We start from the raw sequence: 115343 nt of genomic DNA, 5'->3' as shown, positions 1-115343 counted from the left end.
CCTGCCGCCGAAATCAAACGCACCTTCGGCGAGATCGTTATTGCCGGTGCGGAACTGCACGTTGTGAATGGCCTCCGCCGTCGGGCGCTTGCTGGTCATGCTGATTAACCCGCCCGGATTGACCTGTCCAAACAGGACCGAGGCCGGGCCGCGCACCAGCTCCACGCGCTCCAGCAGCCACGGGTCAACTGTGCCCGTCTGTGATGAGGCCGTTGCGCCAAAGCTTAAGCCGTCGAGGAATTTCGGCACGTAGCTAAAGCCGCGCACAAACACCTCGTCGTTACGGTTAGACGAGCCCCGGTACTCGGTAAACACGCCCGCCGAGTAGCGCAGCGCCTGCGAAACGGAGGTGACGTCCTGCATGTTCATCTGATCGCGGGTGATCACCGATACCGACTGCGGCGTCTTCACGATCTCCGCGCTGGTCTTGGTGGCGGAGAGCGTTTTCGTCGCCACAATGCCTTTTACGGGCGCAGTGGGCTCTTCACTCACGCCCTGCGTCACCGTAATCGTTTCTTCTTTCGTTTCTGCCTGAGCCGCGACGCTGGTCGTCGCCAGACTCAGTAGCCAGAGCCGCATTATCTTATTATTTTTAAACATTTTTATTGAACGTCCTTGGTTGCTATCGCCATAAAATCACCGGTAAATCGCCGTTGATGATATTGCAAATTATTACCATTTGCATTAGCGTTGTTAACAAATTTCGTTGGGGAACAAGCGGTAATGAAGAGGGTATGGAGTGGGTTGCTGTTGGGGATCGGCGCGCTGCCCGCCGTGGCGGCAACGTGCGAGCAGACGTCCCGGCAGGGCGATATTCAGGGAAAGTTTGATGCCAGCGGCGAAGTCTGCTTCTCCCTGCCTGAACTGGGTGAAAACTACGTTTCCGCCACGCTGAATGGCGTGACGGATGCGCGCCTGCTTGATGGGCAAAACCGCCGCATCCGCACGCTGATCGAAAATGGTCCTGCGGACGGGGAACACACGCTGCTGTTTGCCCTGCCGGTGAAACAGAACACCTCGCTGGTGCTACACGGAGAAGCCGGTAAGCCGTGGCGTTTTCAGTGGCGGATGAAAGAGACCTCTCCGTTACCACGCGTGCAGATGCTGGTGCCTGAAAGCCCGACGCTGAAGGCGCTGGCAAGCGTCATTTCTGCCGGTGGAAGTACCGAGGCGTTCTGGCAGGCGCAGCGTCGACGGGGAACGCCGATGGTGGAGCCGGTAGATGCGAGCCATAAGCGCGTGACCTTTCTGTGGCGCGGCGCGCGGGATAACGTCTTCATTCTCGGCTCGCCGGCGGGGGATCACGATCCGCTGTTCCGCCTGGGCAACAGCGACGTCTGGTTCCGCAGCTATGTAGTCCCCGCTGATACGGTAATGCAGTACAAGCTCGCGCCCGATGTGCCGATCGTCGAGGGTTCCACACGCGATCAACGCCGCGCCATCCTGGTAAGCGCGCAGGCCGATCCGCTTAACCCGAATACCTTCGGGGAGCAGAAGACCGATCGCTGGAATCGCTTTTCTCTGCTCGATCTCAGCCCGGCGCGCTATTGCTCCGTTCAGGCCACGGCAAAGCCGCTGGTGCACGGGACGTTGAGCCGTCAGAGTTTTTCCAGCCACATCCTTGGCAACGCCCGCGACGTGATGATCTACCAACCGCGCGGCGCACAGCCTGCACGCTGGACGCTCATCCTTTTCGACGGACAGGTTTATCAGGACGAATACCATTTTGCCAACGTGCTGGACGGTCTGATTGCCCGGCATCACCTGCCGCCGATTAACGTGGTGTTTATCGACAGCCTCGATCACGCCCGTCGCGGCAACGAGCTGCCGCCGAACCCGGATTTTGCTGACTTTATGGCGCACGAGCTGCTGCCGTGGCTGCGGGGGAAGGGCATCGGCATGCAGCGGCAGAAAACCGTACTGGCAGGATCCAGCTACGGGGGAATTGCCTCTTCATGGGTGGCGCTGCGCTATCCGCGCCTGTTTGGCAACGTGCTGAGCCTTTCCGGTTCTTACTGGTGGGCGCCGGAAGGTGACGCCCCGGGCTGGCTGACGCGTCAGTACCAACAGTCTCCACCGTATCCGGTGCGCTTCTGGTTACAGGCCGGGAAGTTTGAAACCGCGGGGCCGGGCGGCGGCATCTATCGCACCACGCAGGATTTTGAACAGGTGCTGAGGAAAAAAGGCTACCGCGTCAGCTTCCACCCCTCATCCAGCGGCCACGACTACGCGGCCTGGTGTGAAGCGCTGATCCACGGGATGCGCGATCTCACTGGCTTACGACGCCAGTGAAAACCAGCGGCGCCAGATGAAACGCAGGATAAAGAATTCGATGGCGCCGAGCACCAAAAACCACAGACAGAACAGAATGGTGTACAGCTGATTCAGATCGACCATATGAAAGGTCTGAACCAGCTTCTGCGCCAGCACCAGACCCAGCGACGGCGCAGGTAACAGCAGGCAGGAGAGCAGGGCCATCAGCAAAATGCCCCCTGCGGTGAGCAGCGATTCTAACGGGTGTTTCATCGTAATGTTAATCGTCAGTTAAAAATGTCATTGTCCGGCATCCTGAAACGTAAAGCAATATCATCCCCGCTGGCAAAATTGGGTGAAAGGCCACCGTTATTCTGCGAATTAATAACAGAAAACAGATAATATTTTCGGGGCGATTAAATTAATATCGCGTTATGTAAATAAACGTCTTTCTCACGAAAATAATTTTACAAAGCTATAGGTGCTATATCCAATTAACGTCGCAATAACAATGGCTGCGACAATGTATAACGCCAGACGCCGTCCGCGATAAATACCAAACATGCTTCCTCCTCGTTTAGTGTTGGTTTAGAAATATTTTGTAAAAATCAACGCGTCGAAATAATTTTAATCAGTTTTGAATAACCGGGTAGTCAATATATTGCGGTAGATCAATTTAACCCGCAAGACTTAAAAATGAATTATTTAAAGCCAGAAAGGAATTCCGGCTTCCGTCCACCGGATATTGAAGGAAAAATACCATGACCAAAAAAAATTTCTCGCAGAATATGCCACCCGCAGGCGGGCAGGCGTACCAGCAGACCGTAGAGCAGGTGCTTGCTCAGGCGCAGAGCCAGGCTAATGGCCTGGACCGCGCCGAGGTGCAGGCGCGTTTACAGAAGCATGGCCCGAACGCGCTGCCGGAGAAAAAAGGCAAGCCGGGCTGGCTGCGTTTTCTCGCGCATTTTAACGATGTCCTGATTTACGTCCTGCTGGCAGCCGCCGTATTAACGGCAGTAATGGGACACTGGGTTGATACGCTGGTTATTCTGGGCGTGGCGGTAATCAATGCCTTAATTGGCCACATTCAGGAAAGTAACGCGGAAAAATCCCTGAAGAGTATTCGCAATATGCTCTCCAGCGAGGCGCGCGTTATTCGTAACGGCAACCATGAAACTATCCCGACGACGGAAATCGTCCCGGGCGATATTATTGTGTTGCGCGCAGGAGATCGTATTCCGGCGGATATGCGCTTAATCGAAGCGCATAATTTACGCGTGGAAGAGGCTATTCTGACCGGTGAATCCACCGTGGTGGATAAACACACGAACCCGCTGAGCGGCGAATTACCGCTGGGCGACCGTACGAACCTGGTCTTTTCCGGTACGACGGTCAGCGCGGGCGGCGGCGTGGGCGTGGTCATTGCCACGGGCCAGGAGACCGAACTCGGCCACATCAACCAGATGATGGCGGGCATTGAAAAACACCGCACCCCGCTGCTGGTGCAGATGGACAAGCTGGGCAAAGCGATCTTCGCCATCATTCTGGCGATGATGGCCGCGCTGTTTGTCTTCAGCCTGGTGTTCCGCGAGATCCCGATGGGCGAGCTGCTGCTCTCCCTGATTAGCCTGGCGGTCGCCTCCGTACCGGAAGGTCTGCCGGCAATTATCTCCATCATCCTCTCTCTGGGCGTGCAGGCGATGGCGCGCAAGCGGGCGATTATCCGCAAGCTGCCGACGGTTGAAACCCTGGGCGCGATGACCGTGGTCTGCTCGGATAAAACCGGCACCCTGACCATGAACGAGATGACGGTGAAAGCCATCATTACCGCCGACACCTGCTACCGCGTGGACGGCAACAGCTACGAGCCGGTGGGCAACATCTATCTCGAAGGCAGCGATGAGCCGGTGCAGATCCAGCCGGGCACCGTGCTGGAGCAGTACCTGCGCACCATCGACCTGTGTAACGACAGCCAGCTGATTCAGGACGAGCGCGGCCTGTGGGGCATCACCGGCGGCCCGACCGAGGGCGCGCTGAAGGTGCTGGCGGCCAAGGCCCACCTCGAGCCGGTCGTGACCACGCTGGTTAACAAGATCCCGTTCGACTCTCAGTACAAGTACATGAGCACCCACTACCAGATTGGCGGTGAGGAGCAGATTTTGATCACCGGCGCGCCGGACGTGATTTTCGCCCTGTGTGAGCAGCAGCAGACCCGCAACGGTGCGCAAGCCTTTGACCGCGCGTACTGGGAAACGGAGATGGAGCGCTATGCGCGTCAGGGGCTGCGCATGGTCGCCGCGGCGTTCAAGCCAGCGAACGGTGAGCAGGCATTGACTCACGACGATCTGAGCCACGGCCTGATCTTCCTCGGCATCGCCGGGATGATGGATCCGCCGCGTCCGGAAGCGATTGAGGCGATTAACGCCTGCCAGCAGGCGGGGATCCGCGTGAAGATGATCACCGGCGATCACCCGCAGACGGCGATGAGCATCGGCCAGATGCTTGGGATCACCAACAGCGAGCAGGCGGTTACCGGCTATCAGCTGGAGAAAATGGACGACGCCGAGCTGGCGGAAGCGGCGGTAAAATATGACATCTTCGCCCGTACCAGCCCGGAGCATAAGCTGCGCCTGGTGAAAGCGTTACAGGAAAAAAGCGAAATCGTCGGCATGACCGGTGACGGCGTGAACGATGCGCCGGCGCTGCGCCAGGCGGACGTGGGTATCGCGATGGGCATCAAAGGCACGGAAGTCACCAAAGAGGCGGCGGACATGGTCCTGACGGACGATAACTTCGCCACCATCGCCAGCGCGGTGAAAGAGGGGCGTCGCGTTTACGACAACCTGAAGAAGACCATCCTGTTCATCATGCCGACCAACCTGGCGCAGGGGTTTTTAATTGTGATTGCGCTGCTGGCGGGGAACATCATTCCGCTGACGCCGGTGCTGATTCTGTGGATGAACATGGCGACCTCCGCCACGCTCTCCTTCGGCCTGGCCTTCGAGGCCGCCGAGCGCAACATCATGCGCCGCCCGCCGCGCCAGACCGGGCAGCACGTAATGGACGCCTACGCCGTATGGCGCGTGGCTTTCGTCGGCACCATGATTGCCATCGCCGCCTTTGCGCTGGAAGCCTGGCTGGCCCCGCGCGGCCACAGCGCGGAGTTCATCCGCACCGTGCTGCTCCAGATGCTGGTCTGCGCCCAGTGGGTGTACATGATTAACTGCCGCAACACCGAAGGGTTCTCCCTGAACCGCGGCCTGCTGGCGAACAAAGGGATCTGGCTGGTAACGGGCGTACTGTTCCTGCTCCAGGCGGCGATCATCTACCTGCCGTTTATGCAGATGCTGTTCGGCACCGAAGCGCTGCCGCTGCGCTACTGGTTCGTGACGCTGGCGGTGGCGGGGGTGATGTTCTTCGTCGTCGAAATCGAGAAGCGACTGACCCGCAGGTTCCGTAAGGCTGCATAACTTTTTGCCCTCACCCTAACCCTCTCCCACAGGGAGAGGGAACCCTGACCGCCCTCTCCCTGTGGGAGAGGGCCGGGGTGAGGGAAAACAACGCCGAGGTACTTCTTAATGAAATTCCCACTCCTGTTCGCGCTCCTCGCCTGCACCCTGCAACCCGCATTCGCCGCAGTCATTCCCGTTCGCGTCGCCACCGTGGAGCAAACCGCCCACGCCGCCGAGCGCCAAATTCCGGGCCGCATTGAAGCTATCCACACCGTTGAACTGCGTGCACGTACGGAAGGCGTCATCACCAGAATCCACTTCCGCGATGGCCAGTATGTGAAAAAAGGCGACGTGTTGTTCGAACTGGACGACGCCGAGCCGCGCGCCGCCCTGCGTCTGGCGCAGGCCGAAGTGAAAAGCGCCGAAGCCACGCTGCGTCAGGCGCAGCAGCAGCTGTCCCGCTTCGAAAGCCTGGGCAGCAGCAACGCCATCAGCCGCCACGACGTGGACAACGCCCGCATGCAGCGCGACGTCGCCAGCGCCGCGCTGGAGCAGGCCAAAGCCCGGCTCGACACCCGCAGCGTCACTCTCGACTACACGCGCATTATTTCACCGATTGACGGACGCGTGGGGCACAGCAACTTTCACGTCGGCAGCCTGGTGAATCCTGCCAGCGGTGTGCTGGTGGAGGTGGTGCAGCTCGATCCGATCCGTATCGCCTTTGCGCTGGAAGAGGGCGCGTTTGCCACCAAAGCCGGACAGCATGCGGATATCAGCGCCATGAAGCAGGCCTGGCAGGCGCTGATTGACAGCAACGGCCAGCGCATCAGCGGGGAACTCACCTCCGTGGACAACCGCATCGACCCGCGTACCGCCAGCGTGATGCTGCGTGCCGAGTTCGCCAACCCGCGCCATCAGCTGCTGCCCGGCGGCAATGTGAACGTTTACCTGCGTCCGGCAAGCGAGCTACCGGTGCTGACTCTGCCCGCCGCTGCCGTACAGCAGAATGGCGACGGGTTCTTCGCCTGGGTGATTAACGCCGAGGATAAAGCCGAAATGCGTCCGCTGAAGGTCGCCGGGCAGATCGGCCAGCAGTTCCAGATTGCCTCCGGCGTGAAGCCCGGTGAGCGAGCGATTACTGACGGTGCGCAGCGCGTGCAGCCAGGCGCAACCGTCCAGATATTGAATTAAGGAGCCATCATGCTGACGTTTTTCATCAAACGCCCGCGCTTTGCGATGGTGATTGCGCTGGTCATCACCCTGCTGGGGGCCATCGCGCTGAGGATTATTCCGGTGGAGCAGTACCCGCAGATCACCCCGCCGGTCGTGAATGTGTCAGCGTCATGGCCGGGCGCCAGCTCGGCTGACGTGGCGGAGGCCATCGCCACGCCGCTGGAAACGCAGCTGAACGGCGTGGATCACATGCTCTATATGGAGTCCACCAGTTCGGATGAGGGCTCTTACAGCCTGAACATCACCTTTGCGGCGGGCACCGATCCGGATCTCGCCGCCATCGATGTGCAGAACCGCGTGGCGCAGGCCGTGGCGCAGCTGCCGACCGAGGCGCAGCAAAACGGCGTGCAGGTGCGCAAGCGGGCCACCAACCTGATGATGGGGGTAAGCCTTTACTCACCGAACAACACCCACACGCCGCTGTTCGTCAGCAACTACGCCAGCACCCAGGTGCGCGAGGCGCTGTCGCGTCTGCCGGGCGTCGGGCAGGTACAGATGTTTGGCGCACGGGACTACAGCATGCGCATCTGGCTGAGGCCGGACCGCATGAACGCCCTGAACGTGACCAGCGATGACGTGGCGCAGGCGCTGCGCGAGCAGAACGTGCAGGGGGCGGCGGGCCAGGTCGGCACGCCGCCGGTGTTTAACGGCCAGCAGCAGACGCTGACCATTAACGGGCTGGGGCGCTTAAACCAGGCCGACGACTTTGCCAATATCATTATCCGCGCCGGGGAGATGGGGCAGCTGGTGCGCCTGAAGGACGTCACCACCATCGAGCTTGGCTCGCGCAGCTACAGCTCTGGCGCGCAGCTGAACGGGCATGACTCCGCCTATTTGGGTATCTACCCGACGCCGTCCGCCAACGCCCTGCGCGTGGCCGATGCGGTGCGCGCGGAGCTGGAACGGTTATCCACGCGCTTCCCGGACGATCTGGTCTATGAAGTCAAATTCGACACCACCTCGTTTGTGGCCGCCACCATCAAAGAGATTGGCGTCTCGCTGGCGCTGACGATGCTGGCGGTGGTGGTCGTGGTGTCCCTGTTCCTGCAAAGCTGGCGCGCGACGCTGATTGTCGCCCTTGCCATTCCGGTGTCGCTGGTGGGCACCTTCGCGGTGCTCTATACGCTCGGCTACTCCGCCAATACGCTGAGCCTGTTCGCCATCATTCTGGCGCTGACCATGGTGGTGGATGACGCCATCGTGGTGGTGGAGAGCGTCGAAACCCTGATGGCGGAAGGGCAGAGCCGCACGGCGGCGACCGCGCTGGCGCTGCGCCAGATTGCCGGGCCAGTGATTGCCACCACGCTGGTGCTGCTGGCGGTGTTTGTACCGGTGGCGCTCCTGCCAGGGATCGTGGGCGAGCTGTACCGCCAGTTCGCGGTGACGCTCTCGACCGCCGTCACGCTCTCAAGCCTGGTGGCGCTGACCCTGACGCCCGCGCTCTGCGCGCTGCTGCTGCGCCCGCGACCGGCACAGCCCGCCGCCGTTTTCCGTGGGTTCAACCGCGGGCTGGACGCCACGCGCACGCTTTACACCCGGATCGTGAGCGTGTTCAACCTCCGTCCGTGGCTGGCGCTGCTGGCCACCGCAGGCGCGGCGGCGGTGGTGGTATTCAGCTTTATGTCGATGCCAAAGGGCTTCCTGCCCCAGGAGGATCAGGGCTACTTCTTTGCCAGCGTCCAACTGCCGGAGGCAGCCTCGCTGGAGCGCACCGAAGCGGTGATGACCACCGCGCGCGAGCTGATCGCTAAAAACCCGGCGGTAGAAGACGTGATTCAGGTCTCCGGGTTTAACATCCTCAACGGCACCAGCGCATCGAACGGCGGGTTTATCTCCATCATGCTCAAAGACTGGAGCGAGCGTCCGCCGCTGGATGAGGTGATGGGCACCCTTCAGCGACAGCTGCTGGCCCTGCCGGAAGCCACCATCATGACCTTTGCGCCGCCGACGCTGCCGGGGCTGGGCAACGCCTCCGGCTTCGACCTGCGCATTCAGGCGCAGGCGGGGCAAAGCCCGGCGGAGCTGGAGCGCGTGACGCGTGAGGTGCTGGCGAAAGCCAACCAGCACCCGCAGCTGAGCCGCGTGTTCACCACCTGGAGCAGCAACGTGCCGCAGATGACGCTCACCGTTGACCGCGAGCGCGCGGCCCGCCTCGACGTGCCGGTGTCACGCATCTTCAGCAGCCTGCAAACCGCTTTTGGCGGCACGCGCGCCGGGGATTTCAGCGTCAACAACCGCGTCTACCACGTAGTGATGCAGAACGAAATGCAGTGGCGCGAGCGCGCGGAGCAAATCAGCGAGCTGTTCGTGCGCAGCAACAGCGGCGAGCGGGTGCGTCTGAGCAACCTCGTCACCATCACGCCGACCGTCGGCGCGCCATTTATTCAGCAGTACAACCAGTTCCCGTCGGTATCGGTGAGCGGCTCGGCAGCGGAAGGGGTGAGCAGCAGCACCGCAATGGCGGCGATGGGCGAGATTCTGGCGGAAAACCTGCCAGCCGGGTACGACTACGCCTGGAGCGGCATGTCGTATCAGGAGCAGCAGACCGGCAATCAGGCGATATGGATCGTGCTGGCGGCGGTGGTGATGGCGTGGCTGTTCCTCGTCGCCCAGTATGAGAGCTGGACGCTGCCGGCGAGCGTGATGCTCTCGGTGCTGTTCGCCATCGGCGGGGCGCTGGTCTGGCTGTGGCTGGCGGGCTACGCCAACGACGTGTACGTGCAGATTGGTCTGGTGCTACTGATAGCCCTCGCCGCCAAGAACGCAATTCTTATCGTGGAGTTTGCCCGCGCCCGGCGCATGGACGGAATGGCGATTGTCGATGCCGCACGGGAGGGAGCATCGCGCCGCTTCCGCGCGGTAATGATGACCGCCGTGTCGTTCATTATCGGCGTCCTGCCGATGATGCTGGCGACCGGGGCGGGTGCCCAGAGCCGCCGCATCATCGGCACTACGGTCTTCAGCGGCATGCTGGTGGCGACCGTAGTGGGGATAGTGTTCATCCCGGCGCTGTTCGTGCTGTTCCAGCGCCTGCGCGAGTGGGGCCACGGCCTTACGGACTCGTCGCCCACAGCTCACAGTGCTTCTGCACCAGAGAAATCAGCGAGCCGCCATCGGCGATAAAGTCCCGCATGCGCTGCGCCTCGCTCTTGCCCTGCTTTAACAGCAGGGCAATTTCCTTGATTGCGCTTGTCGCGCCGAGCTTCTCGGCGGACGGCGCAACCTGCTCCAGCAGCCAGGCGATATCTTCCGCCACGGTTTTGTGCTCGCCGGTATGCACGTCTGTCAGAATGCCTTCCAGCCCGTAGCGACAGGCCTGAAAACGGTTAAAGCGATACAGCAGAAAATCCCGTTCCTGATGCTTATACGGCCGCGTGGTCAGCAGCCAGTGCGACGTCGCCTGAATAAGCCCGGCGATGTTAATCGCGTGGCCGAGCGTCAGCGGGGTATCCATCACCCGTACCTCAACGGTGCCAAAATGCGGGCTGGGGCGGATGTCCCAGTGCAGATCCTTAATGCTGTCGATCATGCTGGTGGAGCTCAGGCGGCGGAACAGCCCCTCGAACTCCTGCCAGCTGTTGACCCACGGCATCTGTCCGTTATCCGGGAAGCCCGAGAAGATGTTGAGACGCGATGAGGCGAACTTCGTGTCCGTGCCCTGCATATACGGTGATGCGGCGGCCAGGGCGATAAAGTGCGGCACAAAGCGCGACAGGCCGTGCAGTAGATAAATTGCGTCGTCCCCGGTCCGACAGCCGACGTGTACGTGCTGGCCGAACACCGTCGCCTGCAAAATCAGATAGCCAAAGCGCTCCAGCGTGACGTTATAGCGCTCGTCGTCACACACCTCCTGACGCTGCCACTTCTGGAACGGGTGCGTTCCGCCGCCGCAGATCTGGATGTGATGCTCCGCCGCCGCGCGCAGGATGCTCTGCTGCATCACCGAGAACTGCGCCGCTGCCTGGTCGATGGTCTGGCACACGCCGGTGGCGATTTCGAGCATGCTTTCGGTAATGTCGTGTTTGACTTCGCCCCCTTTGATGTCGTCTTTGACGGCGGCGATGAGGGCAGAGGAGTCCTGGCTCAGATCGTAACCCGGCGGGTTAACCACCTGGAGTTCGAGCTCAATGCCGAGGGTATAAGGTTCAGAGGATTTGAAGTCGGGTAAGGGCATGGCGCACTCCGTTGTCTGTTATGAATTGAGTATAGACAATGGGCGTGGCGCGCTCTTTTCAGGGGGATAGTCAGTATCAAACACATATGAGAAACTTGCTGCTTCTGAAAAATGTGGTGGGACCCGCTCAATGTCAGAATCATCTCCGAAGTACCATATAAATGAAGGGCTTATCAGCCTCCCTGATGGATATCATGATCGTACCGTCAACGTTTTCGCTCTGCCTGCCGGGGATGCGCCGGCGTTCAACATCTCCCGCGATGCCCTCAACCCCGGCGAAGCGCTTGCCGCGTATATCGATCGCCAGCTCGCCCTGATGGCAAAACACATCAAGGGCTGGAAGCAGGGCGAGCGCAGCGCCGCTACGCTTGGCGACAATCTTTCCCTGGGTGAAATTGTCCATGCCAGCTACCTGCGCGACGGGAAACGCATCTGGCAGCAGCAGGCCGTATTTAATGTCGACAGCGATAAAATTCTGGTCTTCACCATGACCTGCACCCGCGCGCCGGGCGATGCCGACAGCGCGCTGTTTGGCGATCTTCTCAGGAGCTTCCGCTTCCACCATTAACACCAGGGACAGTTGTTATGTTTGAAGCAGCACGCGTTGGTGATGATATTGGCCACTCCGGTGCGCTGGCCGGGATGATTGCCGGAACGATTGTCGGTGGCCTGATTGCCGCCGCCGGGGGCATTCTGGCGGGGGCCATGTTTATTGCCGGTCTCGGCGCATCCTGTCTAGGCGTGGGCGTCCTGCTCGTCGGCGCCAGCCTGGCCGTGGGGTATTACACCGGGGAGCTGGCGACCGCCGCCCGGGACAGCATCGCGGACGCCGGGGCATCCAGCATGACGAAGAAAGGCGTCATCACCTCCGGCTCGCCCAATGTGTATATCAATGGTAAACCCGCAGCCATGGCAACAGACAGCACGGTGAATTGCTCTGACGACGGCTCGCAGCAGATGGCTGAAGGCTCTTCGCGGGTCTCTATCAACGGCCTGCCTGCAGCACGCATCGGGGATCGAACCACCTGCGACGCGAAGGTGATGACCGGTTCGAACAACGTCATTATCGGCGGCGACCCGCAGCAAACCCTGCCCATTCAGTCTGAAGTCCCCGAGTGGCTCTACAAAGTCTCCGATCTTACCCTGCTGTTCGCCGGGCTTATTGGCGGGTGGGGCGGTGCCGCGGGTAAAGTCGGGGCGCTCTCTAAGCTGCTGGGCAAAATCCCCGGTATCAACAAGCTGGCCCGTATCGCCTGTCGCGCCGGCACGCTGATGACCGGCGTGGCGGCCGCGGGGATCATCGCTCGCCCGGTGGATATCGTCAGCGGACAGAAGTTTCTCAGCGGGGATGATGAGCTTGATTTCGTTCTTCCTTCCCGCCTGCCGGTGCGCTGGCAGCGCTACTGGCGCAGCGGCAACCCCGGCGACAGCGTGCTGGGCCGCGGCTGGAGCCTGTTCTGGGAAAGCCGCCTGGAGCATTATCAGGACGGGCTGGTGTGGCGTGCGCCGTCCGGCGATTACGTCGCCTTCCCGAAGGTCCCTAGAGGGCTGCGCACCTACTGCGAAAGCGAAAAAAACTGGCTTGAACATCATCAGGACGACAGCTGGTCGGTGTATGACGTCAGCGGCGAGCGCTGGCACTATGCGCCGCTTAAGGATGATGCCCCCTCGCTGCTCCAGCGCATCTCTGAACCCTGCGGCAACGATATCCTCTTCGAGTGGAACGCGGATAATACCCTGCATGCCCTGACCGATAGCGCGGGCCAGCGCGTGGTCTGCCGCTACGACCGTGACAGGCTCCTCGGCGCCTGGCTGGATGACGAGATCTGCCTGGTCAGTTACGCTTATGATGAACAGCGCCAGCTGGTCTCCGTGACCGGCCGGGGCGGTAGCGTGCGCCGACGCTTCCGCTGGCAGGACGGGCTGATGAGCGCCCACGAGGACGCCAACGGCCTGCTGAGCGAATACCGCTGGCGGGAGATTGACGGCCTGCCACGCGTGGTCGGCTTCCGCCACAGCGGCGGCGAACAGCTGACGTTCGAATACGATTTTGATAACGGCACCCGCCGCGCAACCCGCGAAGACGGCGCGCAGGCGCACTGGCTGGTGGATGACGACGACAACGTTGCCCGCTTCACGGATTACGACCGTCGCCAGACGACGTTTGTTTACCGCGACGGCGAACTCTGCGACGTCATCCTCCCCGGCGGTGCGATGCGCCGCAGCACGTGGGACAAATACGGCCGCATGACCAGCGAGACGGATCCGGCGGGCCGCCGCACGGAGTATCACTGGCATCGCCTGACCGACCGCATCACCCGCACGGTATACCCGGACGGCACCTCATCGCAGGCCTTGTACGACCTTCGCGGTCGCCTGCTGTCGGAAACCGACCCGGCCGGTAGCACCACCGCGTATCGCTATCCCGACGATGAAGAAAACCTGCCGGAGAGCATCACCGACGCCACCGGCGGCGTGGTGCGCCTGGTCTGGAACCACCAGGGGCTGCTGACGCAGCGCACCGACTGCTCCGGCAGCGTCACCCGCTTTACCTACGACCGCTTCGGGCAGATGGTTGCCAGCGAGGATGCGGAAGGGAATATCACGCGGCGGGAGTGGAGCCGTGCCGGGCTGCTGAGCGTCGTGATCCATCCGGACGGCAGCCGCGAGTCGCTGGTGTGGAACGAACGCGGCCAGCTCACGGGCTGGCGCGACCCGCTGGAAAGCGAGGTGAGCTGGGCTTATAACGCGCTCGGCCTTCCGGTCAGCCTAACCGACCGTATTGGTCGCGTGCGCCAGTGGCGCTACGACCCGCGCGGTAACCTGCTGCGACTCGATAACGGCAACGGGGCGGAATACCGCTTCACCTACGACGCCGTGGGCCGCCCGCTCAGCGAAACGCGCCCGGACGAGACCGTGCGCCATATGGAATGGGACGCGCGAGGGTTCCTCTGCGCGCTCGAAGAAAACGGCCGGCCTGCCGCCGACGGCGGCATCGCCCGTCGCGTCCAGCAGTTCAGCTATGACGACAGCGGGCTGCTGATCGGGCGTACTCAGCGCCACGCGGAGTACCGCTACTTCCGCGACCTGAGCGGCCAGATTACCCGCATCCGCCGCACGCCAACCGCCGAAGGCGTTGCCCTGGGTATCGAAAGCGATGAAATCGCTTACCGCCACGACGCCGCCGGACGCGTGCTGAGTGAGTCCGGCATTAACGGCGCGGTGGGCTACGAATGGGATACCCTGAGCAACCTGACCGGCCTGACGCTGCCCGGCGAGCAAAAGCTGGCCTGGCTGCACTACGGCTCCGGCCACGTCAGCGCCATCCGCTTCGGGCAGCAGCTGGTGACCGAGTTCACCCGCGACCGCCTGCACCGGGAAGTGCGCCGCACCCAGGGCGCGCGCGAGCAGCTTCGTCAGTATGACAGCCTCGGCAGACGCACCCTGCAGCGCAGCGAATTGAGCACGGACGTGACCCTGCCGGAGCAGGCGATACTGGAACGCCTGTATCGCTACACCGCGCGCGGCGAGCTTTCCGGCGTTAGCGACACCCTGCGCGGTGAGGTGGACTATGGCTACGACGCCGAAGGGCGTCTGCTGAAGCACTACGAGGCCCGACAGGGGCACAGCCGCGCGCAGTTCAGCTACGACGCAGCGGATAACCTCGCCGCCAATGACGATGCGGTACCGGTCACGGATAACCGCCTGCAGCACTGGCAGGCGCTGTTTATGAAATATGACCACTGGGGCAACCTGGTCAGCCGCCGCAACGGGCTGTATGAACAGCACTATGCGTATGACGCCGAGAACCGGCTAGTATCCGCCCGGGGAACCGGGCCGGAAGGGCGCTTTGAGGCGCGCTATCACTACGACGCGCTGGGCCGCCGCACGCGCAAAATCGTCACCACGACGCACGGCACCACCAACACCCGCTTCCTGTGGCAGGGCTACCGCCTGCTGCAGGAGCAGCAGGAGAGCGGGCTGTGCAGCACGTATGTATACGACCCGAATGAAGCCTGGAGCCCGCTGGCGCGGGTGGATCACCTTCGTGACCAGAGCAGCGGTGAGATTTACTGGTTCAATACCGACCTGAACGGCGCGCCGCTGGAAATGACCGACGAGCGCGGCGCGGTGCGCTGGAGCGGCCAGTACGGCAGTTTTGGCGAAGTGCGCCACCAGAGCGAAGGGTTCTCACGGCTTGTGAATCGTTCGGCAATGGCACACCAGCCGCTTCGCTATGCCGGGCAGTACGCTGACGGTGAAACCGGGCTGCACTATAACCTGTTCCGCTACTACGACCCGCAGGTCGGGCGGTTTATTGTGCAGGACCCGATTGGGTTGAATGGCGGGTGGAACCTTTATCAATATGCGCCGAATCCGCTGGGGTGGATTGATCCGTGGGGGTTAGAAGGTGTCAGGCTCCCAAGAAATAATGGCCATTGGGACGGAATACCAGGAGAAAGTAACTGGTATTCATATAATGACAAAGTTAATGCAGTTACATCGAACCAGCCTATACCTTTCAGTCAAGGAAGGCCTGATTTTTCTGCGTGGTCAAAAGGTACACTTACTTTCGAAGATGGTGTGCTGAATGGGACGGATAAAGATTTTTCAAAAGTATATAGTGCCATTGCAGAAAAAAAAGGCATTACACAGAAAGCGGCTCAGAATTTGTTAAGGGAAAAAATGCTTACTCCACATCATCTGAGTGCGAATACTATAATTCTTGTCCCAAGAGATCTTCATGGCAATGTGCCACATATTGGCTCCGCATCAGATATGAGGAGGAAAGGAAAATGTTGAAAAAATTAGAGCGCTTTGGAGCGAAACCGACGCCATTACCATTAGATGAACTGAAAAAGAGTTTAAATACATTAGAAACATCAATAGGGCCAATTCCTGAAAGTTATCGTGCCTATTTACTTCATTTTGGCGTTTCTGTTCTTTTTGAAGTAAATGTTGTTTTCAAAGCGTCACAACCTTCTCCGTGGTCTGATGAGCAAGGAAACGATACGCTTGAGTCTTTGTACGGCCTTGCAGAATCGGGTAAAGAATATACTGTCTTTGAAATGGCTGATACATACCGGAATGATTTTCGCGATCAATGGTTACCGATAGGAGCCTCGTCTGGTGATAATCAAATCTGTCTTTGCCTCAAGGGAGGTATGACGGGAGAGATCTGGTTTTGGGATCACGAGTCTGACCCAATATTCAATGATTCAGTAGTGACCTCCGGGCTGACGAAAATAGCAAACTCCTTCGATGAGTTTGTTGATATGCTTACTGCTCAGGATGATAAAATAGATGCATCAGGAGTAGTTAAAGTCGATCTTGATTTTTAATAAAAGTGTACTTGCGGTGATCCTGGCGAAGCCCATCTATTGCTGTAAGGTGGGTGTAGCTGGTGCAGAAGTTTACAGCATCAACAGCCGCTTCGCTATGAAAGAAATATATATTTTGCTTTTAAAGAGAAATAATGGATATCTTTTCCATCATAAATGATTAAGATTTGAGTTCTGTACTAGGGAGAGCTAGGATTGAATTATCGGCTGGACAGTTAACTCACGCACTTAGGCAAACCTTTGCTTCTCATTTATGATGAATGACGACAAAATATGAATGTTGCAAAAAAACTCGGTCATACCAATATAAAAATGATTATGAGATGCGATCATTTTGCACCTAATAATCTTAAAGAAGCGTTAAAATTAAAACTATTAAATTATTGTGGTGAAAAAGATGATAAAAAATGATGAACCCCTTAACGAACATTTGAGAACATACCTTGAGTATTATACTGGTTTAACAAATCCCAAGTATGCTGTGCTAGTTGATGGTGAGTGGGGGGTAGGTAAAACCCATTCTATCAATAAAATTTTCAAAGAAAAACCAAACATTTATGTAAGTTTATTTGGATTAACAACAATACAAGAAGTACACTCAACAGTTTTTGTTAAAATGTATCCCAAAAGATCTCGACTTAGAAAATTTTTCAACTGGTTTGGAAACTCCAGTATGAAAGCTAATGACTTAACACTCGCATTAGGGCCATTAATCGGAAACATAGCAAATGCTCTTATAAAAGAAAAGGTTGATAACTCCAAGTCAATCATTTTTGATGATTTGGAAAGGTGTAAAATAGATCAAGAAGATATATTTGGTGCAATAAATAAATACATCGAACACCATCAATGCAAAGTGATTGTAATTGCGCATGATAAAAAATTACAGGAAGGTTTGACAGATAAAAAAGAGAAAATCTTCGGGCAAATTCTAAAAGTCTCACCAGATATTCAGGGCGCCTTTAATCAATTTATCAAAAGAAGCAAGGCACCGAAAGCTTTTGAAAGTGTTAAAGATATTATTTATAAATCTTTTATTGCTTCGCAATGTAAATCATTAAGAGTATTAGATTACGTAATTAATGATTGTGCAAGGTTCCTACCTTGTATTCCTGAAAGTTTATATAATGATAAAAGATTATTGTCAGAATTATTTGTTTTGTTTACCGCAATAGATATAAACTATAGGCTAGGTCAACTAAGAGACAAAGACATTGAATCAAGAAACTCTGTTTATTATTACATTAATAAGGATAAGAATGCAGAAGATATATTTGATGCAATAAAAAAGAATTATAAAAAAACGAAGTCCTCTTAAATATTGAAAGTGATTTGATTTCAAATGAAATTTTAATCAATACGATTATTAATGGCGTATATATAAAAGAGCAAATCCATGACTGCATAAGTAAAAGCCGTCATTTTATGAAACCAGAGAGCTATGGACCTTGGTTTACTATCTTGAGCTTCGACTCATGCAAAACTGAAGAGGTGGATAAAGCGTTAGAAGAACTTTATGCTCTCTTTGAGAATATGCAGTTAGTCGAAAACGGTGAAATCCAGCATTCCATCAATGTATTGTTTTTATTATCAGATGCTCAACATATTGATAAAAGTTTTGATGAAATATATTCATTTTTTTTAGACTACGTTAAAAAATTACAATGTAATGATAAATTCCTACCTGCTGATCTCTTCACAGAATATGATCCAATTCGTGATTCAGCTTATGGATATGGATTTTGGATAAATGATTCTTATAGAAAATACTCAGCGAAATTGTACAAAATATTAATGGAGCATAGACAAATATCCTTAAGAAAAAAATATCCAATTTTTAGAGCTGAGCTGAAAAAAAATTTAAAGGAAGATACCGGAAAGTTTTGTGAACAAATTTCTAGAAATGGCTTCAGAGAGATAAATATATATGGTTATATTCCGATTTTAGCAAGTTTCAAACCTCATGAATTTGTTGATCTATGGCTTAGTATTGATATGTCAAAATGGCATAGTGTTAGAACAGCCCTAATAAATCGATACTCTGGCGGATCATTGCATGGTGATTTAGAGGACGAGGGAAAATGGCTAAAGTTTGTCAAAATGAATCTTAGATATCGCGCATCTAAGGGAACTGGTATCGACAAATTGAGAATTTCAAGATTGTTGATGGGACTGTAAATTAGGTCCCTCTTAAAAAATGTCGCAAAAGTGTTACAGCAACTTCCTGAGACTCGTTTATTAAATCAAGGTGACAGGTAGGCACGGAGCGGGTTAGTCATCTTCTTGCTCACAGAAGTCTGATGAATTGTTGCGAGTTATATGTCAGAGTTGGATCTCACTTATTTCAAGATATGTTTATTGACGGAGAATAATTTTGAATCTGCGCAAAGATGGATATCCACAAGGTCCGTTGGTACGGGCTGTATGGGAGTGCTGTGATGAACTTTATGAGAAACTAGGCCGAGCCCCCTCCCGCCAGGAATTTAATGACGAAATTGGTAAACGCGAACCACATCGTATAGGTATTAGTACACATTCTCGCCAATGGGGAGAGTGGATGCGCCATCATAATTTCTCAACATTTGTTGCTAGTGAGCCGGGTATCATCCCTGAAGAAATGCACTATCCACAATACCTACGTGTATGGTATGCCGTGACACAACTCGGTTCCGCCTCTGCTGCAAATATTGTTAAGTGGATCCGTAACAGCAACGCCACTCTGAAAGAAACCGAGATTCGCATTCAACTGGATGCATTAACTGTTAATAGCAATTCACGGTATCGATACCTTGGTAGCCGTAAAAGCGCTCGTACTGACCAAGGCAATCCATACGACGTGTTGTTTCGTACAGGAAACCTACGAAATACACGGTATGAACTGTATATCCAAGAACTGCACGGTATATGGGACATTGGTGGTGATGGGAAAACGCCAGTTCAGATTGCTGTCCCAAGGACATATGATCGTTTAGTACTTGAAGTGAGGGACGAATTATTCACGGAGTCTCCGGAGGATGAAGGTGACATCCGTTTAAAAGCTCTGCGTGAGGTTATTGTTCGGGAAGGACAACCCGTATTTAGACGAAAACTCATTGAAGCTTATGATGGCAGATGTGCGGTAACAGGTTGTTCTATCCAAGTGTTACTAGAGGCTGCTCATATAACACCTTATGCTGGTTCCTGGCATACCCGCGCCCAGCATGGTTTATTATTGAAAACAGATATTCATACTTTATTTGATCGTGGTTTGCTCTGGATTGATGACGAACTAAAAATAAGGATATCAGAACAGCTAACTGGGACGGAATATGCAGAGTTAGATGGCAGATACTTAAGATTACCAAAAGATAAGAAAGACTGGCCGTTAATCACTCATTTGCAAAATCATCGGCAATATTGGAGTGATAAATATAATGAGGGTTGATGCACTTAATCCAGCAACGTACCTTCCTCGCTCCTTGCGGAATTGATGGAATTAAATCAAGTCCACTCTTGGTTAAGAGTGGACTATAAACATGATAATTGCTTAATTAAATATAAAATTTGTGAGGTTGTTTTTTAACTATGTATGATAAAATTTAGCGAGCTCACTTCATTCAAATCAAATTTTTTAGTAAACCTTTTCCATCTTTCGACAAGAGCTCCGTGGTTAATTTTATAGGTTACATGTAGCTTTTTACCATGATATCTTACGTACTCTTTATCTTTGATCTGTGGGGCGAAGTAAATTACGAAGGAATCCGGTTCGATTGCAAATAGGTCCAGATCGTAAAGAGTATGCATATCACAACGCAACAATAGTCCATTACTTACATGATTATGTGTATCGTTTTTGTATGCAGTGATATGTGCCGCTTCGAGGATATCAACGATTTCACAGCCACTCACCGCACATTTTGCCTCTTGAGTTAACAAAGTGTCACGGAAAGTTTTTTGTCCACGCCTTTGCTTAATTTGCCGTAGAACCGCCTTACGCTGATCATCTACATCGAAGGGAGTATCATCAATGTCTGCTTCAGAAGGCTTCAACTGAATGATGACATTGAATAGGCTACTCGCCCATTCAAAATCAATTTCTTGAATTGAACTTTGAACGTTGTAACGCGGGGTATGAGATATTAAATCCATCAGTGAGATAGAAGTAATGGGTATAAAGTTTTGCTTATACTCAGCTTTAAATTTGAGTGCCGGCACGTTTTCTACTTTAGGCTGCTCAAATTCATGATCATTGCTGCATCGCCACTTTGGATTTTTTGATTTTCGAAGGGTCAACTTTGCTGGTGTGCAATTCTCATATGGGCATCGGTTACGAGATTTTAGATACGAGGTACATGTTAAATTATCTATAACTGATATTCCCAGAACGTTATTCCTATCAGTTACTATGACAATATCACCTTTTTTGACTTGCTTATGATTTGGGACAAAGTTGTCATATTGGTAAAAACTAGTTGAGTCATCGTGATAACCATTATTCCCAAAGTACCGGAGATCATCATTACCTATTGCTTTAAAAGACCATGCTTTCTGATTCATCCGTTTGATTCCATCATAAAAATTACAATTGAATCATAAAGCAATTATGGAGTGTTGAAAACAAGGTGTACAGTTTATGATCTTCTGTAGCACTTCAACTATAGATGATAGCTTCTAATGTCTGCTCCTCGCTCCTAATGGACATTTATCAAACAACGTTGTCCTTTGCATAAGGCCGAAATCCCGCTTATCACCCAGCAGTATTCCGGCCTCCCATCACCCGCCTCAGTGCACCGTTATATAAGGCTCCTTCACAAACTCCGCCAGCAGCCAGACCATATCATGCAGTAGCCCGGTGAGTTCTTTCGCCACGCTCACAGGCAACGTCCCGCCCATCACCGCCAGCGTTAACGCCTCGGCATAGTCCACCTGCAACGCCGTATCCTGCCAGCAGTCCGGCACACAGGAGGCGATCTTTTCCCCTGCGATCAGCTGTTCAACCAGATACGAAGGCAGTTCGGCATCGCAGCATTCCCGCAGCCGCTTCAGCGCTGCCAGCAGTTGCTTACAGAGCGTGGAAAATGTCACCGCATCGTCCGTTTCCACCAGTACGCTCACGTACGCCGCACAGGTGTCGGTTAGTTCAAAGAGATCCGCAGAATCGGGAAGTTGCAGGTGAAGAAGGTGATTAACAGCGCTTTCTTCAGCGTGTACGTATGAAAATCCAGGGGTAGTCGCCATTTAGCATCCTCGTTGTCCAAAAAATGTCATGTTATGCTAACGGGTTCCTACGCCCGGTTACGGATGTGCCGCAACGCAGGCACTTTACGGCGGCGAAAAAAGGAAGGAAAGGGGATACCCCTGAATTACATAAGGTTGCTTGCAGGTTTGCGAGGCGGCTTCCAAAGGGCATTGCCGGGTGGCGGCTGCGCCTTACCCGGCCTACAAAATCCAAAGCCCCAACAGCGACACGAACCGTAGGCCCGCGCAAGCGCAGCGCCGCCGGGCACAGCCACACCGTAGCTACCCCTCGCTCATCATCGCCAGAAACCGCTTCACCGTCCGCGAACGCTCAAATCGCCGCCAGCAGAGTGCGATATCGGTATAAAGCTCTGGCGAGCGCAGCGCATGGTAGGTGACATTCGGCGGCGAAATAGCGGCCATGGATTTCGGCACCAGCGCGAACCCGCCGCCAGCGGAGACCATGCTCAGGGAAGAGGAAAGTTGTGAAGATTGCAGCGTGTGTTGCATATCGATCCCGGCCCGCTCGCAGCTGCCGTAAACGCGGTCATACAGCCCCGGCGCGACCTCCTGGGGGAACAGCACCACCGGCGTATCCCGCAGCTCCTCCAGCGCCAGATCGCCACACGCCGCCAGGGGATGATCGCGATGCAGCGCCACCACCATCGGCTCCCGATCGAGGATTTTTAATTCGAACACCTTACTGCTTTCGCACGGCAGGCGCACAAAGGCGATATCCAGCTCACCCTCCGCCAGCATCGTCGTCAGCGACGACATATTGGCTTCCACCTGGTGAACCTGCACCGCCATGTTCTGTACCTGAAACTGACGTATCAGGGCGAAGATTTTGGGATGAAAAGCATCTGAACTGGTGATGCCAATCGACAGGCTGCCGTTCAGCCCGCGCGCGATGCCCCGGGCTTTCTCCAGCGCGGCGTCGCTCAGCGCCAGGATCTTACAGGCGTCCTCATAGAAGGCTTCTCCCGCCTCGGTCAGCTCCACGCCCCGCGTCAGGCGCCTGAACAGCGGCGTGCCCACTTCCTCTTCGAGCCGTTTGATCTGCTGACTCAGAGGAGGCTGTGAAATACCCAGCGCTTTGGCCGCCCTGGTGAAGTGTCGCTCGCGTGCTACCGCGACAAAATAGCGCAGATAACGAAGTTCCATATCAAAAACGTCTCAAACCAGCATGGATTCTATATTGGAACTCTCTGCTGAATCGGGTCAACATTTATTTAACCTTTATAAATAAAGTTGAAGAGGACGGGCATGATGATGCATTCATCTGCATGCGACTGTGAGGCGAGTTTATGCGAGACCCTGCGTGGGTTCTCGGCTCAGCATCCTGACAGCGTGATCTATCAGACATCGCTAATGAGCGCCCTGCTAAGCGGCGTCTACGAAGGGGAGACCACCATCGCCGACCTGCTGGCGCACGGCGATTTTGGTCTCGGTACCTTTAACGAGCTGGACGGTGAAATGATTGCCTTCAGCAGCCAGGTGTACCAGCTGCGCGCCGACGGCAGCGCCCGCGCCGCGAAGCCGGAGCAAAAAACGCCGTTCGCGGTGATGACCTGGTTCCAGCCGCAGTACCGCAAAACCTTCGACGGGCCGGTCAGCCGTCAGCAGATCCACGACGTGATCGACCAGCAAATCCCCTCCGATAACCTGTTCTGCGCGCTGCGCATCGACGGCAATTTCCGCCACGCGCACACCCGCACCGTACCGCGCCAGACGCCGCCGTACCGGGCGATGACCGACGTGCTGGATGACCAGCCGGTGTTCCGCTTTAACCAGCGCGAGGGCGTGCTGGTCGGGTTCCGCACCCCGCAGCATATGCAGGGGATAAACGTGGCGGGCTATCACGAGCACTTTATCACCGACGACCGACAGGGCGGCGGCCATCTGCTCGACTATCAGCTGGAGAACGGCGTGCTCACCTTCGGCGAAATCCACAAGCTGATGATTGACCTGCCCGCCGACAGCGCGTTTTTACAGGCCAATCTGCACCCCAGCAACCTTGATGCGGCTATCCGCGCCGTCGAAAACTAACAGGAGAACTACCGTGAACAGTGAGAAACAGTCACGTCAGTGGGCGCACGGCGCCGATATGGTTGTCGGCCAGCTGGAAGCGCAGGGTGTGAAGCAGGTGTTCGGCATACCGGGCGCAAAAATCGACAAGGTCTTTGACTCCCTGCTGGACTCCTCCATCGAGATTATCCCGGTGCGTCACGAGGCGAACGCGGCGTTTATGGCGGCAGCGGTAGGGCGGCTAACCGGCAAGGCCGGGGTCGCGCTGGTCACATCCGGGCCGGGCTGCTCCAACCTGATAACCGGCATCGCCACCGCCAACAGCGAAGGTGACCCGGTGGTCGCGCTGGGTGGAGCGGTGAAGCGGGCAGATAAAGCGAAGCTGGTGCACCAGAGCATGGATACCGTCGCCATGTTCAGCCCGGTGACCAAATACGCCGTGGAGGTCAATTCGCCTGACGCGATTGCCGAGGTGGTGTCGAACGCGTTTCGCGCTGCCGAGCAGGGCAGGCCGGGCGGGGCGTTTGTCAGCCTGCCGCAGGATATTGTCGACCAGCCCACCACGGGGGCGATTTTACCCGCCAGCACTGCGGCGCTGATGGGCCCGGCGCCGGAGTCAGCCATCAACGAGGTGGCGAAGCTTATCGCGAAGGCCAAAAACCCGGTCATCTTACTCGGCCTGATGGCCAGCCAGCCCGCCAACAGCGCCGCGCTGCATAAACTGCTGGAGAGAAGCCGTATTCCGGTCACCAGCACCTATCAGGCCGCCGGAGCGGTGAATCAGGAACACTTCACCCGCTTCGCCGGACGCGTCGGTCTGTTTAACAACCAGGCGGGCGATCGGCTCCTGCATCTGGCGGATCTGATCATCTGTATCGGTTACAGCCCGGTGGAATACGAGCCGTCCATGTGGAACAGCGGCGACGCCACCCTGGTGCACATTGACGTGCTGCCCGCCTATGAGGAGCGCAAGTATGTTCCCGATCTGGAACTGGTTGGGGATATTGCCGCCACGCTGAATTTGCTTGCCAGCCGAATCGAGCACAAGCTTGAACTCAGCCAGCGCGCCTCGGAAATTCTTGTCGATCGCCAGCATCAGCGGGACCTCCTCGACCGTCGCGGCGCATCGCTTAACCAGTTTGCCCTGCATCCGCTGCGCATCGTGCGCGCCATGCAGGACATCGTGAACAACGACGTGACGCTCACCGTCGACATGGGCAGCTTCCACATCTGGATCGCCCGCTACCTCTACAGCTTCCGCGCGCGTCAGGTGATGATCTCCAACGGTCAGCAGACCATGGGCGTGGCGCTGCCGTGGGCGATTGGCGCGTGGCTGGTCAACCCGGGGCGCAAGGTGGTGTCGGTCTCCGGGGACGGCGGCTTTTTGCAGTCGAGCATGGAGCTGGAAACCGCCGTACGCCTCAACGCCAATATTCTGCACATCATCTGGGTGGATAACGCCTACAACATGGTGGCCATCCAGGAGGAGAAAAAATATCAGCGTCTCTCCGGCGTGGAGTTCGGCCCGGTCGATTTCAAAGCCTATGCCGACGCGTTCGGCGCAAAAGGTTTTGCCGTCGAGAGTGCCGACGCGCTCGAACCGACGCTGCGTGCCGCAATGGATGTCGATGGCCCGGCCGTGGTGGCCATTCCCGTCGACTACAGCGATAACCCGCTGCTGATGGGCCAGCTCCATCTCAGCCAGATTTTGTGAATCAATATAAGGACAGAGAAATGCAAAAAGTGGCTCTCGTAACCGGCTCCGGCCAGGGGATTGGCAAAGCGATCGCGCTTCGCCTGGTGAAGGATGGTTTTGCCGTTGCTATTGCGGATTATAACGAAGAGACGGCGAAAGCGGTCGCGGATGAGATCACCCGCAACGGCGGGAAGGCCGTCGCCGTGAAGGTGGACGTCTCTGACCGCGAGCAGGTGTTCGCGGCGGTGGAAAAAGCCCGCACCGCGCTGGGCGGTTTTAACGTCATCGTCAATAACGCTGGGGTGGCGCCGTCCACGCCCATCGAATCCATCACGCCGGAGATTGTCGACAAGGTCTACAACATCAACGTGAAAGGGGTGATCTGGGGCATTCAGGCCGCAATTGACGCCTTCCGCAAAGAGGGGCACGGCGGCAAAATCATCAACGCCTGCTCCCAGGCGGGCCATACCGGCAACCCGGAACTGGCGGTCTATAGCTCCAGCAAGTTCGCGGTGCGTGGCTTAACCCAGACCGCCGCGCGGGATCTCGCGCCGCTGGGGATCACCGTTAACGCCTATTGCCCGGGCATCGTCAAAACGCCGATGTGGGCGGAAATCGACCGTCAGGTCTCCGAGGCGGCGGGTAAACCGCTTGGCTACGGGACGGAAACCTTTGCCAAACGCATCACGCTTGGCCGTTTGTCCGAGCCGGAAGACGTGGCCGCCTGCGTCTCTTACCTCGCCGGGCCGGATTCCGACTACATGACTGGTCAGTCGCTGCTGATTGATGGTGGGATGGTGTTCAACTAAATACACAATACTAAAAAGCTCTGACATGAACTTTCCCCTGCTCCCGTGCAGGGGCTTTTTTTTGTCTCGTCAGCCATTGTGCATTACACTGCGCGCTGCAAAACTTTAGTCTTGAGATCTGACAGGCGGTAACAGCGATGAACGGTACAATCACAACGTGGTTTAAAGATAAAGGCTTTGGATTTATCAAAGATGAAAACGGCGACAACCGCTACTTTCATGTGATTAAGGTCGCCAACCCTGATCTGATTAAGAAAGATGCGGCGGTGACCTTCGAGCCAACCACCAACAGCAAAGGCCTTTCCGCGTATGCGGTGAAGGTGATCCCCGAAAGTAAGCACCTCTATATTGCAGGCGAGCGCGTGAAGCTTACCTCAATTAAATCCTTCGTGGTGTTCAGCGAAGAAGAGCCCGTTGATACTAAAATCGACAAAGAGAACGCGGTGCTGTCGGTGGGGCTGCTGATGAACAGCATCAAACCAAAAACCGAGAAAAAGCCGGGCGAAATGCGCACGGTGAAGAAGCTGGCGATCACTACCTTCCAGAACACGACGCTGATCTTCACTGAAGATGAGATCGACATCGACGCCACGGTGAAGCTGCTGAAGTAACGTTTTGCCGGGTGGCGGTTACGCCTTACCCGGCCTACAAAATGCGTGCGGCACTCGCCGCCGCACGGTTTACCCCATCCTGTGCTCGCCCCGCAACATTGCTTCACGGTCAAATACCCGCTGGATCTCCCCGTGCGCCATAAATGCCGCCCGGTCGGACATATGCGCAATCACGTCCGCATCGTGGCTCACCAGCAGGTAGGTCATGCCGTGCTGCGCCTTCAGGCGGTTGAGCAGGTTCAGAATCTCCGCCTGTACCGACATATCCAGCGCCGAGGTCGGTTCATCCAGCAGCAGAAGCTGCGGGCGCAGCAGCAGCGCGCGGGCAATGGCCACGCGCTGACGCTGTCCGCCGGAAAGCTGATGCGGGTAACGCCTGCCCGCATCGGCAGCCAGACCTACCTGTTGCAGCGCATCCGCCACTTTTTCGGCAACCTGGCTTTCGCCGTGGATGTTTAACGGCTCCGACAGGGTGCGGGCAATGGTGTGGTTCGGGTGCAAAGACGCCCACGGATCCTGGAACACCATCTGCACGTTGCGGCGAAGCGCGCCTTCAAAACGTCGTCCTGGCCGTAAATTTTCCCCGAGGACGGAAATGTGGCCATTCCACTCGCGCAGCAGCCCCGCCAGCACGCGCAGAAGAGTCGATTTGCCGCAGCCGGATTCACCGATCAGGCTGAAGGTTTCACCTTTTTCGATGGCAAAACTGGCGGCGGAAACCGCCGTTTTTTCACCAAAACTCACCCGGAGCTGGTTAACCTCAACGAGTGCCATTGTCGTCCTCCTTCCACGGTTGCGAACGGTCGAGCGTCGGCAGCATCTTGCCAAACGTCCCGGCGTTCGGGCGGCAGGTCCAGAGCGTGCGCGTGTAGGGATGGGTTGCCTGCGGCAACTGGCTCGCCGCCATTTCATCAACGTTCTCACCCTGATACATTACCAGCACGCGGTCGCAGTGCTCCGCCACCAGCGGCAGATCGTGGCTGATGAGCAGCATCGCCATCTGGCGTTCTTCGCACTGCTGCACCAGCAGCTCGAGGATCTGGTTGCGCAGGCGGGCGTCCAGCGCGGAGGTCGGTTCGTCGGCAATCAGCACCTGCGGGTTGTTGATCAGCGCCATCGCAATCATCACCCGCTGGCCCATGCCTCCGGAAAGTTCGCCGGGATAGCGCTGGAGCACGTGCTCGTTCAGCCCCACGGCGCGGATGATATCGTGAATGCGCGCCAGTCGTTCGGCGCGGGGCAGGCGCTGATGGAGGGTCAGCGCCTCATCAAGCTGGGCGGAGACGGTTTTCACCGGGTTTAGCGCGTAGCGCGGGTCCTGTAGAACCATCGCTATGCCGTTGCCGCGCAGCGCCTGCCAGCGGCGGCTGTTCAGGGTCAGCAGGTCGTTGCCAAGCACGTTAAGCCGCTTAGCGCTCACGATGCCGGGCTTGCGCACCAGCCCCATCAGGGCGCGGGCAGACATGGACTTGCCGGAGCCGGATTCTCCTACCAGCGCCAGCCGCTCTTTGCCCAACGTAAAGCTCAGGTTGTTGACCACGCGCGCGGCGGGGTAGTCGATATTCAGCGCATCGACGATGACGCGGTGTTCAGTCATGCTGTGGCTCCAGTACGTCGCGCAGGCCATCGCCCAGCAGGTTAAAGGCCAGGCTGGCAAACAGAATCGCCCCGCCTGGAATGGCGGCAATCCACCACTGGTCAAAAATGACCTGCATGCCGTCGGCAATCATCGCGCCCCATTCCGCCATCGGTGGACGCGCGCCCAGACCAAGGAAGCCCAGCCCGGCAGCGGCCAGAATAATCCCGGCCAGATCCAGCGCCAGTCGCACAATCGCGGAGGGCAGGCACAGGGGCAGAATATGGCCGACCAGCAGGCGCGGGCCGCGAATGCCCATCATCTCCGCGGCGGCCAGATAATCGCTGTGGCGCAGACGCTGGATTTCACTGCGCGCCTGGCGCGCATAGGCAGGCCAGGTCGTTAAGGCCAGCGCCAGCGCGCCGTTGACCAGCCCCGGGCCGAGCATCGCCACAAACGCGAAGGCGAGGATCAGGCGCGGCATCGACATCACCACGTCGGAAAAGCGCATCAGGATGCGCTCCATCCAGCCGCCGTAGTAGCCTGACAAAATCCCCACCAGCAGACCGGCGGGGAGGGTAATAACGGTGACTAAGGCCACCAGCCCCAGTGCCGGACGGGTGCCGTAGATTAATCGGGAGAGCAGATCCCGCCCATAGCTGTCAGTACCCAGCCAGTGCTGCGCGTTGGGCGGTTGCAGACGCGCGGCGGCGTCCTGCCAGTTGGGATCCTGCGGCGCAAGCCACGGCGCGAACAGAGCAATAAGCACCAGCAGCGCGATGGCGATCAGCCCGCAAAACGCGGCAGGGGAGCGGCGCAGGCGGCGTAAGAAGAGATAAAACGGCATTAGCGCACCCTGGGATCGGTCGCCCGCACAAGCAGGTCGGTAAGGTTATTGATCAGAACAAAGCAGACGCCAATCAGCAGCGTGCCGCCCATCACGGCGGTGGTGTCACCGGCGAACAGGGCCGTGGTGAGGTAGCGCCCGATGCCCGGCCACGAGAAGACGGTTTCGGTTAATACCGCGCCCTCCAGCATGCTGGTGTAGGCCAGCGCAATCACCGTCAGCAGCGTGCTGCGAATGTTCGGCAGCACGTGACGCAGCAGGATGGTCATCTCTCCGGCGCCCTTGGCGCGGGCGAGCAATATGTACTCTTTGTTCATCTCGCTCAGACAGGCGGAGCGCGTCAGGCGGGTGATACTTGCCAGCGAGTAGTAGGCCAGCAGCAGCACCGGCAGCACCAGGTGGCTGATGGCGTTGCGGAACGCCTCGCGGTCGCCGGAAAGCCAGGTATCTACCAGCGCAAATCCGGTTCGTGGCTCGACGGTGAATTGCCAGATGTCGTCCAGCCTGCCGGGGCCAGCGCTCCACTGTAGTTTCGCGTAGAACAGAGCCAGCATCAGCAGGCCGAGCCAGAATATCGGCACCGAATTGCCGAGCAGGGTGAGCGTTCTGATCGCTAAGTCCAGTGGCGAACCGGCGTAGCGGGCGCACAGCACACCCGCAATTACGCCGAGTACTGTGCCGATAATTAGCGCCAGCGTTGCCAGTTCCAGCGTGGCGGGAAAGGCGTGCAGCAGGTCCTGCAATACCGGCTGACCGGTAGCGCTGGCGGTGCCTAAATCCCCGTGAGCGAGGTTTTGCAGGTAGTGCCAGAACTGCACCGGCAGGGGCCGATCCAGCCCAAGCTGCTGGCGAACCTGATCGTAAGTGGACTGGCTGGCGTGATCGCCGACGATCTGCAATACGCGATCGACCGGGGAAAAGGCAGAGAGCGCAAACGTGACCAGCAGTAGCCCGAACAGCGTGAGCAGGAGAGTCAGCAGACCCTGAAGCACGCGGGTGGAAAGATGTGGCATGGGAAAATCGTTATCCTGAAAATATGCACGAACGACCCCCTCTCCCACGGGAGAGGGAGAGGGGGGAAAAGCTACTTCATAACGCGATCGTACCAGACCATATCCGCGTTCAGCCCCTGCTGATACCCCTTCACGTTATCGCGCACCACGATCTGAGTTTTGCCCTGGTCAACGAACACGTACGGCGAGTTATGCTGTAACTGTTCCTGCATCTTCTTATACAGATCCAGACGTTTCGCCGGATCCGGCTCGGCAACCGCCGCCAGCGTGGCCTTGTTCAGCTCCGGGATTTTCCAGCCGTTCAGACCGGCCACGGTGCTGGACTTCCCGTCGTTCCACGCGAAGGCGCTGGCGTTGGAGTGCGCATCGAAGTAATCCGGGATCCACAGACGAATCGCCGCCTGATGCTGCTTAGCGCGCACGCGGGCGTACACCTGGCTACCCGCAGCGGGCAGCAGATCCACCTTCACGCCACCCTGAGCAAAGCTCGCCTGCATGGATTGCGCGATGGTGATGAACGGTGGTTTATTCTCCACGTCCAGCGTGAAATGCGCGTCTTTGATGCCCGCCTTGGCGAGGATCGCTTTTGCTTTTGCCGGGTCAAACGTGAACGGATTGTCCTCCAGCGCGCCCGGCAGGCCGACCGGCAGGAAGCTCTGATGAACAAAATACTGGCCTTTCAGCAGGTCTTTGGTGATGCCTTCATAATCCACCAGCCAGCGCGAGGCTTCCCAGAACGCTGGATTATTCAGCAGCGGGTTAGCGCTGTTGCCGGTGTTAAACACCAGATAGTTTTGCTCGGCAGAAGGGATGCTCAGTACCTTCACGCCCGGCTTGCCGCTGAGGGCGCTTATCTGGTCTGCACCCAGATCGCGCGCCACGTCCGCATCACCCTGCTGGATCAGCAGGCGGCGGGAAGCGGGATCGGGGACGTTTTTAATGATGATGCTTTTAAGCTTCGGCGCGCCGCCGGGCGCGGAGTCGTTGGCTTCCAGCACGATGGCCTGATGCGGCTGGTAAACGCGCATTTTGAACGCGCCGCTGCCCGCAGAGTGCATTTTTAACCACGCGTTGCCGAAGTCGTTATCCTTCACGTTCGCCGCAACCTGTTTTTCATCGACGATGGAGGCAATCGGCGTGGAGAGAATATTCAGCGCCACCGACGGGCTAACGTCGGCCGTCCAGTGAAGCGTGAGGGTATGGTCGTCCACTTTCTTTAGCTGGCTGGCGATGTTGCTGGCGTCCCAGCCCAGTACGTTGAGGATAAACGCCGGGGATTTGTTCAGCGTCACGGCGCGGGTATAAGAGAAGATCACGTCTTCCGGGCGCAGCGGGTTGCCGGAGGAGAATTTCGCATCGGGTTTAAGCTTGATGGTCAGGGTTTTTGCTGCCGCGTCCGCGTCCCAGCTTTCTGCCAGAACCGGCGTGATTTTTTCCGGATTATCGCGGTCCGGCTGTACCAGACGCTGGTACAGGCTCGGCACGGTCTGGATGCTGGAAAGCTCGTTGGCTTCGGCCGGGTCAAGGCTCACGATATCATCCAGACCCTGGGCGACAACCAGCGTGTTGGGCGGGGTAGCGGCGTGAGCAGCGCTTGAGAGCGCAGCCAGCACCAGTAACGGCAGCAGTTTTTTAGTCATAGCGATCCCTGAAGAAAATATATTGTGATTGTTTTATGCACCGTTACGGTAGGCTGGCTGAGGATTTCCTCAAAGTCGAAATTCTGCTTTGCTTATGCCATCCGGGAATAACGCATTCGGTCTGGTTATGAGTCACCTCTCTTTTCGTTCGCTTTTTAACCTGCTATAACAAAATCCTTACCTTTCAGGGAGTCACTGCCGTGCCCGAAATCAATCAACATGGTCAAACCGTTAACGATATTGTCCCGGACTGGAAATGCGCCCGCGCGTTAACCCGTACTCTGCTCACCGGCCAGTATTGCCGCCTGGAGCCGCTGGATGCTGACCGCCATTCGGCTGATTTGTTTGAAGCCTATGCGCTGGGTGACGACAGCGACTGGACGTGGCTTGCCAGCACCCAGCCTGTGAGCGTTGAGGCCACTGCGCACTGGGTGCTGGGAAAGGTGCTGGATGACGACCTGGTGCCCTTTGCCGTTATCGATCTGCGCACCGAAAAGGCGGTAGGGCTGGTCAGCTATATGGCGATAGAACGCTTCCAGGGCTCGGTTGAGATCGGCCACGTCACCTGGTCGCGCAGAATGAAGGGCACCCGCGTGGGTACCGAAGCGGTGTGGCTGCTGCTGAAAAATGCCTTTGAGCATCAATATCGCCGGCTGGAGTGGAAGTGCGATTCGATGAACATCGCCTCACGCAACGCGGCGGAGCGGCTGGGGTTTGTCTGGGAAGGGCGCCTGCGCCAGAAGCTGGTGCGTAAAGGCCGCAACCGCGACAGCGATATGCTTTCGATTATTGACGGCGAATGGCCGGAAAAGGATGCGGCTCTGCGGGCCTGGCTGGCAGCGGAGAATTTTGACGGGGAAGGGCGGCAGGTCAGGCGGTTAGAGGAATTTCGGACGTAAAAGCCTTACCCCTCACCTCAACCCTCTCCCCAAAGGGGAGAGGGTGTTCAAGTTCCCTCTCCCCTTTGGGGAGAGGGTTAGGGTGAGGGGAGAAGTTCGCACTCAGCGGCGCCCCGGCGCCCCGTTCGCCACATAATACGCCGCCGTGCTCTTCGCCAGCGGCTCGCGCCCGCGAATGGCGTCGGCAATCTTTTCGCCAATCATGATGGTGGTGGCGTTCAGGTTGCCGGTGATAATCTGCGGCATAATCGACGCATCCACTACGCGTAACCCTTCCAGCCCGTGAACGCGGCCTTCGCCGTCGACCACCGCCATTTCGTCGTAGCCCATCTTGCAGGTACCGCACGGGTGGAAGGCGGTTTCGGCGTGGTTGCGCACGAACTCGTCCAGCTGTTCGTCGGTCTGGCATTCGACGCCCGGGCTGATTTCACGACCGCGATACTTGTCCAGCGCAGGCTGGTGCATGATCTCGCGGGTGATGCGGATCGCGTCGCGGAACTCCTGCCAGTCCTGCTCGTGGGACATGTAGTTGAACAGGATCGCCGGATGCTGGTGCGGATCGCGCGACTTGATGCGCACGTGGCCGCGGCTCGGGGAGCGCATGGATCCAACGTGGCACTGAAAACCATGCTCTTTCACCGCGTTCGAGCCGTTGTAGTTAATCGCCACCGGCAGGAAGTGATACTGAATGTTCGGCCACTCGAACTCCTCGCGGCTGCGGATAAACCCGCCTGCTTCGAAGTGGTTGCTCGCGCCCACGCCCGTGCCGCCAAACAGCCACTCCGCGCCAATCTTCGGCTGGTTCCACCATTGCAGGGCAGGGTAGAGGGAGACCGGCTCCTTACATTCATACTGAAGATACATCTCCAGGTGATCCTGCAAGTTTTCACCCACTCCGGGTAAATCATGTACCAGCGGGATATCAAACTGCTTCAGCAGTTCAGCGTTGCCCACGCCGGAGCGCTGGAGGATCTGCGGAGACGCGATGGCGCCCGCGCACAACAGTACCTCTTTCTTCGCTGTCGCTTTTGACGGAATGGTGCTTTCGCCTTCCAGCCACTCGACGCCCACCGCGCGCTTGCCGTCAAAGATAATGTGATCGGTCATGGCGTGGGTGCGGATGGTCAGATTCGGGCGCGGTTTGGCCTGATCCAGATAGCCGCGCGCGGTGCTGGCGCGTCGGCCCTGCGGCGTGACCGTGCGATCCATCGGGCCAAAGCCTTCCTGCTGATAGCCGTTGAGATCGTCGGTGCGCGGGTAGCCCGCCTGCACGCCTGCCTCCACCATCGCTTCAAATAGCGGGTTCACACCCGGCTTAGAGGTGGTGACGCTCACCGGACCGTCGCCGCCGTGGTAGTCGTTCGGCCCCACGTCGCGGGTCTCTGCCTTGCGGTAGTAGGGCAGGCAGTTGAGATAGCTCCAGTGCTCCAGACCCGGTTCTTTCGCCCAGTTGTCCAGATCCATTGCATTGCCGCGCACGTAGCACATGCCGTTGATCAGCGACGAGCCGCCCAGCCCTTTACCCCGTCCGCACTCCATGCGGCGGTTGTTCATGAAAGGCTCTGGCTCGGTTTCATACGCCCAGTTGTAGCGCTTGCCCTGCAACGGGAAGGCCAGCGCGGCAGGCATCTGGGTGCGGAAGTCAAAGCGGTAGTCCGGCCCGCCCGCCTCAAGCAGCAGGACGGTGGTGTTTGGATCTTCAGTCAGTCGTGTTGCCAGTACGTTGCCGGCAGAGCCGGCCCCGATAATGATGTAGTCAAATTGCAAATAAACCTCCCGGTTAAAATATGGACTGGAATTTACCCATCTCAACCTGGATGGACTTCACCTGGGTGTAACTCTGAAGCGTCATGACGCCGTTCTCACGGCCAATGCCGGAGTGTTTGTAGCCGCCCACCGGCATCTCTGCGGCGGATTCGCCCCAGGTGTTGATCCAGCAGATGCCCGCTTCGAGCTGATGAATGGCGCCGTGGGCGCGGTTCAGGTCGGTCGTGACGATGCCTGCCGCCAGCCCGTAGTCGGTGTCGTTGGCGCGGCGAATCGCTTCCTCAATGGACTCATAGGTGAGGATGGACATCACCGGGCCGAAGATCTCTTCGCGCACGATGGTCATCTCGTCGGTGCAGTCGGTGAACACGGTTGGGGCCACCCACGCGCCGTTATCGAAGCCTTCGCCCTTCAGCACGTCGCCGCCGCACAGCACGCGCGCGCCTTCCTCTTTGCCTTTGGCGATGTAGCGCATCACGCTGTCCCGGTGCGGGAAGCTGACCATCGGACCAAAGTTGGTAGCTTCATCGAACAGATCGCCCGCGCGGATGCGGCCCACGCGCTCAACGATTTTTTGCTCAAACGCGGCTTTGAACTTCGCGGGCACGAACACGCGGGTGCCATTGGTGCACACCTGGCCGGAGCTGAAGAAGTTGGCCATCATGGCGATATCTGCCGCGAGATCCAGATCCGCATCGTCAAACACTATCAGCGGGGATTTACCGCCCAGCTCCATCGTCACCTCTTTCAGGGACGAGGCCGCCGAGTTGGCCATCACCTTTTTGCCGCTGGCGACGCCGCCGGTAAAGGAGACTTTCGCGATGCCCGGATGCTCGGTCAGGTACTGGCCGGTCTCCGCGCCTACGCCCGGCAGGACGTTAAACACGCCGTCCGGCAGGCCCGCTTCGGTGTAGATTTCAGCAAGCTTCAGGGCGGTAAGCGGTGTCACTTCGCTCGGCTTGAAGATCATTGCGTTGCCCGCCGCCAGCGCCGGCGCGGATTTCCACAGGGCGATCTGGATCGGGTAGTTCCACGCGCCGATGCCCGCCACCACGCCCAGCGGCTCGCGGCGGGTGTAGACGAACGAGGTGTCGCGCAGCGGGATCTGGCTGCCCTCCAGCGCCGGGATCAGCCCCGCGTAGTACTCCAGCACGTCCGCGCCGGTGACGATGTCGACGGTCGAGGTTTCGGAATACGCTTTACCGGTGTCGAGGGTTTCCAGCGTTGCCAGCTCGTCGTTACGCTCGCGCAGGATATCGACGGCGCGACGCAGGATGCGCGAGCGCTCCATGGCGGTCATCGCCGCCCAGATTTTTTGCCCGCGCTTTGCGCTTTCGACGGCGCGGTCCACGTCTTCGCGCCCGGCGGCCTGCACGGTCGCCAGAACTTCACCGTTCGCCGGGTTGATGGTCTCGAAGGTGCGACCGCTGGTGGCGGATGTATAACCACCATTGATATAAAGCTGCTGTTCTGCCATTCGGGACATAAATTCTCCTCGGTTAGTCGGTCGGTAAATGCTGGCTGATAAAGTGGCTGGTAAGCGACTGGGCCAGGGTTTTATCCAGCGGTTTGCCGCTGAGCGCAGCGCGCAGCCACAGCCCGTCAATCAGTGCGGCGAGCCCGTAGCCCGCCTCTTCAGCCTGTTCACGCGGCAGCTCGCGGCGGAACTCGTACACCAGGTTTGAGAGCAACCGACGGCTGCTGACCTGCTGCAAACGGTAGAGCATCGGCTGATGCATGCTGCTGGCCCAGAAGGCCAGCCAGGCCTTCATCGCCGCGCCGCTAACCTGAGTTTCATCAAAATTGCCGCCGACAATCGCCTGCAAGCGCTGCTCTGCACTGCCGTCCGGCAGGGCGCGTAAACGGCTTAATACCGCGTCGCGCAGCTGACCGGTGATGTCGCGCATGGTCGCTTCCAGCAGACCGTTTTTATCTTTGAAATAGTGGCTGATGATCCCCGTGGATACGCCCGCCCGACGGGCGATCTGCGCGATGGTTGCGTCATGCATTCCCACTTCATTAATTGCTTCCAGCGTGGCATCGATTAGCTGCCTGCGCCGGATCGGCTGCATCCCCACTTTGGGCATTTTTGCCACTCCATTCATCAGCGTTGGTAATCTATTAAAGCGGTTTTTGATTGGACGTTCAATATAAAATGTGTCTTAATTGTTGCGATTTTGGATTTCAATAGTTACAAAAACAGTGGGGATACTGGATGACAGACCTTTCACAAGACAGAGAAAAAGACAAAATCAACCCGGTCGTTTTTTATACGTCCGCCGGGCTGATTTTGTTGTTTTCCCTGACGACCATCTTCTTTCGTGATTTTTCTGCCGAGTGGATTGGGCGCACTCTGGACTGGGTGTCAAAGACCTTCGGCTGGTACTATCTGCTGGCGGCGACGCTTTACATCGTGTTCGTGGTCTGCATTGCCTGCTCGCGCTTTGGGTCGGTGAAGCTCGGGCCAGAGCAGTCCAAGCCCGAGTTCAGCCTGCTGAGCTGGGCCGCAATGCTGTTTGCCGCAGGCATCGGCATCGACCTGATGTTCTTCTCCGTGGCGGAACCGGTCACGCAATATATGCAGCCGCCGGAAGGGGCAGGGCAGACGATGGAGGCCGCGCGCCAGGCGATGGTCTGGACGCTGTTCCACTACGGCCTGACGGGCTGGTCGATGTATGCTCTGATGGGCATGGCGCTCGGATACTTTAGCTATCGTTATAATTTGCCCCTTACCATCCGCTCCGCGCTGTACCCGATTTTCGGCAAAAAGATCAACGGTCCGATTGGCCACAGCGTCGACATTGCGGCGGTGATCGGCACCATCTTCGGCATCGCCACCACGCTCGGAATTGGCGTGGTGCAGCTTAACTACGGGCTGAGCGTGCTGTTTGACATCCCGGATTCGATGGCGGCGAAGGCGGCGCTGATTGCGCTGTCGGTGATTATCGCCACCATCTCGGTGACCTCCGGCGTGGATAAAGGGATTCGCGTGCTCTCCGAACTGAACGTCGCGCTGGCGCTGGGGCTGATCCTGTTCGTGCTGTTTATGGGCGACACCTCGTTCCTGCTCAATGCTTTGGTACTGAACGTGGGTGATTACGTGAACCGCTTTATGGGCATGACGCTGAACAGCTTCGCCTTTGACCGTCCGACAGAGTGGATGAACAACTGGACGCTGTTCTTCTGGGCGTGGTGGGTGGCGTGGTCGCCGTTTGTCGGCCTGTTCCTGGCGCGTATTTCGCGTGGGCGCACCATCCGTCAGTTCGTGATGGGCACGCTGATCATCCCGTTCACCTTTACCCTGCTGTGGCTGTCGATTTTCGGCAACAGCGCGCTGCACGAGATCATCCACGGCAATGCGACTTTTGCCCAGGAAGCGATGGCGCACCCGGAGCGCGGCTTCTACAGCCTGCTGGCGCAGTACCCGGCGTTCACCTTTAGCGCGTCCGTAGCGACCATCACCGGCCTGCTGTTCTACGTCACCTCGGCGGACTCCGGCGCGCTGGTGCTGGGGAACTTCACCTCGAAGCTCAAGGACATTAACAGCGACGCGCCGAACTGGCTGCGCATCTTCTGGTCCGTCGCCATCGGCCTGCTGACGCTCGGCATGCTGATGACCAACGGTATCTCTGCGTTGCAGAACACCACGGTGATCATGGGCCTGCCGTTCAGCTTCGTGATCTTCTTCGTGATGGCCGGGCTGTATAAATCGCTTAAGGTGGAAGACTACCGCCGCGTCAGCGCCAGCCGCGACACCGCCCCGCGTCCGCTGGGCGCGCAGGACAGGCTGAGCTGGAAAAAACGCCTCTCGCGCCTGATGAATTACCCCGGTACGCGCTACACCAAACAGATGATGGAGACGGTCTGTTTCCCGGCGATGGAAGAGGTGGCCCAGGAGCTGAGGCTGCGTGGCGCCTACGTGGAGCTGAAAAACCTGCCCCCGGAAGAGGGCGAAAATCTGGGGCACCTGGATCTGCTGGTGCACATGGGCGACGAGCAGAACTTTGTCTATCAGATCTGGCCGCAGCAGTATTCGGTACCCGGCTTTACCTACCGCGCGCGCAGCGGGAAGTCGACCTACTACCGCCTGGAGACGTTCCTGCTGGAAGGCAGCCAGGGGAATGATCTGATGGATTACAGCAAGGAGCAGGTGATCACGGACATTCTGGACCAGTATGAACGGCACCTGAACTTTATCCATCTGCACAGGGAAGCGCCTGGGAATAGCGTGATGTTCCCGGATGTCTAAACGGATTCTTAAAATACCTTCAGGCTGTATATAAATACAGTTATTTGGCGCAGCATTACTCAAGGAAGAGTAACCATGCAGCAAGAGCCTGATGCTGAAGCATTCGGGCTTTTGCTGCGTTTAGGGAAGGAACTATGGATGAGTCATGCGATAGAGTTTATCGAAACATCACTCTTTACCCGACAGATTAAAAGCATTGCTACGGATGATGAATTAAAGGATCTGCAAAAGGAACTTATTGCCTGGCCTGATAAAGGTGACCTGATCCAGCAGACGGGGGGGTTACGTAAAATAAGGATGGCGGCAGGCTCAAAGGGAAAGAGAGGGGGGATCAGAGTGATTTACTTTCTTGCCACAGAGGAGGTGATCTATTTCATTATGGCCTATCCAAAATGCATAAAGGACAGCCTGACAGAGACAGAGAAAGCAGAACTTAAAAAGCTGACTTCCATTCTGAAAAATACTGCTTCCAGTGCCGTAAATTTGAGGTGTACTATGTACCCTAATCAGGCAGGTGGAGGCTGATAATGAGTATTTTTAATGAATTAAAATCTTCGCTTGAAGAGGCCGTTCAGATCCATAACGGAAGAAAAGCCGCTTCCCGGGTAACCCGCTATGAAGTTGCTGATGTGCGCGCCATCAGAGAGCAGCTCAATATCACGCAAAGCGAAATGGCGAAGGCGCTTGGCACGAGCGTCGATACGATAAAGAGCTGGGAGTCTAAACGTCGCAACCCAACCGGGCTGGCGGCGAAGGTACTTAATGTGATTCGGGAGAATCCTGCATTTTATAAGGCACTTGCCGGGCAGTGAGTCGCCCTTATGCCGGGTGGCGCTGCGCTTACCCGGCCTACAAAACTCCAAAACTGCTTTACCGTAGGCCTGATAAGCGAAGCGCCATCAGGCTCTCCCTCCGTTGACACAACTTTAATGATAATTATTTTCATTTAAATATAGCCTGTGCTATACCTTATAGCACAGGCTAATTTTGCTTTGATTTTAATCACCTCAGGAGACTTCTGCGATGCATCCACGGCAAGGATTGAAGCGTCTGTTGCTCGGCGCGCTGCTCATGACCGCGACCACCACGGGCGCGCTGGCGGCTGAAAAGTTCCAGGTCATCACCACTTTTACCGTTATCGCTGATATGGCGAAAAACGTGGCGGGGGATGCCGCAGAGGTCACCTCCATCACCAAACCGGGCGCGGAAATTCACGAATACCAGCCCACCCCGGGCGATATCAAACGCGCACAGAAGGCACAGCTGATCCTGGCGAACGGCATGAATCTGGAGCTGTGGTTCCAGCGCTTTTATCAGCATCTGAACGGTGTGCCGGAGGTGATTGTCACCAAAGGCATCACCCCGATGGGCATCAGCGAAGGGCCCTATAACGGCAAGCCCAATCCGCACGCGTGGATGTCGCCGGACAACGCCCTGATTTACGTCGATAACATCCGCGACGCGCTGGTGAAGTACGATCCGGCCAACGCACAGACGTATCAGCGCAACGCTGATGCTTACAAGCAGAAGATCACCGCCACTCTCGAACCGCTGCGCAAGCAGGTCGCGGAGATACCGGAAGACAAACGCTGGATGGTGACCAGCGAAGGGGCTTTTTCCTATCAGGCGCGGGATTTGGGCCTGAAGGAGCTTTACCTGTGGCCGATCAACGCCGATCAGCAGGGCACGCCCCAGCAGGTGCGCAAGGTTATCGATCTGGTGAAAAAACATCACATTCCGGCGGTGTTCAGCGAAAGCACGGTCTCGGATAAGCCCGCCCGTCAGGTGGCGCGTGAAACCGGCGCCCACTATGGCGGCGTGCTGTACGTCGACTCTCTGAGCGCGGAAAACGGCCCGGTGCCAACCTATATCGATCTGCTGAACGTCACCACCCGCACGCTGGTGCAGGGCATCCGCGACGGGATGAAGGAGTAATCATGCAGAAAGGTATTGTTGTAACCGACGTGACCGTGACCTACCGCAATGGCCACACGGCGCTGCGCGACGCGTCGTTCAGCGTGCCGGGCGGATCGATTGCTGCCCTGGTGGGGGTGAACGGTTCCGGCAAGTCCACGCTGTTTAAGGCGGTGATGGGGTTTGTGCGGGCGGCGAGCGGCACTATCTCCATTCTGGGGCTGCCGCCTCACCGGGCGCTGCGTCAGAACCTGGTCGCCTACGTGCCGCAGTCGGAAGAGGTCGACTGGTCGTTTCCGGTGCTCGTCGAGGACGTGGTGATGATGGGCCGCTACGGGCATATGGGGTTTCTGCGTCGTCCCAAAGAATGCGATAAGCAGATCGTCACCGACGCCCTGAAGCGTGTGGATATGCTCGAGCTGCGTCATCGGCAGATTGGCGAGCTGTCCGGCGGGCAGAAGAAGCGCGTGTTTCTGGCCCGTGCGATTGCCCAGCAGGGCGAGGTGATCCTGCTCGACGAGCCGTTTACCGGCGTGGACGTCAAAACCGAAGCCAGGATCATCAGCCTGCTGCGGGAGCTGCGCGACGAGGGTAAAACGATGCTGGTCTCGACCCACAATCTGGGCTCGGTCACGGAATTCTGCGATTACACGGTGATGGTCAAAGGCACCGTGCTGGCGAGCGGCCCGACGGATATCACCTTTACCGCCGAGAATCTTGAGCGCGCCTTCAGCGGCGTGCTGCGCCACGTGGTGCTCAGCGGCTCGGAAGATCGCATTATTACCGACGACGAACGCCCCTTCGTGGCGCACCGACAGGAGGCCAAATGAACGCGCTTCTCGAACCCTTCGGCTACGAGTACATGCTCAACGCGATGTGGGTCTCGGCGATGGTGGGCGGGCTGTGCGCGTTTCTCTCCTGCTATCTGATGCTTAAAGGCTGGTCGCTGATCGGCGATGCGCTGTCGCACTCCATCGTGCCGGGCGTAGCGGGCGCTTACATGCTCGGGCTGCCGTTCTCGCTGGGGGCGTTTTTATCGGGCGGGCTGGCGGCGGGCAGCATGCTGTTTCTCAACCAGCGCAGCCGCCTGAAGGAGGACGCCATTATCGGGCTGATCTTCTCCTCGTTTTTCGGGCTGGGGCTGTTTATGGTCTCGCTCAACCCGACCTCGGTGAACATTCAGACCATCGTCCTCGGCAATATTCTGGCTATCGCCCCGGAAGATATCGTCCAGCTGGCGATTATCGGCGTGGTGTCGATAGTTATCCTGCTGTTCAAATGGAAAGATCTGATGGTGACCTTTTTTGATGAGAACCACGCCCGCGCCATCGGCCTGCGTCCTGAACGCCTGAAAATTCTCTTCTTCACGCTGCTGGCGGTCTCTACCGTGGCGGCGCTGCAAACCGTCGGCGCGTTTCTGGTGATCTGTCTGGTGGTCACGCCTGGCGCGACCGCGTGGCTGCTGACCGATCGCTTCCCGCGCCTGCTGATGATTGCCGTCGCCATTGGCAGCATCACCAGCTTCCTCGGCGCGTGGGCCAGCTATTACCTGGACGGCGCCACCGGCGGCATTATCGTGGTCGCCCAGACGCTGCTGTTCCTGCTGGCGTTCGTCTTTGCGCCGAAGCACGGACTGCTTGCCAGCCGTCGTCGGGCGCGGGAGGCACACCCATGATGACGCTGCTCCTCGAACCCTTCCAGTTTGCGTTTATGAACAACGCGCTGCTGATTTCACTCCTGGTGGCCGTGCCCTGCGCGCTGCTGTCGGTTTTTCTGGTGCTGAAAGGCTGGGCGTTGATGGGCGACGCCATGAGCCACGCGGTGTTTCCCGGCGTCGTGCTGGCCTGGATGATGGGCCTGCCGCTGGCGCTGGGCGCGTTCGTGGCCGGTCTGTTCTGCGCGGTCGCCACCGGATACCTGAAGGATAACAGCCGCATCAAACAGGATACGGTCATGGGGATCGTCTTTTCCGGCATGTTCGGCGCCGGGCTGATCCTCTATATCGCTGTCAAACCTGAGGTGCATCTCGACCACATTCTGTTTGGCGATATGCTGGGTATTAACGGGATGGACATTCTGCAAAGCGGTCTCGTCGCGGGGATGATTGCGCTGGTGATTGGCCTGAAGTGGCGCGATTTTCTGCTGTTCTGCTTTGACTATCAGCAGGCGCAGGCGAGTGGCCTGCGCACCCGCTGGCTGCACTACGGCTTACTGTGCATGGTTTCGCTGACCATCGTCGCGACGCTGAAAGCGGTGGGGATCATTCTGTCGATTTCCCTGCTGATTGCCCCCGGCGCGGTGGCGGTGCTGATTACCCGACGCTTTCACATGGCGCTGCTGGTGGCGGTCGCCGTTTCAGCGCTGGTGTCGGTAAGCGGCGTTTATGCCTCGTTTTATCTCGACAGCGCGCCTGCGCCGACCATTGTGGTCCTGTTCGCGATGGTGTTTATCGTGACGTTTGTGGTGACCAGCGTGAAGGCTCGTCGCCAGGAGCGTGTGACAGCAGAGTGATGACCTGTTCGCCGTGCTGCTGCCAGTGCAGGGGGAAGGCGGTGCCTTCCTCAAAGCCTGCCAGTTGACGGGTCAACGCCAGCGTGAGCGTCTTGTCGTCGAGCTTGGTAACGCGGGCGCAGTCAAAACCCATCCAGGCCTGTACCTGCGGAAAGAGGGCCTTAAACAGGCTCTCTTTGGCGCTGAAGACCAGCGTCAGGGCGAGGGCGAACGGGTATCCCATGCGGGAAAGCACAGGTTCTTCCTGTGTATCAATGATGCCGTCTTTGATTTCCCTGGCTTCGTTTTCGGAGAGGATCGTTTCACAATCGATGCCGATAAGCGCCGGGTATTGCGTGACGACGGCTATCGCCTGCGTGCCGCTGTGGGTGATGCTGCCGGAAATTCCTTGCGGCCAGAGCGGTTCCCCGCTGGGGCCGATGGCGGGAACGGTGTGGTCAGGCAAGGCGTGCGCGGCGGCGATGCGTCCTGCGAGGTGGTCAGCCTTGCGTTTACGTCCGGCGTTAGCCAACTGGGCGTGGTGGGGGAGCCAGAGGAGATCGGCGTCCGTAAAGGTGGTGGGGTCGAAGGTGATGCGGTGGAGGGTGTGGCCAGCGAGAGAAAATGTGCTGTGGGTGGTGTGCATGGTTTTCCTTCTGTATTGTGCGGCCTGATGCCCTCACCCCGGCCCTCTCCCACAGGGAGAGGGAGCAAACACTAAAAACGGCAACGGGGTTGCCGTTTTGCTTTTACCTCGCCCTCAACCCGGCCCTCTCCCACAGGGAGAGGGGGAAGTCACTGCCTGTATCAGAACCTCGTATTTACGCTCATGTACCAGGTGCGACCCGGTTCATTATACGTATACGCACCCGCGCCGTACATATACGCACCCGTCGTGGTATTACCCGTGGTCTGGGCGTTACCCGCGCGCCACTGGCGCTTGTCGAAGACGTTGTCCACGCCGCCGGTCAGGCTGACGTTTTTGGTCACGTCCCAGGTCGCGCTCAGGCCAACGATGCTGTAGGGGCTGACTTCGTCTTTCTCAGACCCGGTCACCGGCTGACCTTTGTAGTTGTACTTCTTCGGCTGCTGCTTGCCGTACCAGGTGAAGGTCGACTGCAATGAGACATCCTGACGTACCTGCCAGCTCAGGTTAGAGTTCAGCGTATACTCCGGGATGATCGACAGACGATCGCCGGTCTCCTTGTTCTTACTTTGCAGCATGTAGGTGATGTTGTTGGTCCAGTTGATGGTGTCGCTGACCGGCACGTTCAGGGAGCCTTCCAGACCTTCCACTACCGCCTTCGGCACGTTTTCCCACTGGTAGATGTCGGTGGTGACTTTGCCGGTGGACGTCTGGCCAATCGGCGCGTAGCCCGCTTCAATCTTGTTGCGATAGTCGTTGCGGAACCAGGTCACGCCAGCCAGCCAGCCGTCGCGTTTCCACTCCAGGCCAATCTCTTTGTTGATACTGGTTTCCGCTTTCAGATCGTCGTTACCCATCATGTAGCAGCCCACGCCGTCGGAGCTGGCGTAGCAGCCCTGGCCTTTACTGTACAGCAGGTAGTTCGGGTTGGTCTGATACAGGCTTGGCGCTTTATAGGCGCGCGCGATGCCCATCTTCAGGGTGAAGTCATCCCCCAGACCTTGCGACAGGTTCAGGGACGGGCTCCAGTTATTACCCACAATAGTATGGTGGTCGAAGCGCAGGGCAGGGGTCAGCATGGTGCTGTCGGTCAGCTCCATGTTGTTTTCGGCAAACAGGGAGAAGATCTCCGCTGACGTGTACGGGCTACGATCTTCGCTCATGCCCGGGATGGGGCCCCCCTGCTGGGTTTGTGTAAAGGAGGTTGAGTCCTTCATGCGCTGCTGGTTCCACTCGGTGCCGAGCGTCAGGTTCTGGTTCACAATGAAATCAATCGGCAGGTTGATTTCGCTGTGCAGCATCACGTCGGCCAGATCGGTATCGGTGAATTTATTGCTGTTGAACAGGCCTTCCAGACCGCCCGCCAACCCTTCACCCAGACGAGAGTTGCGGGTGTGCTCGTACTGCGCCCAGTTGCTGGTGGTGATGCCGTTATCCCAGCCGCCGTTCCAGGTCACGGCGAAGTTCTGACGATAGATACGGTTAGTCTCTTTACCGTAGTTCTTCTTCACCAGCGCGTTGTCGTTGTTGGTGTTCTGCGTGTCGCCCGCATACAGGTTGTTCTGGCGGCTGTAGCCCGCTTCAAACTCCAGCGACTGCATCGGCGCGAAGTCCCAGCGCACCACGCCGTTGATGTCTTTATTTTCCACACCTTCACGGCCTGCGGGCAGGGTGTTGGCGTAAGCGCCCGTGCGGTCAGACTGGTGACCCTGGTTAATGTCCCAGGCGTCGGCCTGGGTTTTATCCAGGTTACCGTACATGCGGAAGCTGAAATCCCCGCCCAGCGGGCCGCTCAGGCTGAAGTTGGTGCGTTTGGTGGAACCTTCGTCTTTATGCTCTGGCGCGTTCAGGTAGGTGTTCCAGGAGCCGTGCCACTGGTCGTCAAATTTTTTGGTGATGATGTTCACCACGCCGCCCGCCGCACCATTACCGTAGCGGGCAGCAGCCGGGCCACGGATCACTTCGATGCGCTCGATCATCTCCGGCGGGACCCAGCCGGTATCGCCGCGGGTATCACGCTCGCCGCGCCAGCCCAGACGGATGGAGTTGCGGCTGGTGACCGGCTTGCCGTCGATCAGGATCAGGGTGTTTTCCGGGCCCATGCCGCGAATGTCAATCTGACGGTTGTTCCCGCGCTGGCCGCTGGTGGAGTTGCCGGTCAGGTTAACGCCCGGCATGGTGCGGATGATTTCCGCCACGTCGCGCGCTGGCGGGTTTTTGCGGATCTCATCGGCGGTGATGGTCGACACGCCCGGCGCCTGCAAATTCTGCTCGGCGGCAGTGATCACCATGGTGTCTTCGTGCTGCGCGGAGGCGGTGTTGTCGTCTGCCATGGCGGGCAGCGCGACACCATAAATCCCTAAATTGACCAGCAAGGCCAGAGAGTGAATCTTCTTATTCATTGTACGTCCCGCTTTTATGGTTATTTAATGAGCGCGCTTCCCACAGCGCGGGCATTACGCTATTGCAAATGCAAATAGTTATCAATAATATTATCAATAAAATTTGCTCTGAAACAAAAAAGACTGTTAAACATGGGGTTATAAGGGTGACGGTGTTAACAACCGGAAGTGAAGCGTGGTGGCAGGCGAAAAACGGGCCGGAACGGGAACGTCATCAGGAAAACTATCGCGTGACATTCTGGTGGCGGGACCCGGCGGGAACGCAGAAAACCTCGACGGTGAAACGCGTCTGGCTCTACGTCACCGGCGTGACCGATCACCATCAAAATGCCCGTCCGCAATCCCTTGAACGTGTCCCGGATACCGACGTCTGGCAGTGGCAGGGCGAGTTCAGCCCCGAATGGCGCGGCAGCTACTGTTTTATCCCCTCCGATAACGAAAACGATTTTGCCGATGCAGTGTTTGAAGGCGAGCAGCCGGACCGCATGGCGCTGCGCGAAGGCTGGCGTAAACTGTTGCCGCACGCGGTGTCCGACCCGCTGAATCCGCAAAGCTGGCGCGGCGGGCGCGGGCACGCCGTCTCGGCGCTGGAGATGCCGGAGGCGCCCGTACAGCCCGGCTGGAACCATCCCGATACCCCTTACAATAAGCCTGTCTGTATTGATTGGCACAGCGCGCGTCTGAAGAACCGTCGTCGCGTGTGGATTTTTACCACCGGGGATGAAAGCCCCGAGCGCCCGCTGGCGGTGCTCCTTGACGGGCAGTTCTGGGCCGAAAGCATGCCCGTCTGGCCTGCTCTGGCGTCGCTCACCCATGAAGGCAAACTGCCGCCTGCGGTTTATGTCTTAATTGACGTCATTGACACCGCACACCGCAGCCGCGAGCTGCCGTGCAACCCTGATTTCTGGCTGGCAGTGCAGGAAGAACTTCTCCCGCAAGTGAAAAGCATGGCCCCGTTCAGCGACCGCGCCGACCATACCGTGGTGGCGGGTCAGAGCTTCGGCGGACTCTCTTCCCTCTATGCGGGCCTCAACTGGCCGCAGCGTTTTGGCTGCATCCTCAGCCAGTCCGGATCCTACTGGTGGCCGCACCGCGGCGCGCAGCAGGACGGGCTGCTCATCGAACAACTCAAAGCGGGTGAAAAAACCGCTCGCGGGCTGCGCATTGTCCTTGAGGCCGGGCGCAACGAGCCGCTTATTTTGCGCGCCAACCAGGCGATCTTCGCCGAACTACACACTCAGCAACCGGTTTTCTGGCGTCAGGTTGACGGCGGACACGATGCGCTTTGCTGGCGCGGTGGGCTGACGCAGGGGCTGATGACCCTCTGGCAGCCGCTTATTCAATAACGGAGTCTGTATGGAATTCAGCAATCCTTTCGATAATCCGCAGGGACAGTTCGCCATTTTGCAAAATGACCAGGGGCAGTACAGCCTGTGGCCGCAGCAGTGCGAGTTGCCCGCGGGCTGGCGCGTGGTCTGCGAACCGCAATCTCAGGAGGCGTGCCAGCAGTGGCTGGCGGAACAGTGGCAGACGCTTGAGCCGTTTTATTTTGCGGGGGAGCGCGCATGAACCGTCTCCCTCTTGTCGCCGCCCAGCCGGGGATTTGGATGGCAGAGCAGCTTTCCTCCCTGCCAAACGCCTGGAGCGTCGCGCACTATACCGAGCTGAAAGGCGCTATCGATGCGCCATTGCTGGCAAAAGCCATCGCTGAAGGCATGATGCAGGCCGACACCCTGCGGATGCGTTTTGCCGAAGATAACGGTGAGGTGTGGCAGTGGATCGATGAGGCCATGCTCCTGCCGGAGCCGTCCATCGTGCGCGTTGACTCCCACGACGCCGCCGTGGCGCTGATGGAGGCCGATCTCAACCAGAACCTGCGCGTCGACAGCGGTCTGCCGCTGGCGTTTCACCAGCTGATCCAGGTGGGAGAAAGCCACTGGTACTGGTATCAGCGGTATCATCATCTGGTGGTAGATGGCTTCAGTTTCCCGGCCATTACGCGTCAGATCGCCGCCATTTACGCTGCGTGGCAGAAAGGGGAACCCGCGCCCGCCTCCCCGTTTACCCCGTTCGCCGAGGTGGTGGAGGAGTATCAGCGCTATCGCGACAGTGAGGCGTATCAGCGCGACGGTGCTTTCTGGGCCGAACAGCGCCAACAGCTTCCTTCTCCGGTCTCGCTCTCTTCCGCGCCCCTGCCTGGACACGCCGCCACCACCGACATCCTGCGCCTGAAAATGGCGATGGACGGACGTGCTTTCAGCCAGCTTGCACAGATGGCAGGCCAGGCGCAGCGTACCGATCTGGCGCTTGCGCTGGTGGTGCTGTGGCTGGGCCGCCTGACCGGACGGCTGGACTACGCCGCCGGGTTTATCTTTATGCGCCGCATGGGCTCCGCCGCGCTGACCGCGACCGGACCGGTGCTCAACGTCCTGCCGCTGGCGGTGAATATTCGCCCGCACGAGAGCCTGCCGGAACTGGCGCTGCGCCTGGCGAACCAGCTGAAAAAGATGCGTCGCCATCAGCGTTACGACGCCGAACAGATCGTGCGCGACAGCGGACGTGCCGCAGGCGATGAAGCCCTGTTTGGTCCGGTGCTGAACGTCAAGGTGTTCGATTATCAGCTGGATATCGACGGCGTGGAGGCCATTACCCACACGCTGGCGACCGGCCCGGTGAACGATCTGGAGCTTGCGCTGTTCCCGGACGAGCAGGGCGGACTGAGCATTGAGATCCTCGCCAACGGGCAGCGTTACGACGAGGCGACGCTAAAGGGTCACGCGGTGCGGCTGAACGCAATGCTGACGCAGTTTGCCGCCAACCCGGACCTGCGCTGTGGCGACGTGGAAACCGTATCAGAGCAGGAATACGCCCGGCTGGCGCGCATTAACGATACCGGGCTGGCGCTGCCGTCCACCACGCTGGCGGATCTGGTCGCGGAGCAGGCGAGCAAAACGCCGGACGCCCCCGCGCTGGCGGATGCCCATACTGAACTGAACTACCGCCAGATGCGCGAGCAGGTGGTCGCGCTGGCAAACCTGCTGCGCGCGCGCGGCGTGAAGCCGGGCGACAGCGTGGCGGTGGCGCTTCCGCGCTCGGTGTTCCTGACGTTAGCCTTGCACGGCATTGTGGAGGCGGGCGCCGCGTGGCTGCCGCTCGACACCGGCTACCCGGACGATCGCCTGCGGATGATGCTCGAGGACGCGAAGCCGTCCCTGCTCATTACCACCGACGAGCAGCTTCCGCGCTTTAGCGATCTCTCCGTCGAGACGTTTAGTTACAACACACTATTACCGACCTCGGGTGCTGAACCGCTGCGCCTGGCGAAGCCGGAGCAAACCGCGTACATCATCTTTACCTCCGGTTCGACGGGACGTCCAAAAGGGGTGATGGTCGGCCATACCGCCATCGTTAACCGCCTGAAGTGGATGCAGGATCATTATCCACTGACGGCGCATGACGTGGTGGCGCAGAAAACCCCGTGCAGCTTTGACGTGTCGGTGTGGGAGTTCTGGTGGCCGTTTATCGCCGGGGCGAAGCTGGTGATGGCCGAGCCGGACGCGCACCGCGATCCGCAGGCGATGCAGAGCTTCTTCGCAGAATATGGCGTAACCACCACCCACTTCGTGCCGTCAATGCTGGCGGCGTTCGTCGCCTCGCTGACGCCGGAAAACGCCCACTGTTGCAGGACGCTGAAGCAGGTGTTCTGTAGCGGCGAGGCGTTGCCGACTGCGCTGTGTCGCGAGTGGGAACAGCTCACCCATGCGCCGCTGCACAACCTCTATGGCCCGACCGAAGCAGCGGTGGACGTCAGCTGGTATCCGGCGTACGGCCCCGAGCTGGCGGCGGTGGAGGGCAACAGCGTGCCGATCGGTTTCCCGGTATGGAATACGGGGCTGCGCATTCTGGATGCGATGATGCGCCCGGTGCCGTTCGGCGTGGCGGGGGATCTGTATCTCACCGGCATCCAGCTGGCGCAGGGGTATCTGGGACGCCCCGACCTTACCGCCAGCCGCTTTATCGCCGACCCGTTCGCGCCGGGCGAGCGGATGTACCGCACCGGTGATGTTGCCCGCTGGCTGGATAACGGCGCGGTGGAATATCTGGGCCGCAGCGACGACCAGCTAAAAATTCGCGGCCAGCGCATCGAGCTGGGTGAAATCGACCGGGCGATGCTTGCGCTGCCGGACGTGGCGCAGGCCGTGGCGCACGCCTGCGTGTTCAACCAGGCAGCGGCGACGGGTGGCGATGCCCGCCAGCTGGTGGGGTACGTGGTTTCTGAATCTGGCTTACCGCTGGACCGCGACGCGCTGCTTGCATCACTCAAAGCCCAGCTGCCACCGCATATGGTGCCGGTGGTGCTGCTGCAAATCAGCGCGCTGCCGTTAAGCGCCAACGGCAAGCTGGATCGCAAGGCGCTGCCGCTGCCGGAGCTGACCAGCAGAACTTCCGGTCGCGCACCTGAGACGCAAACCGAAGTGGCCGTGGCGCAGGCGTTTTCTTCCCTGCTGGGCTGCGCGGTGAACGATATCGAGGCCGATTTCTTTGCCCTCGGCGGCCACTCGCTGCTGGCGATGCGCCTCGCGGCTCAGCTCAGCCGTGCGTTCAGCCGTAAGGTCACGCCGGGGCAGATTATGGTCGCCTCGACGGTAAGCAAGCTTAGCGCCCTGCTGGACTCGCAGATGAGCGACGAGCAGGCGCAGCGTCTGGGGTATGAAACCCTTCTGCCGCTGCGTGAAAGCAACGGCCCGACGCTGTTCTGCTTCCATCCGGCGTCCGGCTTTGCCTGGCAGTTTAGCGTCCTGGCGCGCTACCTCAGCCCGCGCTGGTCCATCGTCGGCATTCAGTCGCCGCGGCCAAACGGCCCGATGCAGCAGTGCGCGGATCTCGATGGGGTGATCGAACATCATCTGAACACGTTGCGTAAGCAGCAGCCGCAGGGGCCGTATTACCTGTTCGGCTATTCCCTCGGCGGCACGCTGGCGCAGGGCATTGCGGCCCGCCTGCGCGAGCAGGGTGAAGCGGTGGCGTTCCTCGGCCTGCTGGATACCTGGCCGCCGGAAACCCAGAACTGGGCGGAGAAAGAGGCCAACGGCCTCGACCCGGCGGTGCTGGCAGAGATCGAGCGCGAGCGTCAGGCGTTTATCGCCGCCCAGCAGGGGCAGGGCTCCAGCGAGCTGTTTAACGCCATTGAGGGCAACTACGCCGACGCGGTGCGGCTGCTCACCACCGCACACAGCGCGCGCTTTGACGGTAAAGCGACGCTGTTTGTCGCCGAGCGAACGCGAACCCAGGATCCTCAGGCCGCGTGGGCGCCGTGGGTGGGCGAGCTGGAGGTCTACAGCCAGGACTGCGCCCACGTGGATATTATTTCACCGCAGGCGTTTGAGAAAATTGGGCCGGTACTGAAGGAAATTTTAGGATAGTGCAAATGCCCCTCACCCTAACCCTCTCCCACGGGGAGAGGGGATGGTTTGCTCCCTCTCCCTGTGGGAGAGGGCCGGGGTGAGGGCATCAGACCGCACGTTTTCCAAGCGGCACCACCAACGGCGTACCCGCCACCGGATCGTCAATAATCATGCAGCGCATGCCGTAGATCCGCGCGATCAGCTCTGGCGTCACAATCTCCTTCGGCGCGCCCTGCGCCACAATCTCGCCGTCGCGCAGCGCAATCAGATGCGTCGCGTAGCGGCACGCCTGGTTTAAGTCGTGCAACACCGCCGCCAGGGTGTACCCCTGCGTACGGTTCAGCTCGCTCAGCAGCTCCAGCAGGTCAATCTGATGGCTGATATCCAGCCAGGTCGTCGGCTCGTCCAGCAGCATGATCGAGGTTTCCTGCGCCAGCACCATTGCGATCCACGCGCGCTGGCGCTGTCCGCCGGAGAGGGTATCGACGCTTTGCTGGGCCAGCTCGGTGATGCCCGTCGCCTGCATCGCGCGCTTCACGGCCTCGTCGTCCTCCTTGCGCCAGCGGGTAAACAGCGGCTGGTGCGGATAGCGCCCGCGGGAGACCAGCTCCTGCACGGTAATATCCCCCGGCGTGGTGGCGTTTTGCGCCAGCAGGCCAATTCGGCGCGCCACCTCTTTGCTGGCGAAGCGCTGGATCTGCTCCCCGTCGAGGAACACGCTGCCCTCAACCGGCGACATCAGGCGGCTCAGCGTGCGCAGCAATGTTGATTTGCCGCAGCCGTTTGGCCCGATAATGGCGGTGAAGTGGCCGTCCGGAATGGCGACGGATAAGTCCCGGGCAATGATTTTTTTGCCGTAGCCGAGGGTCAAGTTTTCGCCGCGCAAGCGGGTGGTTGAATCTGTCATTTCTTGCGTGACTCCTGAACGAGCAAGACGATGAGGTAAATCCCGCCGAGGCTGACGGTCACCACGCCCACCGGCAGTTGATAAGGCGTAAACAGCCGCTGGGCGCAGAGATCGGCGGCCAGCAGTAATACTGCACCGCACAGCGCCGCCTGGGTTAATCCCCAGCGCGCGGTGCCGCTAAGTCGCCGCGCGATATGCGGCGCGACAAGGGCAATAAACGAGATCGGCCCGGCGATGGCGGTAGACGCTGCGGTCAGCAAGACCGCCACCAGCATCAGCATCAGGCGCGAGCGCTCTACGCTCACGCCCAGCGCGCAGGCGCTGTCGTCGCCCATCTCCAGCAGCCGCATGCGCCTGACCAGCAGCAACGCGCCGATAAACATCAGGATAATCAGCGGCGCGGCGGGCCAGGTTTTTCCCCACGTCAGACCGTTGAGGGAACCGGCGTACCACAGCCCGGCGGAGAGTGCGGTTTCCAGCGACGCCTGTAGCAGAAGCCAGGTGTTAAACGCCATCAGCATCGCGCGGATGCCGATCCCGATGATGATCAGGCGGAAGGTGTCGATGCCGTTGCGCCAGGCCAGGGCCCAGATAAGCAGGGAGGTGAGAATGCCGCCCGCCATCGCCGTAAAGGTAATGGCCGTGAGATGCTGCCCGAACAGCACCATCGCCACCAGCACGCCGCTCCACGCGCCGGTATTCAGGCCCATCACGTCCGGGCTGCCGAGGGGGTTACGCATCAGCGACTGGAATATCGCGCCGCTGACGCCAAGCGCCGCGCCAACCAGGATCGCCATTGCCACGCGCGGCAGTCGCCATTCAGTGACCACCATGGTGATGTTACGCGGCGCGCTGCCGGTGAGAGCGTGAAAGACCTGCGCGAAATCAAGCGTTACGGCACCGCTTTGCAGGCTCCAGACCGCCAGCAGCAGACTGGCGACGACCAGCAGGGCGACGCTGGTGAGTAAACGACGGGACGGGGCCATCATGCGCTACCCCCGCGTCTGCGTCGTACCAGGAAGATCAGCACCGGCGCGCCGATAAAGGCGCTGACCACCGAGACACGCAGTTCGCCCGGCACCAGCAGGCGGCCCAGCACGTCGGCAAACAGCAGCAGGGCAGGGGTCGCCAGCAGCGTGACCGGCAGCGACCAGCGGTGATCCGCCCCCACCAGCCAGCGCGCCATGTGCGGCATCATCAGGCCGATAAAGGCAATCGGGCCGACTACGGCGGTCGCGCTGCCGCACAGCACGGTGATGGCAAGCAGGCCCGTCAGCTGCGTACGCGCCACGCGGTTGCCGAGGGCGGTCGCGGTGTCACTGCCGAGGCTCAGGCTGTTCAGCGCCCGGCTTAAACAGAGCGCCACGGCGGCAGCGACGCTCGCCGGGATCACCACCACTTTTAAGGTTTCAAGGGTACGAATATCCAGCGAACCCGCCTGCCAGAAGCGCAGTTGGTCATACACGTCCGGGTTGAGCAGGGCGATGCCGTTGGACAAGCCTTCCAGTACCGCCGCGAGCGCTACGCCCGCCAGCGTTAAGCGTACCGGGCTGAGCTGTCCGCCGCCCTGGCTGCCGGTAAACGCCACCACCAGCGAGGCGGCCAGCGCGCCGCAGAAGGCCATCACCAGCTGTTCAGACGGAGAGGTGAAACCAAACAGCGCCGCGCCGAGCACAATGGCGAAACTGGCACCAGAGTTCACGCCGAGAATGCCAGGGTCCGCCAGCGGGTTGCGGGTGAGGGTTTGCATCAGGGCACCGGCAAGGCCGAGCGCACCACCGGCCAGCAGGCCGGCAAGGGTGCGGGGCAGGCGAGCGTCGAGCACGATGGTGCAGTCGGCGCTCTGACAGGTACCGGAGATCGCATCGACAATAACGGACGCGGGCAGCGGTTTTGCGCCGACCAGCAGGCTGAGTGCAATCGCAAGGATTAGCAGTAGCAATAATACGGGCACGGCAATGGCGCGCACCGCAGAAGAGGAAAACGACATAGCAACATCCATGATTTGATAATGATAGTGATTATCGTTATCTATCTTATTTGGCTATGTTAGCATGTGCGCCCATGGAATGGGTAGAAATAGACTCAAGGCTTTGTCATGAATCAAAAATCCTGGCTGCTTAACCTCAGCCTGCTCAAAACACACCCGGCGTATCGCGCCGTTTTTATCGCTCGCTTTATCTCCATTTTGTCCCTCGGTCTGCTTGGTGTGGCCGTACCGGTGCAAATCCAGACCATGACTCACTCCAGCTGGCTGGTAGGGCTATCCGTCACCTTAACCGGCGGGGCGATGTTTATCGGCCTGATGGTGGGCGGCGTGCTGGCGGACCGCTACGAGCGTAAAAAGCTTATCCTGCTGGCGCGCGGCACCTGCGGGGTGGGCTTTGTCGGGCTGTGTCTGAACGCCATGCTGCCGGAGCCGTCGCTGGTGGCCATTTACGTGCTGGGATTGTGGGACGGCTTTTTTGCTTCGTTAGGCGTGACGGCACTGCTGGCGGCCACGCCCGCGCTGGTCGGGCGCGAGAACCTGATGCAGGCGGGGGCGATCACCATGCTCACCGTGCGCCTCGGCTCGGTGATTTCGCCGATGGTCGGCGGTCTGCTGCTGGCGACCGGCAACGTGGCGTGGAACTACGGCCTTGCCGCAGCCGGAACCTTTATCACCACCCTGACGCTGCTGCGTCTGCCGCTCCTGCCACCGCCGCCGCAGCCGCGCGAGCACCCGCTGAAGTCCCTGATGGCCGCGATTCGTTTTCTGTTCAGCAACCCGCTGATTGGCGGCATTGCGCTGCTCGGCGGCCTGCTGACGATGGCGAGCGCCGTGCGCGTGCTTTACCCGGCGCTGGCGGGCGAGTGGCAGATGAGCGCCTCAGAGATTGGCGTGCTGTACGCCGCCATTCCGCTCGGTGCGGCCTGCGGGGCGCTGACCAGCGGCAACCTGGCGCAGAGCGCGAGACCGGGGCTGATCATGCTGGTGGCGACGCTGGCCTCGTTTATCGCGATTGGTTTCTTCAGCCTGATGCCGGTGTGGGCGCTGGGGGTGATGTGTCTGGTGATTTTTGGCTGGCTGAGCGCGGTCAGCTCGCTTTTACAGTACACCCTGATCCAGACCCAGACGCCGGAAGGGATGCTCGGGCGCATTAACGGCCTGTGGACCGCGCAGAACGTGACGGGCGATGCAATTGGCGCGGCGATCCTCGGCGGGATGGGGGCGATAATGACCCCGGTGGCGTCGGCGAGCAGCAGCGGGTTTGTGTTAGCGATGGTTGGCGCGATCTTACTGGTGACGTTGGTGGAATTGCGGCGGTTCAGGCAGGAGGTCGCGTTGAACGACGGTGCGGCCTGATGCCCTCACCCCGGCCCTCTCCCACGGGGAGAGGGAGGAAAAATGCCTACTTAAACAACGCATTCAATCTGTCTAACACCAGCATCGCGCTGTAATAATCCAGGCGGAACGTCTCCGTTCCCAGCGCCCAGACGCGCTTGTTCTTGACCGACGGCAGATGCGCCAGCAGCGGATTGGCGTAAATCGCATTCACGTCTTTCTCGTCGCCGGCAAACACAAACAGCCCTTCGCCGTTCAGCCCCGTCGCCAGATTTTCTCCACCCAGCTGAATAATGTCGTGGCGCTTGCCCTGGCTTGTTGAGGTCTGCAAACCGGCAGGCAGGTCCGCCAGCGTAAAGCCCAGCTGGTGCAGCAGCTTGCCCTGCGCGGAGTCTGTCGTCCACAGGTTCGCCGTGTGTGCCGCGGCGGTGTAAACGATGGCGTTCACCGGCTGTGGCGGCAGCTTCATCTGCTGCTTCACCTGGGCGAGCTGTTTATCGAAGGCAGCGATGCGCTCTGCGGCCTGTGTCTCCTGCCCGGTGATCGTCCCCAGCTGGGTCAGCAGTTCCTGCCAGCTTTTGTCGTCGTAATTGATGATAAGCGTCGGCGCGATGGCGGAAAGCTGATCGTAGAGCGCAAGCGCGGAATCCCCGCCGGTGGCGCTGATCAAAATCAGGTCCGGCATCTGGGCCGCGACCGCTTCGGCGCTCGGCTCGCCGATGTACAGCCGGGCAACCTTACGCTGCTTCGCGATATCGCCCCACTGACGTAAAAAGCCCTGCGCATCCGCCACGCGGTTGTTCGGCGTGGTCGCTCCGCTGGCAATGACCGGCGCGCCAATGGCCAGCAGGGAGCCGGTTAAGGTCACGCTGGTGGAGACAATGCGCGTCGGTTTGCTCTCAAGCGTGTGAACGCCGCGGCTGTCGGAGACCTGGCGCGGCCAGTCGTCGGCGGCGGCTGAGGTTAGTCCTAAAACAAAAAGTCCTGTTAAAAGAAGGGCATTGCGGCAAACGGCAGCGATTTTCACAGAGCGGCATCCTGATTTTATTGAAGATAATGCTTCTCATTTTCAGGGCTGTAGGGAAGGGATGCAAGCGTTTGTCGCACAAGTTATTTGCCCGACGGTTGACAGCGGGGCGATGTGGGATTAGGTTAGCCGACGAAAATATAAATGATAATCATTATTGCTTCTTTTATCATTTTAAGGAGGATGATATGGACACGTCCCTGGCTGAGGAAGTTCAGCACACCGCGACTACGCTGCAAGCAGATAGCTTTTTCTTTATGTCGCCTTACCGCAGTTTTACCACGTCCGGCTGTTTTGCCCGTTTTTCTGAACCCGCCGTCGGCGGTGACGATCCGGCGGGTCCCTTTCAGCAGAAATTAGCTCAGGCTTTCCGGAATGCGAAAAACAGCGGCATTGCCCATCCGGTGATGGTAGGGGCGATCCCCTTCGATACCCGCAAACCGTCATCGCTGTTTATTCCGCAACGCTGGCAAACCTTCTCCCGCCCGGCGCGTCAGCAGTCCGCACGCTACGCCTCCGGCGCGCAGACGCTGAACGTGCAACAACGCACCGAGATCCCGCCGCAGCCGGTTTTCGAGGAGATGGTTGCTCGCGCCGCGTCGCTCACCGCCACGCCGCAGGTGAATAAGGTGGTGCTGTCGCGCCTGATTGATATTGCCACCGACAAACAGATTGATAGCAGCGCGCTGATGGAGCGTCTTATCGCCCAGAACCCGGCGAGCTTTAACTTCCACGTACCGCTGGAAGACGGCGGCGTGCTGCTGGGCGCCAGCCCGGAACTGCTGTTGCGTAAAGAGGGCGCGCACTTTAGTTCGCTGCCGCTGGCGGGCTCTGCGCGCCGTCAGCCGGACGATGTGCTGGATCGCGAAGCGGGCACTAAGCTGCTGGCCTCCGAAAAAGACCGTCACGAGCACGACCTGGTAACCCAGGCGATGAAAACCATTCTGGAACCGCGCAGCCATCATCTGAGCATGCCGGCTTCCCCGCAGCTCATTACCACCCCAACGCTGTGGCATCTGGCCACGCCGGTTGAGGGTGACGCGCGTGAAAACGAGAACGCCCTGACGCTGGCCTGCCTGCTGCACCCGACCCCGGCCCTGAGCGGCTTCCCGCATCAGGCGGCAAAAGAACTCATTGCCGAGCTGGAGCCCTTCGACCGCGAACTGTTCGGCGGCATCGTTGGCTGGTGCGACAGCGAAGGTAACGGCGAGTGGGTGGTAACTATCCGCTGCGCGCGGCTGCATCAAAATACCGTTCGCCTGTTTGCCGGCGCGGGCATTGTGCCTGCTTCCTCCCCGGTGGGCGAGTGGCGCGAGACGGGCGTGAAGCTCTCCACCATGCTCAACGTGTTTGGTTTGCACTAAGGAATACTCATGACCATCCCTTTTACCCGCTGGCCTGAGGATTTTGCCCGCCGCTACCGTGAAAAAGGCTACTGGCAGGATCTGCCGCTGACCCACATCCTGACGGACCATGCGGACAGCGATGCGGTCGCGATAATTGACGGCGATCGCCGCATTACCTACCGCGCGTTTAATCAGGCGGTGACGAATCTGGCGTCCGCCCTTCAGGCGCAGGGGCTGCATCGCGGCGAGACCGCGCTGGTGCAGCTCGGCAACGTGGCCGAGTTCTACATCACCTTCTTCGCGCTACTGCAAATCGGCGTCGCGCCGGTCAACGCGCTCTTTAGCCATCAGCGCAGTGAACTCAACGCCTACGCGGAGCAGATCAAACCCGCCGTGCTGATTGCCGATCGCGACCACGCGCTGTTCTCGGGCGATGATTTTCTCAATACCTTTGTGGACGCTCACCGCTCGGTTCGCGCCGTGCTGCTGCGCGGCGATAAGGGCGAACACGCGCTGGAAGCGGCGATTGCGCGCCCGGCGGACAACTTCATCCCGAACCCGACGCCCGCAGACGAAGTGGCGTTCTTCCAGCTCTCCGGCGGCAGCACCGGCACGCCGAAGCTGATCCCGCGTACGCACAACGACTACGACTACAGCATTCGCCGCAGCAACGAAATCTGCGGTATCACTGCGCGCACCCGCTATCTGAACGCGCTTCCCGCGGCGCACAACTACGCCATGAGTTCGCCGGGATCGTTAGGCGTTTTCACGGCGGGCGGCTGCGTGGTGCTGGCGAACGATCCGAGCGCCACGCTCTGCTTCCCGCTGATTGAGCAGCATCAGATCAACGTCACCTCGCTGGTGCCGCCCGCGGTCAGCCTGTGGTTGCAGGCGATTGCCGACGGCGCGGGGAACGCCCAGCTGAAATCCCTCGAACTGCTCCAGGTAGGCGGCGCACGTCTCTCCGCCACGCTTGCGGCGCGCATTCCGGCGGAAATTGGCTGCCAGCTTCAGCAGGTGTTTGGCATGGCGGAAGGGCTGGTGAACTACACCGCCCTCGACGATGCGCCGGAGCGCATCATCAATACCCAGGGCCGCCCGATGTGCCCGGACGATGAAGTGTGGGTGGCGGATGAGGACGGCAACCCGCTGCCGCGCGGGGAAGTCGGGCGTCTGATGACGCGCGGCCCGTATACCTTCCGCGGCTATTTCAACAGCCCGGAACACAACGCCAGCGCCTTTGATGCCAACGGTTTCTACTGCTCGGGCGATCTGATCGCCATCGACGAGCAGGGTTACATCACCGTGCAGGGGCGCGAGAAAGATCAGATCAACCGCGGTGGCGAGAAGATCGCCGCCGAAGAGATCGAAAACCTGCTGCTGCGCCACGACGCGGTGATCCACGCCGCGCTGGTGAGCATGGAGGACAGCCTGCTGGGCGAAAAAAGCTGCGCGTACCTGGTGGTGAAACAGCCCCTGCGCGCGGTGGAGGTGCGCCGCTTCCTGCGCGAGCAGGGCGTTGCCGAATTTAAGCTGCCGGACCGCGTGGAGAGCGTGGATGCGCTTCCGCTCACGCCGGTAGGCAAAGTTGATAAGAAACAGTTGCGCCTGTGGCTTGCTGAACGCGCCCGGGGCTGAGGAACAGAGAATGGCCATTCCAAAATTAACTGCATACGCGCTGCCAACCGCCGCCGAACTGCCGACCAGTAAAGTGAACTGGGCGTTTGAACCGGAGCGCGCCGCGCTGCTGATCCACGATATGCAGGAGTACTTCCTGAACTTCTGGGGCGAAAATAGCGACATGATGCAGCAGGTAGTGGCGAACATCGCTAAACTGCGCGCGTACTGCAAAGAGCACAATATTCCGGTGTACTACACCGCGCAGCCGAAAGATCAGAGCGATGAAGACCGTGCCCTGCTGAACGACATGTGGGGGCCGGGCCTGACCCGTTCGCCGGAGCAGCAGCGCATCGTCGCTGAGCTGACCCCGGATGAAGCGGACACCGTGCTGGTGAAGTGGCGCTACAGCGCGTTTCACCGCTCGCCGCTGGAGCAGATGCTGAAAGAGACCGGGCGCAACCAGCTTTTGATCACCGGCGTATACGCCCACATCGGCTGCATGACCACCGCCACCGACGCCTTTATGCGCGACATCAAACCGTTCTTTATCGCCGACGCGCTGGCGGACTTCACCCGCGACGAGCACCTGATGTCGCTGAAATACGTGGCCGGACGTTCGGGCCGCGTGGTGATGACCGACGAGCTGCTGCCGTCCGTTCCGGCAACGAAAGCCGCGCTGCGCGCGCTGATCCTGCCGCTGCTGGACGAGTCCGACGAGCCGATGGATGACGAAAACCTGATCGACTACGGTCTGGATTCAGTACGGATGATGGCGCTCGCTGCCCGCTGGCGCAAAGCGCACGGCGACATTGATTTCGTGATGCTGGCAAAAAATCCGACCCTCGATGCCTGGTGGGCGCTGCTCTCCCGCGAGGTGAAGTGATGGCTTTTGATTTTACCGGTAAAACCGTCTGGGTGACGGGCGCGGGTAAGGGCATTGGCTATGCGACCGCGCTGGCATTTGTGGAGACCGGGGCGCAGGTGACCGGGTTCGATCTGGCTTTCCCTCACGGCGAATATCCGTTTGCCACCGAAACGCTGGACGTGGCGGATGCGGCGCAGGCGAGTGACGTCTGCGGGCGTTTGCTCAGCAGCCTTGAGCGGCTCGACGTGCTGGTTAACGCAGCGGGCATTCTGCGTATGGGCGCGACGGATCAGCTTTCGCAGGAGGACTGGCAGCAGACCTTTGCGGTCAACGTCGGCGGCGCGTTCAACCTGTTCCAGCAGACGATGGGCCAGTTCCGTCGTCAGCAGGGCGGGGCGATTGTGACCGTAGCCTCTGACGCGGCGCACACGCCGCGCATAGGCATGAGCGCCTACGGCGCGTCGAAAGCGGCGCTGAAAAGCCTGGCGCTGACAGTCGGGCTGGAACTGGCGGGCAGCGGCGTACGCTGTAACCTGGTGTCGCCGGGTTCAACGGATACCGACATGCAGCGCACCCTGTGGACCAGCGACGATGCGGAACAGCGGCGCATTCGCGGCTTTGGCGAGCAGTTCAAGCTTGGCATTCCGCTTGGTAAAATTGCCCGTCCGCAGGAGATTGCTGCGACCGTGCTGTTCCTGGCATCCGATGCCGCCAGCCATATCACCTTGCAGGATATCGTGGTGGACGGCGGCTCCACGCTGGGGGCGTAATGATCTGGAAACGTCATTTAACGCTCGAGGAGCTGAACGCCACCAGCCTGAATACGATGGTGGGGCACCTTGGCATCGTCTATACCCGCCTCGGGGACGATACGCTGGAAGCGGAGATGCCGGTGGATGCGCGCACCCATCAGCCGTTTGGCCTGCTGCACGGCGGCGCCTCGGCGGCGCTGGCGGAAACGCTGGGCTCGATGGCCGGTTTTCTGATGACCCGTGACGGGCAGAACGTGGTGGGTACGGAACTGAATGCCACGCACCACCGCGCAGTCTCACACGGTAAGGTACGCGGCGTGTGTCAGCCGCTGCATCTGGGCCGTTCCAGCCAGAGCTGGGAGATCGTGGTGTTCGACGAGCAGGGGCGGCGGTGCTGTACCTGTCGGTTGAGTACGATGGTGTTGGGGTAAGTCATTCAGCTGAAAGTGATCGGCTTAACACTGTGGTGTAAATCTCTGGTTTGACCACGCATTATTGCGTTTCAAAGTTGTTAAATTTTATCCGTTGTTCTAGAAACAAAATGTAACATCTCACTGTTTCACAACAACGGACAACAACTATGAACAACTCAGGGAAATACCTTACGTGGGCGGTGCTCTCCGTGGTGGGAGCCTTTGCCCTGGGCTATATCGCCCTCAACCGGGGGGAGCAGATCAACGCGCTGTGGATCGTCGTCGCCTCCGTCTGCATTTATCTGATCGCATACCGTTTTTATGGCCGCTATATCGCAAAGACGGTGCTGGGCGTAGACGGCACGCGCATGACGCCGGCCGTGCGTCATAACGACGGTCTGGACTACGTGCCGACCGATAAAAAAGTGCTGTTCGGTCACCATTTCGCGGCGATTGCCGGGGCAGGCCCGCTGGTGGGGCCGGTACTGGCCGCGCAGATGGGCTACCTGCCGGGGATGATCTGGATCCTCGCTGGGGTGGTGCTGGCGGGCGCGGTGCAGGACTTCATGGTGCTGTTCGTCTCCACCCGTCGCGACGGTCGTTCGCTGGGTGAGCTGGTGAAAGAAGAGATGGGGGCAACCGCCGGGGTGATTGCGCTGGTGGCGACCTTTATGATCATGGTGATCATCCTCGCGGTGCTGGCGATGATTGTGGTGAAAGCCTTGACCCACAGCCCGTGGGGAACCTATACCGTCGCCTTCACCATACCGCTGGCGCTGTTCATGGGGATCTACATTCGCTACCTGCGTCCGGGGCGCATTGGTGAAGTGTCAGTCATTGGCCTGGTGTTCCTGGTGTTTGCCATTATCTCCGGCGGCTGGGTGGCGGAAAGCCCGACCTGGGCACCGTTCTTCGACTTCACCGGCGTGCAGCTGACCTGGATGCTGGTAGGCTACGGCTTCGTGGCGGCGGTGCTGCCGGTATGGCTGCTGCTGGCCCCGCGTGACTACCTCTCTACCTTCCTGAAAATCGGCACCATCGTCGGGCTGGCGATCGGCATTTTAATTATGCGCCCGACCCTGACCATGCCTGCGCTGACCAAATTTATTGACGGCACCGGCCCGGTCTGGACCGGCAATCTGTTCCCGTTCCTGTTTATCACCATCGCCTGTGGGGCGGTGTCGGGCTTCCACGCGCTGATTGCCTCCGGGACCACGCCGAAGATGCTGGCGAATGAAAATCAGGCCTGCCTGATTGGCTACGGCGGCATGCTGATGGAGTCCTTCGTGGCGATTATGGCGCTGGTTTCGGCCTGTATTATTGACCCGGGCGTGTATTTCGCGATGAACAGCCCGATGGCGGTCCTGGCTCCGGCGGGCACCGTTGACGTGGTCGCCTCTGCCGCGCAGGTGGTGAGCGGCTGGGGCTTTGCGATTACCCCTGAAACGTTGACGCATATCGCTAATGAGGTCGGCGAGCAGTCGATTATCTCCCGCGCAGGCGGGGCGCCAACGCTGGCGGTGGGCATGGCCTACATCCTGCACGGCGCGCTGGGCGGGCTGATGGATGTCTCGTTCTGGTATCACTTCGCCATTCTGTTCGAGGCGCTGTTTATTCTGACGGCGGTGGATGCCGGTACCCGTGCGGCGCGCTTTATGTTGCAGGATCTGCTGGGGGTGATCTCCCCGAACCTGAAACGTACCGATTCACTCCCGGCTAACCTGCTGGCGACAGCGCTGTGCGTGCTGGCGTGGGGCTACTTCCTGCATCAGGGCGTGGTCGACCCGCTGGGCGGGATTAACACCCTGTGGCCGCTGTTCGGTATCGCCAACCAGATGCTGGCGGGCATGGCCCTGATGCTCTGCGCGGTAGTGCTGTTCAAGATGAAGCGCCAGCGTTACGCATGGGTGGCGCTGGTGCCAACGGCGTGGCTGCTGATCTGTACCCTGACCGCGGGCTGGCAGAAAGCCTTCAGCCCGGACAACAAGGTGGGCTTCCTGGCGATCGCCAATAAGTTCCAGGCGATGATCGACAGCGGTAAGATCCCGGCACAGTACACCGAATCTCAGCTGTCGCAGCTGGTGTTTAACAACCGTCTGGACGCCGGGCTGACCATCTTCTTTATGGTGGTGGTTGTGGTGCTGGCGTTGTATTCTCTGAAAACCGCGCTGGCGGCGTTGAAAGTCGACAAACCGACGGCGAAAGAGACGCCGTATGAGCCAATGCCTGAGAACCTGGACGAGATTGTCACCCAGGCGAAAGGGGCGCATTAACATTACCAAACCCCCTCACCCCAGCCCTCTCCCCAAAGGGGAGAGGGTGTTAAAGTTCCCTCTCCCCTTTGGGGAGAGGGTCAGGGTGAGGGGAATACAAACGAGAAACTGATTATGTTCGACACCCTTTCCAAAGCAGGTAAATACCTGGGCCAGGCCGCTAAAATGATGATTGGCGTGCCGGATTACGACAACTACGTCGAGCATATGCGCGTCAACCACCCGGACCAGACGCCGATGACCTACGAAGAATTTTTCCGCGACCGCCAGGACGCCCGCTACGGTGGCAAGGGCGGGGCGAAGTGCTGTTAACCCTCTTTCGGTAAATAGAGGCTGATCTGCTCCTGTTTACAGCCGTAAAGTGCCGCCAGCTTTTCGCGGGTGCGCTTTTGCGGTCGGGAGTCCAGCGCTTCCAGCTGTGACACGGCGGACTGGCTGATGCCAAGCTTCTCCGCCACCTCCTGCTGGGACATGCCGCATAAAATGCGCCAGGCGGCCTGTAGGCTGACGTTCTCGTTATGCATGATGTCGCACACTTCACCCGGTAAACCTACGTTATCGTAGATGTCTGATTCGTAAGGGATGTCTTCCCAGTCGTTTTCATCATCGTCATCGTACTCAAGCATGGCTAAACGCATGCGAAAATATTCACCGTAGGGTATGACAACATACTGTTTTTTTCCTTCTTCATCCTTGATGAACTGAATAGTCATATTCCGTATGCTCCTCATGAAGGTAGGTAGTGGTTGTCCGGCGTTTTACTGCCACTACGTAGCAGATATCACCCGGCGGGTCTCCGAAGGTGTAAATGACCCTGTAATCACCTAATCGCAACCTGTAGTGGTTTTCGGGAGAAGATAATTTCTTGATATCCGCGACAGGTGATGTTTTATCGTCCATCTTCTCCAGCCTGAATTTAATGCGGTTCTGATATCGAGGATCGATTTTAGAAAACTGCTTCTCTGCTGTTTTAGACCACACAATCTTCATCCGTACCTCCACTGTACGCCCATACAAAATATAAGGAAATAATAAGGCTATTAGATAAATTCCGAATTTCTAATGAGGTACTGTAGAGCGGAGAATAACCGCGAGAAAGCGGCAAAACGCGAATCGTCGAGGCGGCTCGAACAGGCCTCTGCCGGGCGACAGAGGCATACAGTAAATTTGCGATCAGGCGTTCAGACCGCCGTCGACATCCAGACCGGTGCCGGAAATTTGCCCCGCAGCCGGGCTGGCGAGGAAGGTGACTGCCGCTGCGATATCCTCCGGCTGGCCGTAATGGCCCAGGGCAATAAGCTGACGCTGAGAGTCAGCCTGCTCGCCGTCTTCCGGGTTCATATCGCTGTTGGTCGGGCCGGGGTGGACCAGGTTGACGGTAATGCCGCGCGGGCCTAAATCACGGGCCAGACCTCGGGTGAGAGAGTTAAGGGCAGACTTGGTCATCGAGTAGACGGCGATCCCCGGCTGCGCCACGCGGTTCGCCAGACAGCTGCCGATGTTGATGATGCGTCCGCCGTCCGACATATGCACCAGCGCTTCCTGAATGGCGATCACTACGCCGCGGATGTTGACGTTGATCAGAGCGTCGATGTCCGCCAGGGTCATGGACTCCAGCGGGCCGCCGCGCGCAATCCCGGCGTTATTGACCAGAATATCCAGCCCGCCGAGGGAGCGCGCCGCCTGCGTGACCGCATCCTGAATCGCCTGCGCGCTGGCGCTGTCGGCCTGAATCGCCTCGCCGTGTCGCCCCAGCGCGTTGATCTCATCGACGACCTGCTGGGCTTTATCGACGGATTTTTCGTAGGTGATAACCACATCGGCACCGGCTCGCGCCAGCGACAGCGCAATCGCCCGACCCAGCCCACGACTGGCGCCGGTAACCAGCGCCTTTTTACCTGTTAAATCGATCTGCATGATGACCTCGTTGCAAGAGTGGAGAGAATCATCATTAGGTATAGCCCGTCGGCGCAATTAACGGCTAAAGGATTCCACCTTCGCAAACGCGGCGCGCAGCACCTCAGGCGTTAACGTCACCGGCAGATAGTGAATCGACTCCACCGGGCGCAGGGTGTGGGCAATGACCTTATCCAGCTCGTCGCGGTTGTGAATATCGACGTCCAGCTCGCGAAGCGTGATTGGCAGGTTAAAGCGCCGGTACGCCGCCACCAGCTGCGCCAGCACGTCGTCCTGACCGAGCAGGGCGCTCTGGACCAGAATGCCATAGGCCACCTTGGTGCCGTGCAGGTATTTTTCCGTCTGCGGCAGCACGGTTAAGCCGTTGTGCACCGCGTGCGCCGCCGCCACGCGGGTATAGCGCTCACCCAGACCGCCGACCATTCCGCCTCCGGCAATAATCGCATCCACCACGTCCCGGAACGCCTGCGTCTGTTCGCCGCGCTGCTGATCTGCAAGCGCCTCTTCGCTGCGTTCCAGCAGCACGTCGCGGATCGCCAGCGCACCGTTCAGGCCAAGACGCACGGTCAGCGGCAGACTCTCAGGTTGAGGGGCGAGCACCGCCGCTTCGTACCACTTCGCCAGCGTATCGCCGATGCCCGCCAGCAGGTATTCCGCCGGGGCGTTAAGGATGATCTGCGGCTCCACCAGCACCAGAAAGTTGGCGTCGTCAAAAATCTCAAACTGTAGCGCCTGACCGGCATCGTTGTACCACACGGAGAGCGGGGTCCACGCCGCGCAGGTGGCGGCGATAGTGGGAATGCCCACGAACGGCACGCCCAGACAACGCGCCACGGCCTTGACGGTATCCATTACCGCACCGCCGCCCACGCCAATCACCACGCTGGTTTCACTTCCCGACTCGTTTACCAGATGAGTGACGTCACGCTCGCTGCAATGGCCCTTAAACAACAGATGTTTTGCCCCCGTCGCGTTAAAACTCTGCGGCAGATAAGGGCGTGCGCCCTCGATTGCCCGCTCGCCGTAGATCCACACCGCGCGGGAAAGTTGTTCCGGAGTAAAGAAATTATCCAGGTGTGCAAGGCTTCCCGGATGAGAGAAGTAGTTCGCCGGGCCGGGTACGACGCGGATATCGGTGTTGCTCATGAAGTTGTCCTTTTTTAGCAAGCGCTAACCCGATGTTATGTCTGGACATCCGGATGGCTAATAATATTTCGCTTTATCTTATGCCTTTTCCGTCGTTGTCAGTCAACCGGAGCTGTGAAAAATTCGCTAAATCAGAAGAGTAATGAAGGATTTACGCGGATGGTTTCCAGTCGCCTTGAGATGCGCGGTATCAGCCTGGCCTTTTCCGGCTTTCAGGCCCTGTCGCGCGTGGATTTCACCCTGAACGGCGGGTCGGTGCATGCGCTGACCGGCGCCAACGGCGCGGGGAAATCGACGCTGATGGCGGTGCTGTGCGGGACGCACGACCACTATGAAGGCGAAATCTGCATTAACAACCAGCCGGTAAGCATCCGCGAGCCGCTGGACGCCAAACGGCTGGGCATCCACCTCGTGCAGCAGGAGGTGGACGTGGCGCTGATCCCGGGGTTAAGCATTGCTGAAAACATCATGCTCGACCAGCTGGCGCAGCCAGGGCACCGCTACCGCTGGCGCGACATCCGCCAGCAGGCGCGGCAGGCGCTGGCGCAGCTGGATGTTTCGCTCGACGTTCGCCGCTCCATCGACAGCTGCACGCTTGCCGAAAAGCAGCAGATTTTGCTGGCACGCGCTTTGTCCCACCACTGCCGTTTTTTAATTCTTGACGAGCCCACCGCGCCGCTGGACGCGCACGAGAGCGAGCGTCTGTTTGCGGTGGTAAGACGTCTGCAACAGCAGGGCATCGGCGTGGTGTTTATCTCTCACCGCATTCACGAGCTAAAAGCTATCTGCGACACCCTCACGGTGCTGCGCGACGGCAGGCTGATTGAGTCTGGCCCGATGGCCGATCTCAGCGGTGAAGAGATTGTTGAGAAGATGCTCGGCCACGAGCTGAGCGATATCTATCCGCCCCCGCGCCCGCCGCACGGCGACGAAACGCTGCTGCGGGTAGAAGGGCTGCACGACGACGCGCTGCTGAAAGATATCTCTCTGCACCTGCGCAAGGGCGAAATTCTCGGCATTGCCGGGCTGGCGGGCGCGGGCAAAACCGAACTCTGTAAGGCGCTGTTTGGCGCCAGTAAAAGCCGCGTCGCGAACGGCGAGCTGAACCATCAGGACTGGAAACCGCGCGACCCGGCGGACTCGGTGCTGCGCGGCCTGGCGCTGGTGCCGGAAGAGCGGCGCAAAGAGGGCATTTTTATCGACGAGACGGTGAGCATGAATCTTGCCGTGTGCGCCGATAACAGCTTCTCGCGCTGGAGCCTGTTCGGCCATCGTCAGGCGTGGCGCTGGGCGGAGGAGGTGATCGCCCGCGTCGGCGTTCGCGCCCGCGGTCCCGGGCAGGTTTTGCGACGTCTCTCCGGCGGCAACCAGCAGAAGGTCGCCATCGGTAAATGGTTGCGTAATGACGCCAGCGTGCTGATATTCGACGAGCCGACCAAAGGCGTGGACGTGAAGGCCAAAACCGATCTGTTTCAGCTTATCGACGGCCTGGCGCGCGAGGGCAAAGGGGTGATTTACGCCTCCGGCGAGTTCGCCGAGCTGGTGGGGCTCTGCGACCGCATCTGCGTGCTGTGGGACGGGCGCATCGTGGCGGAAATCGCCGGGGCAGAGGCCCGGGAAGAGACACTACTTTATTATTCAACCGGAGGAACGGCGTCGTGAGCAAGGCCCTTTCAGTGACCGCGGCGGCGTCTGGCCGTCAGCAACTATTCGATTTTCTTTATAAGTGGGGCATGCTGCTGACCGTCGTCGCGCTGGTGGCCGTCTTTGGCCTGGCGTCGGACAGCTTCCTCGATCCGAACAACATCATCAACATTCTGCGCTCGATTGCCATCGTGACGGTGATTGCCATCGGCGTGTCGATCTCCCTGACCGTCGGCGGGTTCGATCTCTCGGTGGGATCCACCGCGTCGCTGGCGAACGCGCTGGTGATTTCGCTCTTCGTCTGGCACGGCTTCGGCACCACCGAGTCGATTGTAATCACTCTCGCGCTCTGCACGCTGGTCGGCCTGTTTAACGCTTTCCTGATCGTCATCCTGCGTATTCCGGACATGCTCGCCACCCTCGCCAGCCTGTTTGTCATCCAGGGCGTGGCGATGACCTACAGTTACGGCGGGTCGATTACTGAGAACATGGTGCTGCCGAGCGGCGACATGGCGGAAGGCACCATCCCTGCGACGTTCAGCCTGCTGGGACAGGTACCGACTATCGTGATCGTCATGCTGGTGGTGACGGTGCTGGCGCAGCTTGGCCTCTCGTTGACCACTCACGGTCGTCGGATGTACGCCATTGGCGGTAACCCGGAAGCGGCGCGCCTCTCGGGAATTCGCACCACGCGCTACAAGGTGGCGGCCTACGTGATTGCCTCCCTGCTGGCGGGCCTGGGCGGGATTTTGCTGGCCTCGCGTATTGGCTCATCGCAGGTGAACGCGGGCGGCGGTTACCTGATGGATGCGGTGGCGGCGGCGTGGATCGGCTTCTCGCTGGCCGGGTCCGGCAAGCCGAATGCCCTGGGGACCCTGGTCGGGGCGGTGATTCTCGGCGTGCTGTCGAACGGGCTGGTGATGCTCTCCGTGCCGTATTACGCCATGGACATTATAAAAGGGCTGGTGCTCGCGGTAGCGCTGGCGATTACCTACATACAAAACGCTGACAACACAACGGGATAAAAAATGAAAAAGATTGCACTCTCTTTGGTGGCATTAGGGTTATTCACCGCTCTGCCTGGCTTCGCGGCCACGCCCGCACCGCTCCCGGCGGCCATTGCCAACCATGACGGCCCCATTCGCATTGCGGTGATCCGCAACCTCGGCTCAGACGACAACACCACGCAGTTTGTTGCCGGGGCCATTCAGGAAGGGAAAAAGCTCGGCTTTAAGGTCAGCACCTTTTTGAGCAACGGGGATGACGCTAAATTCCAGGACTTCGTGAACCAGGCCATCAGCCAGAAATATGACGGGATCATCCTGTCTCAGGGCCGCGATCCGTACTCCACCGCGCTGGTAAAAAAGGCGGTGGATGCCGGGATCAAGGTCGCCGTATTTGATACCGCCGTCAACGGCGAGATCCCGGGCGTGACCGTTACCCAACAGGACGATGCCTCTCTGACCAATCTCTCCTTCGGCCAGCTGGCGAAAGATTTCAACGGCAAGGCCAATATCGTCAAGCTGTGGGTAGCGGGCTTCCCGCCGATGGAGCGTCGTCAGGCGGCGTATAAAGAGTTGCAAAAGCAATACCCGGAGATTAAAGAGCTGGAGTCCATCGGCGCGGTCTCCTCTGACGTGCAGGGCGACACCGCCAACAAGGTGGGTGCGATCCTGGCGAAATACCCGAAAGGCAAAATCGACGCCATCTGGGGGACCTGGGATGCCTTCAGCCAGGGCGCGTATAAGGCGCTGAAAGAGAACGGCCGCACCGAGATCAAACTCTACAGCATCGACATCTCCAACCAGGATTTACAGCTGATGCGCGAGCCGGGTAGCCCGTGGAAGGTGAGCGTGGCGGTAGATCCGAAGCTGATTGGCGCGACCAACGTACGCCTGATCGCCAACAAGATTGCCGGTGAAGCCACGCCTGCCACCTACGACTTCAAAGCCGCTGCGATCCCGCAGGCGCTGCTGACCGCGCAGCCGGGGGCGGTGAACGTGGCGTCGCTGGGCAAAATCATTCCGGGCTGGGGCAAAACGGAAGATTTTATCGCGCCGTGGTTTGCGACGCTGGAAACGAAAAATAAATGAGCATCCTCCCCACGCCAGAATACAGCCGCAATATGCGGCTGATCGGCCATAGCGATCAGGGCGGTCGCCCGGACGGCGTGCAGCTGATGGTGCACCGCGGCTTTGCGTATATCGGCCATATGGTGTCGCAGGGCTTTTCGATTGTCGACGTGCGCGATCCAAAAAATCCGAACCCCGCGGGCTATGTCCCCGCGCCGCCGGGCACCTGGAACGTGCACCTCCAGGCGCATGACGACCTGCTGCTGGTGATCAACGCCCGGGATCTGTTTGCCGATGCCCGCTTCGCCGACGAGAAGGTCTACTACACCCGTCAGGTAGGAGAGACCGTCAGCGACGTTCAGGACAGGGGCTGGAGCGCCGGGCTTCGCGTTTTTGATATCTCCACGCCGGACAGGCCGCGCGAAATCGGCTTTCTGTCGCTGAGCGGCATCGGCATTCACCGCATCTGGTACGTCGGTGGCCGCTGGGCGTACGTGTCGGCGCTGATCGACGGTTTTACCGACTACATTTTCCTGACCATTGACCTGGCGGACCCGCGCAAGCCCGAGGTGGCGGGGCGCTGGTGGCTGCCGGGGATGAACCAGTCCGCAGGCGAACAGCCGGACTGGCCGGAAGGGAAACGCTACGCGCTGCACCACGCGATTATTGCGGGGGATACCGCGTACGGCAGCTGGCGCGACGGCGGCCTGACGCTGCTGGACGTGAAGGATCGCACCCAGCCTAAGCTCATTAGCCACCGTAACTGGAGCCCGCCGTTTGGCGGTGGGACGCACACCGCGCTGCCGCTGCCGGACCGCGATCTGCTGGTGGTGCTGGACGAAGCGGTGCTCGATAACCAGGAAGACGGCGAGAAGCTGATCTGGCTGTTTGATATTCGCGAGCCGTCGAACCCGGTGAGTATCTCTACCTTCCCGCAGCCGGATGAAATCGACTACGTGGCGAAAGGGGCGCATTTTGGCCCGCACAACCTGCACGAGAACCGGCCGGGGAGCTTTGTCAGCTCCACGCTGATCTTTGCGACGTATCAGAACGCGGGCGTGCGCGCATATGACATTTCCAATCCGTATCGCCCGGTGGAAACGGGAGCGCTGGTGCCCGCGGCGCCGGAGAGGATGATGGATACGCGGCCGAATCGCCCGCAGGTGATCCAGTCGTGCGACGTGTTTGTGGATGCGCAGGGGATTATTTACAGCACGGATTATAACGGTGGGCTGTCGGTGATTGAGTATCTGGGGTGAGTGCGGTTTGATGCCCTCACCCCGGCCCTCTCCCACGGGGAGAGGGAGAAAATCAACTGTACTGCCGCACCCGTGCCACCAGCTCTTCCGCGCTGTCGATGCGGTCGGCAATCACAATCAGCGCTTTACCGAGGGATATCGCGTGGCGCAGGCATTCGTGACGCATCGCTTCATCCTGAATGGTGTCGATATCCGCCACATGGGAAAGCCCGACGCTGCGGCGAATCAGCTCGGTGCCGCAGAATCCGATGGCATCGTGCCAGACCTTTTTCAGGAATGCGGAGGCATAGCCCGGTGCGCTGAGTGCGGCGTCGCGGGCTTTCTCGTTTGCCAGTACCTGGAAGCGCTCCGCAAAGGTGTTCCACAGTTCCTGAATATCGGTCAGGCGCTGCTCGCGCGCGGCGGCGGCATCGCGAATGCCCAGATGCCCCGGCAGGCCGCAGAAGTTGAGCAGCAGGTTGCCGATGGCGGTGCCAACGTCAAAGCCCATCGGCCCGAAATAGCCGAACTCAGCGTCGATGGCCTTCAGGCTGCCGTCGGCCACAAAAATCGAGCCGCTGTGAATGTCTCCGTGCAGCAGGGCTTCGGCGTGCGCGAAAAAGCGGTGCTTGAGGGAGGCCACGGCGATTTTAAGCTGGGCGTCGTCGCGCAGGGCGGCAACATCGTTTTCCAGCTCGGCCGGGTAGCTGTTGCGCGCGTGGATCTGGTACGGATCGTTGAAGAACAGATCTTCGGTGATCTCGCACATCTCCGGGTTGATGAATTTTGCCACCTGCGCTTTTTTCTCGTGCGGATGCAGATAAAAATCGCTGGTGTGGAAAAGGGTGTGAGCCAGATATTCCCCCAGCTGACGCGCTGCCTGTGGGTAATAATTATTTCTGATCAGCTCGCCGCGCCAGATGCGATGGCTGGAGAGATCTTCCATCACCATCACCGCCAGTTCCGGATCAAAGTGGTGGATTTTCACGGTGTGCTGAGGGCTGTGCTGGTAATGCTCGACCAGGGTTTGCGCTTCAAGACGGGCACGATCCAGCGTCAGCGGCCAGGATTCGCCGACGCAGCGTACGTAGGGCAGCGCCTGCTTAACGACGATGCGGCTGACGCCCGCGCTGTCGAAAATTTTAAAAACCAGATTGAGGTTGCCGTCGCCCACTTCCTGCGCCTCTACCAGCGATGACGGATCTTCAAGTCCGCCAAACTGCCTGGCATACTCCACGGCGTCCTGAGCGGTAAAGGTACGGTATTGCGACATGGCCTGCTCCTCAGTTTTGCTAATTAAGACATGTAGACGTCTATACATCTGGATTTCATCCTGACACAATGTGCTACAACAACGCAACAGGGAATTAACGACATGCAGACATTACAGACGACCAGCCTGCGGGTGGCGAATAATCAGCTCTTTATTCTCGACCAACAGGCGCTTCCGCAGGAGAAACGGTGGGTGGATGCCTCGACGGTCGAGGCGCTGGTCGGGCATATCCACGCTTTGCGCGTACGTGGCGCGCCGTTGATTGGTCTCTCTGCAAGCCTGCTGCTGGCGCTGTTAGCGGAAAGCGGCAAAAGCCGCGACGAGCTGGCGGTGGCGATGGAAACCCTGCGCGCATCCCGCCCGACGGCGGTAAACCTGATGAACAACCTCGACCGCATGAAGCTTGCGCTGTGGGAAGAGGATTTCGTTCCGGCGCTGGTGGCTGAGGCGCTGCGCCTGATTGACGAAGACAAACGGCTCTGCGACGCGATTGCAAAAGCGGGCAGCGCGCTGGTGAAGCCCGGCAGCCGTCTGCTGACCCACTGCAACACCGGCGGGCTGGCGACGGCGGGCGTCGGTACCGCGCTGGGGGTGATTGCTCGCGCGCATAAGGAAGGCAAGGTAAGCAACGTCTGGGTGGATGAAACCCGTCCGCTATTGCAGGGCGGCAGGCTGACCGCGTGGGAACTCGGCGAGCTGGGCGTGCCGTATCAGCTAATTACCGACTCCATGGCCGCCAGCCTGATGGCAAAAGGGCAGGTGGACGCCGTGTGGGTGGGGGCAGACCGCATTGCGGCCAACGGCGACGTGGCGAACAAAATCGGCACCTACTCTCTGGCGGTGCTGGCGAAATTCCACGGCATTCCGTTCTATGTCGCCGCGCCGCAAACGACCCTCGACCCGGACTGCCCGAACGGCGACGCGATCCCGATTGAGCAGCGCGCCGCCAGCGAGGTGACGGGCGTGGCGGGAAGCTTTGGCGCGGTGCAGTGGGCGCCGGAAAACGCGCAGGTCTATAACCCGGCGTTTGACGTCACCCCCGCCTCGCTGATTAGCGGCTGGGTGCTGGATACGGGCGTGGTCACTCCGGACGAGGTGGCGGAAGGGAAATTTGCCTGAGTCCGGCTATCCTTTAAGGGGCTCCCTTAAGAGGACAACATCGTGACGCTCGATCCTGAAACAGACTTAAAACTGGAGCGCGTGGTGGACGCACCGCGCGATCTGCTGTGGCTCTGCTGGACTACGCCAGAGCACATCAAAAACTTCTTCATTCCTGCTCCCCATAAGGTGACCGAATGCGACCTCGACCTGCGCGTGGGCGGGCGGTTCAATACCGTGTTTGAGGTGGACGGGCAGCGGATGGATAACCGGGGCGTATTCCTTGAAATCGATCCGGGGAAAAAGCTGGTCTTTACCGACGGCTATACCGAAGGCTGGAAACCGGCCGAGAAGCCGTTTATGACGGCAATTTTGCTCCTGGAAGACGCCGGGGAGGGCAAAACCCGCTATACGGCGATAGCGCGCCACCCCACGAAGGAAATCCGCGAGCAGCATGAACAGATGGGATTTCACGAAGGGTGGGGGATTGTGCTGGATCAGCTGGTGGGGTATGTGAAAGGGCTTAACGCTTAGTGCGCGTTGGTGCCCTCACCCCGACCCTCTCCCACAGGGAGAGGGAGAAAAGATCAGGCCAGGCGCGGATACGCATCCGCAATCGCATCCCCGGTAAACTGCGCCACCCAACCCTCCGGGTTATCGAAAATACGAATGGCGGTAAAGTTCGGCTCTGAGCCCATATCAAACCAGTGCGGCGTGCCCGCGGGCACGGAGATCAGGTCGTTTTTCTCGCACAAGACCTGATATACCTCATCGCCGATGTGCAGGCAGAATAATCCCGCCCCTTCCACGAAAAAACGTACTTCGTCTTCGCCGTGGGTGTGTTCGTTCAGGAACTTCGCGCGCAGCGCCTCTTTCTGCGGATTGTCGGCGCGCAGGCTGATCACATCCCAGCTCTGGTAACCTTTCTCTGCCACCAGCTTGTCGATCGCATGCTGATACGCAGCGATCACGGCTTCAGGCGCGGGATCGTGCCCTAAATCGCGATCCGCAGCCCAGCGTTCAAACCGCACGCCTTTTGCGTTGAGCTGTTGGGCAATCTCGGCGGCGTCGGTGCTGTGCCACTGGTGCTGACTGGCGTCTTTATCGGAATAAATGGTCAATGCGCTCATGAAGGGATCTGCTCCGGATTAATCTCGTCAAACTGGTGGATCTGATGGTGATGGCTTGCGCCGTCATCTTCACCGCGAATCAGTTGCAGGGTACGAAAACCCGCCTGTTCAGCCGCGTCCAGCTCCTGATGAATATCCGACAGAAACAGGATCTGCGACGGGGCGATGCCCGTTTGCGCCGCAATATTTTGATAAGACTGCACCTCGCGCTTGGCGCCGATGTGGGTATCAAAATAGCCGCTGAATAAGTGAGTAATATCACCTTCGTCGCTGTAGCCAAATAACAGTTTCTGCGCGGCGACGGAGCCAGAGGAATAAACATAGAGATCAATCCCTTGTGCCTTCCACTTTTCCAGCGCGGGCAGTACGTCAGGATAGAGGTGTCCGGTAAAGTCGCCGTTGACGTAACCGTCCTGCCAGATGATGCCTTGCAGGGCTTTGAGCGCCGTCGATTTGCGGTCTTCATCCATAAAGGTAAACAGCACGTTGATGAGATCGCTGACGCTGGCATGCGGAGCGCTGATTTCATCGCGCAGGTTGTCCAGAATCGATTTGACCGGCTCGGCGTACTGCTGCGCGGTCACGAAGGCCGCCAGCCGCTCACGCGCGTAGGGGAACAAAACATCATGGACAAAACGGATATCGCTGGTGGTCCCTTCAATATCCGTCACAATCGCGCGAATCATACTCTCTCCCATTGTCGTAAACGCATTTCGCATTCAAATAAGAATTCTAAACCTTCCAGATGACGGCGGGCTTCGGCCACGTCGCGTCCCCAGCAGGTTAAGCCATGGCCGCGCAGAAGAAAACCACAATTAAGCGGGCGTTCCTGCGCGTAATGGGCGATGCGCGAGGCGAGGGCGTCGATGTCCTGGTCGTTATCAAACACCGGGATGGCCACCGTATCCCGATGCGTGGTCTGCCCGGTAAGGGATTTTTGCATCTCGAAACCGGTGATCTTCAGCTCGGCCTCGTTCACCAGCCGCGACAGCACCGTGGCATTGACGGTGTGAACGTGCAGGACGGCGTTAGCTTCGGGGAACAGGCGATAGATGAGGGTATGCAGCCCGGTCTCTGCCGACGGTTTACGGCCAGACGGCGCACGGTTGGTGGCGATTTCAACCTGTAGAAAATCGGCGGTGGTCAGGCTACCTTTATCTTTTCCGGATTCGCTCAGCCAGCACAGGTGTTCATCCTGACGCACGGACATATTGCCGCCGGTAGCGGGCGCCCAGCCTTTAGCGCCAATCCAGCGGCAGGCCTCGACCAGGTGTGTGAGTTGCAGGTTGTCTGTCATTTCCTTTTACCCTCTCGGCCAGGAATATTTATATCGTTTAGACGTCTAAGCGTCTTGATTGCCAAAGACTAACATCGTGTTATAGTGTCAGCAACATAAGTATTACAGGCAGGCACACTACAATGAGCAATAACCCGTTGATCCCGCAGAGTAAACTTCCCAATCTCGGCACGACGATTTTTACGCAGATGAGCGCCCTGGCGCAGCAGCACAACGCCATTAACCTCTCACAAGGTTTCCCGGATTTTGATGGGCCGAAATATTTGCAGGAGCGTCTGGCGTACCACGTTGCGCAGGGAGCCAACCAGTATGCGCCGATGACCGGCGTGCAGACGTTGCGTGAAGCCATTGCGGATAAAACGGCGGAGTTATACGGCCATAAGCCTGACGCGAACAGCGATATTACGGTGACGGCAGGGGCGACCGAAGCGCTGTATGCGGCGATAACCGCCCTGGTGCGTACGGGTGATGAGGTGATTTGTTTTGACCCGAGCTACGATAGCTACGCCCCGGCGATTGAACTGGCCGGCGGCGTGGTGAAGCGCGTGGCGCTCCAGCCACCGCATTTTCGCCCTGACTGGCAGGCATTTGCTGCGCTGCTGAGTGACAAAACCCGTCTGGTGATCCTGAATACTCCGCATAATCCGTCGGCGACGGTGTGGCAAAAAGCCGATTTTGCTGCGCTGTGGCAGGCCATCGCCGAACGTGAAATATATGTTCTGAGCGACGAGGTGTATGAGCATATCTGCTTCGCCGAAGTGGGGCATGCCAGCGTGCTGGCGCATCCGCAACTTCGCGAGCGTGCAATCGCGGTATCGTCATTTGGGAAAACCTACCATATGACCGGCTGGAAGGTAGGGTACTGCGTGGCCCCGGCGGCCATTAGCGCTGAGCTGCGCAAAGTGCATCAGTACCTGACGTTTGCCGTGAACACACCGGCTCAGCTGGCGCTGGCGGATATGCTGCGTGCGGAACCCGGACATTACCGCGAGCTGCCGCACTTCTATCGTGAACGTCGGGATCTGTTTGTGGCGGCGCTGAGCAAAAGCCGCCTGGAAATTTTGCCGTCTGAAGGAACCTATTTCCTGCTGGCCGACTACAGCGCGATTTCCGATCTGGACGACGTGAGTTTCTGCCAGTTGTTGACGAAAGAGGTGGGAGTGGCGGCCATTCCGCTGTCGGTGTTCTGCGCCGATCCCTTCCCGCATAAGCTGATTCGTCTTTGCTTTGCGAAGCAGGAATCGACGCTGCTCGCTGCGGCAGAGCGTCTGGCGACGCTCTGACTATTTCACCGTCCAGGCTTCTGAAAAACGACGGTCTGCGAAGAGTTCGAGCAGACCGTTGATCTGCTTCAGACGCAGCACTTCATCGCTGTCCATACCTAACTCCTGGCCAATTTTCTGCTCACTCCAGCCCATAAGCACCAGTTCTCGCACGATTTCTGACATGGCGTTGATCTGGTGGCGTCCACGCGCGCGGTTGTGACGAATAGTTGCCGCCATGCGATCGAACTTTTCCTGGCGCGCTTTACGCAGGCAGGTAACAGGGAGGTAACCTTTAAGCTGGCGCTTCAGGATCGCCCGGTTACTGCCGATATCATGACGGTGAAAACCATCGACAATTTCGTAGTGCTGTGGCGCATTTTCCGTCACAACGATAGGTTGTGTGAATCCATCCAGCTCCAGTGACTTGCTGAGCAGCCGCTTTTCCGGCGGCGCGACGTTATTTGGGTTGTAATCGTTAGCGGTGATGTTTGTCTTTTTTATCCACAATACGCAATCGACGGGCTGATCGCGAAAAGGGCTGATTTCATGTAATGCCTGACGAAACGCATTAATAGCGGCTATTCGCTCTTCTTCTGAAAGTGCCTGAAGGTACGTTTCCATTTCGGTGATTATTCGTTGTTGCATAAAATCCCCCATTCCTTGCGTTTTGCTTTCACTCTGTCGCTGTAGCGCTGATAGTGTTTAGGCTTATTTGGGCTAAACGAAAGTGCCCGGCACCAATAGTCATTGTTGAGTAAAACCTTACAAATGCGTCGCCAGGAAGGGATATCTTTTGCACCAATGTCACCCTCCTGCGTGTCGGGAATATCGTTCATGCCTCGCTTTTGATACCAGTGGAGATAAACCGCGATTTTGTTGCGGTAATGTTCCGCCGTATTTTGCGGCATGCTGTCGAGTAACAGCATGGCGTATTCGCGCCAGCCGAGATGATCTGGTTTCAGGATCTTCCGGTGGCCATAAAAATGGTTATCGTGCCCGGCATAAATACCTCCGCTTCGCACGCCGCAGGCGCGTTCACACATCGCCGCCCAGCGTTCGGGTTCAATGACATGATAGAGCCACAAGCCCTGACGCTGTTCCGGGCCAAACGGTTCGCAGATGCGCATATAACGCGGCGGCACCTCCGCCTTGTACATCAGGTCGTATAACGGGTTATAGCAACATTTTGATTTCGCGAACCACGTCCAGATGTCGGCGGTTTTCCAGTCGTACAAGGGGTAGATATACCAGGCGTGCCCACCCGGGGCGACGGTCGTCCAGGGTTTATCGTCAGAAAAGCGCTGCTTACGCGCCGACGCGATAGCCAGAAAGCGGTTGTAAGATTCATCGGCGCGGATCCCCACCATGACGGCGGCAGGACGTTTTTGTGCATACCATTCGGCAAACTCGCGCACGAAGGCTTCAAACGTCATTCCCTGCTGATAAAAATCGAAATAGTGGTAATCGGTAATGGCATCTTCCGGTGGCTGGCGAACCCAGTTTGTCCCGGGTTCCCAGCACTGCCATTCAGGTTGAAACTGTGACAGGGCGTTCTGGGTCGTGAGCGGAAGCGCTACCCACCAGAACTGATGGATAACATCCCGATACAGCGTTCTCATCGTGTCAACATGCTGAATGGTTGAGGAGAATTGCGCTTCCCAGTCCAGAAAGATGACATCTATTTTTCGCTTTAATTGCCGTGCTTTCTGGGCAACGAGATGCAGCATCACGGTAGAATCTTTTCCACCGGAAAAGGAAACGCAGACCCTGGAGAAATTGTTAAGCGTCCAGTCTATGCGTTCCGCAGAAGCGTCTAAAACATTTTCCTGTAAAGGGATTTTATAGATCGACATGATTAATCGCGTCCTGCGTATTAAATGTCTGGAAAAAAACAAAACGATATTATGGAATTATTTGTCCTTAATTTCACGGGGGCATTTTCTTCGGGTTGCCTTATTTGCATTCACCATGCAAATGTATTTTACGCCGACGGCGGAGAAACGCAGAGCTTATGCATTTTTTCAATGAATGTTGAAAAAACAGTGCTATTCAGTGATGAACGGCTGTAGAGCATATAGATCTTTAATTCAGGCAGCTCAAACGGTGGCTCAAGCCTTTTTAATTTCAACGGTTCTTTATATGTTTCATAGATCGACACGGGGATGAAGCCTAACAGATCAGATGAACAGACCATGGAGATGAGAGAGCTAAGGGAGTCCGTACGAAAAGCAATATTTCTTTCCGGAAACGCGTCATTTGCGCGACTCTGAAACTCTTTTACACCCGGATGAGCACTCTGGTAAAAAGTGAATTTCTCCTGGTATAGCACTTCCAGCGTGACTGCGTCAGCGAGCCTTGGGTGGTCTGCTCTACAGATTAAGGCTATCGGCACCGTGGTGAAGTGGGTGCAGACCACAGAGCGATTGTGGATAGGTGCGATAGAGAAGATGAGATCGGCCTTACGATAGGCCAACAAATCTTCCGCTGATTCGGAGGAAATGAGCATGTCTCTTTGCTCTATCTCATAATTCTCTTCAGATATTAACAGCTTCAACGGTTCGAGCATCGAACCAGGAGACACCATTTGAGAGCAATAGATAACGAACTTTTTTTTGATGTCCGAGTGATGCATCATGTTGATCGTCTGCTCAAGCTGATTGAGATTTTTTTCCAGATGATGATGCAGGTTGGTACCTACCGTGGTTGGCGTAATTCCCTTCCCTGAACGGATAAACAGGGGGTCATTAAGCTGACCGCGCAGGCGTTGCAGCGACTGGCTGACGGCGGATGGCGTGATATAAAGCGTCTCGGCAGCCCTACTGATACTGAGATGTTGGTAAATGCATTCGAAGATGACTAACAGATTGAGATCGAATTTTTTTAGGTCGTAGAGGTTTGCCATGTTTCGTCCTGAGTGAGTTGAGTTTGCTGTCGTTATCCCATCCTGGAGTACGACAGAGGGAAGTTACCCTTTACAATCCGTGTGAATAACTCGCTTAATTTAAAATTTAAGTGATCTTAATATATCACGGCTTTGGATTATTGAAACATAACTTCAAGACTAATTAAGATAATTTTATCTTTAAAGTTTGATTGAATTATTTGAATGAAAAGTGGTGTTTATATATAGCGTGAAACCCATAATGAAATTAAATTTATAATCTTTCAGAGACCTCTTCGATACTGCCTATCACAGCCATAGGCAGGACTATCCCTCTTATGCATTGCTCAATGCGCGCAGGGGTGCTGTAATCAAAGCGCTGTTACGGCCTTGATACAAGGTATGTAGAGCGCAACGCAACGCCAGCTTCGGCTGGCACTGAATGTACCTGCGGGGAATTCAGGTATCAGGGCCGCCCGTTGAGGCGGCCTTTTTACTTTCAGGCTTTCCTGTAAAAGGTTCACCTTGCTGTCTTGTTGCTGTTGTAAGGTTTGGCTGATTGATTTGATAAAGCATACGCATTAGCCCCGATGGATAAAGTTGGTTACCTTACATCTCAACGAAAACACGGAGGAAGTACAGATGTCTTTGATTAACACTAAAATTAAACCTTTCAAAAACCAGGCGTTCAAAAACGGTGAGTTCATCGAAGTAACCGAGAAAGATATCGAAGGCCGCTGGAGCGTGTTCTTCTTCTATCCGGCTGACTTCACCTTCGTTTGCCCGACCGAACTGGGCGACGTGGCAGACCACTACGAAGAACTGCAAAAGCTGGGCGTAGACGTTTACTCTGTTTCTACCGATACCCACTTCACCCACAAAGCGTGGCACAGCAGCTCTGAAACTATCGCGAAAATCAAATACGCGATGATCGGCGACCCGACTGGCGCCCTGACCCGTAACTTCGACAACATGCGTGAAGATGAAGGCCTGGCAGACCGCGCGACCTTCGTTGTTGACCCGCAGGGCATTATCCAGGCTATCGAAGTTACCGCTGAAGGTATCGGCCGTGATGCATCTGACCTGCTGCGCAAAGTGAAAGCGGCTCAGTACGTTGCTTCTCACCCAGGCGAAGTGTGCCCGGCGAAATGGAAAGAAGGCGAAGCGACGCTGGCGCCATCTCTGGACCTGGTCGGCAAGATCTAAATTTCCGTCGTTTTTCACGCCATAGCTGCGTTGGCGTCGCCTGCTCACCCCGGTCACTTACTTTAGTAAGCTCCCGGGGATTCTCAGGCTAGCCGCCTTGCTCTGACGCGAAATACTTTGGAAATTGTTTCAGTCATGGGCGCTCCCCGCGCCCATTTCATTCCAGCACCATGATGCAAGTTGCATTCAGGCAGCCCGTATAAGGCGGCTTGCATGATGACGTTTTAAGAGAGGGAAGAATAATGCTCGACACTAACATGAAAACCCAGCTCAAGGCCTACCTTGAGAAACTGACCAAACCTGTTGAGCTGATTGCCACGCTGGACGACAGCGCGAAATCGGCAGAAATCAAAGCACTGCTGACAGAGATTGCTGAGCTGTCGCCGAAAGTGACCTTCAAAGAAGACAACACGCTGGCAGTCCGTAAGCCTTCTTTCCTGATCGCCAACCCAGGGTCTGACCAGGGGCCGCGTTTCGCGGGCTCTCCGCTGGGGCACGAATTTACGTCCCTGGTGCTGGCGCTGCTGTGGACCGGTGGTCATCCGTCAAAAGAAGCGCAGGCGCTGCTGGAGCAGATCCGCGATATCGACGGTGATTTTGAGTTTGAAACCTATTACTCGCTCTCCTGCCACAACTGCCCGGACGTGGTGCAGGCGCTGAACCTGATGTCAGTCCTCAACCCACGCATTAAGCACACGGCGATTGACGGCGGTACGTTCCAGAACGAAATCACCGAGCGCAACGTGATGGGCGTTCCGGCGGTTTACCTGAATGGCCAGGAGTTCGGCCAGGGGCGCATGACGCTGACCGAAATCGTCGCCAAAGTGGATACCGGCGCAGAAAAACGCGCGGCGGAAGAGCTGAACCAACGCGATGCTTATGACGTGCTGATTGTTGGCTCAGGCCCGGCGGGCGCGGCGGCAGCGGTCTACTCCGCACGTAAAGGGATCCGTACCGGTCTGATGGGCGAGCGTTTCGGTGGTCAGGTTCTGGATACCGTAGACATTGAAAACTACATTTCCGTGCCGAAAACCGAAGGCCAGAAGCTGGCCGGTGCGTTGAAAGCGCACGTCAGCGACTACGACGTGGATGTCATTGACAGCCAGAGCGCCAGCAAACTGGTTCCGGCGGCGGTCGAGGGTGGTTTGCACCAGATTGAAACGGCGTCCGGCGCGGTGCTGAAGGCGCGCAGCGTGATCATTGCCACCGGCGCGAAATGGCGCAACATGAACGTCCCGGGCGAAGATCAGTATCGCACCAAAGGCGTGACCTATTGCCCCCACTGTGACGGCCCGCTGTTCAAAGGTAAACGCGTCGCGGTGATCGGCGGCGGTAACTCCGGCGTGGAAGCGGCTATCGATCTGGCGGGAATTGTGGAACACGTTACCCTGCTGGAGTTCGCTCCGGAGATGAAAGCGGACCGGGTGTTGCAGGATAAGGTGCGTAGCCTGAATAACGTCGACATTGTGCTCAATGCCCAGACGACAGAAGTGAAAGGCGACGGCAGCAAAGTGACTGGTCTGGAATACCGTGACCGCGTGAGCGGCGATATCCACAGCGTAGCGCTGGCAGGGATCTTTGTTCAGATTGGCCTGCTGCCAAACACCACCTGGCTGGAAGGCGCTATTGAGCGTAACCGCATGGGCGAGATCATCATCGATGCGAAATGCGAAACCAGCGTTAAGGGCGTATTTGCGGCGGGCGACTGCACCACCGTGCCGTACAAACAGATCATCATCGCTACCGGTGAAGGTGCGAAAGCGTCGCTGAGTTCGTTTGATTACCTGATCCGCACCAAAACTGCATAATAAAAGAAAGCAAGACGACACCTGCAATGCCAGAGGCCACCTAAAGGTGGCCTCTTTTTTTATCTGACGACCATCACCGGAATGTGGGTGTGGCGGATCACGCTGGAGGCGTTCGACCCCAGCAGGTGAGTGGTGATGGAAGGGTTACGTGAACCAATCACTACCACGTCGGCATTTAATTCCCCGGCAAGCTCATTAACGGCGTCGCGCACGCTACCGAACCGGACGTGGGTTTTGATGCGGGAAGGATCGATGCTGAAGTGCCCGACCATGGTTTGCAGGCGCGTCTCGGCTTCGTGCTGTAAATGCTCTTCAAAACGACGCACATCAGCAGCGAAACGATGCAGGCTCAGGCTGGCAGAGCCCGGCAAAACATGCAGAAGATGAATAATTCCGTCCTGCTGCGCGAGAAATTCCGCGTGACGTATAGCCTTATCACTCAGTTCCATTTCAAAAACATCAACCGGCATAATGATTGTTTGATACATAACCGTTTCTCCTTGTTAATAAACGCTGGAATCATTCAACCACAAAATATAAATGGTTTCTGTAATCCCGACAGCACTTTTTTATCTCGCCAGGATAAATCTCAAAACAGCCGGATTCCGGGGCAGATCCCGAGAGGTAGCTACCCTTTTATAAGCTTACCCACACCCTTTCGGAGGTTGCATGAAAGCTCTCACCTATCACGGTCCACATCATGTTCGGGTCGATAATGTCCCCGATCCGGGCATCGAACAGCCTGACGATATCATCCTGCGCGTAACGGCCACGGCGATCTGTGGTTCTGATTTGCATCTTTATCGCGGAAAAATTCCCAAGGTCCAGCATGGCGATATCTTTGGTCATGAATTTATGGGCGAGGTGGTGGAGTGCGGGAGCGAAGTGAAGAACGTGCAGAAAGGTGACCGGGTGGTGATCCCGTTTGTAATTGCCTGCGGTGACTGCTTCTTTTGCCAGATGCAACAGTACGCGGCCTGCGAAAACACGAATCGCGGGCAGGGCGCGGCGCTGAACAAAAAGCAAATTCCCGCCCCTGCCGCGCTGTTTGGCTACAGCCATCTTTACGGCGGCGTGCCGGGCGGACAGGCGGAGTATGTGCGCGTCCCGAAAGGCAACGTGGGGCCGTTTAAAGTGCCTCAACTGCTGTCTGACGACAAAGCGCTTTTCCTGTCAGATATTCTGCCTACCGCCTGGCAGGCGGCGAAAAATGCGCAGATTCAGAGAGGCTCCAGCGTCGCCGTATTCGGGGCCGGGCCGGTGGGGCTACTGACCATTGCCTGCGCGCGGCTTCTCGGCGCAGAGCAGATTTTTGTGGTTGATCATCATCCCTATCGACTGCGGTTTGCCCAGGAGCGCTACGGCGCGATCCCGATTAACTTTGATGACGATAACGACGCGGCGGAGAAAATCATTGAGCAAACGGCCGGACAGCGCGGAGTGGATGCGGTGATTGATGCCGTCGGGTTTGAGGCCAAAGGCAGCACCACGGAAACGATCCTCAGTAACCTGAAAATTGAAGGCAGCAGCGGCAAAGCCCTGCGCCAGTGCATTGCTGCGGTGCGGCGCGGAGGCGTGGTCAGCGTGCCGGGCGTGTATGCCGGTTTTATACACGGCTTCCTGTTTGGCGATGCCTTCGATAAAGGGCTGAGCTTTAAGATGGGGCAGACCCACGTCCATGCCTGGCTGGGAGAGCTGCTGCCGCTTATCGAAAAAGGGCTGCTTACACCGGAAGATATTGTCACCCACTATCTTCCGCTGGCTGATGCGGAGCGCGCCTATAAAATCTTCGAAAAACGGGAGGAGGAGTGCCGCAAGGTGATCCTGGTGCCTGGTGCAGACACCCCGGAGGCAGCGCAGCAGAAAGTGAAGGGACTGGTGAATGCCTTCCCCGGCGGCGTTGTGTGAGGTTCCTCACTCACCAGTGGCGCTCAAGGTATAGCACGGCCACGACGAGGATCGCCAGGATGATGAGAAAAACCAGTGTGATAACAAGTATCTCACCCATGACCGTCCCCACGGCACCACAACAGAGTAAGCGTGGATTAAGCGGTTTTTGTCCGATATAACACAATCGGGTGAATTTGCGGAAAGAGGATGCGGGTGCATCCTCTGTGCAAAGCGGGGTCGCTTGTTCAGAAGGGATTAACGCAGGTAATCGCCAGCGGCTTCGGGCTGGTAGAACAGCTCAAGCACTTCCAGGTGAGCTGAGGCACCGCCCGGGAGTTCCCAGTGGATAGTATCGCCTGTGCGCAGTCCAAGCAGCGCCGCGCCCACGGGTGCCAGCACCGACAGTTGCGTGCTGCTGTCGGTCATCTGCGCCGGATAGACCAGCGTACGGGTGAGCTCCTCGCCGGTGGTCAGGTTGCGGAACTTCACCTGGCTGTTCATGGTGACCACATCATGCGGCATGGTCTCAGGCGTACACATCTGCGCCCGGTCTAGCTCTTCGTTCAGCGCATCGGCTACCGGCAGCGAGGCGAATTCTGGTTTCTCCAACAGTCGGTCAATACGTTCTGCGTCGAGTTCATTGATGATAATCGTAGGTCTGGACATTTTTACTCCATGTCGTTAATGCTGCGTGTAACGCAGAAACCAATCCAAAAGAAAACCCTCGCCGTCTGGCAGCGAGGGTTTAACTTAGCTGATGATACTGTTTGAAACCGTAAGTTTGAAGTGATGAAGGTCACAATCATGCGCCATATGAATTTTTGGCAATAAACCCGGCGTCCCGATTCACGCTGAACGGAAATTTCGTTACGCTGGAAAGACTGAACCCGGGCAATGCACGTTGCAGCCCCAGCGTAGAGAGAGCGATATGTACTTTTACCAACCTTCTCAGGGGCACGGCCTGCCGCACGACCCGCTGAACGCCATTATCGGTCCACGTCCAATTGGCTGGATCTCATCCTGTGATAAGGCCGGTCAACTGAACCTTGCCCCGTACAGCTTCTTTAACTGTTTTAACTATCGCCCACCGATCATTGGTTTTTCCAGCAATGGCTGGAAGGATAGCGTGCGGAATATTACCGAAACGGGGGAGTTTGTCTGGAACCTCGCAACGCGCGATCTGGCCGAGGCGATGAATGAAACCTCCGCCACGCTCCCTCATGGCGAGGATGAATTTACCTTTGCCGGCCTGACGCCCGTAGCCAGCCAGCTTGTGAGCTCGCCGCGCGTGGCGGAAAGCCCGGTGAATTTCGAGTGTCGATTGTCACAGTGCATTCAGCTTACCGGCGCGGATGGGACACCGATTGATACCTGGCTGGTGCTCGGCGAAGTCGTGGGCGTCCATATCGCCGAGAGTTTGCTGGAAGAGGGGATTTACCAGACCGCGAAAGCGCAGCCCATTCTGCGTGCGGGTGGACCGACGGCCTACTATGCCATCAGTGATAGCCATCGCTTCGACCTGGTACGCCCGGATGCGCGCAGGGGGTAATATGCGCGCAACCCTGTTGCCCGCCGATCAGCAGTTTTTTGCCGATCTGTTGAGCGGCCTGGTGCTCAACCCACAGCAGTTGGGGCGAGTCTGGTTTGCTCATCGTGGCGCGTCTGACGCTGTCGGAAGCGTGAGCCGCGACTGGCCACGGCTTGACGTCGTTCTTCGCGGGGAATATGGCAACAGACTGGTTGCCGGGCAGCAGCCCCTCCACCAGGGGGAAATGCTGTTTCTTCCCGCCCAGGCCGCCAGCGTCCCGGTGTTTGAACGACCGGTCATGCTGCTGAGCATTCTTTTCGCGCCGTCGTGGCTGGGGCTGGTGTTTCATGATACCCGGCACGGGCGATCCGTGCCTGCGCAGCGACACGTGGAGCTTCCTCACCCTGAACGAGGTGAGTGTGCCGCGATGCTGATGGCCCTGACGCACCTGAGCGCTTCCCCGCAGGACCAGGCTATTATTCAACCACTGGTGCTGAGCCTGCTGCACTGGTGCCGTAAAGTGGTGTCGTCGCTGCCTGAACCGGGAGTGTCGCGCGGGGATTTCCTCTATCAGAGCATTTGTAACTGGGTGCAGGAAAACTATGCTGAACCCCTGTCGCGGGACAGCGTCGCTTCGCTGTTTAATATTTCGGCTAACCATCTGTCACGCCTGTTCTCTCAACAGGGGACGATGAGTTTTGTGGATTACGTTCGTTGGGTGCGTATGGCGAAGGCGAGAACCATCCTGCAAAAATACCACCTGCCGGTGGGGGAAGTGGCGAAGCGCTGCGGCTATGCCGATAGCGACTATTTTAGCCGTCTGTTCCGGCGCCAGTTTGGCCTGACGCCGGGGGAGTATCGCGCACGCTTTCAGTGACAGTCAGAACGTGATTTCTGCGTTCAACAGATCCAGGATACTTTGCGGCGTCGTTGCTGCAAACAGCGACTCGCGAAATGTTTTATTGACCAGCTTCCGCGCCAACTGGGAAAAGACCTTCACGTGATTAATCCCTTCCTGAGCGCCGAGCGTCAGCATGATCACCAGCTCGACGTCGCCCAAATCCGACTCCCAGTCAATCGCCTTGTCCAGACGGGCAATGCTGATGCTGGAGTGGCGTATCCATTGCGATTTGGTGTGAGGGATCGCCACGCCAAACCCGACGGCGGTGGTGACAATCTCTTCGCGCTGCCAGAGATCTTCTTCAAGCTCGAGCGGGTTTTCGGTCCTGCCATGAATCGCAAGATTTCCGCATAAGAACTGAAGCACCTGCTCTTTTGAGGTCAGCGGCTCATTGACCACGATAGTCTCCAGCGCCAGCAATGGACGCGGCGGCGCTTCCGGTGTGAAATCCGCCAGCAGGGCTTCAATCTCCTCTGCGCTGCGGCTGTCGCAGGCCTTATCTGCCAGCGCCCGGCAGGTCGCCATGTCCAGCTGACGCAACTGGGTTTTTACCGCAGGGATGCGCGGCCCGCTCATGCTGAACTCATCTAAGCCCAGCCCAAGCAGAAGAGGGAGGTAGCGCTGCTCTCCGCCAAGTTCCCCGCAAATGCCGACCCATTTCCCGTGACGATGCGCTGCGGTGACGATCTGGCGAACCATGCGTAAAAAAGACGGTGTGATGGGGTTATACAGCCCCGACACGCGCGGGTTGTTGCGATCAACAGCGTAGAGATACTGAGTCATATCGTTCGAGCCGATACTGAAGAAATCCACCTCTTCGCAGAAGTGATCGATGATAAAGCAGACTGAAGGCACTTCAACCATGATCCCCAGCGGCAGGCGCGCGGTGTGACGTAACCCCTGTGAGGCCAGGGCGTCACGAACGTTTTGCAGCTCCTGTTTGATCCATAAAATCTGATCGAGGCTGTGCACCATCGGGATCATCAACAGCGCATTGCCGCTTGCGCCTGCGCGTAAGATCGCGCGCAGTTGGGTGCGGAAGAGATCGGCAAATTCGGGATAAATGCGAACGGCGCGATAGCCGAGGAACGGGTTTTCTTCCTGGGGAATGTTCAGATAAGGGATCTGCTTATCGCCGCCGATGTCCATTGTGCGAAAGATGACCGGCTTGCCCTGCGCGGAGAGCAGCACCTGCTGATAAGCTTCGAATTGCTCCTGCTCGTCCGGCGCGGTGTCTCTGTCCATATACAGCATTTCAGTGCGAAACAGCCCGATACCCTGCGCGCCGCAAGTAAACGCCCCGGGCGCTTCCAGCGCGCTGCCGATGTTGGCGGCAATCTCTACCGGTACGTTGTCGCGGGTGAGCGCTGGAAGACCCGCATCTTTAATCTGCTGCTGGTGGCGTCGGTCGGCAAGGCGCTGCGCCACGCTGTAGTAATCATTCACCGCGTCGTTGGGTTCAACGACCAGCACGCTACAGATGCCGTCCAGAATGACCTCTTTTCCCATCAACGGCGCCAGTGAGGCGACCGTTAAACCACTCAGCACAGGCACGGAGGCCGCGCGTGCCAGGATCAGCGTATGCGACGTCCGGCCTGTTTTTTCAAGCACCATGCCTTTCAGGTACTGCGTGTCGAGGCTGAGAAACTGGCTGGGCGTCAGATCTTCCGCCACCAGAATGGTGGGGGCGCTAAGGGTGAATGCGGAGGTTTGCTGCAACTCCGGCCAGGTAATGTTAAGAAGCTGCTCGCTGATGTCGCGAATATCGCTGACGCGTTCACGCAGGTAATCGCTGGCGGAGAGTGACAGCTTGTCGCAGATCAGCTCCATATTACGAATGATCGCCTCCGCAAGGCTTAGCCGCTCCTCGGCGATCAGTCGGCGTATGGTGCCGCCAAACTCCTCATCCTGGATCAGCGAAAGATGCGCGCTGAGAATGGTTTTACTCTCGCCGTCCAGCCCGCGCAAGCGGTGGTTGAGCTGTTCGGCCAGCGTCGCCAGGCTGTGTTCCAGGCGGGTAATATCTTCCGGCGAGGCGGGGATCTGACAATAACGTTTGAGGTTATCGCTCTGCCAGCCTCGCAGAGTGCCAGCCCCGATGCCACTGGCGAGCGTAATGCCGTGCTGAAGATGGGGAGCAAGCCTTACAAGCGAGCGGGGCAGGGGATGCGCAACGTGCGGCGCGTCGCCGGAGGGAATACTGTCGCTGTCGATAAACGCGCCGGTGAGATACGCCTCCAGCACGCGTCGGGCCTGCTCCTCGTCGCTGCCGTTAATTTCCAGCACGCAGCTGTCATTAAACAGCGTACCGGTACTGATCAGCGCCAGCGAGCTTTTGGCATCCGCGTGAGTGTGAAGCCGTCTGTTGATAAAACGGATGTCGCTGCGCCATGCGCTGCACTGCTCTTTTAACGCCCAGGCCGGACGCGCATGCAGGCCGTTGGGCAGTGGGCAGAAAAATTCAATTGAAAGCATACTTCCTCCTGGCCGCGTGAGATCAGCATCTGAAGTCCGTCAGATGATCCACGGTCTCACGGTTCATGCCTGCCACAAGCGCGACAAGCAGTTGTTGGGTGTGATGAATGTCTTTTTCGTCGGCAATGGATGCCGCGCAGTGCCCGTGTCGGGTAGGGGGACCAAGCACAAGAGTCGGCACGCCAGTGCCGAAGAGATGGATCGCCCCGCCGTCCGTTCCGCCGTTGCTGAACATGTCTTTTTGCAGCGGGATCCCCTGCGAGCGCGCGATTGTCTCAGCCAGCGCAATCAGTTTGGCTGGGGCGATGAGCGTTTTGTCGTACAGCACCAGCATCGGGCCCGCACCGATCTGGCGATGGTTGGCGCTGCCATAATCGAAATTTTTTGACCAGCAGGCGGTATCCAGCACCAGCGCGATATCAGGATGAATGGCGCGCGTGGCGGTCTGGCCGCCGCGCAGGCCGACCTCTTCACTTGAGCTGGCCACCAGCCAAAGCTCGCAGTCGAGCGGCGTCTGGTGCAGCTCGCGCAGCAGCGCGATCAGCAGGTAACAGCCGAGACGATCGTCGAAGGCTTTACCCATCACCCGATTGTGGGGAAGGATTTGAAAGGGTGTATCGAACGTCACGCGGTCGCCTGCGTCGATACCGGCGGCGAACACCTCCTCCGCCGACGTCGCGCCAATGTCGACACGCAAATTGTCAACGTTTTCTCCTTTCAGATCCCCATCCAGCAGTCCCGGTATTTTTTTCCCGTTACGCGTGGTGATGCGCACCGGCTGAAGGGTACGGGCCATCATGCGCACGTTGCCGATGGGCAGGACATCAATGGCCCCTTCGCGCGAGACGCTGCGCACCATAAAACCGACTTCATCCATATGGGCGCAGACCATCACCTTCGGGCCCCGGCTCTGGTTGACGCGGATAAGCACGGAACCCAGCCCATCAAACTGAACCTCTTTATGGTACTTTTGCGCCTCACTGAGCAGGATGTCGCGCACCTCTTGCTCTGAGGTCGCAATGGCGTCTGCTTCGCTCAGGGCGCGCAGTAAATCTCTGTCCACTCTTATTCTCCCGTCAGCAATAGCCGTTTGTCGAAGGTATAAAGCACCTCGGCGCCCGTTTCCGTCACCAGCACCACATCTTCAATTCGTACCCCGCCCAGGTGTTCAAGGTAGATCCCCGGCTCAACGGTCAGCACCATGCCGGGCTGCAACGGGGTGCGGTCGGTAGGGGAAAAACGTGGATTTTCATGAACATCAATACCAATGGCATGGCCGGTATTATGCCCGAACTGCGGACCGTAACCTGCACGTTCAATCACGGAACGTGCGGCGCTATCGATCTGATGACAGGAAACGCCGGGGCGGATGGCATCAATAGCTGCCTGTTGTGCCGCCAGAACGATCTGGTACACCGCATAGAGAGGGTGTTCCTCCGGCGGCGTGTTTTGCCCGGCGACAAGAAAGGTCCTTGTCATATCCGAGCAATACCCCTGGTGTTGGGCGCCGAAATCAAGGGTGATCATCTCGCCAGGCATAATCACTTTGTCAGAGGCTTTGCCGTGGGGCAGCGCACCGCGCGGCCCGCTGGCGACAATGGTGTCGAAAGAGGGCTTGTCCGCGCCCTCCTGCTTCATAAACCACTCCAGCTCGGCAGCGACTTCACGTTCGCGCATACCGGGCTGAATGAAACGCCGGATGTGCTGTGCGGCGCGGTCGGCAATGCCGCATGCTGCACGGATACGGTCGATTTCGTCAGCGGTTTTTATCTGCCGCAGCGCGTCAAGCGAGGTGCTGCAAAGGGCGGTATTCAGCGTATCGCGCCACAGCACGCCTGTTTGCCAGCTCACGTATTCACCCTCAAAGCCAAGACGGGTGAGAGCTTCCTTCGCAATAATCTGGTTCACCGCCTGCGCAAACGGGTTCTCCGTGTTAAGCAGATGCATCTCATAGCCCGCCGCTCGTGAAGCGATATCGCTGTAGTAACGGAAATCCACCAGGATATGTGCCGCGGTTTGTGTCACCAGCACATATCCCGAACCGGTTGAAATGCCCAGGTGCGGCTGTTTATTCTGGCGCGAAGAGATGAGCACGCCGTCCAGTTTTTCCGCAGCCAGCCAGGCACGAAGCCTTCTCAGTAATTCCATGGTTCACCCCGTTACAGCGTGTCGATAGCGAGTTTCCCGCGCTTGTGCAGACTGTTACGAATAATCACTACCAACAGCGCGGTGATCGCCGCCCCGACCACAATACTGAGCATGTACGCTCCCAGATTGGTGACCAGTGGCCACGCCCAGATCGCCGATTCAGGGAACCACTGCACGGCACCGAGCGCGGTGGCAGTCATTGCACCGGCGATCGCGCCCGCCATATACGCCGGCAGCGTCGCAAGCGGATTTTCCAGCAGGAACGGGATGGCCCCTTCACTGATGCCCATAAAGGCGAGGAACATGGCCGTTTTGCCTTGCGGATAAAGCTGCGGACTAAACAGGCGTTTGCCGGTCAGACGATGGTCAATCAGCGTGGCCAGCCCCAGACCAATGGGCGGAATAACAATCGCCACGGCGCGGGAGGTGATGGGCAGGACATGATCGGTTGTCAGCCCCAGGCCAACAAATCCCGCCGCTTTGTTAATGGGGCCGCCAAGATCAATCGCCGTGGCCGCCGCCATCCCGATGGCGTACATCATGGAGCCCGCCTGACCCGCCGCCAGCAGTACGGTCCGCATACCTGCATTCAGCCAGCCGCCAATCGGCGTGATGATGTAATACATCGCCAGCATTACAAACAGCGCCGAGAGGATTGGGATCAGAAAGGTGCTTTTAAAGGCCAGCAGATACTGTGGAACGTTAATGCGGCTATTCAGCCATTTGACCAGATAGCCTGCGGCTATGGCGATAATCAGCGCGCCAATAAACGTGGAGGGCACGGGTTTGGTGGCAAGCCAGGTCAGTTTTTCCGCATCAAAGTTCAGCACCAGCGTCGGCTGCGTGGCGACAAGGCCACCGATAAACCCGGCCGGGAAGGCCAGTTTTCCGCCGATAGAGTTGGCGACAAAGGCGGCAAACATTGGGATGGCGAAGCTGAACAGCAGCCCGCCGAACGATTCAGTCAGATAGCCAAATTTCAATAGCGAGAGATTGAAACCGGTGAATTTGCCTGAGTTAAGCGCGTCGAGAATACCGGTGTCAGGCGGGATCTCCAGCCAGACGTAGGCGATAAGCTGTGAAATGGCGAGGATAACCCCGCCCATGATAAGTGTTGGCACCATGCGGGATATCCCCGACATAATGTGCTGTGGAAGCTCTTTCCAGAAAGACGCACCGGCGGCAACCGGTGCGGATTTGATGGCAAGTGTGTCACCCTCGTGACTGTCCGGGCGAACCGCGCTGCGTTTTTTAATAGCCATGACGAAAACCCCTGGATGTGAAGATTATTATTGTTCTGCTGCAATCATCTCTTCGATCTCTTTCAGGGTGCCTGCCGCGTTTTTAATGGCGTCCTGAAGCGTAATCTCATACACGTCGCGCGTTTCGAAGCGTTCATTGTCTTCCGGGGTGATCGCGATGGCGTGGATGATAATGTCAGCGTCGGCAATATCCTGCGGGGTCAGGCGATTCTGGATCCCGTCCGCGCCCTGGGTTTCAATTTTTACCTCATAACTGGCTTCCGTCGCCGCGTCTTCCAGCGCCTGGGCTGCCATGAAGGTATGTGCCAGGCCCATCGGGCAGGCGCACAGTGCAATCAGTTTTTTAGCCATGTGAAATTCCTCCTGTAGATAACGCCACGATTATGACGGGGAGGTTTCAGTGATGTTTACCGGATTAATAATGCTTTTGCTGGAAAAATGATGCGTGTGAGCGGAAGTGTGAGGTTAATCGTCATATCACGAAACCAATGAAAACCGGGCAAAAAGTTGCCCGGCGCAGCATCAGTAACCGGCTTTATCAATGACAAACTGTTTGCCGCAGTTGCCCGGATGCGGCTGTGGCGCAAAGGAGCCGGCAGAGAGTGGGTTGTTGATGGTGCTGGCGTTCAGCGAGATCTGCATTTCGGTCAGATAAGCCGGATTGCCGTGGCAGGTAAGCTTGAACGCTTTTACGCTCTGTTTTCCCCAGCTTTTGGCCACGGCTGCATCGAAGTCGCTGCGGCGGACGCTTTTGCCATAGTTTTCCGCCAGAAATTTTCCTGCCGCGCTGTGCTTCACTTCCTGGTTCATGCGCACCATGGTGCCGAAGTAAGCGTCGGGATCAAAACCAAAGCAGACGCCGTGTTTCGCGTATTCATAACGTTCAAGGCAGGAGTTGCCGCCCGCGCCGGGCATCACGCTGTTCAGCTTCGCCGCGCCCGTTAGCGATAGTCCGGTCTCTGCGGCGTCACATTTGCGGCTGGCTTTTGCTTCCGGCATATTCGGAACCGGACGAGTGGCGCAGCCGAAGCGCATCCAGCGGCGTTCATCCACTCCGCGAGCGGCAATCGATTTCGGCAATGCTGGCCATAAGCCGTGGACGGTCAGAAAATCGGTTTTGTTGCTGCTCTCTTTTTGCAGGCGACACTCTTCCGGTTCGTCACGGTTACGTTCGACCATGCTCTGGCAAAATCCGGTTTGCCAGGAAAGGGCCAGAACGTAGCGATCGAAATCGCCGTACTGGGTTGGCTTAAGCGGATCTGCCTGAATTGAGAAGACACAGAGTGCAAGCGCTACTGCGCCAGACGGGATAACGATATCCTTCCTGAACATTTGCTTTCCTGATTGGTTGGGCGCGATTAATTTCTGGGGGTTATTAAAGCACAAAAAGCGCCCGCAGGCGCTTTTTGGAAATCAGGAATTTCGCTTAGGCAGCGCCGGGAACCAGTACTTCGGTGGCGATAATAACGATAATCAGGCCAACCAGCACCGGCACTGACGTGCGTTTTACCACTTCAAACGGAGAGATTTTCGCCATCCCCGCAACCCCAACCACCACGCCCGATACCGGAGAAATGGTACGACCCAGGTTGGAGGCCTGAAGCATTGGAATGGACAGGTAAGCCGGGTTGATGCCGGAGGAGTGTGCCAGCTTAGGGATCATCTCAACAAAGGCGTAGAACGGCGCGTTACCGGAGCCGGTGGTCATCGCCGCCAGCATGGTCAGCACCACCAGCACCAGCATCAGGATAATGCTGGCCGAGCCGAACGAGGTGGCGATAGAGATCAGGCTCTGAATAAAGCCGATGGTGCTCAGCCCCTGGGCAAACACCCCCGCGGCAACCAGCAGCATCACCACGCCCGCGAAGGCATCCGCCATACCGCGGAAGGCTACTTCCAGACCCGTGAACACTTTCTGGGTGTTAAAACCACGAACGAACTCCAGGATGGCCGCCAGCAGCATACAGATCACCAGGATAGTGATGATGTGCAGCTGCGGGCCCCATTTGCCGTCGAAAATAAGCACGCCAATAATCGGCGTGAAGGGCAGGATGGAATAAAACGCCGGGGCGGTAGTGGTGATTTCGCTGACGTCCATCATTTCGTGGCTGACGTTCTCTTTCTTATCGAGATAGCGCTGCCAGAAGAAATGCGCCACGCCCATGCCGAGAATAGCGGTGATGGAGATCGGCAGTGTGGTTTTGAAGGCGAAGTCAATTAGCGACATTTCCGCGGCTTTTGCGGCCAACACTACGTCACCGGAAGTAGGGGAGAGAATAATCGCCGCCGGAGAGGCGCAAATAGCCGCCGCTGCGCCACGGCTGATCCCGACGTTAACCATTACCGGGAACAACGTTGCCATTAACAACACGCCAAGGCCCGTTGCTGAGGAAACGGCTAATGACATCAGACAGGCCAGGAAATAGGCCGCGACCATCAGCAGATAGGGGGAGTTAATATATTGCAGCGGCTTAGAAGCCAGCTTTACCACCATATCATTCGCGCCGATATGGGTCATATAGGCAGCAAATCCGCAGAGCATCATGATCATCATGCCCAGATCGCCGCCGCGGCTCATCAGCAGAATTTTTATATATTCCACAATATCGGTAGCGGTATATCCGGTACTGGCTTCGCTGGCGGGTAAAACCTGATGACCCATTAGCGCGCTAATGATCAGCAGCGTCAGGCCGCCGACAAATAGCACGCCGGTGGCTGAGTAACCTTTAATGATGTAGCGTGCTACACCGACAATGACCACGACTCCAATGAGGAGTTCGAGAAAAGTAAGCATGATTTCCCCTATTTCCTTGCTGCCCGAGAGACAAATAATCAATAAAAAAGAAGCTGAAATGTGCCGAATAAATGTCCAGTCCTTGCTGATTAAAATCAAGAAAGAGACTACTAAAGGCACTGATGACGATATTTTTGCTAACCCTGCGTCATTTATATTAAGACGTTATTGACCTGATGAATAGATATTATATGTCATTAAATTGATGGTGAAGTGTTAAGGTTTTGAGTATTACTTGCCGACAATCGATTTAAAACGTAAATCTCTTTAAAACCACTTCTCTTTCATTCTTTTGCCTGCTTATACTCGGTTCACTTTCTCCTGTCCGACGATCTCAATATGTACGCCAGCTGGACATATCGCCTGCGCTTTATCAAAAAACATCTGCTGATGTTTTTGCTGGCGTTTGGCTGGCTGTTGATCCAGACTCAGGTGGCCGTCGCCTCCCATCAATGTTCAATGGATTTGCGCGGCGAGGTGGCCACCATCCAGCATATGGAGATGATGGCGCAACCGGGGCCGCATTATGCTGCCGGTGCTTCACCGCTGTGTGAAAAACATTGTGTGCCGGATCAGGTACAAAAAGATCCTGCCCAGCCGCATCTGGTGGCGCTGCCTGCCGCCATGACCCTGACCTTAACTCCGCCAGAGTGCTCGTCTGCAAGCCATTCTGCGTGGTCCGTTACCCCTCCTGCTGTGGGGCCGCCGGCAACGATCCGCTATTGCCGGTTTCGGGAGTAAAAACCTGTTAATTCGTTGATTTTATTTACTTAACGTTTAACAGGAGTTTTATCATGCGTACCGTATTCCTTTCCGCGCTGGTTGGCGCGTCCGTCTCTTTCGCTTCTTATACCGTTCAGGCAAACCAGACCTGGCAGGGCCGCGGCGTGGTTCAGTCGATCTCTGACAGCGCCGTCATGCTCCGGCACGAGGCCATACCGGAACTAAAATGGTCAGCGATGACCATGCCGTTTACTTTATCTGCCGGCGCCACGCTGAATGGCACCAAACCGGGGGATGAGGTGACCTTCACGCTTGAGCGTGCGGGTGACGGTTTCCAGATTATCTCGCTGACGCCAGCGCGCTAAGCGAGGTCACCATGAAACAACACACACTGAGCCTGTGGCTCGGTGGGGTGTTGTTCGGCCTGTTAACCTCCGCCGCGCAGGCGGAGCCGTGGACGCTCGAACACACCCTGACCGAAGCCCAGCGCTACTCAGCAGAACTCTCCGCCAGCCGTAACGAAGCGCAGGCGCTGGATGCGATGGCGGATTCCGCCACGCAATTACCTGACCCAAAACTGAAATTCGGTATCGAAAACGTGCCGGTACAGGGCAGCAACGATCGGCGGCTGACGCGCGAAGGGATGACCATGCAGAAGGTTGGCATCATGCAAAGCTACGTCAGCTCAGAGAAGCGGGAACGTAAAGCGCAGACCTTTCAGGCGCAGGCGCGAAGCGTGCTGGCAAAATCCGAGGCCGTCCGCGCCGCGCTTCAGCGTGATACCGCCCAGGCCTGGCTGGATCTGGCGCTGGCCCAGCAGGCACTGAACACGGCCAGAACGCTGGTCCGTGAAACGGAACGTCAGCGCGGCGTGCAGAAGGCGAGCGTCGGGGCGGGAAGCGCAATGCCGGACAGCGTACTGGCCCTGCAAATGATCCTCAGCTCCATGCGCGACAAAGAGACGCTGGCGCAGCGGGATGTGCAGCTGGCGCAAAGCCGTCTGCTGGAGCTTACGGGGCACGCGATTACGGCGGTTCGCGGTCCGCTGCCGCGCTATCAGCGTCTTCCTGCCGATGAAAAAACGTTGCAGGAGGGGATCGTCAGGCACCCGGAAGTGGAGGCCGCACGACGTGAAGCCGAGACCGCGAAAGCGCGTTCAGCGCAATCTGCCGTGGCGGCGATACCCGATGTGGATGTGGAGGTCTATTACGCCCACCGCGCTGAAGGCTATGACGATATGGCTGGCGTGATGTTCAGCGTGGATCTGCCTCTGTTCCAGTCAAAACGTCAGGACAAGGATTACGCCGCCGATGTTTCCCGCTCTATGCAGGCGGCGGATCAACTGACGCTGCTCAAGCGCGAACACATTGCCCAGGTGCAAACGCTGGTGGCGCAGTATCAGGCTGCGCAAACGGTGTGGCAGCGACAGCGGGACGAGGTACTACCGTTGCAGCGTCAACGGCTGGCGGTACTGACGGCGCAATATCGCTCTGGACAGTCGGCGCTTCCGGCCCTGCTGGAGGCGCGTCGTGGCGTACTGGATACGGAACTGGCGGTGAACCAGGCGGAGCGCGAAATGGCGCGAACCTGGGCTGCCGTGAACTGGTTGATCCCGCAGGAGCTGGCGCAATGAAAAAAACAACGTTAATGGCGATTGCCATCGCGATAGCTGCCGCTGGCGGCTATTTTGTCGGACAGAAGCAGACGCATCAGCCGGCTGCGGCTGCACAACCCTCTGAACGTAAGGTGCTTTACTGGTACGACCCCATGGTTCCCGGTCAGCGCTTCGATAAGCCGGGTAAATCCCCCTTTATGGATATGGATCTGGTCCCGCGCTACGCTGATGAAGCGCAGGCGGCGTCAGGCGTGGCCATCAGCACTCAACAGCAGCAAAACCTGGGGATGAAAACCGCCAACGTTGAGATGCGCCAGCTGGTTTCGCCGTTCTCGGCCTTTGCCACGGTTGCAACGGATGAACGTAACGTCTCGGTGGTGTCAGCTCCGGCCAATGGCGTGGTGTCAAAATTGTTTGTTAATGCACCGCAGCAGCAGGTGAAAGCCGGAGAGGCGCTGGCGCAACTGTGGATCCCGCAATGGACCACCGCCCAGCAGGAGTATCTCGCAGTTCGTCAGCTTGGCGATGCCGCATTGACCCGCGCCGCACGCGAGCGGCTGGCGTTGCAGTTTATGCCGGAAGAGGTCATTCGTTTGCTGGAGCGTAGCGGCAAGCCGCAGACCACGCTCATCCTGCGCGCTGACCAGGCCGGCTATGTGGTGAAGCTGGACGTGCGGGAAGGGGCGCAAATCACCGCAACGGCTCCGCTGTTTGAGATCGCCAGCCTCGATCCGGTCTGGCTGGTGGTCGATTACCCGCAAACGCAGGCGCAGTCTCTGGCAGTGGGCAGCAACGTGGTCGCAACGTCAGAAAGCTGGCCGGGGGAGCAATTCCACGGCACGGTCAGCGAATTGCTGCCGCAGATGGAGACGACCACGCGAACCCTGAAAGCCCGTATTGTGATGGAAAATTCCGCACATAAGCTGAAGCCGGGTATGTACCTCTCCGTCAGGCGTGCGGAAGAGATGAAAGGCCCGCCGGTGCTGGCGGTGCCGGAAGAGGCGGTGATTAACAGCGGAGAGTCTGCGCGTCTGCTGCTGGCTACCGGGGACGGTTATTTCCGGCCTGTGACGGTGACAACCGGCCTGACGGCGCAGGGCTGGACGGCGATCCTGTCCGGGGTCAAAGAGGGCGATAAGGTGGTGACGTCCGGGCAATTCCTCATTGATTCCGAAGCCAGCCTGCGTAGCGTGATGCCGGAGGTGACGCCATGATTGCCGCTGTGATTCGCGCCTCGTTGCATAACCGCCTGCTGGTGATCCTGGCCGCGCTGATGATGGCAGGCTGGGGCTGGTGGGCGGTGCAACGCGCGCCGCTGGACGCGTTGCCCGATCTGTCTGATGTGCAGGTCATTATCAAAGCGAGTTATCCCGGGAAAGCGCCGCAGGTGATTGAAGATCAGGTGACCTGGCCGCTGACAACCTCCATGTTGTCTGTGCCGGGCGCCAAAACCGTGCGCGGTTTTTCAATGTTTGGTGACGCTTATGTGTATGTGCTGTTTGAGGATGGCACCGATCTCTACTGGGCGCGATCCCGGGTGCTGGAATATTTAAGCCAGGTACAGGCGCAGTTTCCGCCGGGCGTGAAGGTGTCGCTGGGGCCGGATGCGACGGGCGTCGGCTGGATCTACGAATATGCACTGATCGACCGTAGTGGAAAACACAGCCTGGCAGATCTGCGGGCCCTACAGGACTGGACGCTTAAGTTCGAGCTTAAGACGGTACCGAATGTATCTGAGGTGGCAAGTATTGGCGGAATGGTGCGTCAGTATCAGATCGTGGCGGACCCGGCGAAAATGCGCGCGCTGAATATTACCCACAGCCAGCTATCCGGCGCGGTGCAGGCCGCCAATAAGGAGAGCGGCGGCGCCCTGCTGGAGATGGGCGAAGCGGAGTATATGGTGCGGACAACGGGCTATTTGCGCTCGCTGGAGGATTTTCGCAATGTGGTGATCGCCACCCGCGATGGCGTACCTGTCCTGCTGAAAGATGTCGCCACCATTGGCATTGGCCCGGAGATCCGCCGGGGTGTGGCGGAGCTTAACGGTGAAGGGGAGGTTGCTGGCGGCGTAATCGTGATGCGCTACGGGCAGAACGCGCTGGAAACCCTTCGCGCGGTAAAAGCGAAACTGAGCGAGCTGCAAAAAACGCTGCCGCAGGGCGTCGAGATTGTTCCGGTCTACGATCGTTCCACGCTGATTGAGGACTCGGTCAAAACGCTGACGCACAAGCTGCTCGAAGAGTTTGCCGTGGTGGTACTGGTGTGTGCGCTGTTCCTGTTCCACCTGCGCTCCGCGCTGGTGGCGATGGTCTCTCTGCCGCTGGGGATCCTCGGGGCTTTTGTGGTGATGCACTATCAGGGCATTAACGCGAATATGATGTCGCTCGGCGGGATCGCCATTGCCATCGGGGCGATGGTGGATGCCGCAATTGTGATGATTGAAAACATGCACAAGGTGCTGGAGCAGTGGCGGCATGATAATCCGGGCAAGGAGCCCGCGCCGGGGGAATACTGGCGTCTGGCGGAAAAGGCGGCGGTTGAAGTGGGACCGGCGCTGTTTTGCAGCCTGTTAATCATCACGCTGTCATTTATACCGGTTTTTTCGCTGGAAGCGCAGGAGGGGAGAATGTTCTCGCCGCTGGCGTTCACCAAAACCTGGTCGATGGCCGTGGCCGCCGGGCTTGGGATCACCCTGGTGCCGGTGCTAATGGGCTTTTTCATTCGCGGGAAAATCCCGGATGAGAAGGCAAACCCGATCAACCGCCTCCTGATCCGCCTGTATGAGCCGCTGCTGGACAAGGTACTGACCTTCCCGAAAACGACGCTGGCACTGGCATGTCTGCTGCTGATCGCCACGCTCTGGCCGCTGAGCCGCCTGGGAAGCGAATTTATGCCGCCGCTGGATGAAGGAGATTTACTCTATATGCCCTCCACGCTGCCGGGGATCTCTGCTCGCGAGGCATCACGGCTGCTTCAGCAGACGGACCGCTTGATCAAAAGCGTCCCGGAGGTGGCGAGCGTGTTTGGCAAAGCCGGTCGGGCAGAGTCGGCAACCGATCCCGCGCCATTAACCATGCTGGAAACAACCATCCACTTTAAGCCCCGCGAGCAGTGGCGGCCAGGAATGACGCCGCAAAAGCTGGTGGAGGAGCTCGATAAAACCGTGTCGCTGCCGGGCATTGCCAATGTGTGGGTGCCGCCTGTCCGTAACCGTCTGGACATGCTGGCAACCGGGATCAAAAGCCCGGTCGGCATTAAGGTGAACGGCAATAATATTGCCGACATTGAGCGTGTGGCCCGGCAGATTGAGCAGGTGGTGAAGGACGTTCCTGGCGTCTCCTCTGCGCTGGCGGAGCGTCTGGAAGGCGGACGCTACGTGGATATTCGTATCGATCGGCAAAAAGCCGCGCGCTACGGCGTTTCCGTCGATGAACTGCAAAGCCTGGTCTCCACGCTGGTCGGGGGCGATAACATTGGCGAGGTGATCCAGGGACGCGAGCGGTATCCCATCAACCTGCGTTATCCCCGCGATTTGCGTGATAACGTCGACGCGTTGCGGGTGTTGCCGGTAGTGACCGCCAGCGGTAGCCAGGTGGCGCTGGGGGAATTGGCCGATATCGTCGTGACGGAAGGCCCACCGATGCTAAAAAGTGAAAACGCGCGCCTTTCCAGCTGGATCTATGTTGACTTGCGCGGGCGCGATCTGAAGTCCGCCGTGGATGAAATGCAAAAACGGGTGGAGGAGAAGGTGGTATTGCCGCAGGGCGTGTCTCTCTCCTGGTCCGGGCAGTTTGAATATCTGGAACGGGCGACCGCGAGGCTCAAAATAGTTTTACCTGTCACGCTGATGATTATATTCGTCCTTTTATGGTTAACCTTCAGGCGGATATCAAATGTCCTGATAATAATGGGGGCATTGCCGTTCGCGCTTATTGGGGGCGTGTGGTTATTGTGGCTGCTTGAATATAATTTGTCAGTGGCGGGGGCCGTTGGCTTTATCGCCCTTTCCGGAGTGGCGGCAGAATTCGGCGTAATTATGGTTCTTTATTTGAATCATGCGATCGATAAATATCACAGGCTGGAGCCAGAAGGGGGAAATACGGTGCTGATGCGGGCGATCCACGAAGGTGCCGTGCTGCGCGTGCGTCCGAAGGTGATGACGGTCGCCACTATTATGGCAGGACTGCTGCCCATCATGTGGGGGAGTGGGAGTGGCTCGGAGGTGATGCAACGTATTGCCGCGCCGATGATTGGTGGCATGGTAACGGCACCGTTATTGTCGATGTTAGTTATTCCCGCACTCTACAAATTGTTACATCAACGTTAAATATGTCAACTGCATGTGCTTATTCAGGTATGCAGTTTATGTATCCTCAGATTATTCCCAGGAACGGGATGGTAATTAGGAATAACACCCATGCTGTTAAGCGTTCATTCAAGTATTCTGTGTTAAGGTCTGCACCGAATACTAAATATGGTAATGGCATTGTGATTGTACGAATTAAATTCCCCCTGATTTTGTTGTTTATTATTGGGCAGTTATCGTGTGCGTCTACTGTTAATGCAGACAGCAATACAGCGGATAAAGGCTGGTTCACCACCTTCACGGATAACGTCGCGCAAACATGGAATGAACCTGAGCATTACGATCTCTATATTCCGGCCATTACGTGGCATGCACGTTTCGCCTACGATAAAGAAAAAACAGACCGTTATAACGAACGTCCGTGGGGGGCCGGCTTCGGTCAGTCTCGCTGGGATGAAAAAGGTAACTGGCATGGCCTGTACCTGATGGCGTTTAAGGACTCCTACAATAAATGGGAGCCTATTGGCGGTTACGGCTGGGAAAAAACCTGGCGTCCGTTATCAGACGACAACTTCCGTCTCGGGCTGGGCTATACGGCAGGGTTTACGGCGCGTGATAACTGGAAATACATTCCTGTTCCGGTACTGCTGCCGCTTGCCTCCATTGGTTACGGTCCGGCGACGTTTCAGATGACCTACATACCGGGTACCTATAACAACGGTAACGTTTACTTTGCCTGGATGCGGTTTCAGTTTTAACTGAATTTTTCTGCTAAATCGGCCAAAAAATGCACAGACATGGAAATGTAAAGAATAAAAATCGGACAGCGAAAATTAACGCGACTTTTGTCACTTTTTATCAAAGATCCGCTGGACAAAACGCCTCACAATTGTTGTACTGATACCCGACACAGCATTTGTGTCGTTTTTTAATGTAAAGGTAATTTTGATGTCTAAGATTAAAGGTAACGTTAAGTGGTTTAATGAGTCCAAAGGATTCGGTTTCATTACTCCTGAAGATGGCAGCAAAGACGTGTTCGTACACTTCTCTGCAATCCAGTCTAATGGTTTCAAAACTCTGGCTGAAGGTCAGCGCGTAGAGTTCGAAATCACTAACGGTGCCAAAGGCCCTTCTGCTGCTAACGTAATCGCTCTGTAATTCAGACGCGTCAGCAAGAATTTCAAAACCCGCTCAATGAGCGGGTTTTTTTCGTTCTGAATCAACCGATAAGATAGATCTTCAGGAAGCTGGCGACGATCGCGACGCTTAGCAATACCATACCCACGCCTAAGAGATTTTCTTTCATGCTATCACCCTCGTTCAATATTGAGCCAAGAGTGACAGAGAAAAATTAAGCCAACATTAAGGTTGCCGTGCTTAATGTCCGCTGGCGGAGGAAAATAACCAGAATGCGATCGCAGTCATCGCAAACGAGCCAAGCATGTTAACGGCAATGTTCGTCAGCGCCCAGCCCATCCGGCCTTCCTGAAACAGAAACACCACCTCCGCAGAGAAGGTAGAAAACGTTGTTAAGCCGCCGCAGAAACCGGTTGTAATCAGAACCTTCCACATAGGGTCGATGTTGGTCATGCGATTAAACCAGGCCAGCCCCATCCCAATAATAAACGCCCCGATCAGATTTGCCGCCAGTGTCCCCATCGGAATGGCCTGATGCAGAGGGTTAAACCGCATGCTTAAGAGCCACCGCGCAACGCTACCCGTGCCTCCACCAATAAAAACGGCTATAAGTAGTTGTAACACTGTCAATACCTGCTATTTGCTGTGTAAGTGCGTCGAGTGTAACGCTGTTTTTGACCGGGAGACAATTATGTATGTTGCAGTAGGGCAGTTCGCGGTGACGCCGGACTGGAATGAAAACGCGGAAAAATGCGTCTCCCTGATGCATGCGGCGAAGCAAAAGGGGGCGTCGTTGCTGGTACTTCCCGAGGCGTTACTGGCCCGTGATGATGGCGATCCGGACCTGTCGGTAAAGTCTGCGCAAACGCTGGAAGGGGCGTTTCTGAAACGACTGCTGGCCGAAAGCGTTGGCAACACGCTCACCACCATATTGACGGTCCATATTCCGTCCTCGCCGGGGCGCGCGGTGAACACGCTGGTGGCGATACGTGAGGGTGCCATTGTCGCGAGCTACGCCAAACTTCATCTGTATGATGCGTTCAGCGTTAAGGAGTCGCGCCTGGTCGATCCGGGGAGTGTAATTCCGCCGCTGATTGAGGTGGAGGGTTTTAAGGTTGGCCTGATGACCTGCTACGATATCCGTTTTCCCGAGCTGGCGCTGAACCTGGCATTGCAGGGGGCGGAGGTGCTGGTTCTGCCCGCCGCGTGGGTCAAAGGACCGCTTAAGGAGCATCACTGGGCGACGCTGCTGGCAGCACGCGCGCTGGATACCACCTGTTACGTGGTAGCCGCGGGTGAATGTGGTAACAAAAATATTGGGCAGAGCAGGGTTGTCGATCCGCTGGGGGTGACGGTTGTTGCGGCAGCGGAGACGCCTGCGTTATTGCTGACGGAGATAATTTCAGCCCGAATAGCGCTTGCGCGGCAGCAATTACCTGTTCTGCGCAACCGCAGGTTTGCGCCACCGCAATTAATGTGATGTTTTTTTCAACAATGCTTGATTCACCTTGTTACAGATTGCTATTGTGTGCACGCGCCAAATGACCGTTAATACGTTCAGGTTTTTTGGCGGAATGCAGCCTGTTTCATGTAAAGAAGGTATTTATGGGTGAGATTAGTATTACCAAACTGCTGGTGGTTGCCGCACTGGTCGTCCTGCTGTTCGGTACCAAGAAGTTACGCACGCTGGGTGGAGACCTGGGTGCTGCCATTAAGGGCTTTAAGAAAGCAATGAACGATGACGACGCGGCAGCGAAGAAAAGTGCCGAAGATGACATCACTGCACAGAAGCTTTCACACAAAGAGTAATGGCAATGCTGCAAGGCTTGCATAAAAAAACCGGCTCACGAGGCCGGTTTTTTGTTTTACTGTAAATAAATTTTACAGCTTTATTTCACTTCTTCGCCCTTCGCCTGCATATCGGCGTGATAAGAGGAGCGAACAAACGGACCGCACGCGGCATGGGTAAAGCCCATCGCCATCGCTTCGGCTTTCATTTCATCGAACTCATCCGGGCTTACGTAACGCTGTACAGGCAGGTGGTGACGGCTTGGCTGGAGGTACTGGCCCAGCGTCAGCATGGTGACGCCGTGGCGGCGCAGATCGCGCATCACTTCAATGATCTCAGCGTTGGTTTCACCCAGGCCGACCATCAGACCAGACTTGGTTGGAATATGCGGATGGGCTTCTTTAAAGCGTTCCAGCAGCTTCAGCGACCAGTTGTAGTCTGCACCGGGACGTACCTGACGGTAGATACGCGGTACGTTCTCCAGGTTGTGGTTGAACACGTCTGGTGGCGTCGCGGTCAGGATATCGAGCGCGCGATCCATACGGCCACGGAAATCCGGCACCAGCGTCTCAATCTTAATGTTCGGGCTTTTTTCGCGGATGGCGGTAATACAGTCAGCAAAATGCTGAGCACCGCCATCGCGCAGATCGTCACGGTCAACGGAGGTAATAACAACATAACGCAGCGCCATATCGGCAATCGTCTGCGCCAGTTTTTGCGGTTCGTTAGCGTCTGGCGCAACAGGACGGCCATGGGCAACGTCACAGAACGGACAGCGGCGGGTGCAGATGGCACCCAGAATCATAAATGTCGCGGTACCGTGATTGAAACATTCAGCAAGGTTAGGGCACGAGGCCTCTTCACAGACAGAGTGAAGACCATTTTTGCGCATCGCCGCTTTGATCCCCTGGATACGCGAAGAGTCGGCCGGAAGTTTGATTTTCATCCATTCCGGTTTTCTTAACAGCGCCTCGCGCTCTGTAGCCACGTTTTTAACCGGGATAAGGGCCATTTTATCGGCATCGCGGTATTTAACACCGCGTTCCATCACAATGGGTTTACTCATAGCGTGCGTGTTCCAGTTGCGAATATCGAAGGAAAGCGTTTCAATTCAAGGGAATGTTGTAATTATCAACTATTTTTGAACGAACGACAGGCAGTATATCATTTAAAGGGGCGATAAAGCAGCCTGCCAGGTCGCCAATTTGTAAAATAGTTGTTGTTTTGTGCCTTTTGCCCCGCTTGCGGCAGGGGCTTGCGCTGAAAGGCGGGATCAGAAAGCCTGGCGGATCACGTTAATGACGTTTTCCAGCACCGGATCGCGCAGGCTTAGCTTGTTGTAATGCAGTGAGATTTCAACAGATTCCGTCGTAAGTTGACTCAATGGAATGCTCTCCAGCGGCCAGCATTTTTGAAGCAAAGCGAAGAGACGCACAGGCATAATACAGAGCAAATCGCTGCTGCCAATCAGGGCCGCGAGGGTAAACATATTGTAACTGCTGAAGCTGATCAGACGGTCCGGGAACAGTTCGTCAATACGCTGGCGCAGCGGATCCGGGCCCTGCCCCTCGGACATAAAGGTTGCATGTTCGTAATGACGCAAATTTTCAGGCGTTAAAGGTGCGCTCAATACAGGATGATTCTGACGACAAACGAGCGCCAGAGAGTCGGTATAGAGAACGTTATGCCCTAATGCTCTGGCCGCGAAGCTGTTGCTGTCGATGATCAGGTCCGTCTGGAATTGCGCCAGCTGAGTTTCCGGATCGTTAACGGGCACATTGCGGATCAGCAGCTGTGGCGCATGCTGTTTAACAGCCTGGTAAATAGCGGGCATGACCAGAACGCCCACAGAGGGAGAAGTGCCTATGGTGATGGTTCGTTGCTTATCGTAACTGCCGGTGAGATCCAGCGCGCCCAGAATCGATTCCAGACCCTGGCTGATGTACTCATGCAGATGGGTTGCGTACGCGGTGGGGGTTACGCCCTGGCCTTTACGAATAAATAAGGGATCGGGAAATATCGCGCGCAATTTTTGAATTGACTGGCTAATAGCAGAGGGTGTGAGATTAAGAATTTTCGCAGCATTAACGATACCTTTGTGGACATATACCGCCTCAAAAATAGTCAATAAATTGAGATCAATATTACGTAAAGTCCGGAAAATTTGCGGCTTATCTTCGCCGCTGGTTTCATTCAGGCGTTTGGCTGGTAAATTAGTAGGCTCCACGCTCTTACTCCGTATCCATTCACAATATGAATGATAGTTGAATTTATTTATTATGCTTGCAGAGATTCGTAAAGTGTTTCGTAAGTTTCCCTTGTTTATCGAAAACAAGCAGTTGGGTGATTATCACGCACGTTACACGATACCCGGTGATGGTACTATTAAGGTTCTAATTAATATGGGACGCTAATATATGGGCGACTCGAAAATATAGAATATGCGGTTTATTGTAAAGCGTAAATGCGGCAATTAAGCAGTGGCTGGTCAAATTACCGAACCACTGCCGGAAGTGTGTTAAGCAGCAATATATTCGTGGTCAGGATTGTTAAGCAGCGCTAAAAACTTCTTCAGAAGCACGGGGCGGATATTCTCAGGCGTGGCGGTAGTGACCCACTGGCGCATTTGCGTCATTTCCATACCCGCATACCCGCATGGGTTGATGCGCTGGAAAGGGGTGAGATCCATATTGATATTCAGCGCCAGCCCGTGGAACGAGCAGCCTTTACGGATACGCAGCCCCAGCGAACAGATTTTCTTCTCTCCCACGTAGACGCCCGGGGCATCGGCGCGAGGATGAGCGTCGATACCGTACTCAGCGAGCGTGTTCACCACGGTCTGTTCCAGTAAGGTCACGAGCTCACGTACGCCCAGCTTTCTGCGTTTCAGGTTAAGCAGGACATACATTACCTGCTGGCCCGGGCCGTGGTAGGTTACCTGTCCACCGCGATCGCTCTGGATCACCGGGATATCACCCGTCATCAATAAATGTTCGGCTTTTCCTGCCTGGCCCTGAGTAAACACCGGCATGTGTTCAACCAGCCAGATTTCATCAGGGGTGGTGTCATCGCGCATATCGGTAAAGTCATGCATAGCCTGAGAGACTGGCTCGTAAGGCTGTATCCCAAGATGGCGAACAAGAATTTTATCCTGGTACAAAAGGACGTCTCCGAAGACAAGGGAGAATAGGTAACGCGGAGTATATCACAGCGGGGAAGTGGGTTACCCGGCAAACCGGGTAACCGCAGAGGGACTACAGCACCATACGAACAATTTCGATATTGCCGAGCTCTTCGTACAGCGTCTCAACCTGCTCAATGTGTGTCGCAGTGATGGTGATTGAGACCGAGTGGTAATTACCTTTGCTGCTCGGTTTGACTGATGGAGAGTAGTCGCCCGGCGCATGGCGCTGTACCACTTCAACCACCTGATCAACCAGCTCAGGTTTCGCCAGACCCATTACTTTGTAAGTAAAAGGGGTAGGGAATTCAAGCAGTTCGTTAAGTTTGGTTTTCATGTCAGCTCCGGCGTGTGTGTAAAAAATAATAACTCCCGCCACGGGGCGGGAGTTTTACTGATACGTAGTATATGGGGATCAAAATCACACTTTCAAGTGTTCAATTTTTAACCAAACCAGTGATGGAACATCAGCTTAATGTAATCAATGATTTTGCCGAAGAAATTGCCTTCAGGAATCTCCTCCAGCACCACCAGCGGGCGTTGATCGATGGTTTTGCCATCCAGCTGGAAGTTGATAGTACCCACGACCTGATTCTTTTGCAGCGGGGCGTGCAGCTCGGTGGTATTCAGCACATAGCTGGCTTTCAGATCTTTCATACGACCGCGTGGGATAGTCAGATAGAGATCTTTGTCCACGCCCAGGGAAGCGCGGTCGTTATCGCCAAACCAGACAGGTTCAGAGGCAAATTCTTTACCGGCTTTCAGCGGGTTCACGGTTTCGAAGAAGCGGAAGCCCCAGGTCAGCAGTTTTTTGCTTTCCGTTTCGCGTCCTTTAAACGTACGCCCCCCCATCACGGCAGAGATCAGACGCATCTGGCCTTCAGTGGCGGAGGCCACCAGGTTATAACCAGCTTTATCGGTGTGGCCGGTTTTGATACCGTCGACGTTCAGGCTGTTGTCCCACAGCAGGCCGTTACGGTTGGTCTGACGAATGCCGTTGAAGGTGAACTCTTTCTCTTTGTAGATAGAGTACTCGTTTGGCACGTCGCGGATCAGCGCCTGACCGATCAGCGCCATGTCACGCGCGGAGCTGTACTGACCCTCGGCGTCCAGGCCGTGAACGGTCTGGAAGTGGCTGTTTTTCAGACCCAGCGCGGAGACGTAGCTGTTCATCAGGCCCACAAACGCGTCCTGGCTGCCCGCGGCAAAATCAGCCATGGCCACGCAGGCGTCGTTACCGGACTGCAAGTTGATGCCACGGATAAGCTGAGAGACCGGAACCTGCATGCCAGGTTTCAGGAACATCAGCGATGAACCTTTGAACACGGGGTTGCCGGTTGCCCACGCATCGTTACCGATAGTCACCAGGTCGGTTTCTTTGAATTTGCCTGCTTTCATAGCCTGGCCGATAACATAGCTGGTCATCATTTTGGTCAGGCTGGCCGGATCGCGGCGGGCATCGGCGTTCTGTTCTGCCAGAACTTTGCCGGAGTTGTAATCAATCAGGATGTAGGATTCCGCGTCGATCTGCGGAACGCCAGGGATCATGGTCTTGATGTTCAGGTCATCCGCGTGAGCTGCGGAGAACGCAGCAGCGCAAAGGGCCGTGGTCAGCGCCATGCGCTGCACAAAACGAGCAGAAAAAGTGGTCTTCATGGTCAGAACTACGACATCCGTGATGGAATTAAAAAAGTGCCTTACTATAGCAAATGCTATACGGGCAGGCATCCGACTTTCATCATGAGAGTGTTAACGTGGTTTACACAAACTGACATTTCGGATACCACCGAATAATTATTTTGCAACAGCGATAAACGACTGGAGCTGCGCCTCGCTCTGCAAACGCTGTTGCAGGGATGCTGCCTGCGATTTGCTGGCAAACGGACCCATCTGGATACGCCATACCGCACCGTTTTGCTCAACGCGGCCTGGCACGCCAAACTGTTTGCTTAAACGCTGCTGATATTGCTCTGCACGGGTCCGATCGCTGACAGCGCCAACCTGAACCACGTAGCTGCCGCTCGCCGTCGCAGGCGCCGCAGTCTGCGTAGCAGCAGGCGCGGTCACCGGGGCGGGTTGTGCAGCGGGTGCAGCAACGACGGGCGCAGGCGCTGGGGCAGGTTCATTTGATTCAATCACGCCCGGCGCTAACGTGGTGGGTGCGCCAAGGAAACCACTGCTTTTCACCGGGGCGCCTGTCGCGTCTTCACTTTGCAGCGTATCGTTGCTGATGGCGCGCACTTCACCCTGCGGCTGCGCGGGCACTGCCGGCGTTGAAGCGCCCCCCATACCACCGCTCAGATCCGGGCGAGCGGGCAGGGCATAGGTCTGTTTCGCGACCGTGGTACAGGCCGTGCCCGGGCCAGACAGCGAACCATCCTGCGCCACGATAATTGGGTCGATACGCACTTTAGTATTGTTTGAGGTGTTCAGACGGTCGGCCGCCGCGCGGGACAGGGAGATCACGCGATCGGTGCCGTAAGGACCGCGATCGTTGATACGCACCACGATCATTCGGCCATTCGCCAGGTTAGTGATGCGTGCATAGCTCGGGACAGGCAGCGTCGGGTGTGCCGCCGTGATCTGCATCGGATCGAAGGTTTCACCCGACGCGGTCAGGTTGCTACCGGGCTCAGCGTCATAGATGGCAGCAAAGCCAGCCTGGCTGAAACGGGAAGGATCCTGAACGATTTTATAGCTTTTACCGTCGCGCTGATAATCCTGATTCACGCTGGCGTTCAGCGGTTCATAAACGGGATCGGCACCGCTAATCTCGACAATCGGGCCATTACAGACCGCAGGCTGCGGCGGCGCGACGGTTGCCTGTTGCTGACCATCATCACTTGTACAGGCGGCAAGTAAACTTGCTGCGATGCAGATCCCCAGCCACTGCTTACGCATTGCGATCCCCTTATTTTTATACGCTTTTGGACAACATTTTCCTGTGGGTATGGATCGACATGACGATACCAAACCCGGCCATCAACACGATCAGTGCCGAGCCCCCGTAACTCACCAGCGGCAGCGGTACGCCGACAACCGGCAGAATCCCACTCACCATACCAATATTTACGAAGACATAAACGAACAAAATCAACATTAATCCGCCTGCCATCACGCGACCAAAGGTGGTTTGGGCGCGTGCGGCAATCCACAAACCTCGCATGATCAGCAGCACGTAGAGTGCAAGCAGAACCAGGATGCCAACCAGCCCTAACTCCTCAGCCAGAACGGCAAAGATAAAGTCGGTGTGGCGTTCCGGTAAAAATTCGAGCTGCGACTGCGTACCGTGCAGCCAGCCTTTGCCGCGCAGGCCGCCGGAGCCAATCGCAATCTTCGACTGAATAATATGATAGCCTGCGCCCAGCGGATCGGTCTCGGGATCGAGCAGCATCATAACGCGCTGACGCTGGTAATCATGCATCAGGAAGAACCAGAGGATAGGGATAAACGCGGCAACCAGCACCACGGCGATACCAATCAGACGCCAGCTCAGGCCGGACAGGAACAGGACGAACAGGCCGGAGAGGGCGATAAGAATCGAGGTACCGAGGTCCGGCTGTGCGGCCACGAGCAGCGTCGGCAGGAAAATCAGCACCAGCGCAATGGCGGTATTTTTCAACGACGGCGGGCAGACGTCGCGGTTAATAAAGCGCGCCACCATCAGCGGGACGGCGATTTTGGCGATTTCCGACGGCTGGAAGCGGACAATCCCCAGATCCAGCCAGCGCTGTGCCCCCTTCGAGATGGCGCCGAAAGCATCTACTGCCACCAACAAAATGATACAGAAAATATAGAGATAGGGCGCCCAGCCCTCGTACACGCGCGGCGGTATTTGCGCCATCACCACCATAATAACCAGACCCATGGCGATCTGGCCGATTTTACGCTCCATCATGCCGATATCCTGGCCGCTGGCGCTCCAGATAACGAGGGCGCTATAGACCAGCAGAGCCAGCAGAATCAGCAGCATGGCTGGGTCGATGTGGATCTTGTCCCACAGCGATTTTTTATTCGGATTATCCGTCATGATTATTGGTCCTCCGCCGCAGCGGCTGCCGGGTTTTCAGCTGGCAGTTCGGTGTTGTTGTCACCCAGCATGATGTGGTCGAGGATTTGACGCATGATGGTACCCACCGCCGGGCCTGCGCCGCCGTTCTCCAGAATCATCGCCACCGCAACCTGCGGGTTATCATAAGGGGCAAACGCCGTCATGAGCTTGTGGTCACGCAGACGTTCGGCAATTTTATGTGCGTTGTAAGTTTCATTCGCTTTAAGACCGAAGACCTGAGCCGTACCTGATTTCGCGGCTACCTTATACGGTGCGCCAGCGAAATATTTGTGCGCCGTCCCGTTAGGGCGGTTGGCTACACCGTACATGCCGTCTTTCGCGATTTCCCAGTATCCGGAATGAATGTCACCCACCGGCGGCTCGTGCGGCTGTATCCATGGCACTTTTTTGCCGTCTTCAACGGTGCTTTGCAGCAGGTGCGGCACTTTCACGACGCCATCGTTGATGAGGATCATCATCGCCTTGTTCATTTGCAGCGGCGTTGCCGTCCAGTAGCCCTGGCCGATCCCCACCGGAATGGTGTCACCCTGATACCAGGGTTTTTTAAAGCGCTTCAGCTTCCATTCGCGGGTTGGCATGTTGCCGGAACGCTCTTCAGCCAAATCTATACCGGTGTAATGCCCGTAGCCGAATTTGCTCATCCATTCAGACAGACGGTCAATACCCATGTCGTAGGCGACCTGATAGAAGAAGGTATCCGCCGACTCCTCCAGTGATTTGGTCACGTTCAGATGGCCGTGGCCCCATTTTTTCCAGTCGCGGTAGCGTTTCTCAGAGCCAGGCAACTGCCACCAGCCGGGGTCAAACAGACTGGTATTACGGGTGATGACGCCCGCGCTCAGCGCAGACACGGCGACATACGGTTTAACCGTTGAAGCTGGAGGATAAACCCCCTGCGTTGCGCGGTTTACCAGCGGCGTGTTTGGATCGTTGAGCAGGCCGGAGTAATCCTTGCTGGAGATGCCATCCACGAAGAGGTTCGGATCGTAGCTTGGCATCGAAACCATCGCCAGAATGCCGCCGGTACGCGGGTCGGTCACAATAACCGCAGCACGGCTACCCGCCAGCAGCGTCTCGATATACTGCTGTAGCTTCAGGTCGAGCGTCAGATAGACGTCATGCCCCGCCTGCGGGGGCACCTCTTTCAGTTGCCGGATCACGCGGCCACGGTTGTTAACTTCAACCTCTTCATACCCGGTCTGACCGTGCAGTACATCTTCGTAATAACGTTCGATCCCCAGCTTGCCAATATCATGGGTTGCGGCGTAGTTAGCCAGCTTGCCGTCTTTATCAAGGCGTTCGACGTCTTTATCGTTGATTTTGGAGACGTAACCAATGACGTGCGTCAGCGCGGAG

Annotated in this window: 104 protein-coding genes (2 of these 104 running past the window's edge); 54 read left to right on the top strand and 50 right to left on the bottom strand. The window is 57.6% G+C overall.

Annotated elements, in window-relative coordinates; all coding sequences use genetic code 11:
* On the bottom strand, positions 1-600 hold the start of the coding sequence (locus AM329_RS11260; protein WP_032608783.1) for a TonB-dependent siderophore receptor. The gene continues 1545 nt to the left of window position 1, outside the view; 600 of the gene's 2145 nt are visible here — the first part of the coding sequence; it begins with the start codon at positions 598-600; its stop codon lies beyond the left edge, outside the window.
* 123 nt (positions 601-723) lie between these two features.
* On the opposite strand from AM329_RS11260, the gene AM329_RS11255 reads away from it, so the two are divergent.
* Positions 724-2292, top strand: coding sequence for an alpha/beta hydrolase-fold protein (locus tag AM329_RS11255; RefSeq protein ID WP_032608785.1), 1569 nt, complete (start codon positions 724-726; stop codon positions 2290-2292).
* Here AM329_RS11255 and AM329_RS11250 read toward each other — a convergent pair.
* Entirely contained in the window at positions 2278-2526 is a 249-nt protein-coding gene (locus tag AM329_RS11250) for a DUF1158 domain-containing protein (RefSeq protein ID WP_003858875.1), read from the bottom strand. The genes AM329_RS11255 and AM329_RS11250 overlap by 15 nt on opposite strands.
* A 488-nt stretch (positions 2527-3014) precedes the next feature.
* On the opposite strand from AM329_RS11250, the gene AM329_RS11245 reads away from it, so the two are divergent.
* The 3 genes from AM329_RS11245 to AM329_RS11235 all read left to right on the top strand — a co-directional run bounded on the left by AM329_RS11245 (position 3015) and on the right by AM329_RS11235 (position 10061).
* On the top strand, positions 3015-5723 hold the full coding sequence (locus tag AM329_RS11245; RefSeq protein ID WP_032608787.1) for a cation-transporting P-type ATPase: 2709 nt from the start codon (positions 3015-3017) through the stop codon (positions 5721-5723).
* A gap of 108 nt (positions 5724-5831) precedes the next feature.
* Entirely contained in the window at positions 5832-6896 is a 1065-nt protein-coding gene (locus tag AM329_RS11240; RefSeq protein ID WP_032608790.1) for an efflux RND transporter periplasmic adaptor subunit, read from the top strand.
* A 9-nt stretch (positions 6897-6905) separates the two neighbouring features.
* Positions 6906-10061: an efflux RND transporter permease subunit gene (locus AM329_RS11235; protein ID WP_032608791.1), complete on the top strand. Its 3156-nt coding sequence runs from the start codon at positions 6906-6908 to the stop codon at positions 10059-10061.
* Here AM329_RS11235 and AM329_RS11230 read toward each other — a convergent pair.
* Complete coding sequence (locus AM329_RS11230; RefSeq protein WP_023324277.1) at positions 9991-11112, bottom strand: YbdK family carboxylate-amine ligase; 1122 nt, start codon at positions 11110-11112, stop codon at positions 9991-9993. The genes AM329_RS11235 and AM329_RS11230 overlap by 71 nt on opposite strands.
* A gap of 130 nt (positions 11113-11242) precedes the next feature.
* Between AM329_RS11230 and AM329_RS11225 the strand changes: the two genes are divergently transcribed.
* The 6 genes from AM329_RS11225 (at position 11243) to AM329_RS11205 (ending at position 19878) form a co-directional block, all read left to right on the top strand.
* Complete coding sequence (locus AM329_RS11225; RefSeq protein ID WP_032608792.1) at positions 11243-11680, top strand: DcrB-related protein; 438 nt, start codon at positions 11243-11245, stop codon at positions 11678-11680.
* A 17-nt stretch (positions 11681-11697) separates the two neighbouring features.
* Entirely contained in the window at positions 11698-15915 is a 4218-nt protein-coding gene (locus AM329_RS11220) for an RHS repeat-associated core domain-containing protein (protein WP_223831773.1), read from the top strand.
* Positions 15909-16454, top strand: coding sequence for an SMI1/KNR4 family protein (locus AM329_RS11215; RefSeq protein WP_032608794.1), 546 nt, complete (start codon positions 15909-15911; stop codon positions 16452-16454). The genes AM329_RS11220 and AM329_RS11215 overlap by 7 nt, the downstream gene beginning before the upstream one ends.
* A gap of 397 nt (positions 16455-16851) precedes the next feature.
* Positions 16852-17772, top strand: coding sequence for a P-loop NTPase fold protein (locus tag AM329_RS26105; RefSeq protein WP_223831772.1), 921 nt, complete (start codon positions 16852-16854; stop codon positions 17770-17772).
* Positions 17773-17786: 14 nt separating this feature from the next.
* Entirely contained in the window at positions 17787-18632 is an 846-nt protein-coding gene (locus AM329_RS26100) for a hypothetical protein (protein ID WP_192828483.1), read from the top strand.
* Between the two features lie 196 nt (positions 18633-18828).
* Positions 18829-19878 carry an HNH endonuclease gene (locus AM329_RS11205; RefSeq protein WP_032608795.1) on the top strand — a complete coding sequence of 350 codons (1050 nt, stop codon included), beginning with the start codon at positions 18829-18831 and terminating at the stop codon, positions 19876-19878.
* 134 nt (positions 19879-20012) lie between these two features.
* Here the strand turns inward: AM329_RS11205 and AM329_RS11200 are convergent, their stop codons facing one another.
* From AM329_RS11200 to AM329_RS11190, 3 genes are all read right to left on the bottom strand, one after another.
* A complete protein-coding gene (locus AM329_RS11200) occupies positions 20013-20990 on the bottom strand; it encodes an HNH endonuclease (RefSeq protein ID WP_032608796.1) in 978 nt (325 codons plus the stop codon).
* Positions 20991-21215: 225 nt separating this feature from the next.
* Positions 21216-21671, bottom strand: a complete 456-nt coding sequence (locus AM329_RS11195) for a hypothetical protein (RefSeq protein ID WP_032608797.1) — start codon at positions 21669-21671, stop codon at positions 21216-21218.
* A gap of 282 nt (positions 21672-21953) precedes the next feature.
* Positions 21954-22835 (bottom strand): LysR family transcriptional regulator, encoded by an 882-nt coding sequence (locus tag AM329_RS11190; protein ID WP_022650550.1) that lies wholly within the window; start codon positions 22833-22835, stop codon positions 21954-21956.
* Between the two features lie 105 nt (positions 22836-22940).
* Between AM329_RS11190 and budA the strand changes: the two genes are divergently transcribed.
* The 4 genes from budA to AM329_RS11170 all read left to right on the top strand — a co-directional run bounded on the left by budA (position 22941) and on the right by AM329_RS11170 (position 26815).
* Entirely contained in the window at positions 22941-23720 is a 780-nt protein-coding gene (budA, locus tag AM329_RS11185; RefSeq protein ID WP_003858848.1) for an acetolactate decarboxylase, read from the top strand.
* 58 nt (positions 23721-23778) lie between these two features.
* Entirely contained in the window at positions 23779-25413 is a 1635-nt protein-coding gene (gene alsS / locus AM329_RS11180) for an acetolactate synthase AlsS (RefSeq protein ID WP_226860953.1), read from the top strand.
* A gap of 20 nt (positions 25414-25433) precedes the next feature.
* Positions 25434-26204, top strand: a complete 771-nt coding sequence (locus AM329_RS11175; RefSeq protein WP_003858846.1) for a (S)-acetoin forming diacetyl reductase — start codon at positions 25434-25436, stop codon at positions 26202-26204.
* Between the two features lie 137 nt (positions 26205-26341).
* Positions 26342-26815, top strand: coding sequence for a cold-shock protein (locus AM329_RS11170; protein ID WP_032608799.1), 474 nt, complete (start codon positions 26342-26344; stop codon positions 26813-26815).
* Between the two features lie 69 nt (positions 26816-26884).
* Here AM329_RS11170 and AM329_RS11165 read toward each other — a convergent pair whose 3' ends face one another.
* The 5 genes from AM329_RS11165 to AM329_RS11145 form a co-directional block, all read right to left on the bottom strand.
* Positions 26885-27589, bottom strand: a complete 705-nt coding sequence (locus AM329_RS11165; RefSeq protein ID WP_022650552.1) for an ABC transporter ATP-binding protein — start codon at positions 27587-27589, stop codon at positions 26885-26887.
* Positions 27576-28412, bottom strand: a complete 837-nt coding sequence (locus AM329_RS11160) for an ABC transporter ATP-binding protein (protein WP_032608801.1) — start codon at positions 28410-28412, stop codon at positions 27576-27578. The genes AM329_RS11165 and AM329_RS11160 overlap by 14 nt, the downstream gene beginning before the upstream one ends.
* Positions 28405-29238, bottom strand: a complete 834-nt coding sequence (locus AM329_RS11155) for an ABC transporter permease (RefSeq protein WP_023324282.1) — start codon at positions 29236-29238, stop codon at positions 28405-28407. The genes AM329_RS11160 and AM329_RS11155 overlap by 8 nt, the downstream gene beginning before the upstream one ends.
* Positions 29238-30251, bottom strand: coding sequence for an ABC transporter permease (locus tag AM329_RS11150; protein ID WP_022650553.1), 1014 nt, complete (start codon positions 30249-30251; stop codon positions 29238-29240). The genes AM329_RS11155 and AM329_RS11150 overlap by 1 nt, the downstream gene beginning before the upstream one ends.
* A 71-nt stretch (positions 30252-30322) precedes the next feature.
* Positions 30323-31891, bottom strand: coding sequence for an ABC transporter substrate-binding protein (locus tag AM329_RS11145; RefSeq protein WP_032608803.1), 1569 nt, complete (start codon positions 31889-31891; stop codon positions 30323-30325).
* 200 nt (positions 31892-32091) lie between these two features.
* On the opposite strand from AM329_RS11145, the gene AM329_RS11140 reads away from it, so the two are divergent.
* Entirely contained in the window at positions 32092-32790 is a 699-nt protein-coding gene (locus tag AM329_RS11140; RefSeq protein ID WP_003858833.1) for a GNAT family N-acetyltransferase, read from the top strand.
* 102 nt (positions 32791-32892) lie between these two features.
* Here the strand turns inward: AM329_RS11140 and betA are convergent, their stop codons facing one another.
* Genes betA through betI form a run of 3 tightly spaced genes read right to left on the bottom strand, consistent with a single transcriptional unit; the run spans position 32893 to position 36644 of the window.
* Positions 32893-34557: a choline dehydrogenase gene (gene betA / locus AM329_RS11135; RefSeq protein WP_032608805.1), complete on the bottom strand. Its 1665-nt coding sequence runs from the start codon at positions 34555-34557 to the stop codon at positions 32893-32895.
* Between the two features lie 13 nt (positions 34558-34570).
* Positions 34571-36043, bottom strand: a complete 1473-nt coding sequence (gene betB / locus AM329_RS11130) for a betaine-aldehyde dehydrogenase (protein ID WP_022650555.1) — start codon at positions 36041-36043, stop codon at positions 34571-34573.
* A gap of 13 nt (positions 36044-36056) precedes the next feature.
* On the bottom strand, positions 36057-36644 hold the full coding sequence (gene betI / locus AM329_RS11125; protein WP_003858827.1) for a transcriptional regulator BetI: 588 nt from the start codon (positions 36642-36644) through the stop codon (positions 36057-36059).
* 128 nt (positions 36645-36772) lie between these two features.
* On the opposite strand from betI, the gene betT reads away from it, so the two are divergent.
* The 7 genes from betT (at position 36773) to AM329_RS11090 (ending at position 43231) form a co-directional block, all read left to right on the top strand.
* The gene (gene betT / locus AM329_RS11120) at positions 36773-38806 is read left to right on the top strand and encodes a choline BCCT transporter BetT (RefSeq protein ID WP_032608807.1); all 2034 of its coding nucleotides are present in this window, start codon (positions 36773-36775) and stop codon (positions 38804-38806) included.
* A 138-nt stretch (positions 38807-38944) separates the two neighbouring features.
* Complete coding sequence (locus AM329_RS11115; protein ID WP_032610190.1) at positions 38945-39331, top strand: type II toxin-antitoxin system RelE/ParE family toxin; 387 nt, start codon at positions 38945-38947, stop codon at positions 39329-39331.
* Positions 39332-39333: 2 nt separating this feature from the next.
* Positions 39334-39618 carry a NadS family protein gene (gene nadS, locus AM329_RS11110; RefSeq protein ID WP_032608809.1) on the top strand — a complete coding sequence of 95 codons (285 nt, stop codon included), beginning with the start codon at positions 39334-39336 and terminating at the stop codon, positions 39616-39618.
* Positions 39619-39829: 211 nt separating this feature from the next.
* On the top strand, positions 39830-40741 hold the full coding sequence (gene sitA, locus AM329_RS11105; RefSeq protein WP_032608811.1) for an iron/manganese ABC transporter substrate-binding protein SitA: 912 nt from the start codon (positions 39830-39832) through the stop codon (positions 40739-40741).
* 2 nt (positions 40742-40743) lie between these two features.
* Positions 40744-41550, top strand: coding sequence for an iron/manganese ABC transporter ATP-binding protein SitB (sitB, locus tag AM329_RS11100; protein WP_022650559.1), 807 nt, complete (start codon positions 40744-40746; stop codon positions 41548-41550).
* Positions 41547-42395, top strand: coding sequence for an iron/manganese ABC transporter permease subunit SitC (gene sitC, locus AM329_RS11095; protein WP_022647369.1), 849 nt, complete (start codon positions 41547-41549; stop codon positions 42393-42395). The genes sitB and sitC overlap by 4 nt, the downstream gene beginning before the upstream one ends.
* Positions 42392-43231, top strand: coding sequence for a metal ABC transporter permease (locus AM329_RS11090; RefSeq protein ID WP_003858815.1), 840 nt, complete (start codon positions 42392-42394; stop codon positions 43229-43231). Before sitC ends, AM329_RS11090 begins: the two co-directional genes overlap by 4 nt.
* Here AM329_RS11090 and entD read toward each other — a convergent pair.
* Together entD and AM329_RS11080 are read right to left on the bottom strand one after the other, a co-directional pair.
* The gene (entD, locus tag AM329_RS11085) at positions 43167-43856 is read right to left on the bottom strand and encodes an enterobactin synthase subunit EntD (protein WP_032608813.1); all 690 of its coding nucleotides are present in this window, start codon (positions 43854-43856) and stop codon (positions 43167-43169) included. The two genes, AM329_RS11090 and entD, sit on opposite strands and share 65 nt — an antisense overlap.
* A gap of 161 nt (positions 43857-44017) precedes the next feature.
* On the bottom strand, positions 44018-46258 hold the full coding sequence (locus tag AM329_RS11080) for a TonB-dependent siderophore receptor (protein WP_032608815.1): 2241 nt from the start codon (positions 46256-46258) through the stop codon (positions 44018-44020).
* Positions 46259-46404: 146 nt separating this feature from the next.
* On the opposite strand from AM329_RS11080, the gene fes reads away from it, so the two are divergent.
* From fes to entF, 3 genes are read left to right on the top strand one after another with little or no spacing between them, the layout of a single operon-like run.
* Positions 46405-47604, top strand: a complete 1200-nt coding sequence (gene fes / locus AM329_RS11075; protein WP_032608817.1) for an enterochelin esterase — start codon at positions 46405-46407, stop codon at positions 47602-47604.
* Between the two features lie 10 nt (positions 47605-47614).
* A complete protein-coding gene (locus AM329_RS11070; RefSeq protein ID WP_003858806.1) occupies positions 47615-47827 on the top strand; it encodes an MbtH family NRPS accessory protein in 213 nt (70 codons plus the stop codon).
* Complete coding sequence (gene entF / locus AM329_RS11065; protein WP_032608818.1) at positions 47824-51681, top strand: enterobactin non-ribosomal peptide synthetase EntF; 3858 nt, start codon at positions 47824-47826, stop codon at positions 51679-51681. Before AM329_RS11070 ends, entF begins: the two co-directional genes overlap by 4 nt.
* Positions 51682-51769: 88 nt before the next feature.
* Here the strand turns inward: entF and fepC are convergent, their stop codons facing one another.
* Genes fepC through fepD form a run of 3 tightly spaced genes read right to left on the bottom strand, consistent with a single transcriptional unit; the run spans position 51770 to position 54560 of the window.
* Entirely contained in the window at positions 51770-52570 is an 801-nt protein-coding gene (gene fepC / locus AM329_RS11060; protein ID WP_032608819.1) for an iron-enterobactin ABC transporter ATP-binding protein, read from the bottom strand.
* Entirely contained in the window at positions 52567-53556 is a 990-nt protein-coding gene (fepG, locus tag AM329_RS11055) for an iron-enterobactin ABC transporter permease (RefSeq protein WP_026080545.1), read from the bottom strand. Before fepG ends, fepC begins: the two co-directional genes overlap by 4 nt.
* Entirely contained in the window at positions 53556-54560 is a 1005-nt protein-coding gene (gene fepD / locus AM329_RS11050) for a Fe(3+)-siderophore ABC transporter permease (protein WP_032608820.1), read from the bottom strand. Before fepD ends, fepG begins: the two co-directional genes overlap by 1 nt.
* A 108-nt stretch (positions 54561-54668) precedes the next feature.
* On the opposite strand from fepD, the gene entS reads away from it, so the two are divergent.
* On the top strand, positions 54669-55916 hold the full coding sequence (gene entS, locus AM329_RS11045) for an enterobactin transporter EntS (RefSeq protein ID WP_032608821.1): 1248 nt from the start codon (positions 54669-54671) through the stop codon (positions 55914-55916).
* A 46-nt stretch (positions 55917-55962) separates the two neighbouring features.
* On the opposite strand, the gene fepB is transcribed toward entS, so the two are convergent.
* Positions 55963-56922 (bottom strand): Fe2+-enterobactin ABC transporter substrate-binding protein, encoded by a 960-nt coding sequence (gene fepB / locus AM329_RS11040; protein WP_032608822.1) that lies wholly within the window; start codon positions 56920-56922, stop codon positions 55963-55965.
* A 188-nt stretch (positions 56923-57110) separates the two neighbouring features.
* On the opposite strand from fepB, the gene entC reads away from it, so the two are divergent.
* The 7 genes from entC to AM329_RS11005 all read left to right on the top strand — a co-directional run bounded on the left by entC (position 57111) and on the right by AM329_RS11005 (position 64503).
* Positions 57111-58286 (top strand): isochorismate synthase EntC, encoded by a 1176-nt coding sequence (gene entC, locus AM329_RS11035; protein WP_032608824.1) that lies wholly within the window; start codon positions 57111-57113, stop codon positions 58284-58286.
* A gap of 9 nt (positions 58287-58295) precedes the next feature.
* Positions 58296-59906: a (2,3-dihydroxybenzoyl)adenylate synthase EntE gene (entE, locus tag AM329_RS11030; protein ID WP_032608825.1), complete on the top strand. Its 1611-nt coding sequence runs from the start codon at positions 58296-58298 to the stop codon at positions 59904-59906.
* 10 nt (positions 59907-59916) lie between these two features.
* Positions 59917-60771, top strand: coding sequence for an isochorismatase (locus tag AM329_RS11025; protein WP_003858798.1), 855 nt, complete (start codon positions 59917-59919; stop codon positions 60769-60771).
* The gene (entA, locus tag AM329_RS11020) at positions 60771-61523 is read left to right on the top strand and encodes a 2,3-dihydro-2,3-dihydroxybenzoate dehydrogenase EntA (protein ID WP_032608826.1); all 753 of its coding nucleotides are present in this window, start codon (positions 60771-60773) and stop codon (positions 61521-61523) included. The genes AM329_RS11025 and entA overlap by 1 nt, the downstream gene beginning before the upstream one ends.
* Positions 61523-61936 (top strand): proofreading thioesterase EntH, encoded by a 414-nt coding sequence (gene entH / locus AM329_RS11015; RefSeq protein ID WP_015571173.1) that lies wholly within the window; start codon positions 61523-61525, stop codon positions 61934-61936. The genes entA and entH overlap by 1 nt, the downstream gene beginning before the upstream one ends.
* A 149-nt stretch (positions 61937-62085) precedes the next feature.
* Positions 62086-64191 carry a pyruvate/proton symporter CstA gene (gene cstA, locus AM329_RS11010; protein WP_015571172.1) on the top strand — a complete coding sequence of 702 codons (2106 nt, stop codon included), beginning with the start codon at positions 62086-62088 and terminating at the stop codon, positions 64189-64191.
* A 114-nt stretch (positions 64192-64305) separates the two neighbouring features.
* Positions 64306-64503, top strand: a complete 198-nt coding sequence (locus tag AM329_RS11005) for a YbdD/YjiX family protein (RefSeq protein WP_006809671.1) — start codon at positions 64306-64308, stop codon at positions 64501-64503.
* On the opposite strand, the gene AM329_RS11000 is transcribed toward AM329_RS11005, so the two are convergent.
* The 4 genes from AM329_RS11000 to AM329_RS10985 form a co-directional block, all read right to left on the bottom strand.
* Entirely contained in the window at positions 64500-64904 is a 405-nt protein-coding gene (locus AM329_RS11000) for a helix-turn-helix domain-containing protein (RefSeq protein WP_003858790.1), read from the bottom strand. The genes AM329_RS11005 and AM329_RS11000 overlap by 4 nt on opposite strands.
* Positions 64879-65181 carry a type II toxin-antitoxin system RelE/ParE family toxin gene (locus AM329_RS10995; protein WP_022647393.1) on the bottom strand — a complete coding sequence of 101 codons (303 nt, stop codon included), beginning with the start codon at positions 65179-65181 and terminating at the stop codon, positions 64879-64881. Before AM329_RS10995 ends, AM329_RS11000 begins: the two co-directional genes overlap by 26 nt.
* A gap of 183 nt (positions 65182-65364) precedes the next feature.
* Positions 65365-66108, bottom strand: coding sequence for an SDR family NAD(P)-dependent oxidoreductase (locus AM329_RS10990; protein WP_017382507.1), 744 nt, complete (start codon positions 66106-66108; stop codon positions 65365-65367).
* 57 nt (positions 66109-66165) lie between these two features.
* The gene (locus AM329_RS10985; RefSeq protein ID WP_003858784.1) at positions 66166-67254 is read right to left on the bottom strand and encodes an oxidoreductase; all 1089 of its coding nucleotides are present in this window, start codon (positions 67252-67254) and stop codon (positions 66166-66168) included.
* 159 nt (positions 67255-67413) lie between these two features.
* On the opposite strand from AM329_RS10985, the gene AM329_RS10980 reads away from it, so the two are divergent.
* The 4 genes from AM329_RS10980 to AM329_RS10965 are packed head-to-tail and all read left to right on the top strand — an operon-like array spanning position 67414 to position 72229.
* Positions 67414-68916, top strand: a complete 1503-nt coding sequence (locus AM329_RS10980; protein WP_023315599.1) for a sugar ABC transporter ATP-binding protein — start codon at positions 67414-67416, stop codon at positions 68914-68916.
* Entirely contained in the window at positions 68913-69923 is a 1011-nt protein-coding gene (locus AM329_RS10975) for an ABC transporter permease (RefSeq protein WP_032608827.1), read from the top strand. The genes AM329_RS10980 and AM329_RS10975 overlap by 4 nt, the downstream gene beginning before the upstream one ends.
* Before the next feature lie 3 nt (positions 69924-69926).
* Complete coding sequence (locus tag AM329_RS10970) at positions 69927-70991, top strand: sugar ABC transporter substrate-binding protein (RefSeq protein WP_032608829.1); 1065 nt, start codon at positions 69927-69929, stop codon at positions 70989-70991.
* Positions 70988-72229 (top strand): LVIVD repeat-containing protein, encoded by a 1242-nt coding sequence (locus AM329_RS10965; RefSeq protein ID WP_032608830.1) that lies wholly within the window; start codon positions 70988-70990, stop codon positions 72227-72229. The genes AM329_RS10970 and AM329_RS10965 overlap by 4 nt, the downstream gene beginning before the upstream one ends.
* A 52-nt stretch (positions 72230-72281) precedes the next feature.
* On the opposite strand, the gene mtnK is transcribed toward AM329_RS10965, so the two are convergent.
* The gene (gene mtnK / locus AM329_RS10960) at positions 72282-73481 is read right to left on the bottom strand and encodes an S-methyl-5-thioribose kinase (RefSeq protein ID WP_023324300.1); all 1200 of its coding nucleotides are present in this window, start codon (positions 73479-73481) and stop codon (positions 72282-72284) included.
* Between the two features lie 102 nt (positions 73482-73583).
* Between mtnK and mtnA the strand changes: the two genes are divergently transcribed.
* Both mtnA and AM329_RS10950 read left to right on the top strand, forming a co-directional pair.
* Complete coding sequence (gene mtnA / locus AM329_RS10955; protein ID WP_023315603.1) at positions 73584-74600, top strand: S-methyl-5-thioribose-1-phosphate isomerase; 1017 nt, start codon at positions 73584-73586, stop codon at positions 74598-74600.
* A gap of 42 nt (positions 74601-74642) precedes the next feature.
* Positions 74643-75113 carry an SRPBCC family protein gene (locus tag AM329_RS10950; protein ID WP_023315604.1) on the top strand — a complete coding sequence of 157 codons (471 nt, stop codon included), beginning with the start codon at positions 74643-74645 and terminating at the stop codon, positions 75111-75113.
* Between the two features lie 53 nt (positions 75114-75166).
* On the opposite strand, the gene AM329_RS10945 is transcribed toward AM329_RS10950, so the two are convergent.
* From AM329_RS10945 to AM329_RS10935, 3 genes are read right to left on the bottom strand one after another with little or no spacing between them, the layout of a single operon-like run.
* Positions 75167-75709: an acireductone dioxygenase gene (locus AM329_RS10945; protein ID WP_023315605.1), complete on the bottom strand. Its 543-nt coding sequence runs from the start codon at positions 75707-75709 to the stop codon at positions 75167-75169.
* Complete coding sequence (gene mtnC, locus AM329_RS10940) at positions 75706-76395, bottom strand: acireductone synthase (protein ID WP_006809660.1); 690 nt, start codon at positions 76393-76395, stop codon at positions 75706-75708. Before mtnC ends, AM329_RS10945 begins: the two co-directional genes overlap by 4 nt.
* Positions 76392-77006: a methylthioribulose 1-phosphate dehydratase gene (locus AM329_RS10935; protein ID WP_032608831.1), complete on the bottom strand. Its 615-nt coding sequence runs from the start codon at positions 77004-77006 to the stop codon at positions 76392-76394. The genes mtnC and AM329_RS10935 overlap by 4 nt, the downstream gene beginning before the upstream one ends.
* A 122-nt stretch (positions 77007-77128) precedes the next feature.
* Here AM329_RS10935 and AM329_RS10930 point away from each other — a divergent pair, with 122 nt between their 5' ends.
* Positions 77129-78289, top strand: coding sequence for a pyridoxal phosphate-dependent aminotransferase (locus AM329_RS10930; protein ID WP_003858773.1), 1161 nt, complete (start codon positions 77129-77131; stop codon positions 78287-78289).
* On the opposite strand, the gene AM329_RS10925 is transcribed toward AM329_RS10930, so the two are convergent.
* The 3 genes from AM329_RS10925 to AM329_RS10915 all read right to left on the bottom strand — a co-directional run bounded on the left by AM329_RS10925 (position 78290) and on the right by AM329_RS10915 (position 81173).
* Positions 78290-78916: a ParB/RepB/Spo0J family partition protein gene (locus AM329_RS10925; protein WP_022650584.1), complete on the bottom strand. Its 627-nt coding sequence runs from the start codon at positions 78914-78916 to the stop codon at positions 78290-78292.
* Positions 78901-80124, bottom strand: coding sequence for a phosphoadenosine phosphosulfate reductase (locus AM329_RS10920; protein ID WP_032608832.1), 1224 nt, complete (start codon positions 80122-80124; stop codon positions 78901-78903). The genes AM329_RS10925 and AM329_RS10920 overlap by 16 nt, the downstream gene beginning before the upstream one ends.
* 128 nt (positions 80125-80252) lie before the next feature.
* Positions 80253-81173 (bottom strand): LysR substrate-binding domain-containing protein, encoded by a 921-nt coding sequence (locus AM329_RS10915; RefSeq protein ID WP_022650586.1) that lies wholly within the window; start codon positions 81171-81173, stop codon positions 80253-80255.
* Positions 81174-81794: 621 nt separating this feature from the next.
* Here AM329_RS10915 and ahpC point away from each other — a divergent pair.
* Together ahpC and ahpF are read left to right on the top strand one after the other, a co-directional pair.
* Positions 81795-82358, top strand: coding sequence for an alkyl hydroperoxide reductase subunit C (gene ahpC / locus AM329_RS10910; RefSeq protein ID WP_003858764.1), 564 nt, complete (start codon positions 81795-81797; stop codon positions 82356-82358).
* A 242-nt stretch (positions 82359-82600) separates the two neighbouring features.
* Positions 82601-84166, top strand: a complete 1566-nt coding sequence (ahpF, locus tag AM329_RS10905; RefSeq protein ID WP_032608833.1) for an alkyl hydroperoxide reductase subunit F — start codon at positions 82601-82603, stop codon at positions 84164-84166.
* Between the two features lie 59 nt (positions 84167-84225).
* Here ahpF and uspG read toward each other — a convergent pair whose 3' ends face one another.
* Positions 84226-84654, bottom strand: a complete 429-nt coding sequence (gene uspG, locus AM329_RS10900; protein WP_022650588.1) for a universal stress protein UspG — start codon at positions 84652-84654, stop codon at positions 84226-84228.
* A 181-nt stretch (positions 84655-84835) separates the two neighbouring features.
* On the opposite strand from uspG, the gene AM329_RS10895 reads away from it, so the two are divergent.
* Entirely contained in the window at positions 84836-86074 is a 1239-nt protein-coding gene (locus tag AM329_RS10895) for a zinc-dependent alcohol dehydrogenase (RefSeq protein WP_022650589.1), read from the top strand.
* A gap of 10 nt (positions 86075-86084) precedes the next feature.
* On the opposite strand, the gene yldA is transcribed toward AM329_RS10895, so the two are convergent.
* Together yldA and rnk are read right to left on the bottom strand one after the other, a co-directional pair.
* A complete protein-coding gene (yldA, locus tag AM329_RS26270) occupies positions 86085-86174 on the bottom strand; it encodes a small membrane protein YldA (protein WP_015571155.1) in 90 nt (29 codons plus the stop codon).
* A 137-nt stretch (positions 86175-86311) separates the two neighbouring features.
* Positions 86312-86722 (bottom strand): nucleoside diphosphate kinase regulator, encoded by a 411-nt coding sequence (gene rnk / locus AM329_RS10890; protein ID WP_032608834.1) that lies wholly within the window; start codon positions 86720-86722, stop codon positions 86312-86314.
* Positions 86723-86984: 262 nt separating this feature from the next.
* Between rnk and AM329_RS10885 the strand changes: the two genes are divergently transcribed.
* Positions 86985-87605, top strand: a complete 621-nt coding sequence (locus AM329_RS10885; RefSeq protein WP_003858756.1) for a flavin reductase family protein — start codon at positions 86985-86987, stop codon at positions 87603-87605.
* Between the two features lies 1 nt (position 87606).
* Entirely contained in the window at positions 87607-88461 is an 855-nt protein-coding gene (locus tag AM329_RS10880; protein ID WP_032608836.1) for an AraC family transcriptional regulator, read from the top strand.
* A gap of 3 nt (positions 88462-88464) precedes the next feature.
* Here AM329_RS10880 and ptsP read toward each other — a convergent pair whose 3' ends face one another.
* From ptsP to dcuC, 7 genes are all read right to left on the bottom strand, one after another.
* A complete protein-coding gene (ptsP, locus tag AM329_RS10875) occupies positions 88465-90960 on the bottom strand; it encodes a phosphoenolpyruvate--protein phosphotransferase (protein WP_022650591.1) in 2496 nt (831 codons plus the stop codon).
* Positions 90961-90982: 22 nt separating this feature from the next.
* Positions 90983-92023 carry an aminopeptidase gene (gene ypdE / locus AM329_RS10870; RefSeq protein WP_032608838.1) on the bottom strand — a complete coding sequence of 347 codons (1041 nt, stop codon included), beginning with the start codon at positions 92021-92023 and terminating at the stop codon, positions 90983-90985.
* 2 nt (positions 92024-92025) lie between these two features.
* A complete protein-coding gene (gene ypdF, locus AM329_RS10865; protein WP_032608839.1) occupies positions 92026-93108 on the bottom strand; it encodes an aminopeptidase in 1083 nt (360 codons plus the stop codon).
* An 11-nt stretch (positions 93109-93119) separates the two neighbouring features.
* Positions 93120-94370 carry a PTS fructose transporter subunit IIC gene (locus AM329_RS10860; protein ID WP_003858745.1) on the bottom strand — a complete coding sequence of 417 codons (1251 nt, stop codon included), beginning with the start codon at positions 94368-94370 and terminating at the stop codon, positions 93120-93122.
* A gap of 27 nt (positions 94371-94397) precedes the next feature.
* On the bottom strand, positions 94398-94721 hold the full coding sequence (locus AM329_RS10855) for a PTS fructose transporter subunit IIB (RefSeq protein WP_032608840.1): 324 nt from the start codon (positions 94719-94721) through the stop codon (positions 94398-94400).
* A gap of 171 nt (positions 94722-94892) precedes the next feature.
* Complete coding sequence (gene rna / locus AM329_RS10850) at positions 94893-95702, bottom strand: ribonuclease I (protein WP_023324308.1); 810 nt, start codon at positions 95700-95702, stop codon at positions 94893-94895.
* 94 nt (positions 95703-95796) lie between these two features.
* Positions 95797-97164 carry an anaerobic C4-dicarboxylate transporter DcuC gene (gene dcuC / locus AM329_RS10845; protein ID WP_032608842.1) on the bottom strand — a complete coding sequence of 456 codons (1368 nt, stop codon included), beginning with the start codon at positions 97162-97164 and terminating at the stop codon, positions 95797-95799.
* A 339-nt stretch (positions 97165-97503) separates the two neighbouring features.
* On the opposite strand from dcuC, the gene AM329_RS10840 reads away from it, so the two are divergent.
* From AM329_RS10840 to cspE, 7 genes are all read left to right on the top strand, one after another.
* The gene (locus AM329_RS10840; protein ID WP_032608844.1) at positions 97504-97905 is read left to right on the top strand and encodes a hypothetical protein; all 402 of its coding nucleotides are present in this window, start codon (positions 97504-97506) and stop codon (positions 97903-97905) included.
* A 53-nt stretch (positions 97906-97958) separates the two neighbouring features.
* Positions 97959-98252: a copper-binding protein gene (locus AM329_RS10835; RefSeq protein ID WP_032608845.1), complete on the top strand. Its 294-nt coding sequence runs from the start codon at positions 97959-97961 to the stop codon at positions 98250-98252.
* A gap of 11 nt (positions 98253-98263) precedes the next feature.
* The gene (locus AM329_RS10830; protein ID WP_032608846.1) at positions 98264-99520 is read left to right on the top strand and encodes a TolC family protein; all 1257 of its coding nucleotides are present in this window, start codon (positions 98264-98266) and stop codon (positions 99518-99520) included.
* Positions 99517-100716: an efflux RND transporter periplasmic adaptor subunit gene (locus AM329_RS10825; RefSeq protein WP_032608848.1), complete on the top strand. Its 1200-nt coding sequence runs from the start codon at positions 99517-99519 to the stop codon at positions 100714-100716. The genes AM329_RS10830 and AM329_RS10825 overlap by 4 nt, the downstream gene beginning before the upstream one ends.
* Positions 100713-103829, top strand: coding sequence for an efflux RND transporter permease subunit (locus tag AM329_RS10820; protein WP_032608849.1), 3117 nt, complete (start codon positions 100713-100715; stop codon positions 103827-103829). The genes AM329_RS10825 and AM329_RS10820 overlap by 4 nt, the downstream gene beginning before the upstream one ends.
* A gap of 161 nt (positions 103830-103990) precedes the next feature.
* Entirely contained in the window at positions 103991-104566 is a 576-nt protein-coding gene (pagP, locus tag AM329_RS10815) for a lipid IV(A) palmitoyltransferase PagP (RefSeq protein WP_032608850.1), read from the top strand.
* Positions 104567-104756: 190 nt separating this feature from the next.
* Positions 104757-104966 carry a transcription antiterminator/RNA stability regulator CspE gene (gene cspE, locus AM329_RS10810; protein ID WP_002439184.1) on the top strand — a complete coding sequence of 70 codons (210 nt, stop codon included), beginning with the start codon at positions 104757-104759 and terminating at the stop codon, positions 104964-104966.
* Positions 104967-105185: 219 nt separating this feature from the next.
* Here the strand turns inward: cspE and crcB are convergent, their stop codons facing one another.
* Positions 105186-105569 (bottom strand): fluoride efflux transporter CrcB, encoded by a 384-nt coding sequence (gene crcB, locus AM329_RS10805; RefSeq protein ID WP_017382474.1) that lies wholly within the window; start codon positions 105567-105569, stop codon positions 105186-105188.
* Positions 105570-105636: 67 nt separating this feature from the next.
* On the opposite strand from crcB, the gene AM329_RS10800 reads away from it, so the two are divergent.
* Both AM329_RS10800 and tatE read left to right on the top strand, forming a co-directional pair.
* Positions 105637-106425, top strand: coding sequence for a deaminated glutathione amidase (locus AM329_RS10800; RefSeq protein ID WP_039264668.1), 789 nt, complete (start codon positions 105637-105639; stop codon positions 106423-106425).
* A gap of 125 nt (positions 106426-106550) precedes the next feature.
* The gene (tatE, locus tag AM329_RS10795; RefSeq protein ID WP_003858723.1) at positions 106551-106754 is read left to right on the top strand and encodes a twin-arginine translocase subunit TatE; all 204 of its coding nucleotides are present in this window, start codon (positions 106551-106553) and stop codon (positions 106752-106754) included.
* 80 nt (positions 106755-106834) lie between these two features.
* On the opposite strand, the gene lipA is transcribed toward tatE, so the two are convergent.
* The 8 genes from lipA to mrdA form a co-directional block, all read right to left on the bottom strand.
* Positions 106835-107800: a lipoyl synthase gene (gene lipA / locus AM329_RS10790; protein ID WP_006809637.1), complete on the bottom strand. Its 966-nt coding sequence runs from the start codon at positions 107798-107800 to the stop codon at positions 106835-106837.
* Positions 107801-108007: 207 nt separating this feature from the next.
* The gene (locus tag AM329_RS10785) at positions 108008-108961 is read right to left on the bottom strand and encodes a YbeF family transcriptional regulator (protein WP_023315623.1); all 954 of its coding nucleotides are present in this window, start codon (positions 108959-108961) and stop codon (positions 108008-108010) included.
* A 291-nt stretch (positions 108962-109252) separates the two neighbouring features.
* A complete protein-coding gene (gene lipB / locus AM329_RS10780) occupies positions 109253-109894 on the bottom strand; it encodes a lipoyl(octanoyl) transferase LipB (RefSeq protein ID WP_032608853.1) in 642 nt (213 codons plus the stop codon).
* Between the two features lie 94 nt (positions 109895-109988).
* Positions 109989-110252, bottom strand: coding sequence for a DUF493 family protein YbeD (gene ybeD, locus AM329_RS10775; RefSeq protein WP_003858718.1), 264 nt, complete (start codon positions 110250-110252; stop codon positions 109989-109991).
* A gap of 107 nt (positions 110253-110359) precedes the next feature.
* Entirely contained in the window at positions 110360-111571 is a 1212-nt protein-coding gene (gene dacA / locus AM329_RS10770; RefSeq protein WP_003858714.1) for a D-alanyl-D-alanine carboxypeptidase DacA, read from the bottom strand.
* A 138-nt stretch (positions 111572-111709) separates the two neighbouring features.
* Positions 111710-112816, bottom strand: coding sequence for an endolytic peptidoglycan transglycosylase RlpA (gene rlpA, locus AM329_RS10760; protein WP_032608855.1), 1107 nt, complete (start codon positions 112814-112816; stop codon positions 111710-111712).
* Positions 112817-112832: 16 nt separating this feature from the next.
* Entirely contained in the window at positions 112833-113945 is a 1113-nt protein-coding gene (gene mrdB / locus AM329_RS10755) for a peptidoglycan glycosyltransferase MrdB (RefSeq protein ID WP_015571139.1), read from the bottom strand.
* A 2-nt stretch (positions 113946-113947) separates the two neighbouring features.
* Positions 113948-115343 carry the 3' portion of a peptidoglycan DD-transpeptidase MrdA gene (mrdA, locus tag AM329_RS10750; RefSeq protein WP_015571138.1) on the bottom strand. It continues 506 nt past the right edge of the window, so only the last 1396 of its 1902 coding nucleotides appear in the window; its start codon lies off the right edge, out of view; the stop codon is at positions 113948-113950.

Source organism: Enterobacter cloacae complex sp. AR_0002 (assembly GCF_001922365.1).
GTDB classification, from domain to species: domain Bacteria; phylum Pseudomonadota; class Gammaproteobacteria; order Enterobacterales; family Enterobacteriaceae; genus Enterobacter; species Enterobacter hormaechei_C.
This window is presented reverse-complemented; position numbering and strand designations above follow the sequence as displayed.

Bases quoted from the DNA above. Each gene is read 5' to 3' on its own strand.
- AM329_RS11255 (WP_032608785.1), top strand. From the start codon at position 724: ATGAAGAGGGTATGGAGTGGGTTGCTGTTGGGGATCGGCGCGCTGCCC.
- AM329_RS11250 (WP_003858875.1), bottom strand. From the start codon at position 2,526: ATGAAACACCCGTTAGAATCGCTGCTCACCGCAGGGGGCATTTTGCTG.
- AM329_RS11245 (WP_032608787.1), top strand. From the start codon at position 3,015: ATGACCAAAAAAAATTTCTCGCAGAATATGCCACCCGCAGGCGGGCAG.
- AM329_RS11240 (WP_032608790.1), top strand. From the start codon at position 5,832: ATGAAATTCCCACTCCTGTTCGCGCTCCTCGCCTGCACCCTGCAACCC.
- AM329_RS11235 (WP_032608791.1), top strand. From the start codon at position 6,906: ATGCTGACGTTTTTCATCAAACGCCCGCGCTTTGCGATGGTGATTGCG.
- AM329_RS11230 (WP_023324277.1), bottom strand. From the start codon at position 11,112: ATGCCCTTACCCGACTTCAAATCCTCTGAACCTTATACCCTCGGCATT.
- AM329_RS11225 (WP_032608792.1), top strand. From the start codon at position 11,243: ATGTCAGAATCATCTCCGAAGTACCATATAAATGAAGGGCTTATCAGC.
- AM329_RS11220 (WP_223831773.1), top strand. From the start codon at position 11,698: ATGTTTGAAGCAGCACGCGTTGGTGATGATATTGGCCACTCCGGTGCG.
- AM329_RS11215 (WP_032608794.1), top strand. From the start codon at position 15,909: ATGTTGAAAAAATTAGAGCGCTTTGGAGCGAAACCGACGCCATTACCA.
- AM329_RS26105 (WP_223831772.1), top strand. From the start codon at position 16,852: ATGATAAAAAATGATGAACCCCTTAACGAACATTTGAGAACATACCTT.
- AM329_RS11200 (WP_032608796.1), bottom strand. From the start codon at position 20,990: ATGAATCAGAAAGCATGGTCTTTTAAAGCAATAGGTAATGATGATCTC.
- AM329_RS11195 (WP_032608797.1), bottom strand. From the start codon at position 21,671: ATGGCGACTACCCCTGGATTTTCATACGTACACGCTGAAGAAAGCGCT.
- AM329_RS11190 (WP_022650550.1), bottom strand. From the start codon at position 22,835: ATGGAACTTCGTTATCTGCGCTATTTTGTCGCGGTAGCACGCGAGCGA.
- budA (WP_003858848.1), top strand. From the start codon at position 22,941: ATGATGCATTCATCTGCATGCGACTGTGAGGCGAGTTTATGCGAGACC.
- alsS (WP_226860953.1), top strand. From the start codon at position 23,779: ATGGTTGTCGGCCAGCTGGAAGCGCAGGGTGTGAAGCAGGTGTTCGGC.
- AM329_RS11175 (WP_003858846.1), top strand. From the start codon at position 25,434: ATGCAAAAAGTGGCTCTCGTAACCGGCTCCGGCCAGGGGATTGGCAAA.
- AM329_RS11170 (WP_032608799.1), top strand. From the start codon at position 26,342: ATGAACGGTACAATCACAACGTGGTTTAAAGATAAAGGCTTTGGATTT.
- AM329_RS11165 (WP_022650552.1), bottom strand. From the start codon at position 27,589: ATGGCACTCGTTGAGGTTAACCAGCTCCGGGTGAGTTTTGGTGAAAAA.
- AM329_RS11160 (WP_032608801.1), bottom strand. From the start codon at position 28,412: ATGACTGAACACCGCGTCATCGTCGATGCGCTGAATATCGACTACCCC.
- AM329_RS11155 (WP_023324282.1), bottom strand. From the start codon at position 29,238: ATGCCGTTTTATCTCTTCTTACGCCGCCTGCGCCGCTCCCCTGCCGCG.
- AM329_RS11150 (WP_022650553.1), bottom strand. From the start codon at position 30,251: ATGCCACATCTTTCCACCCGCGTGCTTCAGGGTCTGCTGACTCTCCTG.
- AM329_RS11145 (WP_032608803.1), bottom strand. From the start codon at position 31,891: ATGACTAAAAAACTGCTGCCGTTACTGGTGCTGGCTGCGCTCTCAAGC.
- betB (WP_022650555.1), bottom strand. From the start codon at position 36,043: ATGTCCCGAATGGCAGAACAGCAGCTTTATATCAATGGTGGTTATACA.
- betI (WP_003858827.1), bottom strand. From the start codon at position 36,644: ATGCCCAAAGTGGGGATGCAGCCGATCCGGCGCAGGCAGCTAATCGAT.
- betT (WP_032608807.1), top strand. From the start codon at position 36,773: ATGACAGACCTTTCACAAGACAGAGAAAAAGACAAAATCAACCCGGTC.
- AM329_RS11115 (WP_032610190.1), top strand. From the start codon at position 38,945: ATGAGTCATGCGATAGAGTTTATCGAAACATCACTCTTTACCCGACAG.
- nadS (WP_032608809.1), top strand. From the start codon at position 39,334: ATGAGTATTTTTAATGAATTAAAATCTTCGCTTGAAGAGGCCGTTCAG.
- sitA (WP_032608811.1), top strand. From the start codon at position 39,830: ATGCATCCACGGCAAGGATTGAAGCGTCTGTTGCTCGGCGCGCTGCTC.
- sitB (WP_022650559.1), top strand. From the start codon at position 40,744: ATGCAGAAAGGTATTGTTGTAACCGACGTGACCGTGACCTACCGCAAT.
- sitC (WP_022647369.1), top strand. From the start codon at position 41,547: ATGAACGCGCTTCTCGAACCCTTCGGCTACGAGTACATGCTCAACGCG.
- AM329_RS11090 (WP_003858815.1), top strand. From the start codon at position 42,392: ATGATGACGCTGCTCCTCGAACCCTTCCAGTTTGCGTTTATGAACAAC.
- entD (WP_032608813.1), bottom strand. From the start codon at position 43,856: ATGCACACCACCCACAGCACATTTTCTCTCGCTGGCCACACCCTCCAC.
- AM329_RS11080 (WP_032608815.1), bottom strand. From the start codon at position 46,258: ATGAATAAGAAGATTCACTCTCTGGCCTTGCTGGTCAATTTAGGGATT.
- AM329_RS11070 (WP_003858806.1), top strand. From the start codon at position 47,615: ATGGAATTCAGCAATCCTTTCGATAATCCGCAGGGACAGTTCGCCATT.
- entF (WP_032608818.1), top strand. From the start codon at position 47,824: ATGAACCGTCTCCCTCTTGTCGCCGCCCAGCCGGGGATTTGGATGGCA.
- fepC (WP_032608819.1), bottom strand. From the start codon at position 52,570: ATGACAGATTCAACCACCCGCTTGCGCGGCGAAAACTTGACCCTCGGC.
- fepG (WP_026080545.1), bottom strand. From the start codon at position 53,556: ATGGCCCCGTCCCGTCGTTTACTCACCAGCGTCGCCCTGCTGGTCGTC.
- fepD (WP_032608820.1), bottom strand. From the start codon at position 54,560: ATGTCGTTTTCCTCTTCTGCGGTGCGCGCCATTGCCGTGCCCGTATTA.
- entS (WP_032608821.1), top strand. From the start codon at position 54,669: ATGAATCAAAAATCCTGGCTGCTTAACCTCAGCCTGCTCAAAACACAC.
- entC (WP_032608824.1), top strand. From the start codon at position 57,111: ATGGACACGTCCCTGGCTGAGGAAGTTCAGCACACCGCGACTACGCTG.
- entE (WP_032608825.1), top strand. From the start codon at position 58,296: ATGACCATCCCTTTTACCCGCTGGCCTGAGGATTTTGCCCGCCGCTAC.
- AM329_RS11025 (WP_003858798.1), top strand. From the start codon at position 59,917: ATGGCCATTCCAAAATTAACTGCATACGCGCTGCCAACCGCCGCCGAA.
- entA (WP_032608826.1), top strand. From the start codon at position 60,771: ATGGCTTTTGATTTTACCGGTAAAACCGTCTGGGTGACGGGCGCGGGT.
- entH (WP_015571173.1), top strand. From the start codon at position 61,523: ATGATCTGGAAACGTCATTTAACGCTCGAGGAGCTGAACGCCACCAGC.
- cstA (WP_015571172.1), top strand. From the start codon at position 62,086: ATGAACAACTCAGGGAAATACCTTACGTGGGCGGTGCTCTCCGTGGTG.
- AM329_RS11005 (WP_006809671.1), top strand. From the start codon at position 64,306: ATGTTCGACACCCTTTCCAAAGCAGGTAAATACCTGGGCCAGGCCGCT.
- AM329_RS11000 (WP_003858790.1), bottom strand. From the start codon at position 64,904: ATGACTATTCAGTTCATCAAGGATGAAGAAGGAAAAAAACAGTATGTT.
- AM329_RS10995 (WP_022647393.1), bottom strand. From the start codon at position 65,181: ATGAAGATTGTGTGGTCTAAAACAGCAGAGAAGCAGTTTTCTAAAATC.
- AM329_RS10990 (WP_017382507.1), bottom strand. From the start codon at position 66,108: ATGCAGATCGATTTAACAGGTAAAAAGGCGCTGGTTACCGGCGCCAGT.
- AM329_RS10985 (WP_003858784.1), bottom strand. From the start codon at position 67,254: ATGAGCAACACCGATATCCGCGTCGTACCCGGCCCGGCGAACTACTTC.
- AM329_RS10980 (WP_023315599.1), top strand. From the start codon at position 67,414: ATGGTTTCCAGTCGCCTTGAGATGCGCGGTATCAGCCTGGCCTTTTCC.
- AM329_RS10970 (WP_032608829.1), top strand. From the start codon at position 69,927: ATGAAAAAGATTGCACTCTCTTTGGTGGCATTAGGGTTATTCACCGCT.
- AM329_RS10965 (WP_032608830.1), top strand. From the start codon at position 70,988: ATGAGCATCCTCCCCACGCCAGAATACAGCCGCAATATGCGGCTGATC.
- mtnK (WP_023324300.1), bottom strand. From the start codon at position 73,481: ATGTCGCAATACCGTACCTTTACCGCTCAGGACGCCGTGGAGTATGCC.
- mtnA (WP_023315603.1), top strand. From the start codon at position 73,584: ATGCAGACATTACAGACGACCAGCCTGCGGGTGGCGAATAATCAGCTC.
- AM329_RS10945 (WP_023315605.1), bottom strand. From the start codon at position 75,709: ATGAGCGCATTGACCATTTATTCCGATAAAGACGCCAGTCAGCACCAG.
- mtnC (WP_006809660.1), bottom strand. From the start codon at position 76,395: ATGATTCGCGCGATTGTGACGGATATTGAAGGGACCACCAGCGATATC.
- AM329_RS10935 (WP_032608831.1), bottom strand. From the start codon at position 77,006: ATGACAGACAACCTGCAACTCACACACCTGGTCGAGGCCTGCCGCTGG.
- AM329_RS10930 (WP_003858773.1), top strand. From the start codon at position 77,129: ATGAGCAATAACCCGTTGATCCCGCAGAGTAAACTTCCCAATCTCGGC.
- AM329_RS10925 (WP_022650584.1), bottom strand. From the start codon at position 78,916: ATGCAACAACGAATAATCACCGAAATGGAAACGTACCTTCAGGCACTT.
- AM329_RS10920 (WP_032608832.1), bottom strand. From the start codon at position 80,124: ATGTCGATCTATAAAATCCCTTTACAGGAAAATGTTTTAGACGCTTCT.
- AM329_RS10915 (WP_022650586.1), bottom strand. From the start codon at position 81,173: ATGGCAAACCTCTACGACCTAAAAAAATTCGATCTCAATCTGTTAGTC.
- ahpC (WP_003858764.1), top strand. From the start codon at position 81,795: ATGTCTTTGATTAACACTAAAATTAAACCTTTCAAAAACCAGGCGTTC.
- ahpF (WP_032608833.1), top strand. From the start codon at position 82,601: ATGCTCGACACTAACATGAAAACCCAGCTCAAGGCCTACCTTGAGAAA.
- uspG (WP_022650588.1), bottom strand. From the start codon at position 84,654: ATGTATCAAACAATCATTATGCCGGTTGATGTTTTTGAAATGGAACTG.
- AM329_RS10895 (WP_022650589.1), top strand. From the start codon at position 84,836: ATGAAAGCTCTCACCTATCACGGTCCACATCATGTTCGGGTCGATAAT.
- yldA (WP_015571155.1), bottom strand. From the start codon at position 86,174: ATGGGTGAGATACTTGTTATCACACTGGTTTTTCTCATCATCCTGGCG.
- rnk (WP_032608834.1), bottom strand. From the start codon at position 86,722: ATGTCCAGACCTACGATTATCATCAATGAACTCGACGCAGAACGTATT.
- AM329_RS10885 (WP_003858756.1), top strand. From the start codon at position 86,985: ATGTACTTTTACCAACCTTCTCAGGGGCACGGCCTGCCGCACGACCCG.
- AM329_RS10880 (WP_032608836.1), top strand. From the start codon at position 87,607: ATGCGCGCAACCCTGTTGCCCGCCGATCAGCAGTTTTTTGCCGATCTG.
- ptsP (WP_022650591.1), bottom strand. From the start codon at position 90,960: ATGCTTTCAATTGAATTTTTCTGCCCACTGCCCAACGGCCTGCATGCG.
- ypdF (WP_032608839.1), bottom strand. From the start codon at position 93,108: ATGGAATTACTGAGAAGGCTTCGTGCCTGGCTGGCTGCGGAAAAACTG.
- AM329_RS10860 (WP_003858745.1), bottom strand. From the start codon at position 94,370: ATGGCTATTAAAAAACGCAGCGCGGTTCGCCCGGACAGTCACGAGGGT.
- AM329_RS10855 (WP_032608840.1), bottom strand. From the start codon at position 94,721: ATGGCTAAAAAACTGATTGCACTGTGCGCCTGCCCGATGGGCCTGGCA.
- rna (WP_023324308.1), bottom strand. From the start codon at position 95,702: ATGTTCAGGAAGGATATCGTTATCCCGTCTGGCGCAGTAGCGCTTGCA.
- dcuC (WP_032608842.1), bottom strand. From the start codon at position 97,164: ATGCTTACTTTTCTCGAACTCCTCATTGGAGTCGTGGTCATTGTCGGT.
- AM329_RS10840 (WP_032608844.1), top strand. From the start codon at position 97,504: ATGTACGCCAGCTGGACATATCGCCTGCGCTTTATCAAAAAACATCTG.
- AM329_RS10835 (WP_032608845.1), top strand. From the start codon at position 97,959: ATGCGTACCGTATTCCTTTCCGCGCTGGTTGGCGCGTCCGTCTCTTTC.
- AM329_RS10830 (WP_032608846.1), top strand. From the start codon at position 98,264: ATGAAACAACACACACTGAGCCTGTGGCTCGGTGGGGTGTTGTTCGGC.
- AM329_RS10825 (WP_032608848.1), top strand. From the start codon at position 99,517: ATGAAAAAAACAACGTTAATGGCGATTGCCATCGCGATAGCTGCCGCT.
- AM329_RS10820 (WP_032608849.1), top strand. From the start codon at position 100,713: ATGATTGCCGCTGTGATTCGCGCCTCGTTGCATAACCGCCTGCTGGTG.
- cspE (WP_002439184.1), top strand. From the start codon at position 104,757: ATGTCTAAGATTAAAGGTAACGTTAAGTGGTTTAATGAGTCCAAAGGA.
- AM329_RS10800 (WP_039264668.1), top strand. From the start codon at position 105,637: ATGTATGTTGCAGTAGGGCAGTTCGCGGTGACGCCGGACTGGAATGAA.
- tatE (WP_003858723.1), top strand. From the start codon at position 106,551: ATGGGTGAGATTAGTATTACCAAACTGCTGGTGGTTGCCGCACTGGTC.
- lipA (WP_006809637.1), bottom strand. From the start codon at position 107,800: ATGAGTAAACCCATTGTGATGGAACGCGGTGTTAAATACCGCGATGCC.
- ybeD (WP_003858718.1), bottom strand. From the start codon at position 110,252: ATGAAAACCAAACTTAACGAACTGCTTGAATTCCCTACCCCTTTTACT.
- dacA (WP_003858714.1), bottom strand. From the start codon at position 111,571: ATGAAGACCACTTTTTCTGCTCGTTTTGTGCAGCGCATGGCGCTGACC.
- rlpA (WP_032608855.1), bottom strand. From the start codon at position 112,816: ATGCGTAAGCAGTGGCTGGGGATCTGCATCGCAGCAAGTTTACTTGCC.
- mrdB (WP_015571139.1), bottom strand. From the start codon at position 113,945: ATGACGGATAATCCGAATAAAAAATCGCTGTGGGACAAGATCCACATC.